The organism is Sphingomonas glacialis (genome assembly GCF_014653575.1).
In the GTDB taxonomy this organism is placed as follows: Bacteria; Pseudomonadota; Alphaproteobacteria; order Sphingomonadales; family Sphingomonadaceae; genus Sphingomonas; species Sphingomonas glacialis.
On sequence record NZ_BNAQ01000002.1, the window covers coordinates 569,098 to 684,440 of the forward strand.

The following is a 115,343-nucleotide window of genomic DNA, read 5'->3' on the forward strand; positions in this document are numbered from 1 at the left end:
ATCGGCGTCGCGGGCGCCTGGGAGATGGTCGATGCGACCAGCCTGCAGGTCGGCGACGAAGTGCTGGTCGAGACCGGCGACCTCGTCCCCGCCGACGGCGAAGTCATCGCCGGCGTGGCCTCGGTCAACGAGGCGGCGATCACCGGCGAGAGCGCGCCCGTCATTCGTGAAGGCGGCGGCGACCGCTCCGCCGTCACCGCGGGGACGCGCGTGATTGCCGATGCGATCACGGTTCGCGTGACCGCAGGCGCTGGCCAGGGCTTTCTCGATCGCATGATCGCCTTGGTCGAGGGCGCGCAGCGCCAGAAGACGCCGAACGAGATCGCGCTGACGATCCTGCTGGCCGGCCTGACGCTGATCTTCCTGATAGCGGTCGGCACGCTGCCGGCGTTCGCCTCCTATGCGGGCGGGATGCTCGCCATTCCGGTGCTCGTTGCCTTGTTCGTCACGCTGATCCCGACGACGATCTCGGCCTTGCTTTCGGCGATCGGCATCGCAGGCATGGACCGCCTCGTCCGCTTCAACGTGCTCGCCAAGTCGGGCCGCGCGGTGGAAGCCGCGGGCGACATCGACACGCTGCTGCTCGACAAGACGGGCACGATCACGATCGGCGATCGCCAGGCGACGGCCTTCCTCCCCGTCCCCGGCGTCACGGTCGCAGAACTGACCGCAGCCGCGCGCCTCGCCAGCCTGTCGGACGAAACGCCCGAGGGCCGCTCGATCGTCGTGCTCGCCAATCAGGACGGCAGCGCCGCCGTCGCGATGCCGGCGGGTGCCGAGGAGATCAAATTCACCTCGCAGACGCGCGTCTCGGGTCTCCAGATCGGCGACCGCTCGCTCGTCAAGGGCGCGGTCGACGCGATCCTCAAGCGGCTCCCCGATGCGCCCAACGGCGAGGCGCTTCGGAAAATCGCCGACGAGATCGCGCGCGGGGGTGCCACCCCGCTCGCCGTCGCAGACGGCAATCGCCTGCTCGGCGTCGTCCAGCTCAAGGACATCGTCAAGGCGGGCATCCGCGAGCGGTTCGGCGAGCTGCGCCGGATGGGGATCCGCACGGTGATGATCACCGGCGACAACCCGCTCACCGCCGCGAGCATCGCCGCCGAAAGCGGGGTCGACGATTTCCTCGCCGAGGCGACGCCCGAGGACAAGCTCGCGCTGATCCGCAAGGAGCAGGAAGGCGGCAAGCTCGTCGCGATGTGCGGCGACGGCACCAACGACGCGCCTGCCCTTGCCCAGTCGGACGTCGGCGTGGCGATGAACACCGGCACGCAGGCGGCGCGCGAGGCGGGCAACATGGTCGACCTCGACAGCGATCCGACCAAGCTGATCGAGATCGTCGGTCTCGGCAAGCAGCTCCTCATGACCCGCGGCGCGCTGACCACCTTCTCGATCTCGAACGACGTCGCCAAATATTTCGCGATCCTGCCGGCGATCTTCGTCGCGCTCTATCCGGGCTTGGGCGGGCTGAACGTGATGCGGCTCGCGAGCCCCGAGAGCGCGATCCTGTCGGCGATCATCTTTAACGCGCTCATCATCCCGGCCTTGGTGCCGCTCGCGCTCAAGGGCGTGAAGTACCGCCCTGCTCCGGCCGGCACGCTGCTCGCGCGCAACCTCGCCATTTACGGCGTCGGCGGGCTGATCGCCCCGTTCATCGGCATCAAGGCGATCGACCTCGTCGTCGCCGCTTTGCACCTTGCTTGAGGATCTCCAGATGTTGACCGAAACGCTTCGCGCGCTGCGCCCCGCCGCCGTCCTGCTGCTGCTGATGACGCTCGTCCTCGGCCTGCTCTACCCCGCCGCGATCACCGGCGTCGCGCAAGTCGCGCTGCCGGTGCAGGCCAATGGCAGTGTACTGAGCAACGCCAAGGGCGAGCCGATCGGCTCCGCGCTGATCGCGCAGAATTTCACGGGTCCGACCTATTTCCATCCGCGTCCCTCTGCCGCCGGCAAGGATGGCTACGATGCGAGTTCGTCGGCCGCGACCAACCTCGCGCCGGGTTCGAAGGACCTGCGCGATGCCATCGCCAAGCGCGTTTCGAGCGCGCGCGCGGAAGGGATGACCGGGGATCTCCCCGCCGACCTGGTCACCACGAGCGCGTCGGGGCTCGATCCCGATCTGAGCCCCGAGGCGGCGTTGCTGCAAGCCCCACGTGTCGCCAAGGCACGCGGCCTCGCTGTCGCCAAGGTCAAGTCGCTGATCGAAGCGCAGACCGACACGCCGGTGCTCGGCATCATCGGCGAACCCCACGTCAATGTCCTGCTGCTCAATCGACAGCTCGCTACCCTTTCCGCTACCACGCCGGGTCAATGACCCTGACGCGCCTCCCCTTCTACCGTCACCCCGGGCTCGTCCCGGGGTCCACCGTGCCGCGCATGCTGCCGCTGCTGCGCGCGCGGCACGGTGGGCCCCGGAACACGTCCGGGGTGACGGAAGGGGCCGCGCGATGACCGACACCCGCCCCTCCCCCGACGCGCTGCTGAAAGCCGCCCGCCGCGAGGGACGTGGCCGCCTCAAGATCTTCCTCGGCGCCGCACCCGGTGTCGGCAAGACCTTCGAGATGCTGCGCGAGGGCGCCGAATTGCTGCGCAGCGGCACCGACGTCGTCGCCGGCGTGATCGAGACGCACGGCCGCGCCGACACCGACCGGCTCACCGCCCCGTTCGAGATCCTGCCGCGCGCGAAGCTCGAGCATGGCGCGCATACGCTTGAGGAATTCGATCTCGACGCGATGCTCGCGCGGCACCCCAAGGTCGCGCTGATCGACGAATTCGCGCACACCAATGCGCCGGGTAGCCGCCATCCCAAGCGTTGGCAGGACATCGAGGAGCTGCGCGAGGCCGGGATCGACGTGCTCAGCACGCTCAACATCCAGCATGTCGAGAGCCTCAACGACGTCGTCGCCGGCTTCACCCGCGTCCGCGTGCGCGAGACGGTGCCCGATGCGGTGCTCGACGATGCCGAGATCGAAGTCGTCGACGTCCCCCCCGACGAGCTGATCGCGCGGCTGAAAGAAGGCAAGGTCTATATCCCGGCCGAAGCGACGCGCGCGCTCGGCCATTTCTTTTCCAAGTCGAACCTGTCGGCGCTTCGCGAACTCGCGCTGCGCCGCGCCGCGCAGACCGTCGATCGCCACTTGCTCGACCATGTCGCGAGTCTGGGCGAGAGCGGCACCTGGGCGGGCGGCGAGCGCCTTGTCGTGGCGGTCGGCGACCAGCCCGGCAGCGACGTGCTGATCCGCTCGGCCAAGCGGCTCGCCGATGCGCTGCACGCGAGCTGGACCGCGGTCGTGGTCGAGACGCCGCGCTCCGCCACGCTCTCGGCCCCCGCCCGCGCGCGGATGGCCGCTGCGCTCGACCTCGCCACCGGGCTCGGCGCGACGATCGCGACGGTGCCGGCGGGCAACGTACTCGAAGGGCTCTGCGCGCATATCCGCGAGGCGCGCGCGACCGCAGTGGTGATCGGCAAGTCGCGGCGCTCGTGGTGGTTCGAGCTGCGTCACGGCTCGGTGGTCGACCGGCTGGTGCGCGCGCTCGACGGCGTGGCGATCCACGTCGTCCCCGTCGCGGAGGCCAGCGAGACGCGCCGCGAAACGCCGACGACGCGTCCCATCCTCGCGCGCGGCAGCGCGATCGGCCTCGCCTTCGTCGCCGCGAGTACCGCGCTGTCGCAGTTGCTGCTGCCGGTGGTCGGGGCCGATGCGATCGACTTGCTCTATCTGCTCCCGGTGATCGCCACCGCGACGCTCTACGGCCTGCGCTCGTCGCTGATCGCGAGCGTCGGCGCGGCGCTGGCCTACAATTTCTTCTTCCTGCCGCCGCTCTACACGCTGACGATCACCGACCCGCACAATGTCGTCACGCTGACCGTGTTCGTGATCGTCGCGGTGGTGGCGAGCCAGCTGGCGGGGCAAGTCCGGCGCGAGGCCAATGTCGGCGCACGCACCGCGACCGAGAATGCCGCGCTCGCCGCATTCGGCCAGCGCCTTGCCGGCGTCTCCGACGAGAACGGCACCGCGACCGCGACGTGCGAGGAGATCGCCGCGTTGCTCGGCGTCTCGACGATCCTGCTCGCCAATCGCGACGGCCGCCATGTCGCGATCGCCGCCGCGCCGTCGATGGTCGAGCTGAGCCCGATCGATACCGCCGCCGCCGAATGGGCGTTCGACCGCGGCGAGGTCACCGGGCGCGACAGCGGCACGCTCACCGCCAGCGAGTGGCAGTTCCATCCGCTCAAGACCGCTTTGGGCGTGCTCGGCGTGCTCGGCGTGGCACGCGAAGGCGGCGATCCGATCCCCGCCGACAAGCGCGTGCTGTTCTCGACCTTGGTCGGTCAGGCCGCGCTGGCGCATGAGCGGCTGCAGCTCGAGGCGCAGGCACGCGAGGTCAATGCGCTCAAGCAACGCGACGATCTGCGCGCGACCCTGCTGTCGTCGATCGGGCATGATCTCAAGACGCCGCTCACCGCAGTCGTCGCCGCCGCCGACGAACTCGCGGTCGCACACGGCACCTCCCCCGCCACCGCGACGCTCAAGAGCGAAGCGCGGCGGTTGCGGCGCGTGTTCGACGATCTGGTCGAGATGACGCGGATCGAGGCGGGCGCGCTCGTCGTCAAGCGCGAGGCGACCGACCTGACCGATGCCGTCGCCGCCGCCGCGCGCGATTTGCGCGCCGAGCTCGCACGGCATCGGCTGGTGCTCGACGTGCCGCCGACGCTGCCGCTCGTCGAGGCCGATCCGCGGATGCTGCATCACGTCCTCATCAACCTGCTCGGCAACGCCGCCAAGTTCGCCCCCGCCGATACCGACATCGTGATCGAGGGCCGCCGCACGCCCGACGGGCTGACGCTTGGCGTGCTCGATCAGGGGCCCGGCCTTCCGGTCGGCAGCGAGGCGCATCTGTTCGACCGCTTCACCCGCGTCGACGGCAATGATCGGACCGGCGGCACCGGGCTCGGCCTCGCGATCGTCCAGGGCTTTGCGCAGGCGATGGGATTGCGCGTCAGCGCCGCCAACCGCGACGACGAGGGTTCGGCGTTCGTCGTCACCTGGCCGAATGCCCTGATCCGGCGCACGACATCGGAATGAGGCCCATGAGACGACAGCTGATCGCGGTGCGGCTCCCATGACCGGCCAGATTTTGATCGTCGACGACGAAGCGGCGATCCGCCGACTGGTGCGCGGCGCTATCGAGCGCGGCGGGCTGAGCGCGGAAGAGGCCGCCAACGCCGCCGAGGCGCTCACCTGTGCGCGGCGCCCGGGCTGCGAGCTCGTCCTGCTCGACCTGGGGCTTCCCGATCGCGACGGGATCGAGCTCATCCCCCATCTCAAGGCGCTCGAGCGTACCGTCATCGTCCTCACCGCGCGCGACGCGATCACCGAGAAGGTCGCGGCGCTCGATCTGGGTGCCGACGACTATGTCGTAAAGCCGTTCGACACCGACGAACTGCTCGCCCGCGTCCGCGTCGCGCTGCGCCGGCACACTGTGTCCTCGGTCGGTCAGAACCGTCTCCGTGCGGGGCCAGTCGAGATCGACCTTGCCGCGCACCAGGTCTGGCGCGACGGCGCGCCGGTCAAACTGACGCGCAAGGAGTTTGCGCTGCTTGCCGAACTCGCGCGCCACGCCGGCAAGCTGCTGACGCACACGCATCTGCTGCGTCGCGTGTGGGGCGACGGACATGTCGAGGATGTCGCCTATCTCAGGGTCGCGATCCGCGCGCTCAGGCTAAAACTCGAAGCCGATCCCGCAGCACCCAGCTTCCTCCTGAACGAGCCGGGGATCGGCTATCGCTTGATTGCGTAAAGTGCGCGGGGCGGCAGCCTGGAGCTGGCCGCCCCGCGCCCGAGCGTCAGAACAGGAAGCCGGTTTCGAGCAAGCCGCGAACCTGATCGCGCCGATTGGCATCGGCCCCGAAGCCCAAACCGGGTTCGAGCTTGCCGATCCGGGTATAGGAGACTTCGCCCCGCGCGAAGAAGATCCCCTTCTGATAGGTCGGCGTGAAGGTTGCCGACCAGGCATCGCTGTGCGGCCCGTAAAGCAAGTTGGTCGGCACACAGGCACTCGCCAGCCCGCAATCCTTTCCCGAAGACTTCAGATATTCGCCGCGCGCGGCGAGCGAGAAGCCCTTGGCAAGCGTATATTTGGCGAGCAGGGCGCCCCCGAACGTCGCTGCCGAGCGGTTGAGACCCAAAGCGTCGTCGCGCTCGACCCGGTTGTATTGGAGATAGGGGGTAAGGGTGAGCGGCCCCTTGCTGTATGTGTAGATGATATTGAATATGCTGCCGTTGTTTTGCGCCAGCGGCGTTGCATAAGACGCGTGCCGCGACCGCGAAACGCTGCCCGCGCCGATCAGCGTAAGCGTGTTCGAGCCGTCGAACGCATAGGCCACAGTCCCCGAGACCCAGTTGAACTTGCCCGAATAATAGCCGTCGTTGAGCGAGACCGCCGCGCTCAGCTTGCCATGCGCGTAATTGACCTGCGCACCGCGGCTGATCGAGGGTTCCTGGTTCCAGAGAAGGCCGCGCTCGACGTTCATGTTCTGGAAGGTGAAGGTCGATTCCGCACCCACCATGGTCGGCAGCAAGCCCGCGGTGATCGACAGATCCTTGCTGAGAACCGCCTTGGCATAGGCCACGGGAACGGGACCGAAGAGCAGGTCCTGCGCCTTGCCCGACCGAAGGTACGACGTGCCGAGCGCGGGCAGCGAATAGGCGCCGGCCTGTACATAGAGCTGAAGCGGACCGGTGGTGGTCTGGATCTCGACCTGCGCGTTCGAAATGTCGGCCGCCGTATCCGACGTCACGGTGCCGGCCACGTTCGTGACATGGCTCTGCGCGATCGCGAGACCGCTGACCTGGCCGGTGACCGTCACGTCGCCAAAGGGTCCGGCATTCACCGCGATCGGATGCGGATTAGGGGCGAGCGGCCCGGAGAAGCCGGGCGACGCCGCCGGATCGGCGAAGGCGGCAGACGACGCGAAAAGCAGCGCGCCACCGCCGACCAGCGCGAGACGGCGCGGACCGAGCGCGCCGCGAGCCCGCGTCGCTAGTATACAAAAACGCACGTGTGGAATCCTTTGCCGGGGTCGATGCCCAGCGCGGTATCGATCCCGCCGTAAAGATTCCCGAGGGAAGTCAGCCGCTTTCCATAAAGAACGCGTATACCTTCGCGCTACCGCGTGAGCGCACTCACCAGCGCCTGACGCATCACCGCCACCCCCCGGCCCGCGCGGTGCGCTCGGCGGTCGCGTCGAGCGGATCGCCTGCCATCAGCGCTTGCGCATCCGCCATCAACGCCGCGTCGCTCGATCCGGCCTGTCGGTACTCGGTCGTCGCGCCGGTCGCGCCGTTGCGCGTCTGGCGCAGCGCCCAGCCTGTCGCGTCATGGCAGGCGATGCCGTCGATCGCGGCCGCGCTGAAGACGCGGCAATAGCGGCCTGCCTGGTCCTTGAAGCTGACCGGAACGCGCACCGCGCCCGCAGCCGACGCCAATTGCGTGTCGAGGGCGGTCGCGAGCGGTCCCGCTGCATACAGCCAACCGCCCTGCGTCGTGACCGGACCGCGATCCCAGCCGAGCCCGACCGAAACGCCGATCACCAGGCACGCCGCCATCGCAATCGCCTCGCGCCAGCGCGTCGCGATCGGGCGCCGCACCGGCAGCGCAACCGGCGCCGCACGGATCAGCGCCGCGAGCCGATCGGGCACTTCTTCCGCGGCGACCGGCGCAAAGCGGCCCGCAATCCGCGCGCGGAGTTCGCGGTGGCGCTCGACTTGCGCGGCGAGCGCCGGATCCTGCGCGATCGCGCGCTCGACGCGCTTGGCGCTGAGCGGGTCGAGCTCCCCATCGGCATAGGCCATCAGAAGTTCGGGATCGACCGTCACGCCGCTTCTCCCAAGTGCGCCATCAGCGCCTGGCGCCCGCGCACCAGCCGCGAGGTCAGTGTTCCCATCGGAATGTCGAGCACGGCTGCCGCCTCCTTATATGCGAGCCCCTCGACCAGCACGAGCGCGACCGCCTCGCGCTGTTCGTCGGGCAGGGCCTGCATCGCGCGGTCGATCTCGCCGAGCGCGACGCGCGCCTCGCCCCCGCCGTCGCTGCCGACGCCGAGCCCGGCCGCTTCGGCGACGAAGGTCTGCGCCGCGCGGCTTCGCGCGCGCGTCGTGTCGATCCAGCTATTGCGCATGATCCGGTACATCCAGCTATCCATCCTCGTGCCCGCCTGCCACTGCGCCCGCGCCAGCAACGCCTTCTCGACCGTCACCTGGCACAGATCGTCGGCATCCGCCGCGTCGCGGGCGAGCGCGCGGGCGAACCGCCGCAAGCGCGGCAGCAGTCCCAGCAGATCGTCCTCGAACGCGGCCAATAGTGTTTTCCTTCTCGAGCGGATGAAACGGATGGCGTCGCCCGTTTAATCCACGCACAGGCCAAAAGGCCAATACGGGGATCCGCCTTGCCCAAACGAATCGTCCTGCTCGCGGCGATCCTGCCGCTCGGCCTCGCCGCGGCGCAGGCGCAATTGCTCCCGCAAGTGCCGGTGGTCGGCGCATTACCGCGGATCGAGGGGCTCGCCGACAGCGCGCTGCGCCTGCCCGGCACCGCGATCGACCGGCTCGAGGACGTCCGCCGCGCGACGATCGACCGGCTGGTGCGCCAGCATCCGCGCGAGATCGCGCGCGATCCCGACGGGTTCGCGGCACGCGCCGGAGAGATCGTCGTCGATGCGCCGAGCGACGCCTGGCTCGCCGCCGCGCAAGCCAAGGGCTATCGGCTGCTCGAACGCGGCGACATTCTCGGCGTCGGCTTCGCGCGCCTGGCTGTCCCGGCCAACCGCTCGCTGAAAGCGGCGATCGGCGATCTTCGCCAGCTCGGCGATGCCGAGGTCAGCGCGGACCAGCTGCATTTCGCGAGCGGTATCGCGCCTGTCGCTGCCGCGCCAGCAGAGCGCGGTGCGGGGCCGCTGGTCGGGGTGATCGACGGTGGCGTCGCGGGGGCGGCGCTGTCGAGCGGCTTTGCGACCGGCGCACCGCGCGCGAACGACCATGCCAGCGCGGTCGCATCGTTGATCGCCGGATCGGGGATCCCCGGATCGGGCAGCGTGCGCGGTGCCTTGCCCGGCGCGCGGATCGCCTCGGCCGACGTCTATGGCGCCGATCCCGCCGGCGGCAACGCGACCGCGATCGCCAAGGCGCTCGGCTGGATGGTCGCGCAGCGCGTCGCCGTCGTGACGATCAGCCTGGTCGGCCCGGCCAACCCGCTGCTCGGCCGCGTCGTCGCGGCGGCGCAAGCGCGCGGGCTGATGATCGTCGCCGCGGTGGGCAATGACGGCCCGGCCGCGCCGCCGAGCTACCCGGCGTCCTATCCCGGCGTGATCGCGGTGACCGGCGTCGACGCGCGCAACCGCGTGCTGATCGAGGCGGGGCGTGCGCGGCATCTCGACTATGCCGCGCCCGGCGCCGATTTGCGCGCCGCCGCGACCGGCGGCCGCAGCATGACGGTGCGCGGCACCTCGTTCGCCGCGCCGCTCGTCGCCGCGACGATCGCGCGCGTGTACCCGGCGCTCGATCCCACCGCGATGCCCGCCGCGCTCGCGCAGGTCGATGCCGGTGCGGTCGATCTTGGCGCGCGCGGGCCCGATCCAAAATATGGCCGCGGGCTGGTCTGCGGGACGTGTCGCACGCCACCCGCGAAATAATTTTCGCACAGCGCGGGATTAAATCGCAAGCGGGCCCCGTTCTCCCTGCAGCAGCAACGGAGACTCATCATGATCAAGACCCTGTTTGGCACTGCAACGCTTGCCCTCGCCATCGCGGCGTCGCCCGCTTCGGCGCAGCTTCTCGGCGGCGGTGGCGGCGGTGGCCTCGGCGGCGCGCTCGGTGGTTCGCTGGGGGGCGGATTGGGCGGGCTGAGCGGCTCGACCAACGGCATGCTCGGCAGCACGCTCGAGCGCGGACCGCTCAGCACCGACAGCGTCACGCGCAGCACGCATTCGACGCGCACGAGCAAGACGGTCGATACGCGCAAGGGCACGGTGAACGCCTCGAACACCACGAGCAGCGCCTCCGCGCTCGATTCGACCAACCGCATCGGCGATCGCTCGCTCACCGGTAGCGGCAGCGGCAGTGCTTCGCTCGGCGGCAGCATCGACGCACAACTGGTCGGCACCGACGCGGTCCGCAGCACCGCGGGCCAGGCGACCGGCGCGGTCCGCTCGCGCGCGGATCGTGCGGTCGGCGCGACGCGCAGCATCGCCGATCGCAGCCGGAGCGCGGCAGGCACCGCAGCCTCGCGTACCACCGGCGCGGTCAATGTGGTCGGGGCTTCGGCCAACGGCATGGCCTCTGGCGCGGCATCGACGATGGGCAATGCCGCCAACGCGACCGGCGGCCTCGCGCTGGCGGGATCGGGTGCGGCGCGCGCCGGGGCCTTCCCGGTCGCGCCCGGTATGGCGATCCGCGACACTGCAGGGCGCGCGATCGGCACGGTCCAGGCGGTCCGCGCAGGCGCGAACGGCGCGCTGAGCGATGTGCTGGTCCGCGTCGGCAATCGCGTCGCCACGCTTCCTGCGGCCAATTTCTCGGGGTCGGGCGACGTGCTCGTCTCGGCGATGCGCAAGAGCGACGTCAAGAACGCCGCGCAGTAACGCGCGCGGCATCGATCACGGCATCGATCACGGCGGGGCGCGTCCGGCTTTCACCAGCCGGGCGCGCCTTTTCCGTACCGCGTCCCGCGATCATCCGCAGCACGCGATCGGCTCGCCATCGGCGATCAGGCCGAGCGCTTCAGCCTCGGGCGTCGGGATCATCATCGCGCGCGAGGATCACACGATCCGGCGATCTGGTCGCGCATGACGTCGCTGCTGTCGGTCGCCGCGCCAGTGACCGCACAGGCGCCTGCCCCCGATCCGATCGTGTTCGCCCCCGTTTGCCGACGTCGAGGCAGCGGTGGCCGGGCAAGCCCGCGATGCGAGGCGGGTCCTGACCCACCGCGCGCTCTACGGCGTCACGCTGCGCTGATCGCCGCGCCTCAGGCGCCCTTGAAGGCGGCCTTGCGCTTCTGCAGGAAGGCGATCCCGCCCTCCATCGAATCGGCCGATCCCCGCGCGGTGCGCTGGTTCTCCGCCTCCTGCAGCATCGCCGCGGCATAATCGCCTTCATACGCGCTGCGGATCTGGCGGCGCATCAGCCCGATCGCGACCGTCGGCCCCGCCGCGAGCCGCTCGGCCAGCGCGAACGCCGTAGCATCGAGCACGTCGTCGGCGACGACGCTGTGGATCATCCCCCAGTCGAGCGCCTTGGCCGCGGGCACCTTCTCGCCGAGCAGCATCATCTCGCTCGCCCGCGCCTTGCCGATCAGGCGCGGCAGCATCCAGCTCGCGCCGCCATCGGGCACCAGCCCGATATTGACGAACGCCTGGAGGAAATACGCCGTCTCGCTCGCCACGCAGAAATCGGCGGCGAGCGCGAGGCTGCAGCCGATCCCCGCCGCCGGCCCGCGCACCGCGCTGACGACGGGCACCGCCAGATCGGCGATCGCCGCCATCGTCGGATTGTAGCTCTCCGTCAGCGCCGCGAACGTCGCATTGCCCGGATCCTCACTACCGAGCGCCCCGCCGCCGACATCGGCCCCCGAGCAGAAAGCGCGCCCCGCCCCGGCGATCAGCACCGCGCGCGCGCCGTCGAGCGACGCCAGCGCCGCGCGCAATTCGACGAACATCGCGGGCGGCGCAGCGTTCAGCCGCTCGGGCCGGTCGAGCGTGAGGACAAGCACGTCGCCGCGCCGTTCGGACTGGATCATCGTGGTCATGGTGTTTCCCTGTTTTCGCGGGCGTGGTGGACGCGGATGATAAGAATCACGTCATCCGCAAGACGATATCTGAGGATGCATTGCAGGTTCACCAGCGATATCTCACGGTGCCCGTTGTCGCTGATACGACGCCCCATATTCGGAAAAGCCGCCAGCAGCTCCGCGCGTTGGCGAAGCTCATCTTCCAGTCGCTCGGCCAGGCCGATGTCGCGGTCAGCGGCAAAGAGCCAGAGCCGCTGCACATCGGCAGTGGCACGCGCCGACCACCGTACCTTCACAGGCCGCGTTCGGCCCGCCAACGCCGCTTGGTCTCCGCCAGATGCTCCCAGACTTCATCGGTGGTGTAGACGCGCCCGGCGGCGATGTCGGCCTCCGCGTCTTCGATCCCTGCCCAATAGTCTGGATCAGCGTGCACGCGGGCGACCATTGCCTGAGCCTCGGGCGACCAGATCTGCTGGCCATGCTCGTCGAGCGGACCGATGGCATCATCGACCGGCTGAAGCCTGGGATTAGGGTCGTTCACAGTCCGAACATACGCCGAAACCCAGCGCCACGCTAGCCGTGCGCCGGCGTCTCCATCAGCTCGACCAGCAGCCCGCCCATGTCCTTGGGATGGACGAAAACGATCGGCGTGCCATGCGCGCCGATCCGCGGGGTCCCGAGCACGGTCGCACCCTTGGCCTTCAAATCGGCGACCGCGACCTGGATGTCGGGCACCTCGAAACAGACGTGATGCTGCCCGCCCGCCGGGTTCTTGCGCAGGAACCCCGCGATCGGCGAGGTCTCGTCATACGGCTCGATCAGCTCGATCTGCGTGTTGGGCGTGTCGATGAAGCAGACCTTCACGCCTTGCGCGGGCAGGTCGAACGGCTCCCCGATCTGCGTCGCGCCGAGCAGATCGCGGTACAGCGCGATCGAGCGTTCGATCGAGGGCGTCGCGACGCCGACATGGTTGAGGCGCCCAAGCGTGATGGCGGCGGAATCGGTCATCGTAACGGCCTTATTCGTCTTCGGGAGCAGGGGCTTTCTTGGCCGTCGCCGGATCGGCGGGCACGCGCGTCGCGGGTGCCAAGACGCGCGCCGGCGCCTTGCCGAATTCATAGCCGCACGCCGAAAGCACTTGCCGGATCGGTGCTGGCCCCGGTCCGACAAACACCGCATCGACCGGCTTGTTGTCGGGATCGATAACCCGCACGCGGATCGACTTGCCCCCCGCGATCATCGCCGCGAGGTTGGTGACGACGACATCGTCGCTGATGAACGCGCCGCTCCCCGGGAACTGCCAGTTGGTGCCGAGCCAGCCGCCGTCATCGACGTTGATCGACACCGGCCGCGGCAACGCGGCGGCAAAGCCGGCCTTCGGGATGAACTGGAGCGAGACGATCTTCTCGCCCGTCGTGTCGCAGCGCACCACGAGCCGCGCGCTGTTGTCGGTCGACCAGGCCGAGCTCGAGGTCGCGATCGTCTTGCCGCTCGGGCGCGTCTGCACCGCCCAGGGTGCTGGCGTCGCCGGAGCGACGGGCGCTGCCGCCTGGAGCAGGAGCAGCGCCATCATCACTTTGCGCCGGCCTTGGGGGCTGCGCCGACGACGCTCTCGGGCAGATCCTTGCCGAACACGCGCTGGTAATATTCCGCGACCAGGCTGCGCTCGGTTTCGTCGCACTTGTTGAGGAACGACAGCCGGAAGGCGAAGCCGACATCGCCGAAGATCAGCGTGTTCTGCGCCCAGGTGATAACGGTCCGCGGGCTCATCACGGTCGAGATGTCGCCGTTCATGAAACCACGGCGCGTGAGGTCGGCCACGCGCACCATGTTGTCGACTTGGCGTTTGCCCTCGGGCTGGTCATACTCGCCCGACTTGGCGAGCACGATCTGCGCCTCGACGGCAGCGGGCAGATAGTTGAGCGTGACGACGATGTTCCAGCGGTCCATCTGGCCCTGGTTGATCTGCTGCGTGCCATGGTACAGGCCCGACGTATCACCGAGCCCAACCGTGTTGGCGGTGGCGAACATGCGGAAGAACGGGTTCGGGCGGATCACGCGATTCTGGTCGAGCAGCGTCAGCTTGCCCTCGGTCTCGAGCACGCGCTGGATCACGAACATCACGTCGGGGCGGCCCGCGTCATATTCGTCGAACACGAGCGCGGTCGGCGTCTGCAGCGCCCACGGCAGCAGACCCTCCTTGAATTCGGTGACCTGCTGGCCGTCCTTGAGCACGATCGCATCGCGGCCGACGAGATCGATGCGGCTGATATGTGCGTCGAGGTTGATGCGGATGCACGGCCAGTTGAGGCGTGCCGCGATCTGCTCGATATGCGTCGACTTGCCGGTGCCGTGATAGCCCTGCACCATCACGCGGCGGTTGAACGCGAAGCCCGCGCAGATCGCGAGCGTCGTGTCCTTGTCGAAGACATAGGCCGGGTCGAGATCGGGCACGCGCTCGTCGGCGAGCGAGAAGGCCGGGACTTCCATGTCCGAATCGATCCCGAACAGGTCGCGGACTTTCTTCATCTGGTCGGGCGCGTCGAGGATCGTCGTCTCGCGGCTGTCGGGCTGGGTGTTCGGAATCGTGGTCATGCTGAAAATGCTCTGCAAGAAGGTCGCCCCTCCCTAGCCGGTCGGATCGCGCCAAGTCGAGACGCGAGTTTCACGCAATCGTGGGGGGCAGCGCAAACAGCGTGCAGAAATGCGCCGCACGCGCCACATCGCCGCTGACCGAAAGCCGCCCGCCCGCGACCACCTCGGCGAGCGGCGTCGTACCGAACAGCGCCGGCAGGAACGCGTTGGGCTCGCCGGCCAGCACCGCGTCCGCCTGCGCGATTCCATCGCGGACAAGGGTCAGACCGCCATCGCCGATCGCCGCCACATACCGCTCGTTCCCCAGCGAAAATCCGATCCGCGCGGCAAAGCCCTCCGCTTTTGCGGGATCGAACATCATCCGCAACGCAAGCATCAGCGCGACGCGCGAGAACGGCAGCGACGGGTCGTGCGCGGGCGAACGCAGCGCCCAGCGGCCGAGCGCCATGACGATCGGCTCGGCCTCATACCCCCACGGCGTCAAGGCATAGACCTGCACATTGGCCGGCGGCGGCAGCGTCTCGCGCGTCAGCACGCCCGCCGCCTCGAGCCCCTGCAGCCGCTGCGTCAGCACGTTCGCGCTCAGCCCCGGCAATCCGCTGCGGATCTCGCCGAAGCGCCGCGGGCCGAGCAGCAACTCGCGGATCACCAGCAGCGACCAGCGCTCGCCGACGAATTCGAGCGCGAGCGCGGTGCCGCACGCATCGTCATACCAGCGCTTGATTGTCCCATCAGGTGCATCAGTCACTTTTTCTAACTTCATAGTTGCATTTCGTAACCGTCGGCAGCATCCTTTGCAAACGTCGAATCGCACCGGAGAGTGACGCCATGACACAGCGGATCTTCATCAGCCTGCCGGTTGCCGACGTCGCGGCGTCCACCGCCTTTTACGAGGCGATCGGCTGCACCAAGAACCAAGCCTTCTCCAGCGATGCCGCCGCCTCGATGGCGTGGTCCGACACCATCACCTTCAACCTGCTCAGCCACCCGGTCTATCGCGGCATCTCACCCAAGCCGCCGGGCGATGCGCGCGCGACCGGCGGCCCGCTCTTCGCGCTGGCGCTCGATTCGCGCGAAGCAGTCGATGCCTTCGCCGCCGCCGCGATCGCGGCGGGCGGACGCGAAGTCCACGGCGCCGAGGACGAAGGCTTCATGTATTCGCGCGGTGTCGAGGATCCTGACGGCCACGGCGTCGGGCCGTTCTGGATGGACGCGGCGGCCGCGCCCGCCGCGCCTCCCGAGGCGGCACTCGCCGACTGATCCGGCCAATCGAGGAGCGCTATCGATGACTCCGACCATCACCACCTTCGCCTGGGTACCCAAATTTGCGCGCGGCCAGGTCCGCGATCTTCGCGCACGCTGGGCGTTCGAGGAAATTGGCGAGCGCTACACGGTCGACCTGATCCGCGACGCCAAGACGCCCGAGTATCGCCGCCTGCAACCCTTCGGCCAGGTGCCGACCTATCGCGACGACGGCGTCGCGCTGTTCGAATCGGGCGCGATCGTGCTGCACATGGCGCGCCGCGGCGCGGGGCTGCTCCCCGACGATGCCGCGGGCCGCGCGATCGCCGAGCAATGGGTCATCGCCGCGCTCAATTCGGTCGAGCCGGCGGTGATGGATCTGGTGCGCTGCGACCTGTTCGAGGCCGACAAGCCGTGGTCGGCGCAACGCCGCCCGAGCGTCCTGGAAACGGCGCGCGCGCGGCTCGGCGGGGTGGCGATGGCGCTCGGCGACCAGCCCTATCTCGGCGGCGACGCCTTCACCGTCGGCGACCTGATGATGGCAGCAGTGTTGCGCATCGGTCCGACCGACGAACTGTTCGAAGGCCTCCCGACGCTCGCCGCCTATCTCGCGCGCTGCACCGCGCGGCCCGCCTTCGAACGCGCGCTCGCCGACCAGCTCGCGGTGTACGCCGAGCAAGCCGTCCCCGCCGTATGAGGAAGCCCGAGCGATGACCAACCTGCATGGCACGCCGATCTGGTACGAATTGGTGAGCGCCGATCCGCCCGCGTCGAAAGCGTTCTACGATCATGTCATCGGCTGGCAGATCGGCGAACCCGCCCCCGACATGGACTATCGCATGATCGAGACCGGCCACGGACTCGTCGGTGGCGTGATGCGGCTCACGCCCGAAATGGCTGCCGGCGGGGCAAAACCTGGCTGGCTGTTCTACATCGGAGTCGACGATGTCGATGCCTCGGCCGAGGCGATCAACGCCGCCGGCGGCGCGGTCCTCATGGGCCCGTGGAGCATCCCCGGCGTCGGCCGTATGGCGGTGGTCACCGATCCGCAGGGCATTCCGTTCTACATCATGCGCGGCGACAGCGACAAAGACAGCACCGCCTATGACCGCAGCGGCATGGGCAAATGCAACTGGAACGAGCTGATCACCCCCGATCAGGACGCCGGCGACGCCTTCTACCGCCACATCTTCCACTGGAGCTATCTCGACGTGATGCCGATGGGCCCGATCGGCGAGTACCGCTTCATCGCGGTCGGCGAGCAGACCTTCGGCGCGACGATGCGGCATTCCGGCGAAGCGCGGCACCCCGGCTGGCGCTTCTATTTCCGCGCGCCCGATATCGAGGCCGCCGCCGTGCGCGTGGCCGAGGCGGGCGGCAGCGTCCTGTCGGGTCCGATGGACGTGCCCGGCGGCGACCGCATCATCGTCGCGAGCGATCCGCACGGCGTCGTGTTCGGCGTGGTCGGTCCGGGGGCGGCGGGCTGAGCGTCGCGATCGCGCCCGGCCGCATCACGCGAACGCCGGTGCGCCCTTCAGCTGCGTATAGGCGGCAATCACCTCCTGCAGCTTGGTCTCGAAACCGCGGTCCCCGCCGTTGCGATCGGGATGATATTTGCGCACCAGCTCGGCATAGCGCTCGCGCAACCCCCGCCGGTCGACATCCGCTGCCAGCCCGAGCACCTTGAGCGAGCGCCGGTCGACCTCCGACAACGGCCGCCCGTCCTTGCGCGCCGGCTCGGCCGCGCGCCGGAAGCGCGCGCCGATCGCATCGAGCGGATCGCTGAAATCGCCCCATTTCGGCGGCACGTCGGCGCCCGAATGCGCAAAGGCACGCGTCTCGCGCTCCCATCCGGCGAACGGGCGCTGCTGCGCGTGGATTTCCTCGGCGCTCATGCCCGTGAAGAAATTGTAGCGCGCATTGAACGCGCGGACATGATCGAGGCAGAACCAGCGATACGGCCGCGGCCCATCGCCGCTCATCCGCGGCGAATCGCCTGCGGGCGCGCGGAATTCACCCGCTTCGTCGCACCCCGGTTCCTCGCACACGCGCCCGGTCCCCTCGACCCGGCCGTGGAAGCGCGGGGCGGGCCGCTCTCTCGCGCCATCTTTCTTGTCGTCCTCGCGCGCCACGCGGGGCTCCCTAACTGCAAAAACGGCCTATATAGGCGCGATGACCGACCCTGCCACCGCCCCCGCCCCGATTCCTGGCGCACCCCCGCGCCCGCTCGTCGATGAGATCCGCGAGCGCCTGGTCGTCGCGCTCGATCCGATCGCGCTCGACGTGTCGAACGACAGCGCCCAGCATGCCGGCCATCTCGGCGACGACGGCACCGGCGAATCGCATTTCAGCGTGAGCGTCGAATCGCCCGCCTTTGCCGGCCTGTCGCGCGTCGCGCGGCAGCGCCTCGTCAACACCGCGCTCGCCGATCTGCTGCGCGACCGGATCCACGCGCTGGCGATCCGCGCACGGGCGCCGGGCGAATGAGCGCGCGCTACAAGCTGTGGTACTGGTCCGATCTGCAGGGGCGCGGCGAGTTCGTCCGGCTCGCGCTCGAAGCGGCGGGGATCGGCTATGACGATTGCGCGCGGCAGCACGGCGCCGAGGCGCTGCTCGACGACATGGAACGCCACGCGGCGGCGCGCGGGCCGTTCGCGCCGCCCTATCTGGAACTCGACGGAATGGTGATCGCGCAAGTCGCCAACATTCTGCTCTACCTCGGCGACCAGCACCATATCGGGGGCGCAACAATCGCCGACCGGCTGTGGCTCAATCAGCTCCAGCTGACGATCGCCGATGTCGTCGCCGAGGCGCACAACGTCCATCACCCGCTCGACGGCAACGCCTATTACGAGGACCAGCAGGACGCCGCACTGATCGCCGCGGCCGCGTTTCGCGAAGATCGCATCCCCAAGTTCCTCGGCTATTTCGAACGCGCGGCGGAGGCCAATCCCGGCGAATGGCTGATCGGCGATCGCTGGAGCTATGGCGACACCTCGCTGTTCCAGCTGGTCGAGGGCCTGCGCTACATGTTCCCCAAGCGGATGGCGGCGATCGAGGGCGCGTATCCGGCGGTGCTCCGCATCCACGATCAGGTCGCCGCGCTGCCGGGTATCCGTGCCTATCTCGAGAGCGACCGGCGCATCGCGTTCAACGAGCAGGGCATCTTCCGCCACTATCCCGAGCTCGACGTCGCCGGAGACAAGCGGGCATGAGCCGCGTCCCCCGCCCGGCGGCGCGCATCCTGCTGCTCGACGAAGCCGATCGCGTGCTGCTGTTCCGCTTCGATCCCGACGATCGCCCGCCCTTCTGGTGTACGCCGGGCGGCGCGGTCGATCCCGGCGAGAGCTATGAAGCCGCCGCGCGCCGCGAGCTGCGCGAGGAGACCGGGCTAGAGCTCGATTGCGGGCCGCAAGTGCTGCAACGCCATGTCGAGTTCCTGACGATCGAGGGCGTCGAGGTCAGCGCCGACGAGCGCTATTTCCGCGTCCGCGCGCCGCACGATGCGGTCGACACGAGCGGCCACACCGCGCTCGAACAGCGGGTGATGACGCGCTTCCACTGGTTCACGCGCGCCGAACTCGCCGCCGCCACCGAACCCTATTTCCCCGAGGATCTCCCCGCGATCCTCGACGCGCTGGAGGGCTCCGAATGACCAACGACGACCTCATCCTGCAGACGATCACGCCCGTCACGCACGACCTCGGCGGCTTCAAGGTCCACCGCACGCTCCCCTCGCGACCGCGCACGATGGTCGGGCCGTTCATCTTCTTCGACCAGATGGGCCCGTCGCGGCTCGGCATGGGCGAAGGGATCGACGTGCGCCCGCACCCGCACATCAACCTGTCGACCGTCACTTATCTGTTCGGCGGCGCGCTAGGCCACCGCGATTCGCTCGGCAGCGACGTCGTGATCGAGCCCGGCGCGGTCAATCTGATGACCGCGGGGAACGGCATCGTCCATTCCGAGCGCACCCCCGACGCGGCGCGCGCCGACGGCCCCGAGCTATCGGGCATCCAGACCTGGCTCGCCATGCCCGAGCAGGACGAGGAGATGTCGCCCGCGTTCGAGCATGTCGCGCGCGCCGATCTGCCGACGGTCGAAGCGTCGAACGCCCGCGCACGCGTCGTGATGGGGAGTCTCTGGGGCGCGACCGCACCGACCACGACCTATGCCGAGACGATCTACGCCGACATCGTGCTCGACGCGGGCGGATCCATTCCGATCGATGCGGAGGCCGACGAACGTGCGCTCTACATCGCGCTCGGCGAGGCTACGCTCGACGGCATGACGCTCGAACCGATGACGCTCTACGTGCTCAAGCCCGGCACCGCGGCGACGCTTCGCTCGACGACGGGCGCGCGCGCGATGCTGTGCGGCGGCGAGGCGTTCACCACGCCGCGCCACGTCTGGTGGAACTTCGTCTCCTCGAGGCGCGATCGGATCGACGAAGCCAAGCGCGCCTGGACCGCGGGCGAGTTTCCGAAAGTGCCCGGCGACGACAAGGAATGGATTCCGATTCCGGCCATTCCCAAGACGGTCAGCTATCCGTAATGCCTCTCCCCTCCCGCTTGCGGGAGGAGCTGGGGGTGGGCTCGCGCTTTCGAAACGAACCGCACGTGGAGGCCGGGCGCCCACCCCCGACCCCTCCCGCAAGCGGGAGGGGAGTATCAAAATGACCGCCTTCACCCTGAACCGAATCGCCCTCCCCACCGGCGTCGAGCTCGATGTCGCCACCGCCGGCAACCCTGCGCACCCGCCGATCCTCCTGCTCCACGGCTTCCCCGAATCGCACCGCACCTGGCGCCACGTCATCCCGCAGCTCAGCGCCGATCATTTCGTCATCGCCCCCGACCAGCGCGGCTTCGCGCGGTCTTCCAAGCCCGCCGCGATTGGCGACTACACCCCCGACAAGATGGTCGCCGACTTGCTCGCGCTCGCTGACCATTTCGGGCTGACCACCTTCACGCTCGTCGGCCACGACTGGGGCGGCGCGATCGCCTGGATGGCGGCGTTGCAGAACCCCAGCCGCATCACCCGCCTCGTCATCGTCAACGCGCCGCACCCCTTCGTCTTCCAGCGCACGCTGTTCGACGACATGGCGCAGCGCGAGGCGAGCCAGTACATCACCGCCTTCCGCAATCCCGGGTTCGAGACCTATATCGACAGCATCGGGCTCTCGAATTTCTTCGACAGCAGCTTCCTGCGCCACACCGATTTCTCAAAGATCGCCGATGAAAAGCCGGTCTATCTCGACCAATGGAGCCAACCCGGCGCGATGACCGCGATGCTCAACTGGTACCGCGCGAGCCCGATCCTCGTCCCCGCAATGGACGAGACGCCCTCGCGTCCCGCGTTCCTCGACGGCGCGTTCCCGCCGGTGACGCAGCCGACGCTGGTGGTGTGGGGTCTCGGCGACGCCGCGCTGCTGCCGAGCCAGCTCGACGGGCTCGACACGCTGGTGCCCGATCTCACGCTGGTGAAGGTCGATGCCGGGCACTTCGTCCCGTGGGAAAACCCCGACGCGATCGTCGCCGCGATCCGAGAGTGGGAGGCCACCTAAATCCTCCCCGGCACGGGGAGGGGGACCATTTGCCTCTTCCGGCAAATGGTGGAGGGGGCTCTCCGCGGGCGTTACGCGTGTGGCGGCCCCCCTCCACCACCAGCCTGAAAAAGGCTGGCGGTCCCCCTCCCCGTGCCGGGGAGGATCAAACCCTGACCTGCGCCGCCGCGGGCAACTCCACCAAAGGCGCGGCCCCCGCGCCAGCTCCCGTATCGATCCACGCCCCATGCGCATGGCTCGTCGCCACTGTCGTCCACTCCGCGCCCCCCGGCCACCACCGCGCCCGCACCACCTGGTGCCCCACCGACCGATCGGGCTCCATCGCAACCCAGCCAAGCGGGCGCTCGACCGTCGCACGCGCGCCCGCTGCGGCCATCGCCACGCGCACGCGCTCGGCCACCGGCTCGGGCAGATACTGCCACACCACCGAATGCATCAGCACGCGCGTCACGCCTTCCGCCTGCGGCTCGGCGAGCCGCGCCTCGATCCAGTCGGCCGCATCCGCCCGCGCGAGCGCCACGCCATGCGCGCGCACCATCTCCACCGCCGCGCGCACCCGCGCGAGGCGTTCGGGCGTCTCGGGCCAGACATAGGCCGCAAGCCGCGCCGCCACCGCCGGATCGGTCGCGTCGATCGGCGCGACGTCGCACCCGCGCACCGACACGATCTCGAGCGGCACCGGATCGGGCGGCGGCCCGCTCCAGCGCGGCGTGATCGTCACCGGCGAATCGGCGGGCCCGAATGCCACGCCGCCAAGATCGAAGCGATACCGCCCGATCAGCAGGTTGAGCCCAGCACTCGACCCGATCTCGAGCACCTCCACCCGCGGCCCGCACGCCCGCGCAATCTCGCGCAACCCCAGCAGCAGCGCCGCCGACCGCCCCGGCTCGTTGGTCTGCGGCGGCCCGTCGAGCCACGGCAGCAACGCCGCCTCATGCTCCACCAGCACGCGCTCGATCGTCGCGAGGATAGCGCGCGCATCGGTCACCGCCCCCGAATACACCGCCGCCAACCCGGCATCGCGCCCCGCCTGCACCAACGCGTGAAGCCCCCCGAACAGCCGCAACGGCAGAGCATCGCGCGTCGGCTCGCCCGCCCAGTCGAGCACCCGCGCCCCGATGACCGATCGCCGCGTCAGCCCGTCGACGAGCGCCGCGCACATCCGGGCATAGACCGGCGCGGCATTGGCCTCGCAATACTGCTGCTGGATCCGGAACGCGTCACGATTGGTCTGCTCATCGGCCATGATCGATTTTCTCCGTCGGTCGCGTTGTTGCGCCCACCCCCGCCGCCAAGTAAAGCCCGCGGCATGGCAGACCCGATCATCATCGCCGTCCCCAAGGGCCGCATCCTCGCCGAAGCGATCCCCTTGCTCGAACGCGCCGGAATCGTCCCCGAAGCCGCGTTCAGCGACGAAAACAGCCGCGCGCTGCGCTTCACCACCAACACCCCCGGAATCGACCTCATCCGCGTCCGCGCGTTCGACGTCGCGACCTTCGTCGCGCACGGTGCGGCGCAGCTCGGCATCGTCGGGTCCGACGTGCTCGCCGAGTTCGACTATTCCGAACTCTACGCGCCGGTCGATCTCGGCATCGGCCATTGCCGCCTGTCGGTCGCGGAGCCCGCCGACATGGCCGCGAACGACGATCCGCGCGGCTGGAGCCATGTCCGCGTCGCGACCAAATACCCCCACGTCACCGAAGCGCATTTCGCGCGCCGCGGCGTGTCGGCCGAGTGCGTCAAGCTCAACGGCGCGATGGAGCTGGCGCCGCTGCTCGGCCTCGCGCCGCGGATCGTCGATCTGGTGTCGTCGGGCCGCACGCTGAAAGAGAACGGCCTGGTCGAGGTCGAGGTGATTTGCGAGGTCACCTCGCGGCTGATCGTCAACCGCGCGGCGTTCAAGACGCGCGGCGAAGTCGTACCGCTGGTCGAGGCGTTCCGGCAGGCTGTTGCACAGGAGATGGCGGCATGAGCGCCTTTACGACTCGCCTCGCTGAAAGGGAGGAGGGGAGCATCTTATGATCAAGCTCACCACCACATCGCCCACCTTCGCCGCCGACTTCACCACGCTGGTCAACGCCCGCCGCGAAGCCGATGCCGACGTCGCGCGCGACGTCCGCGCGATCATCGCGCGCGTGCGCGACGAAGGCGATTCCGCGGTCCACGCCTATACGCAGAGCTTCGACCGCCACGATCTCGACGCCACCGGCTGGCAGATCGACCCCAGCGAATGGCGCGCCGCCTATGACGGCCTCGCCCCCGACCTCCGCACCGCGCTCGAGCTCGCGGCAGAGCGCATCGCCACCTATCACGAGAAGCAGAAGCCGCAGGGCACCGACAGCACCGACGCCAACGGCATCCGCACCGGCGCGCGCTGGAACGCGATCGAACATGCCGGGATCTACATCCCCGGCGGCCGCGCGGCCTATCCGAGCTCGGTGCTGATGAACGCGATCCCCGCCAAGGTCGCCGGTGTCGATCGCATCGTCATGGTAACCCCGACCCCCGACGGCGAGGTCAACCCGCTGGTGCTCGCCGCCGCGCACATCGTCGGCGTCGACGAGCTGTGGCGGATCGGTGGCGCGCAGGCGATCGCCGCGCTCGCCTACGGCACCGACCGGCTCCGCCCGGTCGACGTCATCACCGGCCCGGGCAACGCCTGGGTCGCCGAGGCCAAGCGCCAGCTCTACGGCGTCGTCGGCATCGACATGGTCGCAGGTCCGTCCGAGATCGTCGTCGTCGCCGACGGCGAGAACCGCGCCGACTGGATCGCCGCCGATCTGCTCAGCCAGTCCGAGCACGACCCGACCAGCCAGTCGATCCTGTTCACCGACTCGGCCGAATTCGCCGACGCCGTCGCCGCCGCGGTCGACGCCCAGATCGAGACGCTCGCAACGTCGAAGGTCGCGCGCGCGGCATGGGACGCGAACGGCGCGATCATCGTCGTGCGCACGCTGGAAGAGGCGCTCCCACTGGTCGACCGCCTCGCCGCCGAGCATCTCGAACTGGCATGCGACGATCCGCAGGCGCTGTTCGACAAGCTGCGCCACGCCGGCTCGGTGTTCATGGGCCGCCACACGCCCGAGGCGATCGGCGATTATGTCGCCGGACCGAACCACGTGCTGCCGACCGGGCGGCGCGCGCGCTTTGCCAGCGGGCTGTCGGTGCTCGATTTCATGAAGCGCACCAGCTTCCTGCAGCTAGGACCCGAAGGCCTCGCCGCCATCGGCCCGGCCGCAGTAGCGCTGGCGCAAGCCGAAGGCCTCCCCGCCCACGCAAGATCGGTCGCGCTCCGGCTCCGCTAACCTCCTCCCCTCCCTGAAAGGGAGGGGCTGGGGGTGGGTCGGCCTCCCGGGCGCGCGGCGCTCTGACGCAAGCGGTGTCGCCGCCGCATCTATGGCGCGCGTCACGCCCGATTACGGGCCGACCCACCCCCGCCCCTTCCTTCCCGGGAGGGGAGGCTTGCGGGGCAACCCTGCGCGCGCACTGATCCGCCAGCGCCTCCCTTCCCCGAGGAGGTAACAGGCCCCCACACACCAATCTTCCCGTTCCCCGCTTTTTCCCCTATGGCGCCCGCCCATGTCCTCCCACGCCACTCCCCGCACGGCCGCCCGCTCCAAAGCGCGCGCCGCCGCCCGTCTCGCCGCCGTCCAGGCGCTGTACCAGCACGACATGGAAGCGACCCCTGTCGCGCAGCTGCTCAACGAGTTCCACAACCACCGCCTCGGCGCGACGATCGAGGACGCCGAATATGCCGAGCCCGAGGTCGATTTCTTCGACGATGTCGTAAAGGGCACCGAGGCCCGCCTCGCCGAGATCGACACGACGATCGCCGCCAAGCTCGCCAAGGGCTGGAACCTCGCGCGGCTCGACAAGGCGATGCGCGCGATCCTGCGCGCGGGCACCTACGAGCTGCTCGCGCGCGCCGACGTGCCGGTCGGCACCGTCATCACCGAATATGTCGACGTCGCGCACGCCTTCTTCGACAAGCGCGAGGCGGGCTTCGTCAACGGCCTGCTCGACGGTATCGCCAAGGACGTCCGCGCCTGACCATGGGCGAGGTCGTCAACCTCCGCCGCGCGCGGAAAGCCCGCGCCCGCGACACCGCCGAGACGACCGCCGCCACCAACCGCGCCGCGTTCGGCCGCAGCAAGGCCGAACGCGCCGCGACAGCGCACGACGCGGCACGCGCCGGACGCGCGCTCGACGGAGCCAAACGCGAAGAATGACCCTGCGGTCGCGACCGCCGGGCGATCCCCATGCTTCCGCGCGCCTCGCCGCCAGGCGGGAGGAGGATGCGCGCTCGAGCACAGAGTTTGGGAAAGCAAAACACCCGTAACTGTATTGCCGCAGCAAGACACCTCGCTTATGGTTCGAGGAAAAGGCGATGGCGGTGACACTGACGGGTAAGCTCATCCGATATGCCGCGTGTGCGACGCTCGTCGCAGCGGGCATGTCTCCCGCCTTGGCCGGCCCATGGGTGCCGATGGCAACAGCGGGTAAGGCTGCCGACGGTGTTTGGCGATCCCGCGGCTACGGGCATATCCTCGTGGTGCACGGCGGCGCGCGCACGCTGTATCACGTCGCCGGCGCGTTCTGTTATCGTGATCCGACCGGCGAAACCGACGACGATACGTATCGGCTCGTGTCGATCGTAAGCCCGACGCACATCGTATTCGCCGCCTCGGCCGACCAGACGCGCTATGGCTTCGATCGTATCGCCGCGCTTCCGCGGCGCTGCACCGTGCAACGAGGTTGGACGGCGCACGAGCTTGGCGAGGTGATCGCAGCCACCTTTGCCGATCTGTATCCCGGCTTCGGCCGACGCGGACGAACGTTGGGCACGCTCACCGCTGCCCTTGCCACTCCGGATACCCGACCTCCCGACCTCGTCTTTTTCCAGCGTACGACCCAGGCGCTCGCGCGGCTCGACGATGCGCATGTGGGCTTGCAGGCCACGATCGCCGGTGTCGATCACGCTTTCGAAGGCGGTGAAGCGCCAACCATATCGAGCGCACGAGCCAACCCGGCAATGGGGGCCGATCCCGCCGAGAGGGAGCGAGCCTGGTCCAAATCCTATCGCGAGGGGATTACCGGTCTGCTCGACGGCGGCGGGCATCACGTCGCGAACCGCCGCATCCTGTGGGGCACCATAGGTCGGATCGGCTACCTCAACATCGTGGCGATGGGCGCGTTCGACAAGGATGCTCCACCCGACGACATGCACGCACTGGACGCGGCGCTCGATGATGCTCTCACCGCCTTCCAAGGGCTTCCGGGGGTGATCGTGGACGTGACCAACAACCGGGGTGGGTATGATGCGATCGGCCTCCACATCGCCGGTCGGTTCGCGCGCGAACGCCGGTTAGCCTTCTCGAAACGAGCGGTCGGCGCGAAGGGCGCCTATCAGCGGTTCGAAGTCGTGCCGAGCGATCGCGTCCGGTATCTCGGCACGGTCGCGCTGCTGACCAGCGACGTGACGGTCAGTGCGGGCGAAACCTTCACCCTGGCGATGCGGGCGCTGCCAAACGTGAGGCAGATCGGCGGAAGAACGCGCGGCGCGCTGTCCGATCAGCTCGCCAAGCCCTTGCCGAATGGCTGGACGTTGATGCTGCCGGCCGAGGACTATCGCGATCCCGCTGGCCGATCGCAGGAAGGGGTCGGCATCGATCCCGCGCGATCCTTGCCGCCCTTCGATCCCGATCACCAGACGATGATCCGGCGGGTCGTGCAGAGCCTGTCGCCTCCGCGCTGAGCGGCATGATCCTGCTTTCCCGTTTCGGCATCCTTCCTGGAAAAGGCAGCAACGCCGCGCAGCGTCGGCGATCGCCATCCGCCTTCCCCAAAGCGGCCGGGCGGTCTCCACCCCGTATCGCCGTTTCGCCGTGTCGCCCTCGAGACCGCGCGAGCATCGCCTGAAAGCCGACCGGCAGCGATCAGGCGGCAAAGCGGTCGGTCTCAAATCGCCCACCGCCGGACGTTCAGGCTGGCGATCCGGGCTCCCGATAACGGCCATTCGTTCAGCTCGATCTTTCCCGTCTCCCCGTCTCCAACGGCACATTTCGGGGAAGTGCAATCGGGAACAGATTTCGGGAAAGGGGGGTGCTCCGCACGGCTCTCTGTGCGATCGCCCGGGCTAGTGTCGCGCTTGCGGGTTCGTTTTCGGGAAAGCCTGCGAGCCATGCTAGAACCGCAAGATCGGTCGAGCGCTTCATATCCGGTCGCGCCTAGCTAGCGACGCCACGGAGGACAGGACGATGAAGGCGGCGCTTCCCATTTACCATGCCCGGATGCAGCGGGTACTAGATCACATCGACCGGCATTTGGACGATGATCTAGATCTCGATGCGATGAGCGGCGTCGCGGCCTTTTCGAAATTCCACTTCCACCGGCAGTTCGTGGCGACCTTCGGGCTATCCGTGCATCGCTACGTCCAGCTCGCCCGCATGAAGCGTGCATCTTATCGGCTGGCCTACAGGGACGCGCAGAGTATCACTGAAATAGCAATGGACGCTGGATACGACGCCCCGGATGCCTTTGCCCGCGCCTTCCGGCAACGGGTCGGGCAATCGCCCTCGTCGTTTCGGAAGGCTCCCGATTGGGAACCGTGGCTTGCGGCCTTCGGGCCTCTCAACAACGCGAGGAGCAAGCTCATGCAGACCACCTACACACCCCACGATGTGACAATCCGCGACGTAGCGCCGACCCCGGTGGCGATCATGAAGCATCGCGGCGATCCGGCGACGATCGGCGCTACCATCCAGCGGTTTATCGCTTGGCGGAAGGCAACCGGCCTGTCGCCGACGGTCAGCCCGACATTCAACGTATTCCACTCCGATCCGCGCACGACCCCCCCGGCCCAGTATCGCATGGACCTATGCGTCGGCACCGATCGACCCGTCGAGGCAAACGGCGAGCGGATCGAGGCCGGCACCATCCCCGGCGGACGCTGCGCGGTGCTGCGCGTCGTCGGAAATACAGATAATCTGGAGCCGGCCGCGCTGTACCTTTACCGCGATTGGCTACCCGCCAGCGGCGAGGAGGCACGGGATTTTCCACTCTACTGCCAGCGCGTCGCCTTCTTTCCGGAGGTGCCTGAGCATAAGGCGGTCGCGGAATTGTTCCTGCCACTGAAATAGCTTGGTAGAGGGCGGCGTTGTTCGCTTGCGCTCTCGCAGCAAACAAGCCGCCCCTTTCCCGAAATTCGATTCTTTTCGGGAAAGGCAGATAGCGTCGGGCACGTCCGCCAACGCTATCCGCCTTCCCAATAGCGGACGGTCCGCATTCCACCAAAAGCAGACATCCGCGCCCACCCCGGCTAGACCGGCGCGCATGACCGAAGCCGATTTCCTCGCCGCGGTGCGCGCGCTGCCGCTTCATCCCGGCGCGCTGGGCTTGCGCGACGATGCCGCGCGGCTCGGGCGGCTCGTGCTGACGAGCGATACGCTGGTCGAAGGCGTGCACTACCTCGCCGGCGATCCGCCGGGCGATGTCGCGTGGAAGCTGGTCGCGACCAACCTGTCGGATCTCGCCGCCAAGGGCGCAGTGCCCGTCGGGGTGATGCTCAACTACCCGCTGCGACGCGCTGCCGTCCCCCCTCCAGGCGACGCGACAGCGGGCGAAGCCTCGCCGAGCGAAGGCTGGGACAGCGCCTTCCTCGCCGGCCTCGCCGACGCGCTCACCACCTTCGCCGCGCCGATCCTTGGCGGCGACACCGTCTCGCTCCCCGCCCACGCCCCGCGCGTCATCACGCTCACCGCGCTCGGCGACGCCGCACACGCCCCCCCCCGCAGCGGCGCGCAGGCCGGGGATGCGCTTTGGGTCACCGGCACGATCGGCGATGCCGGCGCAGGGCTCGCCATCGCGCACGGCCAGCCAGGCCCCGCCGAGCTGCTTGCCGCCTATCGCCGCCCGCAGCCGCAGCTTGCCGCAGGTCAAGCGCTCGCCCCGCAGGTCCATGCGATGATGGACGTGTCCGACGGCCTGTTGATCGACGCGCAGCGCATGGCGGCGGCAAGCGGGCTCGCCGTCACGATCGACCTCGCGGCGATCCCGCTGTCCGACGCGTACCGCGCGCAGGCCGGCGACACCCGCGCCGCGCGGTGCGCCGCGGCGACCGCGGGGGACGACTATCAATTGCTTTTCGCGCTCGCGCCGCACCGCGCGCCCGCCGCCCCCGCGACGCGGATCGGCGTCTTCGCATCGGGCGCGGGCCTGACGCTACACGACGCCGGGGCGCCGCTGTCGCTCCCCGGCGCGCTCGGCTATCAGCACGCGGGCTAACCCGCCCGAACCACGCCGCTTGCCAAGCCCCGCCGCCGCGTTACTCTGCCGGGCAAGCGTGGGGGCCGCCGTCGCGTACCGTCCCACCGATAATCCATGGGAAAGGACACGCATGACGATCGTCTATGCCGCCATCATCTGTGGCTTGCTTGCCGTAGCCTACGGCCTCCTCACCTCCGCCCAAGTCCTCCGAGCGCCCGCGGGCAACGAAAAGATGCAGGACATCGCCGCCGCGATCCAGGAAGGCGCCAAGGCCTATCTCGGTCGGCAATACCGCACGATCGCGATCGTCGGGGTGATCGTCCTCGTGCTCGTCTGGATCTTCCTCGACGGCATGCGCACCCCCGTCTCGGCGGTGAGCTTCGCGCTCGGCGCGGTGCTGTCGGGCGTGGCGGGCTATGTCGGCATGAACATCTCGGTCCGCGCCAACGTCCGCACCGCGGAAGCCGCGCGGACCTCGCTGCAGGGCGGCCTGACGATGGCGTTCCGCTCGGGCGCGGTTACCGGGTTGCTCGTCGCAGGCCTCGGCCTGCTCGCGATCTCGGGCACCTTCTGGTTCCTCGCCGGTCCGAACGGCGCCGATGCCGGCGCGCCGGTGGTGGTGAAGGCGCTCACCGCGCTCGCGTTCGGTGCTTCGCTCATCTCGATCTTCGCGCGGCTCGGCGGCGGGATCTTCACCAAGGCGGCCGATGTCGGCGCCGATCTCGTCGGCAAGGTCGAGGCGGGCATCCCCGAAGACGACCCGCGCAACCCCGCCACCATCGCCGATAACGTCGGCGACAATGTCGGCGATTGCGCCGGCATGGCGGCCGATCTGTTCGAGACCTATGTCGTCACGATCGGCGTGACGATGATCTCGGTCGCGCTCGCGCTGCGCCAGGCCGATGCGCTGCTGCAGGTGATGACGCTCCCGCTGATCGTCGGCGGGGTGTGCATCCTGACCTCGATCATCGGCACCTATTTCGTCCGCCTCGGGCGCGGCCAGTCGATCATGGGCGCGCTCTACAAGGGGTTCTGGGTCAGCATCCTGCTGTCGATCCCGGCGATCTACCTCGTCACGCGCTATGTGCTCGGCGACATGAGCGCGATCATCGGCGGCAACGCCTTCCTCGACGGCGGGACGCAGGTCGCAGCCTCCGGCATCGCGGCGGCGACCTTCACCGGCTGGGAGCTGTTCTGGTCGATGATGGTCGGGCTCGCGGTCACCGGGCTGCTGGTGTGGATCACCGAATATTACACCGGCACCAACTTCAGACCCGTCCGCAGCATCGCCAAGGCATCGCAGACCGGCCACGGCACCAACGTCATCCAGGGCCTTGCGATCAGCCTCGAATCGACCGCGCTGCCCACCCTCGTCATCGTCGTCGCGGTGATCGCGGCGTATCAGCTCGCCGGCGTGATCGGCATCGCCTTTGCCGCGACCGCGATGCTCGCGCAGGCGGGGATGGTCGTCGCTTTGGACGCCTACGGCCCGGTGACCGACAATGCCGGCGGCATCGCCGAGATGGCGGGGCTGCCCGACGACGTCCGCCACCGCACCGATGCGCTCGACGCGGTCGGCAACACCACCAAGGCGGTGACCAAGGGCTATGCGATCGGCTCGGCGGCGCTCGCAGCCCTCGTGCTGTTCAACGCCTACACCTCGGACCTCGCGCGCGATTTCCCCGATCTCACGGTCAATTTCGCTCTGTCGAACCCGTACGTCATCGTCGGGCTGCTGCTCGGCGCGCTGCTCCCCTATCTGTTCGGCGCGATGGGGATGACCGCGGTCGGCCGCGCGGCGGGTGCCGTCGTCGAGGAAGTGCGCCACCAGTTCCGCGAGAATCCCGGCATCATGGCGGGCACCAGCCGCCCCGATTACGCACGCACCGTCGATCTCGTCACCAAGGCGGCGATCAAGGAGATGATCGTCCCCTCGCTGCTCCCGGTGCTTTCGCCGATCCTGGTGTTCTTCGTGATCCGCTTCGTCGCGGGGCAGGCCGAGGGCTTCGCGGCGCTCGGCGCGATGCTGCTCGGGGTGATCGTCTCGGGGCTGTTCGTCGCGATCTCGATGACGAGCGGCGGCGGGGCGTGGGACAATGCCAAGAAATATATCGAGGACGGGCATTATGGCGGCAAGGGCTCGGAGGCGCACAAGGCGGCGGTGACGGGCGATACCGTGGGGGATCCGTACAAGGATACCGCGGGGCCGGCGGTTAATCCGATGATCAAGATTACCAATATTGTCGCGCTGCTGCTGCTCGCGGCTCTCGCCGCGAGCACAGGCTGAAGCGAAAGCTTCAGCACGCGCGACCGGCCGGCGGGGGCGCCCGACGCCCCCGACCGACGGCGTGGCTTTGCCACGCCGCCCCTACTTACCCCCTCGTCACCCCGGCCTTGTGCCGGGGCCCACCGTGCCGCGCGCGCAACGCGCGTTGCGCGCGTATCCCGGTGGACCCCGGCACAAGGCCGGGGTGACGGTTGGGGGGAATCCCCCCCAAATTTCCCCCCAACCCCAAAACCCGCTACCCAGCAAAAATGCCCCACCGCCCCCTCTCCCCCGGCGAGCTCGACCACGCGCAAGCGCTATTCGGCGACGCGATCGCGTACGACGGCATCAAGGTCCACGCCCGCCGCTACCTCCCCTTCCAGCCACGCAGCGTCGCGATGGCCCCCAACGGCCACATCTATTTCCCGAAGCCCAGCTACAAGCCGGACTTCTCGACGACCGTCCCCGATCTCGCCTGGATCCTCCACGAACTCACCCATGTCTGGCAGCACCAGCACGGCATGTGGGTCCGCCTGCGCGGCACGCTCGCCGCCGGGCGCTACCATTACGGCGACCTCGCCGACACCAACCGCCCCTTCACCCGCTTCAACATCGAGCAGCAGGCGGCGATCGTCGGCGATTACGTGCTGACCACCAACGGCTACCACGCCCAACACGGCCGCGGCGCGCGCGCCGATTACGAACGCGTGCTGCCGTTCGTGGGCGGAGCGTAAGGCGCTGTAATACCGCCGCCCTGCCGCCTTGCCTCGGCCCCACGGGCGGCTAGGATGGCACCGGCGACGCGCTCGCCGGTCGGGGGACAACATGATGCGATATCGGGGATTTCGAGGCCTACTCGGCTGGACGGCGCTGTTTGCGGCAAGCCCGCTCGCCGCGACCGAGCCCGCCCCTGCCAACCCGCCCCCCGCGGTCGCGCCGATCCCCGTAGAAAGCTTCGGCCAGCTTCCCTTCATGGAAGCTCCCAAGCTTTCGCCGGACGGAAAGCGCGTCGCCGCAAAGATCGCGATCAAGGGTCAGCAGCGGCTCGCCATCTTCGCGCTGGATGACACGCAGCATGTCGGAGTCATCAATCCCGGCGCGTCGGACATCAATGGCTGGTCGTGGGTCAACAACGACTGGCTGATCGCCCAGATCGGCGCCACCGCGCCGGTCGAGGGTGACAGCTGGTACCTGCGTCGCACGCTCGGCATCAGCGCCGACGGCAAGACGATCACCATGCTTGGCAAGGATGACGCGGCGCAAAGCGCTGACGACGTGCTTTGGATCGCGCAGGATGGCAGCCCGCATGTTCGGATCGCGCTGCAAACCTCGATCTACAGCGATGCGGCCGGCTTCTGGCCCGAAGTGCGCGATTATGACGTGACCAACGGTCACAGCACGCTTGTCCAGCGGTCGGTCGAGACCGTGATGGACTGGTTTGCCGATCCTGCCGGGACCGTTCGGCTCGGCATGGGCTATGACGATGCGTCGCGCAGCTATCGCTTGCTCTACCGCGACACCGCCAAGCAGACCTTCCGCACCGTCAGCCGTGCGCGGGGACGCGATGCCGACCTTGGCAACACCCCCGCGATCTTCCTTCCCGAGTCCGGCAAAGCGCTCGCCTTCGACGATGCCGACGGGTTCAACGCCCTCTATCCGCTCGATCTCGCGACGCTCAAGACCGGGCCGAAGCTATTCGGCGTTCCCGGCTATGACATCGACAGCGTCATCACCGGAGATGGCGGGTCGCGGCTCGTCGGGGTGCGCTATACCGACACGCGCGAACGCACGCGCTGGTTCGACTCAAAGCTGGCCGATGTGCAGGCCAAGATCGATGCAGCGGTGGGTGCGCGCACCGCACAGATCGTGTCGTGGAGCCGCGACTTCAGCGTGTTGCTGGTGCGCGTTGGCGGCGCCGATCGGTTGGGCGCCTATTACGTCTTCCGCCCCGAAGAAGGCGTGATGCACATATTTGCGACGCTTAACGATGGGCTCGGCATCAAAGCCTATGCGCCGGTCTCGACGATCCATTACAAGGCGCGCGACGGGCTGGACATAGCAGCGGTGCTGACGGTCCCGCGCGGCAGACCCGCCAAGGCGCTCCCGCTGATCCTGATGCCGCATGGCGGCCCGTTCGCGCGCGATGACGAGAGCTGGGACTGGTGGGCGCAATTTCTCGCCAGCCGCGGCTATGCCGTGCTCCAGCCTAATTATCGCGGGTCTTCGGGCTATGGCGGGGATTTCACTAGAAAGGGTCGCGGGCAATGGGGCCTCGCGATGCAGGACGATCTGACCGATGCGGTCAAATGGGCGGCCGAAAGCGGGCTGGCCGATGCCAAGCGTGTCTGCATCGTCGGCGGCTCCTATGGCGGCTATGCCGCGTTCCGGGCAGCGGGGCGCGATGCCGCGGTCTATCGCTGCGCGGTGTCCTATGCCGGCGTCGCCGACATGCCCGCGATGCTGCGTTATGACGGCGCCTTCCTCAACGGCGGGCGCGCAAAGGATTATTTCCGCGAGCAGGCGCCCGATCTAAAGGCGGTCTCGCCGGTCTATGACGCCGCGCATTTCGCGATGCCGATCCTGATCCTCCACGGCAAGAAGGACACCGTCGTGCCGGTTGCGCAATCGCGCAGCATGGTCGCGCGGCTCAAGGCGGCGGGAAAGCCGTACCGCTATGTCGAGCAGCCGCTCGGCGACCACCATTTCTCGCGCGAGGCCGACCGGGTGCAATTTCTCACCGAGCTCGAGGCGTTCCTGAAAGAGAACAATCCCGCCTGAGCGCCCCCCTCGAAAACCGCTGTCCTACACGCCCCCTTTTTGTCATCCTCCCACTCGACTCGCGCCCCACAGCGCCGCTCTTTCTCAGCGTCAACCCGTCAACCGCATCCCCCGCGCGCCCACCCCCGCGCGATCATCACAAAAACGGAAACGATCGAACTCGATAACACCAGCTCCAGGGGTCAATCGAGTCAGGCACGGCTCGGTTCGTCGCACCGCTTTCCTTTTCGGGCGTGTTCGGCTATGCGCCGCGCTTCGCGAACACCGCACAAGATCACCCACATCCTCAGAGGTTTGTTTGGCAAAAGAAGAACTGCTCGAAATGCGCGGCCAGGTGGTGGAGCTTCTGCCCAACGCCATGTTCCGCGTGAAGCTTGAGAACGATCACGAAATCCTCGGTCACACCGCCGGCAAGATGCGCAAGAACCGCATCCGCGTGCTCGTCGGCGACGAGGTGCTGGTCGAGCTGACGCCGTACGATCTGACCAAGGGGCGGATCACCTACCGCTTCAAGTAAGCGCGCCGACCCCGTTCCGCCCCGGCGACGGCCGGGGTCCGGCCGGGGTCCGGTTGTGGCCCGGTCGTGAACTGCCGCGGGCTCTGCCGCGCGTGATGACAACGACCTGCGCGCTCGGCCGGCGGCCGTCGCCGGGGAAGGTATGATATGACCCTCGTCCTCGCTTCCTCCTCGCCGCGCCGCCGCGATCTGCTCGCGCGGATCGGGGTGACGCCGTCGCGAATCGAATCGCCCGACATCGACGAGAGCCCGCTGCCCGGCGAGGCGCCCCGCGTCTATGCGCTGCGGCTCGCGATCGCCAAGGCGCAGGCGGTGGCGCGTGCCGCGGGCGAGATCGTCCTCGCCGGCGACACGACGATCGCATGCGGACGCCGCATCCTGCCGCCCGCCGACACCGAAGAGATCCAGCGCGGCTTGCTCGGCCTGCTCTCGGGCCGGCGCCATCATTGCCTGAGTGCGGTGTGCGTCATCGCCGCCGACGGCACGCCGCGCACCCGGCTGTCGGACACGATCGTCGCGTTCAAGCCGCTCTCCGCGGCCGAGATCGACAGCTATGTCGCCAGCGGCGAGGGGCTCGGCAAGGCTGGCGGCTATGCCATCCAGGGCCGCGCCGAGGCGTTCGTGCGCTTCCTGTCGGGGTCGCATTCGGGCGTCGTCGGCTTGCCGCTGTTCGAGACGCGCGCGCTGTTGCTGGCAGCGGGCGTGGCGCTTGGCTGAGCGCCGATGAGCGAATGGCTCTACGAGGCCGGGATCGGCGAGGCCCGCGCGATCCTGGTCGCGGGCGGCGCGATCGTCGAGGCGCGGATCGAGCTTGACCGCGAAGGCCCGCGGATCGGCGCGGTGCTGCCCGCCCGGCTGGTCGAGATCACGGTGAAGGGCCGCGAGGGCCGCGTCGCCTTTGCCGGCGGCGAGGCGATGCTCGCGCCGCTCCCGCCCGGCATCACGCAAGGGGCCACGCTGCTGGTCGAGCTGGTGCGCGAGGCGATCCCCGAGGGGCGCCGCACCAAGCTGCCACGCTGCGTCCCCGCTGACGGCCCCGAGCGCGCCGGGCCGAGCCTGTACGAGCGAATCACCGCAAGCGGCGTGGCCGTGCGGACCTGCCACGCGCACGAGCCCGACCATTTCGAGGCCGCCGGCTGGTCCGAAACGCTCGAGGAAGCGCAGACCGGCGACATCGTCTTTTCCGGCCCCGTCGGCGGCGCGCTGCGGATGAGCCCGACCCCGGCGATGACGCTGTTCGACGTCGACGGCTATCCCCCGCTCGAACCGCTCGCGCTCGCCGCCGCGCGCGCGGTTGCCGCCGCGATCGTGCGCTTCGACATCGGCGGGTCGATCGGCGTGGACTTCCCGACGCTCACCGGCAAGGCGGCGCGCGGCGCGGTCGATGCCGCGCTCGATGCCGGCTTGCCCCAGCCGTTCGAACGCACCGCGATGAACGGCTTCGGCTTCGTCCAGATCATCCGCCGCCGCACCCGCGTCTCGCTCCCCGAGCTGCTCCGCGCCGATCCCGCCGCCGCCGAGGCGCGTGCGCTGCTCCGCCGAATCGAGCGCACCCCGCCGCCGTCCCCGACGCAGCACCGCGTGTCGCCGCGCGTGCGAAGCGCACTCGCCGCCAATCCGCACTGGATCGCCGAGCTCGCCCGGCGTACCGGCGTCACCCCGGTCTTCGAGGTGGCATGATGGCGCGTTCCAAACCCTGTCCGCTCTGCGGCAAAGCGCCGCTCGCGGCCTTCTCCCCGTTCTGCTCGCAAGGCTGTCGCGACCGCGACCTGCTGCAGTGGCTCGGCGAGGGGTATGCGATCCCGGTGCGCACTTTGCCGAGCGAAGATGATGAAGACGGGCTAGACACGCCCCACGACCGCGACTAAGAGGCCGCTTCCCCGGAGCAATTCGGGAGTGCCCGAGTAGCTCAGTTGGTAGAGCATGCGACTGAAAATCGCAGTGTCGGTGGTTCGAATCCGCCCTCGGGCACCATTTTCCTGACAGCGTCGGAGACATGGTGATGACGATGCGTACGGTCTTCATCACGGGCGGAACCTCGGGCATCGGCGAGGCCGCGGTCCGCGCGTTCGCTGGCGCTGGCTGGCGCGTCGTCACCACCGGGCGCCGGGCCGATCGGCTGAAAGCGCTGGCCGATTCGCTCGGTGACACGGTCCACACGCTCGCCTTCGACATTCGCGACCGCGCGGCGATGGAGGCCGCGATCGCCGGCCTGCCGCCCGAGTTCGCGCAGATCGACGCGCTGATCAACAATGCCGGCCTCGCGCTCGGCACAGCGCCCGCGCAGGACGCAAAGCTCGACGACTGGCAGACGATGATCGACACCAACGTGTCGGCGCTGGTCGCCGTCACCCGGGCGCTGCTGCCGGGCCTCGTCGCGCGCAAGGGCGCGATCCTCAATTTGTCGTCAGTGGCGGCGACCTACCCTTACGCGGGTGGCAACGTCTATGGCGGGACCAAGGCGTTTGTCCGCCAGTTCAGCCTCGGCCTGCGCGCCGATCTCCACGGCACCGGCGTGCGCGTCACCTCGATCGAGCCCGGCATGGTCGAGACCGAATTCACCGTGGTGCGCACCGGCGGTAACCAGGCCGCGTCGGACACGCTCTATGCCGGCGCCAACCCGATGACCGGCGGCGACATCGCGGCAACGCTGCTGTGGATCGCCGAACTGCCGGCGCACCTCAACATCAACACGCTCGAACTCATGCCGGTCAACCAGTCGTTCGCGGGGTTTGCCGTGGCGCGCGAAAGCTGATCGCACCGCACACGGTCCGCAGCGGATCGCAGCATATGTCAGGCGTGTAACGAGATTTTAGGGGGCTCGACGCCACAAGGCTCGGGTCCGTAGTCCAGACAGGCCCGACCACCATGCGCTACCCCTTGATCGCTCCCAACCCTCCGCGGCTCAGCGATCATGTCGACGCACTGCAGCGCGTCGAGGCGTCGGGCCATTTCAGCAACAACGGCCCCGAGGTCCGCGCGTTCGAGGCCGCGGCGACCGCGCAGCTCTTCGACGGCCAAGGCGCCTGCCTTGCGGTCAACAATGCAACGCTCGGCCTGATGATCGCGATCCGCGAAGCTGCGGGCGAGCGCACCGCCGGCTGCTACGCGCTGATGCCCGCGCTGACCTTCGCCGCGACCGCGCAAGCGGCCTTGTGGGCGGGGCTCACCCCCTTGATCTGCGACATCAACCCTGCCGACTGGACCGCCAGCGCCGAGGCCGAGGAGCGGCTGCTGCGCGACTATGGCGATCGCATCGCGGTGCTGCTGCCCTATGCGACCTTCGGCACCGCGATCGACCTCGACCGCTATGCCTGGCTCCAGCGCGAACACAGCGTCGGCGTGGTGGTCGATGCGGCCGCCTCGCTTGGCACGCGCGACGCCGGCGGCGGCGGGTTTGGCGCGGGGGCGCCGTTCGCGGTGGTCCATTCGATGCACGCGACCAAGACCTTTGCCGTTGCCGAGGGCGGGTTGATCCATTCGGGCGACACCGACTTGATCGCCCGGCTGCGCGCGATGACCAATTTCGGTTTCGAGGCCAATCGCAGCGCGACGCTGTTCGGCCTCAACGCCAAATTGCCCGAAGTGCTCGCGGTTATGGCGCGCGCCAAGCTCGCCGAGATCGACACGGTATGCGACCAGCGCGCCGCGCTCGAGCATGCCTATCGTACGCAATTGAAGGGCGTCGCGTTCCAGCAGGCGGAAGGGCAGCGCCGCGCCAGCCAGTTCATGCCGGTGCTGCTGCCCGAAGCGGTGGCACATCGTCGGAGCGAAATTGCCGCCGCGCTCGCAGCGGTCGGGATCGGGTCGGGCCAGTATTTCAGCCCGCATCTCGGCGAACAGCCGCTGTTCCAGCGCACCGCGACGATCCTGCCGACGCCGGTCGCCGATTCGATCGGGGCGCGGTCGCTCTCGTTGCCCGTCACCGACGCGATGACCATCGCCGACGTCGCGGTGATCGCCAAGGCCTTCAACCGCATCCTGGCGCGCGAAACGCGCAGCGCCGCCCGGCCGCGCCAGCACGCGGTCGCCTCGCTGCTCATCGTCGGCGGCGGCCCTGCCGGCACCGCGCTGCTCACCGCCGCGAGCAAACGGGGTCGTCTGCCCGAGCTGGCAGCATTGGGACTGATCGTCGCCGAACGCGAAGCGACGCTCGGCGAAGGGCGGATCGGTCGCTACGCGATCACCTCGGACAGCACCGCCGAGACTTTTCTCAGCGCGGTGCGCGACAATCCGCATCCCGAACTCGCCGCGCTGGTCGATCATCCGACCGGACAAGCCGTGGGTCACTATATCGGCGCGCTCGGCGTGCCGCTCGTCGAAGTGGGCCCGTTCGTCCAAGCCACCGGTCATCGCCTCCAGACGCTGGTGGCGCAGCATGGCGGGACGGTCCTGACCGGACACGACGTGCTCGGCACGACGCGCGTGGCAGGCGGGCTGTGGTCGAGCCGTATGCGGCGGCGCGCCGATGGGCACGAGTTCGACCAACTCTCGAGCGCGGTCGCGATTGCGACGGGCGGCCACCAGCCGCTCGACCGGCTCGCGGCGCAACGCGTCGGCGGGGTATCGCTTGTGAGCGAGGTCGGCGATCGGCTGATGCAGTCGGACGAAGCGCTCGCGCTCGGCGGCCCGACCAAGATCATCGATCTGCTCTCGACCAAGCGCAATCCCAAGATCGTCGTGATCGGCGGATCGACAAGCGCGATCGCGACGATCGTCCTGCTGCTCAAGACCGCGAGCCTCCCGCTTGGCGCCGGCGCGATCACGCTGCTCCACCGCCGCCCGCTTCGCCCCTTCTATCCCACCCCTGCCGCGGCGCAGGCCGAGGGCTTCACAGACTTCGGGCCCGACGACATCTGCCCGGTCAGCGGCTTCGTCTATCGCCTCGCGGGCTTCCGGCTCGAGGCGCGCGAACTCGTCCTGCGCGAACTCCGCGTCGACGGACGCACGCCCGATCCACGGCTCACCGTCCATCAGGTGCGCGGCGACGACGATGCCGTCGCGCGCGCGCATCTCGCCGAGGCCGATCTCGTCATCGCAGCGCTCGGCTATCGCCCGCGCGCGCTGCCGGTGCACGATCAGGATGGCCGCGCGATCGCGCTTGCGGCGCACCAGGGCAGCGCGATGGTCGATCGGCATTGCCGCATCCTCGATGCGAGCGGTGTGGCGATCCCGGGGCTGTTCGGCATCGGCCTGGCGGCGGGCTTCGTGCCGTGGGGCCGGCTTGGCGGCGAAGCGAGCTTCTCGGGGCAAGCGAACGGACTGTGGCAATGGCAGAACGATGTCGGCGCGATGATCGTTGACCAGGTGCTCGGCGATGGCGCACGAGCGGTGGCATGACTGCCCCTACCGTTAGCGTCATCATGCCCGCCTATAACGGGGCGGACTTGATCGGTGAGACGATCGTTTCGCTGCAGGCGCAGACGTTTGCCGATTTCGAACTGATCATCGTCGACGACTGCTCGACCGACGATACCGTCGCGGTCGCGCGCAGCTTTGCCGATCCGCGCATCCGCGTACTCGAGGCGCCGTCCAATCGCCGCGTCGTGCTGACGCGAAACGCCGCCTTTGTCGAGGCGCGCGGGCGCTACATCGCCGCGCTCGACCATGACGATCTGTGCCACCCGACGCGGCTCGCGCGCCAGGTCGCCTATCTCGACTCGCATCCCGAGATCGTGCTGGTCGGCAGCGCGGCGAACGTGCTGTTCGAGGGCGCGATTCTGCCGTCCGCGCTCGCGCCGCTATCGACCCCGGCGCTGATCGAATGGCTGATGCGGATCGAGAACCCGCTGGTCTGGTCGTCGGTGATGATGCGCGCCGACGTGGCGCGCAAGCTCGATCCGTTCCAGCGCCCCGAGCGCGTCTATGCCGAGGACTTCGATCTGTATCACCGTATCTCCGCATTTGGGGGAATCGCTCGGATCGACGACGAATTGCTGACCTATCGCCGGCATGGCGGCGGCGCGTCCCAGCGCCAGGCGACGGCGATGCGCGAGCGTGCGAGCGAAGTCCTGGCCGATGCCTATGCCCCGCTGTTCGGCGATGCGGCGGATGATGCCGCGGCGTTGATCGGCCGCTACGTGATGGCGCAACAGCCGGTTCCAGACCGCGCGACCTTCGAGCGTGTCGGCGAGACGCTCGTCGCGCTGCAGGACGATTTCATCCGCCGCCACGCGCCCGACGCCGAGAGCCTTGCTCTGATCCGCTGGGAAACCGCGCGGCGCTGGGCGCGGATCGGGCGCGCCGGCTTGCGCACCGGCCGGCTGAAACTCGGCGACGCGACTGGCGTGCGCCCCGATCATCTCGGGATGGGCTATGCAGGGATCGAGGAACTGATCCTCTCGCGGCTGGTCGGCACGATCCGCTCGGCGCAGCGGCGCAAGACCGGCTGATCCCGCGCCACGCGTCAGACCGTCGCCAAGTCCTCGTCGACCGCCGCCAGATCGCCGCGCGCACGCGCCGCGCGGCCATAGACCGCCTCGAACAAGGGGGTCGCCATCACGGTGGTGACGATCGCCATCAGCACGAGCATCGCGAACAGCGTCGGCCCGATGATGCCCTTTTGCAGCCCGATATTGATGATGATCAGCTCCATCAGCCCGCGCGAGTTCATCAGTGCGCCGATGCCGAGCGCGGTGGAATTGTCCTCACCCGAAAGCCGCGCGGCAGCATAGCAGGCGCCGAACTTGGCGAGGATCGACACGACCAGAATGCCGAGCGTGATCAGCAGCAGCGACCCCGACGCGACCATGTCCATCCGCGTGTTGAGCCCCGAATATGTGAAGAACATCGGCAGCAGCAGCACGACCGCAAGGGGCTCGACCTTGCGCTTGAGTTCCGCGACGAACAGCCCGCGCGGCATGCACACCCCCATCAGGAAGCCGCCGAAGATCGCATGGATGCCGATCGCGTCCATCACGAACGCCGACAGGCAGAACAGCAGCAACGCGACCGCGAGCATTCCGCTGGTCATCTCGCCGCGCGCCTCGACGATCCGGCCGAGCGGCGCAAGCAGCCGCCGTCCGAGCAACAGCATGAAGCCGGTATAGATCAGCGCCCCGCCGATCGCGAGCACCGCCACGCCCGCCCCCGCCCCGAAGGTCGCGAGCACGATCGCGAGCACGCACCACGACGCCGCATCGTCGAACGCGCCGGCGGTGAGCGACAGCGTACCGAGCGCCGAATTGGCGAGCCCGCGCTCGTTGATGATCCGCGCGAGCATCGGGAAGGCGGTCAGCGCGATGCACGCGCCCATGAACAGCGTCGCGCTCGCGCGGTCGATACCCGGCGCAAACAGGCCGGGCACGGTCAGCAGGAAGGGCGTGATCAGCACCGCGAGCAGGAACGGCGCGGCGATCCCCGCTGCCGACACCATCGCCGCGCTGCGCGCCTTCGACTTGAAATGGTCGAGCTGGAGCGTCAGCCCGACGATGAACATGTACAGGCCGACGCCCAATTGCGCGCCGACATAGAGGACGTTGCGCGTCTCCTTGGGGAAGATCGCGAGCTGCAGGTCGGGCAGCAGCAGCCCGAACAGCGACGGGCCGAGCACGACGCCCGCGATCATCTCGCCGACGACTTGCGGCTGGCGCAGCAGCTTCTGCCCGAGCCAGCCGACGACGCGGCATGCGAGGATGATCACCGCGAGCTGAAGAAAGAAATGGACGCTGAAATCGCCCGGCGTATAGCTCTTGACGGCATTTACCGCAGGGCCGTGCGCCCCCAGCACCCCGCCCAGCGCCTGCCACGCCTGGCCCAGCAATTCGCCCATCATCGTCCCCACATATCCAGCGCAGCGCTCCCCGCTGCGCCCGGGTGACGCGTTAGCGCATCACCCGGTCACCGGCACGATATTATCGTCCGAATTGCGATCGATATAGGTGGTGTAGGGATCGATCCCGGCAAACGCCGGCTTGCGCTTGCTGACGATGCGCAGCGTCTGCACGCCCGACCGCACGGGCAGGCGCTCCATCGATACGACGTCCTTGGACGAGAAGGCGCCGTAATCGGGCTTGTGGTCGAACAGCCCGACCGCGATCGTGTCGGACAGCGGCGCCGGCGTCTCCTTGCCCGTGCCGCTTGCGTAGAATTTCGCGGCATCGACGCTGAGCAGCGTCTCGAACGTCCCGTCGGGCAATTTCCGCACGGTCGCGGTCTTCGCCTTGAGATCGTAGAGCGTGATGCGATCGAGCACGTCGCGGACGAGCTCGCGCTCGGCGGGGGTCCGCGCGAGGCCGAGGAAGCCGTTCACCAGATCGAGCGAGCGCGGATACGGCTGGCTCTTGAAGCGATATTTGGCGAGCAGGTCGCGCAGCATCGCGTTGACGCGCGCCTCGCCGAGCCGGTCCTGAAGCAGGTACATCACCACCGCGCCCTTGCGATAATGAATGTATCCCTGGTCCTCGACCCGGTCGAGCGGCAGCTCCTCGATCCGCTCCGATCCGCGCGACCGCAGATAGCTGTCGAGCTCGTACTTGAGGAAGCGGCGGATCTTGTCCTCGCCATTGAGGTGCTTCATCACCATCAGCGCCGAATATTGCGCCATCGTCTCGACCAGGATCGTGCCGCCCTGCATGTCGGCGCTGATGATCTGGTGCGCCCAATATTGATGCCCCAGCTCGTGCGCGGTGACATAGGTGACATAGTCGATCTTGTCTGGCGCATTGGCATCGGCGAGGAAGCCGATCCGCTCGGAATACGGGATCGTCCCCGCGAACGCCTGTGCAAAGCTCGCATAGCCCGGGAATTCGATGATCCGCGCATAGTCGAACTGATACGGGCCGAAATTGGCGCGGTAATAGCCAAGCGCGCTCTTCATCGCAGCCAGCATGCGATCGACGTTATAGCCGTGCTTCGCATCGTAGAAGACCGACAGTTTGACCCCGTCGGCCATTTCGGACTTCTCGGCATAGGCCGCCGACTGAACCGAGAAGAACGCGAGGATCGGCGCGGGCGAGACGAAGTGCGCGGTGCGTCGTCCGTTCGCGACGGTGTCGGACAGCTTGCGCCCCGGCGCGATCGGCGTCTGGCCGGCATCGGTCGAGACGGTGATGTCCGAATTCACCCAATCGGCATCGCCGATATAGTTGCGCCGCTGTGCCGACACGTCCTCGAGCTTGGCCTTTCGCAACTCCGGCGTCAGCCCGTATTTGCGGCGCTTGGCGCGGTCGCTGAGCAGGCCGTCGCGGTCCATCCCGATCTGGGGCGCGAATTCCGAATTGCTGAGGAAGGTGCCGTTGCCGACGAGCCGCGCGTCATCGCCATTGGCGCGCAGCGCGACGCTCTGGCGATGCGTCACGAACGACAGCGTCCCCGTCGCCCCCGGCGCGAGCGGCGTGGCGAAGCGGTAGATGCGGTATTTGAGATCGGCATCGTCCATCGCGAGCGTGGCGCCCGGAACCGCGATCGACACGATCGTGGTATCCTCGTTGGCGAGCCGCACGTGCAGGTCGCGCAACGGCGCGCCGGTATCGTTGACGAAGCGATAGCTACCCTTCGCCTCCATCCGGCGCTGCGCCGGATAGAGCGCGACATCGAGCTTGATGTCGGTGGTCGACGGCTGGAGGACCTTTTCGTACTTCAGATACTTCTTTTCATACGTCGCCAGCCGCGCCTCGCGGTTTTCGCGCGTGCGATAGACATTGAGCACGTCCATCTGCCGATAGAGCCACACCCCCGTTACGATCGACACGAGCAACCCGCCGGCAAGCACTGCGCCCGCCGGCCCCTTGAGCCGCGCCGGGAGCTGGCGGAGCCGCGGCGCGAGCCGCGTCTCGGTCCCGCGCCGCCACAGCAGATGCGCGACCACCGCGAGCGCGAGCGCGATCCCCGACCAATAGAGCCGCAGCCACCAGCTGAGCGGCCCGCCGATCTGGTCGCCGTTCATGTCCGACAGCTGGAGGTTGCCGCTGCTGCCGTAATTGTAGAGCGGATGCTCGAACCCGATATTCTGCAGCGTCAGCGTCGCGACGAGGTAGATCACCATGATCCCCCAGCCGACGAACTTGTTCGGGCTGAGCGCCTGGACGAACACCGACAGGATCGCGATCAGCACCATGTCGACCGTCATCGGCAGCAGATACCAGCCGAGATACTGCAGCGGCTCGAGCGCGGTCACGCCGCGCGCGAGCTGGACGAGCATCGCCGCTACCGCCGAGATGACCAGCGTCGCAAACAGCACGCCCGAAACCGCGAGTGCCTTGGGCACGATGTACGCCCAATTGGGCAGCGACGTCGCATCGATGATCTCGTGCATCCGCCGCTCGCGGTCGCGCCAGACGACCTCGCCGCCGTAATAGATCGCGATGATCAGCGGGAAGACGCCGAACGCGCCCATCAGCGTGCCGATCACCGCAAAGGTCAGCGGGCGCGCTGCTGTGCCGTACATCTCGCCTGCGAACAGCAGACCGCCGAGCGCGTTGAACAGACCGATCAGCAGCAGCACGAAGAATGCCGGGCTGCGAAACACCAGCCCCATCTCGAAGCGGCAGCGCAACCACAGCCGCGCGCCGTTCGCTGCTGCCGGGCGGACCGGCGGCAGGCGATCGACGAGCAGCGGCGCCGACGCGGCGAGCTTGGCGTCCTTGCGCTGCTGTCGCCGCAACTGACGCTTCGACGCGCCGCGTTCGGAAAAAGTGAAGCGCGAATAGGCCAGCGCGAGCGCGGCGAACGACACGACGAGCCAGATCAGCCGGTTCCACAACAGCACGCCGGCAAACGACGGCAGATTCGTGTTCGATTCGCTTGCGGTGAAATAGCGAGTCGTCTTGGCGAGCGCGCCGAGCCCGAACGGCTCGATATACGCGCCCAGCTCGCGATATTCGGGCTTCGCGCGGATCATGGTGTTGAGCACGACATAGGCGACGAGGAACACGACGACGCCGAGATACGAATACATCATCGACCGCGTCATCGTCGCGACCGCGAAGAAGATCGACGCCGTCAGGAACAAATTGGGCAGCGCCAGCAGGAAATAGACCGACACATAATCGAGCAGCCGGTTCGCCCCCATCGTATCGGCATCGACCCACGGCATCAGCGAGCCGAGATAGATCGCCAGCGGCACGACGATGAACGTGATCGCCGCGGCGACGAACGCGCCGAGGAAGCGCCCCATCAGATAATCGAAGCGCGAGACGCGCGTCGAGCGCACCATCGGCCCGAAGCCGCTCTCATCGTCGCGCACGATCACGTTGGCGACGAACGCCGTCGTCACGAACATGTAGAACAGCGTCAGGATCAGCGAGATCTGCGCGATCGCGACGGGCGCGTTCTTGTGGATATTGCCGCCGCCGCCGATCTGGATCTGCTCGGTCGTCATCGCGCCGAACGGCAGCAGGAAGAACAGGACCGAGACGACCCAGAACACCGGGTTGCGGAATTGATAGCCGAGCTCGAAGCGCGCGATCTTGCCGAACATGCCCCCGGCTCCCTTCACGCGGCTGCGACGGTGGGATGGACCAAGGCTGCGTCGCCGCTGCGCGAGCGCGACAATGTCGAGAAATAGACATCCTCGAGCCCGCCGATCACGGGCGCAAAGCCGTCGCCGGGATCGGTGTCGGACAGGACGTGGATGATCGTGCGGCCCGCGAACAGGCGGGTCGAGATGACCTTCTGCGTCTGCGCATAGTGCGCCATGTCGTCGCGTGCGATCGTCTTGGCCCAGACGGTGCCGCGCGACGCCTGGATCAGATCCTGCGGCGCGCCCTCGAGCTGGATCCGCCCGGCGGCGAGCACCGCCATGCGCGGGCACAGATCGGCGACATCCTCGACGATATGCGTCGACAGGATGATGACGACATTCTCGCCGATCTCGGCAAGCAAATTGAGGAAGCGGTTGCGCTCCTCGGGGTCGAGGCCGGCGGTCGGCTCGTCGACGATGATCAGCTCGGGGTTGCCGATCAGCGCCTGCGCGATCCCGAAGCGCTGCCGCATCCCGCCCGAGAAACCCGCGATCGCCTTTTTGCGGACGTTCCACAAATTGGTCTGGTTGAGCAGCGTCTCGACCGTTGCTTTACGCTCCTGCGCCGAGGCGACGCCTTTGAGCACCGCCATGTGATCGAGCATGTCGTACGCCGAAACGCGCGGATAGACGCCGAAATCCTGCGGCAGATAGCCGAGCCGCTCGCGCAACGCGTCGGGGGTCGCGAGGATGTCGATCTCGCCGAAGCGGATGCTGCCCGAGGTCGGCGCCTGCAGCGTCGCCACGGTCCGCATCAGTGTCGACTTGCCCGCGCCATTGGGGCCGAGCAGCCCGAACATGCCCTTGGGTATCGACAGCGTGACATCGTCGAGCGCCCGCGTTCCGTTGGCATAGACATGCGTAACGTGTTCGAGTTCGAGCATGATTTCCCCCTGTATCAGGAGGAAAGCTAGCGCAGTGTATTACAAAGCTAAAGCGCAAAATGCATTGCGCGTGCGCGCAGTGCGGCCGCGTCAGATCAGCGTGCGCCGGCGAGCAGGCGATACCCCCATGCCGGCAAGGTGACCTTGCTCGCGGTATCGATCACCAGCGCCGATCCGTCCGCGGCATCGACATAGCGACCCGCGACCGGGCCGTCGCTGAACGACACCGTCTGCGGCGCGCCCGACAGGTTGAACAGCGCGAGGACTGTGTCGCCGCCCTTTTCGCGCACGAACGAGAAGACCTTGGTCGGCGCGCTGTTGACCACCGGCGTCATGCGCGCGCCCCACGGCGCGTTCCACAACGCCGGGTGCGCATCGCGGAATGCGATCAACTGGCGAAACAGCGCGGCATTGGGATGGTCGCGCCAGGTGATCGGGTCACGGTCGAAGAATTTGAGCCGCCGCGGGTTGCCCGCCTCCTGCCCGTTATGGATCAGCGGCATCCCCTCGCCGACGAACGACAGCGCGATCGCGGCGGGAAGCGCGGGACCGAAGCGTTCGAACTCGGTGCCTTCCCACGCATTCTGGTCGTGATTCTCGGTATAGGTCATCCGCATCGCCTCGGCCGGCCATGCGCTCTGCACTTCGGAATAATACCCGAACAGCGCGTTCACGTCGGCCTTGCCGGCGCCGATGTCGGCCATCGCATTGTTCCATTTCCAGGCATAGGACGCGTCGAACGCCTTGGCGTGGACATCGCGCTGGTCGAATTCGGCGAGCATGAAGACGGGCTTGATCGCGTCGAGTTCGTCGCGTGCCGTCTCCCAGAAATCGAGCGGCACATAGCCCGCGACGTCGCAGCGGAAGCCGTCGACACCGACATCGCGCACCCAATATTTCATCGACTCGGTCATGTATTGCCGCAGCCCGGGCTTGGAATAGTCGAGATCGATGATGTCGGACCAGTCCCAGAACGGGGTCGGCCGGTTCGCGCCCTTCCAGTCATGCTCGTACCAGTCGGGATGCGTGGTGTGGATGACATTGTCCCACGCGGTATGGTTGGCGACCCAGTCGAGGATGACATGCATCCCCTGCGCATGCGCCGCCGCGACGAACGCCTTGAGATCGTCGACCGTCCCGAACTCGGGGTTCACCGCGCGATAGTCCTTGACCGCATAGGGGCTGCCGAGCCCGCCCTTGCGGTTCTTCTCGCCGATCGGATGGACCGGCATCAGCCACAGGATGTCGACGCCGAGCGCCTTCAACCGCGGCAGTTGCGCTTGCGCAGCGCGGAACGTTCCCTCGGGGGTGAACTGGCGCGTGTTGATCTGATAGAGCACCGCCGTCTTGGTCCAGGCGGGATGGTGCAGCGAAACATAGGGCCGCGGCTGATAGCGCGCGTCGATCGCGGCGCTGCCCGGAGCGGCCGCTTGCTTGGCTGAGGCCATGCCCGAGGACAGCAGCGCGACCATCGCCAGTCCAAGCGCACCCATCCGCATCGCCCGCATCGCATTCCTCCCGTTTTATCTTGGGGCGCTTATGCCACTGCTCGGGCGGGGAGCACGGTGAATACGTATGTGACGGCGCGTGCGGACGCCGCGGCGTGTTAGAGGCACCAACGCAGATTTGCCCATGCCATCCCGGCCAGCGGACGCCCGACCACTGCCCCCTGCGAGTGCACGGTTTTTTGGCAACGGAGCATGCCGGTCATTATGTTGGATCGTGCGCCTAAAGCAGGCCATGACGTGCGCCATGTCGCGCGCCGTCAAACTTCTTCTTTCGATCGATCGCTTTCTCCTCTGGCTGATTGCCACCGTGGTGCTGGCAAGCCTGCTGCCCGCGCGCGGGGCGGCGACGGGCTGGGTCGATCCAGTGCTGCTCTCCGGCATGCTCTACCTCACGCTGCTGCCCTCGACGGTGCAATCGTCGATCGCGGTCACGGCAATGGCGCGCGGGAATGTCGCCGCGGCGGTGTGCAGCGCATCGTTGTCGAACCTGCTGGGCATTTTCCTGACACCGCTCTTGGTCGGCGTGTTCCTGCACGTCGCGGGCGGCGGCGCAGTCGCGCTGCAATTGCTGCTGCCCTTTCTCGCCGGGCATGTGCTGCGGCCGCTGGGCTTGCAGGTGATTGGCCGGCCGGGGGCCGAGCGGACGCTGTTCCGTTCCGCGGCGATGCTGGAGGAACGGGGGCTGACCGGGGCTTCCTCGCCGGGCGGGGCATTTCAGGGGGACTATCGATGACGCAAGCGACCCGACCGATCGATCCGGGAGCCCCGCCGATCGTGGGCGCGCACCGCCTCGACCGCTATTTCCGGATGAGCGAGCGCGGCACGACGGCGCGGACCGAGGTGCTGGCGGGGATCACCACCTTCCTGACGATGGCCTATATCGTGCTGGTCAACCCCGCGATCCTGGGCCTGGCCGGGATGCCGGTCGCTTCGGTCGCCGCTGCGACGTGCTTTGCCGCCGCCTTCGCCTCGATCCTGATGGGTATGGTCGCCAATACCCCCTTGGCGCTCGCGCCGGGCATGGGGCTCAACGCCTATTTCAGCTTCACCGTCGTCCAGCAGATGGGCGTGCCGTGGCCGGTCGCGCTCGGCTGCGTGCTGATCTCGGGCGTCGCCTTCCTGCTGCTGACGCTCACCGGCGTGCGGCAGATGATCGTCGCCGTCATCCCGCAGCAACTGTTCGCCGCGGTGGCTGGCGGGATCGGACTGTTCATCGGCTTTATCGGGTTGAAGAATGCCGGGATTGTCGTCGCCAGCCCGGCGACGCTGGTCGCGCTCGGCGATCTCACGGCACCCGGCGCGGCGCTCGCCTTGTTCGGCCTGCTCGTGATCGGCGCGTTGAGCGTGTGGAACGTGCGCGGTGCGATGCTGATCGGGATCATCGGCACCACCCTGGTCGGCTGGTTCGCGGGCCAAGTCGTGTTCAAGCCCGAGCCCTACAGCCTCTCGGCGCTCACCGGCACCGCGTTCAAGCTCGATCTGCCCGGCGTGTTCGGGATCGGCGGGCGGCACGGGCTCGGGCTGATCGAGATCCTGTTCGTCTTCCTGTTCGTCGATCTGTTCGACAATATCGGCACGCTCGTCGCGGTGACCAAGCGCGCCGGGCTGATGGACGCCGCCGGGCGCATCCCCGGGCTCAACCGCATCCTGATGACCGATGCCGTCGCGACGATCGTCGGCTCGCTCGCGGGCACGAGCACGGTGACGTCGTATGTCGAGAGCGCGGCTGGCGTGCAGGCGGGCGGCCGCACCGGGCTGACCGCGGTGGTGACGGGCGTGCTGTTCCTGCTCACCATGTTCGTCGCGCCCTATGCGCAGCTGATCCCGCTGGCCGCGACCGCGCCCGCGTTGATCATCGTCGGCGGGCTGATGCTGCTCCCGTTGCGCGAAGTCGACTGGGAGGATGCCTATTCGGCGATTCCCGCCTTCCTCACCGTGGCGATGATCCCGCTGACCTTCTCGATCGCCAACGGCCTCGCCTTCGGCATCACCGCGCATGCGCTGTTGAAGCTGATCCGCGGGCGGATCACCACCGCGGACTGGTTCCTGCTGCTGCTTGCCGGGTTGTTCGTCGTGCGCTTCGTGTGGATGAGCGCGGGGGCATGAGCTGATGCGCCACACCGTCCGATCCGATCGCGGCATGGTCACCGCGCCGCACCACCTCGCCGCGCAGGCCGGGCTCGCCATGCTGCGCGACGGCAGGACCGCAGCGAACGCGCAAAAGCTAGCAAGCTGCGCCGGCAGCGCCGCACCTATCCCGCGATCTTCGAGCGCGTCGGCCGGCCGTTGCGCGAAGGCGAATGGCTACGGCAGTTGCTGTTTGCCGAGCATCGGCCAAGCGATCGTGCTCGTCGCAGCGACAAGCCGCAGCGCGGCGCGAAAGACCGCCCAGCTCGGCCGCGCAGCATGAGCGCGCGCGGCTTTCGCGGCGCGCTGCTCTCGGTCGCGCACGATCCGCGAGATCATGCCGATGCGATCCGCCACGAACCCGATGGACTGCTGATCGTCGAGAACGGGATCGTCGTCGCGCGTGGCGACTATCAGGACGTGGCGCCGCGCTATCCGGGACTCGCGATCGAGGCACTGCCCGGACTGATCGTCCCCGGCTTTATCGATGCGCATATCCACTATCCGCAGATGGATCGCATAGCGTCGCACGGTGCGCAATTGCTCGACTGGCTCGACACCCACATCTTCCCCGCGGAGAAGGCGTTTGCCGACCGCGCACATGCCGACGCCGTCGCCGCGGCGTTCCTCACCGAATTGCTGCGCAACGGCACGACCAGCGCGCTCGTGTTCGCAACCGTCCACCCGCAGTCGCTCGATGCGCTGTTCGAGGCCGCCGCGCGCCGCAATATGCGGATCGTAGCGGGCAAGGTGCTGATGGACTTGGGGCCAGAGGGCCTCGCCGATACCCCGCATTCGGGCCGCGCCGAGAGCGAGGTGCTGATCCGGCGCTGGCATGGCCACAAGCGGCTCGGCTATGCGGTGACGCCGCGTTTCGCGCTGACCTCGTCCGATGCGCAACTGGCCGATACCGGCGCGCTCCTCGCGGCGCATCCCGACGTCCTGCTCCACACGCATCTCGCCGAAAATCTGGGCGAGTGCGCTGCGGTTGCCGAGCGCTTCCGCGACGCGCGCGATTATCTCGACGTGTACGATCGCTTCGGGCTGGTCGGCCCGCGCTCGGTCTTCGCGCACGGCGTGCATCTGTCCGACCGTGCCTGCGCGCGGCTCCACGAAAGCGGTGCGGGTATCGCGGTGTGCCCGAGTTCGAACCTGTTCCTCGGTTCGGGCTTCTTCGACTTCGGGCAAGCCGACCGCCACTCGCTACGGCTCGGGCTCGGCACCGATGTCGGCGCAGGAACGTCGTTCTCGCTGCTGTCGACCGCGGGGCTCGCCTATCAGGCGGCGCTCGCGCGCGGCGATCGGCTCGATCCGTTCCGTGCGCTGTATCTGGCGACCGCGGGCAGTGCCGGTTTGCTCCACATCGCGGATCGGGTCGGCAGCCTCGAACCCGGGCAGGAAGCCGATTTCGTCGTGCTCGATACCGCCGCGACGTCCTTGCTCGCACGCCGCACGACAGGCGCGAGCCTCGCCGAGAAGCTGTTCGCGCTGCAGGTCCTCGGCGATGACCGCGCAATCACCCGGACCTATGTGCTCGGCGAGTGCGTGTGGGACAAACACGCCGATCGGTGACGCCCTCGCGTCAGGCGAGGCGATGCGGGACCGACAGCGCTTCCTCAACGATCGTCTCGCTCATGCCGACGGCTTCCCACGGGAAGACGAACCAGCGCTTGTCCTCCGCGCGATCGATCGTCTTGGCGTGATAATCGACGCGCACTCGCGAGCGGACATTGTCGAGCAGCACGGCGAATCGCACGTTGCCGGTGTCACACCCCGCCTCCGCGAGCAGGCGCCGGATGTCGGCGATCGTCCCGCCGCTGTCGTTGATGTCGTCGACGAAGAGCAGCCGGACGCCATCCGCGCTCTTGGCCGCGACCTTGCCGAGCAATTCGTCGGCAAAGCCCGGCACTTTCGACGAATGATCGATCGACAGCATGTGCACTTTCAGCGCGTGCGACAGGAACACCGCGGGCACGAGCCCGCCGCGCCCGATCCCGACGACGAAATCGGGCATCCAGTCCCCGCGCGCGACGGCGTGCGCGACGGCTTGCGTATCAGCGACGAAATCGTCGTGCGGAATGTAATAGAGCTGGGGGCTGGCGGCGGTGCTCATGACGCGACACTCCGTATGGCGGCGCGATGGCGGCCCGCCGAAGCGAGGCCGGTTATCGCGTCTGGTCGGCAAGGGCAACCGCCGCCGCGCCTGATGGCGGATGCCGAACTGTCGGGGATCAGAGCGGTTCCGCACGACCAATTTTCCGATCGCTCTGGCGTCAAACGCACAGATGCGGGACACAGGCACCCGGTGCCGGCGACGGCGCGGATGGATCGTTTCCTCTTTCCTCATGGATATTCGCGATGCTGAGACTGCGTACCTTCAAGACTGTGTCGCTCGCCGCCTGTGCGCTTTGCGCGACCATAGTGGCGGGATCGCTCGCCGCCGGTGCAGGCCCGTCGACCGACGCCGTGATCGCCACGCGAGTCGATGGCTTCAAGAAGATGGGTGGAGCGATGAAGGCGCTCAACGATGAGTTGAAGAGCGACGCGCCCGTCAAGGCGACGATGGTCGCCGCCGCGCAGATGATCGCCGAGACCGCGCGCGCGCAGGGCAAGCTGTTCCCCGCCGGCAGCGGGCCTGCGCCCGGCGTCAAGACCAATGCGCTGCCCATCATCTGGACCGACCGCGCGACCTTCGACGCGCAGATGGCCAAGCTCGTCACCGCCGCCGACACGCTCGTCGCGGTCGCGAACAGCGGCGATGCCGCGGCGATCGGCGCGCAGGCGAAGGCGACCGGCGCAGTGTGCGGCGGCTGCCATCGCCAGTTCCGCTCGAACACCTGAGACATCGATGCTCGCCCGCGACTGCCGGGCGATTGCCGAGACCGAGGTGGTGAATTCGGGACCTGTCGGCGCGTCTGTTCGATCCGCTGCGCGTCGCTCTGCTCGACGTTTCGGGGGGAGCGAGTCGCCGCATCCGGTCGCGGACGTGGGCCAGTGATGACGGCTGAGCCGGCGACGGATCGTTCCCGGGCGTTGGTAACCACGCTCGGCGGAGTCGGTGCGGGGTTCATCGCGCTCGCGGTCGCGCGCGGGTTTCGCTTTTGCCGCTATTGCACGTGCTGCCCTGGGATATTGTCGAAGACGATCAGACCGTTGCGTTGTATAAACACCAAGACTCGGATCGCGATGACGTCGGCACCTGTGAAAAAGGCGTGCGACGATCCGCGATCTGCCACGCTTTCGACGATCGGCGTGAGGCCGAGCGAAAACCGACTGACCTTTTCAACTTCATCGAATAGTCACGACAGTTTTATCTAGGTGATTTCGACAAGAGCACTGCTCTAAACCGCTCTCAGACGCACCGCTTCACACTGCCTCATCGGGGAACGCTGCCATGTCGAGCACTGCACACGCCGGACGCCATGCGCCGCTCGCCAGCAGCGCCGCCCCCGCCGAACAGGTGAACCGCTAGCGCCTCCCGACCGAATTCCCCCCTGGCCAAAAAGGACTGACCCATGAGCTATGTCACCACCCAAGACGGCGTCGAGATTTTCTTCAAGGACTGGGGCGCGAAGGACGCGCAGCCGATCATGTTCCACCACGGCTGGCCGCTGTCGTCGGACGATTGGGACTCGCAGATGCTGTTCTTCCTCGCCAACGGCTACCGCGTCGTCGCGCATGATCGTCGCGGGCACGGTCGCTCGACGCAGATCGGCACCGGCCACGATATGGACCATTATGCCGCCGATGCAGCTGCGGTGGTCGAGCATCTCGACCTCAACAACGTCATTCATATCGGCCATTCGACCGGCGGTGGCGAAGTCGCGCGCTATGTCGCCCAACACGGTCAACCGCAGGGCCGCGTCGCCAAGGCGGTGCTGGTCAGCGCGGTGCCGCCGCTGATGCTCCAGACCGAGGGCAACCCCGACGGCCTGCCGATGGCGGTGTTCGACGGGATCCGCGCCGGGCTCGCCGCCAACCGCGCGCAGCTGTTCCACGATTTTGCCGCAGGGCCGTTCTACGGCTTCAACCGCCCCGGTGCGACCGTCGTCCAGGCGACGATCGACAATTGGTGGCGCCAGGGCATGATGGGCAGCGCACAGGCGCACTACGACGGCATCGCCGCCTTTTCGGAAACCGACCAGACCGCGGATCTCAAAGCGATCACCGTGCCGACGCTGGTGCTGCAGGGCGATGACGATCAGGTCGTGCCGTACAAGAACGCCTCTGTGATGCAGGCCGAACTGCTCCCGAACGCGACGCTGAAAATCTATCCCGGCTTCTCGCATGGCATGCTCAGCGTAAACGGCGACGTGATCAACGCCGATTTGCTCGCCTTCGCGCGCAGCTGACCCGGCCTCACGCCGCGGCGGTATGGCAACAAGCCCCAACGGATCGCGCCTGCGTCGATCCGTTGGGGAGCATCTTGCCGCCGCCGCCGCGACTAGACGTCGCGCATCCCGTCCTCGCCACGATCGTCCGCGCCCAGCGCGACGAACTGGTCGAGCAGCCACGCGGCGGCCGGTCCGGGCGGGGTGTCGCGCCGAAACACGCCCGCAAAGCGATAGGTGCCGCCGGGGTGATCGGGCATCGCGAGGCGTTTGAGCGTGCCCGCGATCAGATCGGGCTGGATCAGCGGCAGCGGCATGTTGCCCCACCCGATCCCCTCGCGCAGCAGCGCGTGCTTGGCGCCGAGATCCGCCAGCCGCCAGGTCCGCGGGCTCAGCACCGAGAAATCCTGTCCCTGCGTCAGCGGAGACCGATCGGTCAGCACGAGCTGGACGTAATCGCGCCCTGCACCGGGCGCGATCCGCTCCATCTTGCCGAGCGGATGGTCGGGCGCTGCGACCGGCACGAGCACCACCGATCCAGCACCGACGCATTCGACCCCTTCGACCCCGGCGGCGAGCGGCCCGGAAATCCCCACGACCGCGTTGCGGTTGAGGACCAGCGACGTGATCGCACCCAAAGCCTCGACGTGCAGCCGCAACGTCACGGTCGGGAACGCCGCGGCAAAGCTGCGCAGCACCATGCCGAGCCGGTGCGTCGGCAGCATCACGTCGACCGCGAGATTGACCTCCGCCTCGAGCCCGTCGAGCAGCCCCTTCACCTTGGCGCGCAGCCCGTCGATCCCCTGCGCAACGGTGCGCGCCTCGGCCAGCACCGCGCGCCCGGCATCGGTCAGCTGCGGCTTGCGCGTGCCTTCGCGGTCGAACAGCGTCAGCCCGAGCTGTGTCTCGAGATTGCCGATCCCGTAGCTGATCACCGAAACCGCGCGGTTCAGTTTGCGCGCAGCGGCGGCAAAACTCCCCGTCTCGACCACGGTGAGGAACACGCGGAGCTGGTCGAAGGTCGGCGTACCGGGGTTGGACATATCAATTCCATCGAACGTTTCAGTCTATTTTATCCGACTGATCGGGCATGTCGAGGCCATCTATATCCGTCGCAACACAAAGGAGACACGCCATGATCGACATTCGCCCGTTCGCCAGCCTCGGTGGCGCCAATCACGGTTGGCTCGATGCCAAGCACCATTTCTCGTTCGCCAACTATTACGATCCGGCGCGCGAAAGCTGGGGCAATCTGCGCGTCTGGAACGACGACACGATCGCCCCGCAATCGGGCTTTCCGCCCCACCCGCACCGCGACATGGAGATCATCACCTATGTCCGCGAAGGCGCGATTACGCATCAGGACAATCTCGGCAATCTCGGCCGCACCGAGGCGGGTGACGTGCAAGTGATGTCGGCGGGCACCGGCATCACGCATGCCGAATATAACAAGGAAGACGTGACGACGAAGATCTTCCAGATCTGGATCCAGCCGACACAGACCGGCGAGAAGCCGAGCTGGGGCGCGCGTCCCTTCCCCAAGGATGATCGCGCCGGACAGTTCGTGGTGCTCGCCAGCGGTTTTGCCGACGACACCGACGCCTTGCCGATCCGCACCGATGCGCGCGTCGTCGGCGCGACACTCAAAGCCGGCGAAACCGCGACCTATCGGCTCGGCAACGACCGCCGCGGCTATCTCGTTCCCGCCACCGGCGCGATCGAGATCGAGGGCAAGCGCATCGCCGCGCGCGACGGCGTCGCGATCAGCGATCAGCCGACGGTGGTGATCACCGCGCTCGAGGACAGCGAGATCGTCCTGGTCGACGCGGCCTGAGCGATGGCCGTCCGGCGCGTGCCGGGCGGCCTCGCAGCATCGGGGCGAGTGTCCCGGCTCGCTTAATCGCGCCCGGCATCGCCCTGTCGCCGCCGCCCCGGAGCGTCCGGGGCGGTGATCGTCGCGCGGTCGAGCGCTTCGGGCACCAGCGCGAGATTCTGGATCGCCGCGAGGCCCCATTGCGCCGAGGCATTGGTCGAAACGCCCGGCCATTCGAGTACCCCATCGACGCGATGCCGCGGGTCGGATGGCCAGGTACCGAGCCCGGCATCGCCCGACAGGAACTCGTCTGCGGCGCGCGTCGCGAGCGCCGCATCCTTTTCCACGAACGCCGCATAAGCGGTGAGCCGCGAATGCCCCTCGCGCAGGTTGCGCGGACCGAACGGCGCGCCGAACTTGGCGAGATAATCGCCCTGCGGCGCATTGTACCAGCGGCAATAGTCGAGCCATGCGGCACGGTAGCGCGGCACGTCGAACAGGCGAATCAGCTCCGAACTCACCTCTACCGCGCCGAACACGGCGTTGAGATGCGAGAACTGGATGCCGCGCCCCTGGTCGAGAAAGCGTCCGCTCGCCAGGTCGAAGGGCGCGCTCCCCGTCATCCAGCCCTTGGGCAGCCGCCCGATGCTGTCGAGACCCGCCGTCACGCGATCGCGCCAGCGCACGTCGCCGGTCCGCTCCCATTCGGTCAGCCACGCCGCAGCGAGCGGGCACCAAGTGGTGCCGAAGGTCATCTCGATCGTCCCCGCCGGCAGCGCGGGCTTCTTCGCCGCGTTCGGCACCTTGCGGCCGATCTCGACCGTGGTCAGCGTCTGGTCCGACGTGATCAGATCGTGGAGCAGATCGCCGACCCGCTCGTCGGCGGTGAGGTAGTAGAACGGCCGGCGATAGCTCGCATTGCTGACGCGCGGCTGTTTCGAGCTGTCGCTCCAATGCTGCACGCCGTGGCGCGTCCCCATCCCCTTGAAGCGGCCGCTATGGTACACGTCGACTTCGCCAGTATGCCGCGTCATCGCCTCGGCGAAGCGCCAGGTCTTCGCATCGCCGGTGCGCAGCACCTGGTACCACAGCCACAGGTCGGGCGAGAGTTCGCTATTGTCCCACGCAAAGCCGCCAATGTCGTAGCGCCAGCGATGCCGGTCGCTGTCATAGGTGTGCATCACGTCGCCATGGTTCCAGAAACCGTACCAGGCGCGGCGATCGACTTCGCCAGCGTAGAAATCGACGAGGTTGCTCAGCTGGTTCTCGATCGCGGCGCGGTTGGGGGTCGACCGGTCGGGCAGGCCCCAGTCGCCGAACACCTGCGCGGCGTGGAGGTGCGCGGGTGCGACCATCAACTGCGGCGGCGCGGCCTGCATCGTCGCGAGCCCCTGCAGCAGCGCGCTGTCGGGGGTCGACGGGAATGCCCAGAGCATCAGCTCGCTGGTCCGTGCGATCCCCGCGGCATCGTCCCAGCCGGGCTCGTAATCCTCGTAGGTGACCGACAGGCCTTCGTTCTGCGCGTCGAAGCGCTCCATCCCCATCGTGCCGTGATACGGCCGCATGTCCATCGCCGCCGCCTCGGGCGACCACAGCCACGCCGTCAGCGCGGCGGCGTCGCCGGTCGCGCCAGCGATGTGCAGCGCGGTCGGATGCCGCTGCCAAAAATAGCGCACGCCGAGCGCCGCCCCGCCCTGTGGCGACCCGACATACGCCAGCCCCGGTGCGCGATGGCCTTCATCGGCGTCGATCCAGCCCTGCTCGGGCGCGGTGCGCTTGGTGATCGTCCAGCCATTGGCGGTCGGCTGCTCGAGCCGGAAATCGCCCCATGCGGGGATCCGCTCGAGCGTCGCGCGCACCGCCTTGGCCATCGTGTCGAGCGGCGGCACCGCGCGGCCGGCGACCTGTGCCGCCTTGAACGCCATTCCCGGATCGCGCCGCAACCCGGTCAGCGAGCGGACCCCTTCGGCGAAGAATTGCGCGTCGGTGGCGAAGCGCACGTGGCGATCGTGGAGCGCGGCGTCCTTCACCGGCACGCTCGCGCGCACGCCCAGCGCCGAGATGAAATCCTTCGACGCGCTGCCGTCGAACACGACGCTGTGGACCATCCGCAACCCGCTCGACCCGGCATAGGCATAGAGCCGGACGACGAACGGCAGCCAGCGGCGCTCGCCCGACACGTGCGCGCCCTCGATCTTCACGACCGCGCGCACCGGCCCGGTCTGCTCGACGGTGACGCGCTCGATCTGTCCCGCGAAGGGCAGGTCGGCGCCGTGGAGCGGCTCGGTGCGCGCGGCACCGATGAGGGTGACCGGGCCGAGCACCGCGCGGCCGGCGATGCTCGCTTGCTGCACCAACGCCGCGCCCGATTTGCCGATGCGCCATTGCAGATCGCCGACGCTGATCGTTACCGCATCGGCGCTCTCGGTCACGCGGACGGGGCGGGCTGGCATCGCGGGGCGGCCGCGCTTGACGCTCAAGCCGTCGGGCGCGATGTCGGCGGGGATCGCGTGCGCGCTCCACTTGATCGAGCCGTCAGGCCAGCTCGCGGTGGTCCAGCCTTGCGACGGGACCGGCGTGCCGTCACGCGCCGTCACGCTCAGCGCCGTGCCGCGCTTGACCGCGCCGCGCGGCCAGGCGACGCCGAAGGTCTGGCCGGGCTGGAGCGCGGGCGCCGCGCCGTCGATCCAGCGCACCGGCGCCGACTGAAACGCCGCGACCGGGGCCGCGCCCAACCGCGCCGGCAGCAACGCGACGCCGCTCCCGAGCAAAGCCGCCTTGAGCGTCTCGCGGCGATTGAGCATATCTCTCTCCATCAACGGTGCGTCACCGACACGCGCCGGATGCGCAGGTGGCTCCACGTGGTGCGCAGCCCCCAATGGCCGCGCGTGTAGGGTTGGGCGTCGTCGAGCGTGAACAGCCGCTTGCCGTCGCGCTCGACCGCGATGATGTGGCCGTCGGCGATCAGCGCGATCCGCGTCCAGCGATTGGCGACGAGCATGTCGGCGGGGGCTGCCGTGTCATGCTCGGGCAGGATCGGGCGGTTGCCGGGCACGCCGATATAGCGGCGGAAGCGCGTCGTGCTGTTCCGGTTGCCGCCGATCCCGACATAATAGGTGATGAGGTCGTCATAGCCGGCGAACGCGCCGGAGCGCGGCGTGGTCAGCACCGACGATCCGTCGCGGTTGGTCGCCATCCAGAAGGCGTTGAGGTCGCTGACCTGGTCATTGGCACCGCCGGCGGACACCGCCATCGCTTCGAAGGTGATCGTCGTCGGCGCGGTGATCGGCGTGGTCGACCACAGGGTCAGCCCCTTGGGCGTGTCGATGTCGATAACGCCGTCGGCTTCGGTGACCCGCGCAGCCGGCGACTCGGCCTCGACCCGCCAGCCGTCGAGCGACGCCTGTGGCGAGGCGCCGAGCAGCGTCAGCGCGGCGATGCTGCCGAGGAGCTTTACGCTCTGCATACCCTCTCCCCGCCTCTGTTCAGCGTTTGCGTCAGCATAGGCCGACACAGGGTGCGTTGCCAAGATATTCCCGTAATCTATAATCAATGGTCATATTGTGGAAACTTCTGCTCGACGTCAGCCGATATGAGATGTTGCGATTTATGGAATCAAATCGCATGATGCGGGACACAAAGAAAAGAGAGGATGCCATGAAGGCGAAAATCCTGCTGAGTACATTGCTGGCTATCGTCACCGTGCCAGCGATCGGCGCCAAAGCGCCGCCGCCGCTGCGCATCTTCATCGCCAGCGATTCCACCGCGCAGGACTATAAGCCCGAAAAATATCCGCAATCGGGCTGGGGGACGATGCTACGCTGCGCGCTCGCGCCCAATGTCACGCTCGAGAACCGAGCGATCGGCGGGCGCAGCACCAACAGCTTCATCCGCGAAGGCCGGCTCGACACGATCGCGGCCGATCTTCGGAAGGGCGACACGCTGATGATCCAGTTCGGGCATAACGATCAGAGCGCCGACAAGCCCGAACGCTACACCACGGTCGACCAGTACATCGCCAATCTCCACCGCTTCCTCGCCGTAGCGAAGACGGCCGGGGCAAAGGCGGTGATCCTCACCCCCGTCGCGCGCCGCGACTTCAAGGACGGGATCGAGCAGCAGACCTATCCGCTCTACGCCAACGCCGCGCGCCAGGTCGCGCGCGACACGCACACGCCGCTGATCGATCTCGGCAAGCTGTCCGAGGCGATGGTGCAGGCGCTCGGGGAGCAGGCGGCGGCGGCCTATTACCTCCATTACGACGGCAGCGCCGGGGCGCCGGGCTATCCCAATGGCGTGCACGACAATACGCATTTCAGCGAACTCGGCGCGCGCCATGTCGCCGACCTCGTCGCGGTCGAGCTGCGCGCGCTCAAGCTGCCGGTGTCGCGCTACGTCACGCCGCATGTCCCGGCGCTGACCCGCACGACGCCCGCCGGCGGCCCGTCTTGCGCCTGATCGCCGGTCTCGCGCTGAGCCTCGCCGTGGCGCTTCCCGCGCACGCGCAGACGCGCAGCTTCACGCTCGCGGGCAAGGCGGCACCCGGCGCGACGTCCGTCGCCCCCGATCACGCTCATGCCGACGGCGTCGGCTACGAACCCGGTTCGACGCGGTTGTTCTCGGTCGCTGCCGCGCCGGGCAACTACAGAGTCACTGTCACGCTCGGCCTGCCCAAGCAGGCGACCGAGACGACGATCAAGGCGGAGTCGCGCCGGTTGATGCTCGATGCGGTCCGCGTGCCCGCTGGGCACAGCATCACGCGCAGCTTCATCGTCGATGTCCGCAATGCCGCGCTCCTCCCCCCGCCGCTCAACGCGCCCGGCGGCAGTGCGGTGCTCCTCAAACCGCGCGAGCGGAGCTCGTTCAGCTGGGACGACAAGCTCACGCTCGAGATCCTCGGCGATCATCCCGGCGTCACCGCGATTTCGATCGCGCCGGTGCAGGTGCCGACCGTCTTCCTGCTCGGCGATTCGACCGTCACCGACCAGGGCGCCGAACCCGCCGCGAGTTGGGGCCAGATGCTGCCCGCTTTCTTCAAACCCGACATCGCGATCGCCAACCATGCCGAGAGCGGCGAGACGCTCAAATCGTTCATCGCCGAATTGCGTTTCGCCAAGGTGCTCGAGTCGGTGAAGCCCGGCGACTGGGCGGTCATCCAGTTCGGCCATAACGACCAGAAAGCGAACTGGCCGCAGACCTATGCCGCCGCCGAGACGACCTATCGCGCCTATCTGCGCACCTGGATCGCCGAGTTCCGCCGCCGCGGCGTCACGCCGGTGCTCGTCACCTCGCCCGATCGCCGGATGTGGAACGGCACGAAGATCACGTCGACGCTCGCCGACTATGTCGCGGCGGTAAAGGCGGTCGGCGCCGAGCAGCAGGTCGCGGTGATCGATCTCAACGCCGCGAGCATCGCCTTCTACGAAGCGCTCGGGCCGCAACGCGCGCCGCTGGCGTTCAACGATGGCGGCAAGGACGCGACGCATCACGACAATTACGGCGCGTGGGTGCTCGCGCGCAGTGTCGCCAAGGGCATTGCCGACGCCGGGCTGCCGCTCGCCGCGCATCTCGCGCCCGATCTGCGGGCGTTCGATCCGGCCCGGCCGCCCGATCCCGCGACCTTCCGCCTCGCGCCCAGTATCGCCCACGACACCACCCGACCCGACGGAAGCTGACATGACCTCACGCCGCACCTTCCTCGCCTGCGGGCTCGCCGCGAGCCTTCCCCTTCCCGCCTTCGCGCAGGATCCCGGTGTCGGCGCGGGCGGGCGCGCCGGCAGCGGCACGGCCGAGCGCTTCCCGTTATGGCCGAAGACGCCGCCCGGCGCCCAGCAGACCACGGTGACCGACGCCTGGGTCAAGCGTTCCCCCACGGGCGGCCCCGACGATATCGCCTGGCCGCATGTCGCGACGCCGATGCTCACCGTGCTCAAGCCTGCCCGGCCGAACGGCGCCGCGGTGCTGATCTGCCCCGGCGGCGGCTATGTCCGCGTCGCGGTCGGGCGCAATCCCGGCGCGATCTCGCAATGGTTCGCCGATCGCGGCGTGACCGCGTTCGAACTGCTGTACCGGCTGCCGCACGACGGCTGGGCGGCGGGGCCCGACGTCGCGTTGCAGGATGCGCAGCGCGCGATGCGCGTGATCCGCGCGGGCGCGGGCACGCGCTGGACGGTCGATCCCGCGCGCGTCGCGATCACCGGCTTTTCGGCGGGCGGCCATGTCGCCGCGAAGCTCGCGGCGCGCTCGACGCTCGCGGTCTATGATCCGCAGGACGCCGCGGACCGGCTGTCGGCGACGCCGACGGTCGCCGGGCTGTTCTACCCCGTCATTACGATGTTCGACGAGGGCGTCCACGCGCAGTCGCGCCGCGAATTGCTCGGCGCCAACGCCGCCAGCCCCGACTTCCAGCGCCGCTATTCGGCGCAGGTCGACCTGCCCGCCGACATGCCGCCGACCTTCATCGCGTGCAACGCGGACGATCCTGTCGTCCTCTTCAAGAACAGCCTGCTGATGATCGAGGCGCTGCACGCAGCGAAAGTCCCGGCTTCGCTGATGGTGTTCGAAAAAGGCGGGCACGGTCCACCCGCCAAGCGTCGCGACGGGACGATCGTCCCCTGGCAGCAGATGTTCGCCGACTGGGCCGGGGATCATGGCTGGCCCGCCTGACCCGACGCCCCGAGCAAGGAAATGACCATGCGTATCACCGTCGCGGCGCTCCTGCCGCTCGCCCTGCTCGCCGCGCCTGCCGCGGCGCAGACCGCCGACATGAAGAGCTGGGTCGATGCCAAGACCGGCCACAAGATCGTCCGCATCACCGATGCACCCGGCAATTACGCGCTCTACTTCAACTACAACGCCTACACGCCCAACGGCGACACGATGCTCTTCTCGACCACCGAGGGCATCCAGGCGATGGACCTCAAGACGTGGACGCTGCGCACCGTGCTCAAGCGGCGCGGCGTCCACTTGTTGTTCGCCGGCCACAAGACGCGCACCGCCTATTTCTCCGAGACCGACCGCAGCAAACCCGACGCCCCGGTCACCATCTCCGCCGCCGACATCGATACAGGCGTCGTGCGCAAGATCGCCGAGGTGCCGCGCGGCAGCCAGATCGACACGATCAACGCCGACGAAACGCTGCTCGCCGGGCAGTTCACCACCCGCCCGGTCGAGCTCCAGCCCGGCACCGCCGGTCGCGACCCGCGCACCGACCAGGCCGCCTATGCCGCCAATGGTCCAGACGGCAAGCCGCTGCCCTATGCCGAGGCCAAGGAGGTCCGCCTCAACGATCGGCTCGCGGCGAAAATCCCGATGGAGATCTTCACGCTCGACGTGAAGACTGGCGCGCGCCGCACGATCGTCACCGCGACCGACTGGCTAAACCATCTGCAATTCTCGCCGACCGATCCGACGCTGCTCATGTATTGCCACGAAGGCCCGTGGCACAAGGTCGACCGCATCTGGACCGTCCGCACCGATGGCAGCCGCAATACCAAGATCCACACGCGCACGATGAACATGGAGATTGCCGGCCACGAATTCTGGTCGCCCGACGGCAAGACGATCTGGTACGATCTACAGACCCCGCGCGGCGAGGATTTCTGGCTCGCGGGCTATGACGTCGCCACCGCCAAGCGCCGCTGGTTCCACCTCGAGCGCAACGAATGGTCGGTGCATTATAACGTCTCTGCCGACCAGACGCTGTTCTCGGGCGATGGCGGCGACCCCGAGATGGTCGCGCACGCGCCCGACGGCAAATATATGTACCTGTTCCGCCCGCGCGCGATCCCCGACGTTGCGGGCATCCATGCCGACAATGCCGGCGCGCTGATCGCGCCGGGTACTTTCGCGACCGAGAAGCTCGTTGATCTCGCCAGGCAGGATTACAAGCTCGAGCCCAACGGGCGCTTCTCGCCCGATGGCCGCTGGCTGTTCTTCCGCGCCAACATCGAGGGCAAGGCGGCGATCTACGCCGTCGCGACGGACAAGGCGCGGTAGCGCGTCCGGCGGGCGTGACGCCGCGCTGGACGCTCCCCGGCTTACTCCGCCGTCTCGGACGCGGTCAGGCTGCCGGGGAAATAGCCGAGATGCGGCGGCTGGTTATACGCCGTGTTCTGCCACGCCACCCCGGCGCGATAGACCGGGTCCTGCATCAGCGTGACCAGCCGGTGCGTGGTCGGATAGGGCGTGACGTAGATCCGCAATGCGCGATTGTCGGCGGTGCGCCACACCACTTCCTCACGCCAGTCGCCCAATAGGTCGGCCTGCAGCGCCGGGGTTGCCTTGGTCCCGTTGTTCGACGCGAGCCCCTCGGGCGACAAGAGCGGGACGGCGGTGGCGGTCTTCCAGTCCCATTTGCTGATCGTCGTCTTGTCGAGCAGCTCCTGCAGCAGGTCGCCATCCCAATAGAGCGCAAAGTTGGTTTGGCGCGGCGCCGGGCCGATCGCATTGCCCTTCACGTCGAACAGGTCGCGGCTGTTCGAGCCCCACAGTTCGGCGCCGACATGCCGCGGGTCGATATCGGCGGCGAGCCCGCGGCCGGTGTCGGTGTCGGCGGGCTTGGTCCACAGCACTTGCCCGGTCCGCGCGTCGAGCAGCGCGGAGCCGATCCCGCCATTGGTCTTCACCTGCTCGTGCACGCCCCATTTTTCGAGCCCCGGCCGCAGCGGGTCGAGATCGGCGACGTGCATCGCATCGCCGTGGAACAGCGGATCGGTCCACAGCCCCTTGCCGTCATCGTCGAGCGCCATCGATCCGTAGATCACCTCGTCGCGCCCGTCGCCGTCGACATCGGCGATGCTGAGCTGGTGATTGCCGCGATCGGCATAATCGCCATTGCCCGGTGCGGACGAATCGAAGGTCCAGCGCTTGACCAGCTTGCCCGCGCGAAAATCCCAGGTGGCGACGACGGTGCGCGCATAATAGCCGCGGCCGAACACCATGCTCGGATGCTGCCCGTCGAGATAGGCGGTGCCCGCGAGGAAGCGGTCGGCGCGGTTGACATAGCCGTCGCCCCACGTGTCGCGCAGCTGCTCGAAGGTGGGGTTGCCGCCGGGATAGCGCGGCGGATCATAGGGCTTGGTGTCGAGCGCGCGGCCGCTGCGGCCGTCGAACACGGTGAGATATTCGGGCCCCTTGAGGATCCGCCCGACCAGCGGCGCGACCTTGCTGCCGTCGGCAAGCACCTTCGCGCCGGTCCGGTCGGGCTGCGGCACTTCGCCGCCATGCTCGCGCCAGTCGGCCGTGGCGTCGCCGATCACCGTGCCGGTGCCGTCGACGGTCCCGTCGGCGGTCTTCATCGCGATCTCGGCGCGGCCGTCGCCGTCATAGTCGGCGATCTGGAACTGCGTGTAATGCGCGCCCGCGCGGATGTTTTTGCCGAGGTCGATCCGCCACAGCCGCTTGCCCTCGAGCGTATAGGCATCGACGAACACGTCGCCGGTATAGCCCGCCTGGCTGTTGTCGTGGCTGTTGGTCGGATCCCATTTGAGCACGATCTCATAGCGGCCATCGCCGTCGAGATCGCCGACGCCGGCATCGTTGGCGGTGTAGCTATACGCCTCTCCAGCGGGGGTCGTACCGCCCGGCGGCGGGGTCAGCGGGATCGACAGATAGCCGTTGGGCGCCATCAGGGCGGACCGCTTTTCAGGAGCGCCGTTCGCGACTGCGAGCGTATAGCGCGCGTCGGCACTCCCCTGCGGATCGACGAAGGCGGTGGCGTTGGTGACCGGGCGCGGCGTGATCTTGCGACCATCGCGATAGACGTCGAACGCGGTCGCGCGCGGATCGCTCGCCAGCAAGCGCCAGCTCACCAGCCAGCCGCCACCCTTTGCTGGCGTCGCGACGAGCCCGCGATCGAGCGTCTCGATCGCACGCGGCGGCGGAGCCGCTGCTGCTGCTGCCGCCACGGCACCGAGCGCGACGCTCGCCCAAAAGTAGCTGCGCATCCGGATCATCCTGTCTCTCCCCTGGCGACGGTCAGCCTCGCCATATCTCAACAATTATGATTGCATTTCACCAAATGGCAACATAGAACGGAACAGCGATCCACAATGTGGATGTTACAGAACGAAGTCGATGGCGCTGGCACGAACCGCGCTGCACTACGAGGGGGGATGACGTGAAACGGCCAACGCATGCATGAACGCCGGTTCGATCCGCGCCGTCACGACAGCGCGCGGCATAGCTGAAGCAGCATCAGATCATAGCAGGACGTCCGAATGGTTCGAAAAGCCAGGACGCCCCAGGGGGAGGAATTTCATGACCATTATTCGTTCGGCACCGCGTCGGCAGCTTTTCCGCACGACCTCGATCCTCGCATTGACGCTTGGCTGCGTCCTGCCCGCGATCGCCCAAGCACAGACTGCTCAGCCGCGGTCCACAACGCCCAACCCCGCGGTCCAGCCGCAGCCACAGACCGCGCCGCAGAACGACCAGACCATCGCGCCCTCCTCCGCCACGGTCGAGCCGGCCACGCGCGACCGCGCTTCGGGTGACGTGTCGCCGCCGGCCGAGACGCAATCCGCGCAGGACGAGCCGCAGAACGCCGGACGCACCAGCCCCGACGTCGCTACCGCGCAGGACATCGTCGTCGTCGGCACGCGCGCTTCGTTGCAGTCGGCGATCAACCGCAAGCGCAACGCCGGCACGATCGTCGACTCGATCGTCGCCGACGACATTGCCAGCTTCCCCGACAAGAATGTCGGCGACTCGCTGTCGCGTATCACCGGTGTCCAGCTCAGCCGCGATTTCGGCGAAGGGACGCAGGTGTCGATCCGCGGCGTCGAGCCCGATCTCAATCGCGTCGAGATCAACGGCGTCAGCCAGGTCTCGGCCGGCGGCAGCCGCGCCGGCGATTTCCGCGAACTCGCGACCGAACTCGTCAAGTCGATCGACGTCTTCAAGGGCTATGCCGCCGATTTGACCGAAGGCGGTCTTGGCGGCACCGTGCTGGTCGAAACGCGCAAGCCGCTTGAACTGAAGAAGGCACTCGGCAGCGTCGTCGTGTCGGCGCAGCATCTCGAGACGACGCAGGACTGGCGTCCGCGCGGCACGCTCGTGCTCGGCACGCCGCGGTTCCTGATGGATGGTCTCGGCGTCCTGCTCAACGTCACCTATGACGACAAGTCGACGCGGCAGGATTATGCCAGCAACACCAATTATAACCGCCTTGCGGACTTCGACCATTCGGACAAGCCGACGGTCGCCAACGCCGCCTATGCGGCCTTTCCGACCTATGCGAGCTGCGGCAACGTCGGCACCACCTCGACCCAGACCTTCGCGACGCGGCGTGCGGCGTGCGAAAACCAGTTCTTCGACTGGGCGCCGACCGTGCCGCGCTATCGCAACCTCGTCCGCCGCGACAAGCGCCTGTCGGGCGACTTCACAGTCCAATATGAGCTCGCGCACAATTTCCGCGCTTATGCCGAAGCGCAGATCAACAACCGCGACCAGCGGCTGTTCGACACCAATTACTCGCTCGATATGGGCCGCGTCCAACGCTACCAGCTCGACCCGGTGCTCGGCACCAGCTCGACCCAGCAGGTCAAGCTCGGCACCGCGACGATCAATCCCGACCATGTCGTAACGGGCTACACCACCGCGCTCAATTCGGTCGCGGTCAGCAGCACGGTCACCAGCGGCTCGAGCAATATCCTCGGCGTGCAACGGCGCGATTTCCAGTACGACCAGAAGTCGCAATATTTCCAGGGCGGCTTCGACTGGAATCTCGATCGTTTCAAGGTCAAGGGCATGGTGTCCTATGCCAAGGCCAAGACGGTCGGCGAAACCAATCTGATCTCGATCAACACCGGCATCTCCGGCGTGAACGTCGATACGTCGAACGCGCTCGGCATCCCGGTCTTCACCTATCCGAGCAGCGTCAATCCGGCCGACCCGGGCATCTACACCGATCTCACGCGTCCCGGTAACGTCGCGCAATCGGGGCCGACGGTGCAGTATCGTCCGACGCAGACCTCGAACAGCGAGAAGCAAGCCAAGCTCGACGTCGATTGGGAGGTCGATTTCGGGCCGCTCAAGACCATCGAATATGGCGGCCAATATCGCGACCAGGACTATGTGTCGTACAATGGCGGCGGCTCGCGCTTGCTGACCGCGGTCGGTGTGACGCCGCAAGTCTATCAGGACACCGCGAACGTCTCCTATTCGACCAACATCGTCTCGGCGGTCACCGCGCGCACGACGAAGACGGGCAACGGCACCTACACCAACCAGCTGACGCAGGCCGAATACGCGTCGCTCATCAACGCGCTCGGCGTCACCAGCGGCGGCGCGCCGCTGTTCACCGGGCTGCGCGGCGCACCCGGCGGCATTCCCGACCGGATCGCCTTTGCCAATTTCAATGCCGGGGAAATTTCCAAATATTACGATCTGTCGGGGTTCGACCAGGATCTGACGCTTGCCGCCAATGGCCTGCCGCAGATCCCGTCCTACACGATCAACGAGAAGATCGCCGCGGGCTATCTCAAGGGCAATTTCGAAACGCGCGTGTTCGGCATGCGGCTGACCGGGAACGCCGGCGTACGCTATACCTACACGCGCGACGACGGCACCGGCGTCAACATCAGCCGCGTGACGCGCTTCACGCCGACCGGTGCGGTCGAGACGGTGGTGCTCAAGGCGCAGCAATCGACGCTCAAGAACAGCTATGGCGACGTGCTGCCTGCGTTCAACGCGGCGCTCGAATTCACGCCGAACCTGGTGCTGCGGGCGAACTGGGCAAAGAACCTCGCGCGCCCCAAGCCGACCGATCTGGTCGCGACGATCACCTGCACCGATGACGCCACCGTCGCCGCAGCCGATGACACCTGCACCGCGGGCAACCCCGATCTGGTGCCGTACCGCGCCGATCAGTGGGAGCTCAACATGGCCTGGTATCCGAACCGGGATACGCTCGTCAGCGTCGGCTATTACAAGAAGTACGAGAGCAGCTTCGTCGTGCCGAACGTCACCCGCTCGGGCGTCGATCTGTTCAAGGACGGCGTCCTCTATACCGTGCGCCAGCCCATCAACGGGTTCGGCGCCTTGCTCGACGGCATCGAAGGCAGCGCGCAGACCGCATTCACCTTCCTGCCAAAGCCGTTCGATGGCTTCGGCGCGTCGGCCAACGTCACCTTCGCGCGGGCGATCAGGACCAACCTGACCAACTCGGCGACCGGTCAGCCGCTGCTCGAATATCCCGGCCTGTCGAAGTGGACCTACAACGCCAGCATTTTCTACGACAAGGGCTTCCTCAACGCACGGCTGAGCTACAATTATCGCTCCGACTGGCTGGTGACGGCGGCGGATTCGAACAACGGCAATTTGCCGATCTACCGCCAGGGCGAAGGCTATCTCGACGGGAAGATCACGCTGCGCTTCCCGAAATATCACACCAGCCTGTTCGTCGAGATGCAGAACATCAACAAGGCGTACTCGCGCTCCTTCGTGAAGGGGATCGGCACGTCGGAAGCCTATTACGCCGGCCAGCGGCTGTTCGCCGGCCTTCAGCTCAAGTTCTAGCGCTTGCGCCAAGCACCTTCCCTCCCCCCCTGCGGCTGGCTATCCTAACGGATGGCCAGCCGGTTTTTCCCGGGGGCGCTGGACCGACACTGGCTGGTCGATTGCCAACATACGGCGCGACATTCTAAGGGATGGACATGAACGCCCCGATCATCGACACCGAAATGCCTGAAACTGCAGGGCCAGCCGTCGGCGCCGGCAGCCAGACGCTGATGCGCGGGCTCGACCTGATCGAAGCGGTGAGCCACGAAGTGCTCACGCTGAGCGAACTCGCGGTCAAGCTCGACCTCACCAAGAGCACAACGCACCGCTTGCTGTCGGCGCTGGTCGATCGTGGCTACCTCGCCTTTACGCCGCGCGCAGGCTATCGGCTCGGGCCGAAACTGCTGCTGCTTGGTACGCTGGCGCAAGCGCAGGCCGATCTCGTCCAGGTCGCGCGGCCGTATCTCGAGGATCTTTCCGCCGCGACCGAGGATACGGTCCATCTCGGCATCCTCGATGGTGATTCGGCGCTGTATCTCGACAAGGTGCCCGGACGCCGGCGCATCACCATCTCGAGCCGGATCGGCGATCGCCAACGGCTGACCTCGACCGGCCTCGGCAAGGCGCTGATCATCGACCACACGCCCGCTTACTGGCGCGAGCGTTTCGCCGCCGACCAGGCCGATGGCGCACCGCATGTCGACCCCGCTCTGTGGTTCGAGCGCATGTCGGGCTATGCCAGCCGCGGTCGCGCGTTCGATCTCGAGGAGAATGAGGATCAAGTACGCTGCGTTGCCGCGCCGATCCGCGATGCCGGCAAGCGCATCGTCGGCGCGATCAGCGTGTCGAGCGCCGCACAATATATGAGCGACGACCGCATGACCACGCTCACCGACGACGTCTGCGCGGTGGCGCTGGCGATCAGCCGCGAACTCGGCTTCGACCCCGCCGACGCCTGACCCTTCCTTCGTATCCCCAGGAGACCCGCATGTTACTCGCAGGCAAGACGGTGCTCGTCACCGGTGCATCGGCCGGCATTGGCCGCGCAGTGGCGATCGGCTGTGCGCGCCACGGCGCCGACGTCGCGCTCAACTTCGCGCGCGACGTGGCGGGTGCCGAAAGCGCGGTCGCCGAGATCGAGGCGCTCGGCCGCAAGGGCGTGGCGATCCAGGGCGACGTCGCCGATCCCAAGACCGCGACCGACTTCGTCACCAAGGCGGTCGCCGCACTCGGGCGAGTCGACGTGTTCGTCAACAATGCCGGCATCTGCCCGTTCCACGCCTTCCTCGACATGCCGGTCGAGACCTTCGAGCGGACGATGCAGGTCAATCTGCACGGCGCCTATTTCATGGTGCAGGCCGCCGCCAACCAGATGGTCAAGCAAGGCGATGGCGGCTCGATTATCGCAATGTCGTCGATCTCGGCGCTGGTCGGCGGCGAGTATCAGACGCATTACACGCCGACCAAGGCGGGGCTCCACTCGCTGATGCAGTCGGTCGCGATCGCGCTCGGCAAGCACAAGATCCGCTGCAACTCGCTCTTCCCCGGCACGATCCTCACCGACATCAACAAGGACGATCTCGCCGACACCAAGAAGCGCGAATACATGGAAGGCCGCATCCCGCTCGGCCGGCTCGGCCAGCCCGACGATCTCGTCGGGCCGACGGTGTTCCTTGCCTCCGACCTCGCCCAATATGTCACCGGCGCCTCGCTGCTGGTCGACGGCGGCGCCTATGTGAACCTGCAGTGAGATGAACTGGACGCGGCGCGACCTGGCCCTGGGGCTCATGGCGGCCGCGCTCCCCTTCCCGGCGCATGCCGCGCGTCTGTTCGACGTGCGGCGCTTCGGCGCGCGCGGCGACGGGCGGACGCTCGACACCGCTGCCTTCAACGCCGCGATCGCCGCGGCGGCGGGCGGCGGAACCGTGATCGTCCCGCCGGGGCGCTATCTCTGTTTCTCGATCCGGCTGAAGAGCAAGGTCACGCTCCAGCTCGCTAAGGGCGCGATCATCGAGGCGGCGGATCCTGCACGGCATTCCGGCAGCTATGACCTGCCCGAGTCCGGGGTCGAACAGCTCTACCAGGATTTCGGCCACAGCCACTGGCACAACAGCTTGCTGTGGGGCGACGATGTCGTCGAAGTGGCGATCACCGGCCCCGGGCTGATCGACGGCGCCGGGCTTACCCGAAACGGCCCGGGCGCGCGCTGGAAGGCGCAGACCGGCGAGCGCCCGCTGTCGATGCAGGGCATGAGCCAGCGCCAGATCGACCAGCTCGAACCCGCCACCGCGGCGATGAACGGCCAGGGCAACAAGGCGATCGCGCTCAAGAACGGTCGCGACATCGTGCTGTCGGGGTTCACGATGCGCCAATGCGGGCATTTCGCGATCCTCGCCACCCGCACGCGCCATCTGGCGATCCGCGACCTGACGATCGACACCGATCGCGACGGCATCGACTTGGATTGCGTGCGCGACGTCGTGGTCGAGCGCTGCCGCGTCAACACGCCCAATGACGACGCGATCGTGGTCAAGAGCAGCTATGCGCTCGGCCACGCCGTGGCGGCGGAGAACATCGTCATCCGCCACTGCGCCGTTTCAGGCTTCGATCTCGGCACGCTGCTCGACGGCACGCGCCGCACCACGCAGGACCTTGCGCCAGACCGCGACCGCGTCACCGGGCGGATCAAGCTAGGGACCGAGAGCAATGGCGGCTATCGCAACGTGCTGATCGAGGATTGCAGCTTCACGCACTGCCGCGGCCTCGCGCTCGAGACGGTCGACGGCGGGGTGATGGAGCAGATCGTCGCGCGCCGCCTCACGATGACCGACGTCACCACCGCGCCGCTGTTCCTGCGGCTCGGCGATCGGCGGCGCGGGCCTGCCGGCACCGGCATCGGCGCGATCCGCGACGTGACGATCGAGGACGTCACCGCGACCGGGATCGATCATCGCTACCCGGCGGCGCTCGCCGGCCTGCCCGACCATCCGATCGAGCATGTCACGCTGCGCAACATCGCGCTCACCTATCGCGGCGGCGGCACCACCGAGGATGCCGCGAACCGCCCGGAGGAACACGCCTCCGCGTATCCCGAACCGAGCATGTTCGGGACCCTGCCCGCCTGGGGCCTGTGGCTGCGCCATGCGCGCGACGTCACGATCGACGGCCTACGACTGGAGACTGCCACGCCCGATGCCCGGCCGCGCTTCCTCGCCGACCATGTCGACCGCTTGAGCGTGCACAATACCCAGCTCTGACGCGCTTTGGGTTTGACCTTCCCCCCATTCAGCGGTACCAAATAATACAAATCGGTGCCATATAATGGCCGGAGAGGGAGAAGGCTGTGTCGATCCATGCGTTCAAGATGCAGCTGAAGCCCGGCGTTCTCGACGAATATCGCAAGCGCCATGACGAGATCTGGCCCGAGCTCTCCGCGCTGCTGACCGAGAGCGGCATCTACGATTATTCGATCTTCCTCGACGAGCAGACGCTGAGCCTGTTCGCCGTGCTGCGCGTCCGTGCGGACAGCAATCGCGATGCGCTGCCCGACCATCCGGTGATGAAGCGCTGGTGGGATTCCATGGCGCCGCTGATGGAGGTCGAACCCGACAATCGCCCCAAGGAATGGGCATTGCCGCTGATCTTCCACCATGCGTAAGCGCGCCGCGCGCTCGATCGCCGCGCTCGCCATCGCGCTTGCCGCGCCTGCCGGCGCGCAAGTCGCGCGCCCGACGCAGAACCTGCAAGCCTCGGTCAAGACCTTCGGCCGCGTCAGCTACGACGCGCGCTCGCTGATGATCGACGGCCAGCGCCGCATCATCTGGTCGAGCGAGTTCCACCCCTTCCGCCTGCCCTCGCCCGATCTGTGGCGCGACGTGCTGCAGAAGATGAAGGCCAGCGGGTTCAACACCGTCGCGCTCTATTTCGACTGGGGCTATCACTCGCCCAAGCAGGGCGTGTACGATTTCAGCGGCATCCGCGACATGGATCGCGTGCTCGACATGGCGGCGGAGGAAGGCCTGTACGTCATCACCCGCGCCGGGCCGTACGTGAACGCCGAACTGTCGCGCGGCGGCTTCCCCGGCTGGCTGGTCAACCAGAAGGGTCGCGCGCGCACCGACGACCCCGCCTATCTCGCCGCGGCCGATGAATGGCTGACGCGGATCAACGCGATCGTCGCGCGGCACCAGATCAACGGCGACGGCAAGGGCCATAGCGGCACCGTCATCCTCCACCAGATCGAGAACGAACTCGCGCTGACCACCCCGGCGCAGCGGCGCTATATGGACCATCTCGCCGCCAAGGCGCGCGCCGACGGCATCACCGTGCCGCTGTTCCACAACGACCAGGGGCGCAACGGCTACTGGGTGCCGGAGACGTCGAAGGTCGAAAACGTCGTCCACGGGCCCAACGATCTCTATGCCTTCGACGGCTATCCCGGCGGCACCTGCACCGTCGCGGGCAAGCCGACGCGCAGTTCGGCGGCGCCCGATTGGGGCTATTACGGCCCGGGCGGCGCCAAGGGCGGCGCATCCGCCTCGCCCGACACCCCCGCCTTCCTCGCCGAGTTCGGCGGCGGCTGGTTCGATTATTGGGGGTCGAACGGCGGCTATGACTGTAACGCGATCCAGCGCGGCAAGCGCTTCCAGCGCGTGTTCTATGGCACCAACCTCGCCAACGGCATCGACATCCAGAGCTTCTACATGGGCTATGGCGGCACCAGCTGGGGCTGGCTGCCCGCGCCCGTCGTGTTCACCAGCTACGATTACGGCTCGGCAATCTCCGAAGCGCGCGAGCTGCGCGAAAAGGCCGAGGAGATGAAGCAGCTCGGCGGGATGATCGCCGCGGTGCCCGATCTCGCCGGCATGGTCCCGGCTGGCGCGGTGACGGTGTCGTCGCCCAATGTGCAAGTCTATCACGACCGCAACCCGCAGAGCGACGCGCGCTTCCTGATGGTCACGCACAAGCCGTCGAACGGCCAAAGCGACGACAGCTTCACCGTCGCCGCGACCCTGCCCGACGGCGCGTACAGCTTTCCGATGCGGCTCAACGGCTTCGACGCCAAGTGGCTGCTCGCGGGGGTGACGCTCGGCGGCCAGCGGCTCGTTTACTCGACTTCCGAATTGCAGGCGACACTGACCGCCGATGGCCGCGACCTGCTGCTGCTCTACGGCCGCGCGGGCGAAGCGAACGAGACCGTGCTGCGCTATGTGTCTGCGCCTAAGGTGGAGGTGCTCGAGGGCGCCGCCACCAGCGCGTTCGATGCCGCCAAGGGCGATCTCAAGCTGACCTACGCGCTGGCTGGGCGGACCGTAGTGCGGATCACCGGCGGCGGCCGACCGCCGCTGACGCTGCTGCTCGCCGACGAGGCCGAGGGCGTGCGCTACTGGCGCCGCGACACCGCCGCCGGCCCGGTGCTCGTCCGTGGGCCCGCGCTCGTCCGCCGCGCCGACGCGACCGGCGCGACGCTCGCGCTGACCGGCGACACGAAGGAGGCCACGCCGCTCGAACTGTGGACGCCCGCGCGGCTCACCTCGGTGCGCTGGAACGGCGTCGCGGTGCCGCTCGAGACCAGTGCGATCGGCAGCCGTCGCGCGCTCCGCCCGCTCGCCGGCCCGGCCCCGGTCACCCTCCCCGTCCTCACCAACTGGCGCGTCGCCGAAGGGACGGCCGAGGCGCGCCCCGATTTCGACGACAGCGGGTGGCAGGCGATCGACCGACGCGGGTCGGCGACGACCACCGCCAAGCCCGACGGCGAGCCGACGCTGGTGATGGACGCTTACGGCTTCCACGACGGCGATGTCTGGTATCGCGGCCGCTTCACCGGCACGCCCGACGCCAGGCAGCTGGCCTTGTTCTACGGCGGCGGCGGCGCTGGCATGGTGCAGGTGTTCCTCGACGGGAAGCTGGTCGGCCAGGACGAGCTCCCCGGCGGCCTGCCGCGCCCGATCACCACCGCCGCGCCACGCTTCGACCTCCCCACCGCCGCGCAGACGCCGGGCGAGCATGTGCTAGCGATCATGGTCCGCAACAACGGGCACAATTGGGACCTCGACTCCGACGACTTCCATAAGGAAGCGCGCGGGCTCGTCTCGGCCTCGCTCGAGGCGCCGGGCGGGCGCAGCTTCGCCGTGCCGATCGCGTGGAAGATCCAGGGCAAGCAAGGCGGCGAAGATCTGCTCGATCCCGCGCGCGGCGCCGCCAACACTGGCGGCCAATATGGCGAGCGGATGGGCTGGCATCTGCCCGGCTTCGACGACGCGCGATGGACCACGGCGACGCTGCCCGCCGCCACGACGACCGCCGGCACCACCTGGTATCGCACGCGCTTCACGCTCGACCTGCCCAAGGCGCAGGATACCACCGTTGCGGTGACGTTCGGCGACACCACCACGCCGCGCTCGGTCGCGCGCTATCGTGCGCTGCTGTTCGTCAACGGCTGGAACATGGGCCAGTTCATCGCGCATGTCGGCCCGCAGCGCGTCTTCCCGATCCCCGAGGGTATCCTCAACCATCACGGCGCGAACACGATCGCGCTCGCCGTCACGTCGGATGGCGCGGCGGGCAATGCGCTCGAACAGGTCAAGCTCGTCACGCTGCGCAGCGTGAAGGGCGGCGTGCCCGTCCAGATGGTCGCCGCGCCCAGCCGGCCGGACCAGCTGCAATGAGCGACGCGGCGATCACCCGCCGCGGCTTCGGCGGCATCGCCGGTGCCGCCGCGCTCGCAGCGATGACGCGCCCCGCCTTCGCTGCCGGAGCGGCGCGGCCGTGGCCGTATCTGATCGGCGCCGATGTCTCGTGGATCCCCGAGGACGAGGCGGTCGGCGCGACCTATTGGCAGGATGGCCGGCAGCGCGATCCGCTCGCGATCCTCGCCGACGCCGGGTTCAATGCGATCAAGCTGCGCACCTTCGTCGATCCCGCCAACGGCTATAGCAAGCGCAAGCCCGGCGGCCCGTGGTGTGACCTGCAGCAGACGCTGGCGTTCGGCCGTCGCATCAAGGCCGCCGGCTTCCATTTCTCGCTGACGCTGCACTATTCGGACGACTGGGCCGATCCGCAGAAGCAGACGAAACCCGCCGCCTGGGCCGACCTGCCGTTTCCCCGGCTGGTCGAGCGCGTCGGTGGCTATACCGCCGACACGATCGCCGCGCTCGTCCGCGGCGGGGCCGCGCCCGACATGGTGGTGATCGGCAACGAGACCACCTTCGGCATGCTCTGGCCCGACGGCCGCGTGCCGCTGACCATTCCGACCGGCAACCCGCAGACCGACGGCGTGCATCTCAATGCTGCCGGCGCGGGCGGCTACGATCACTTCGCCGCGCTGCTCAAGGCGGGGATCGCCGGCGCGCGCGCTGCGGCGCCGCGCGCCAAGGTGGTGCTGCACAACCATCTCGGCCGCCACTGGCCGATCACGCAATATTGGACGGACAACTTGCTCCAGCGCGGCGTCCGCCCCGATGCCATCGGCTTCTCCTGCTACCAGCAGGCGGCGCAGGGCGACTGGCAGCATACGTTCGCCGAATTCGCCAAGGCCTATCCCGATCTTGGCTTCCTCGCGATGGAATATTCCGCGCGCAAACGCTATCTCAACGATCTCGTCCATGCCGAACCGCACGGCTGGGGCAGCTATATCTGGGAGCCGACGCGCCACCAGGAAGCGATCTTCCGCCACGACGGCAAGCCCGCCGGCGAAGGCGCCCGCCCCGATCTGCTCAGCCAGGGCATCAACGCCGCGGAAGCCCCCGGCGCCGCGCCCGGCGTGCCGACCCAGACGCCGCCCGACGGCCTTCAGGGCCGGTACGACATCGATCCCCAGTTCCGCACTCTCTATCGCACCATGGCGCACGATTACGGTCTGAAGCCCGTGCGCCTTCCTACCAGGAGAAGTTAATTGGCCGCCCTTACCCACGACGTGCCGCGTGCAGACGTGACCGCCGCGATCGCCCGACTGATGGACAATCTCGTCAACATCACGGACGAGACCGGCGAGTTCCTGCTCCATCTCGAAGACGGGCGCATCATCGACACCAAGGGCTGGGCCGGCTGGGAATGGACCCACGGCGTCGGCCTGTTCGGGATGTGGCGCTATTACGAGCAGACCGGCGACAGCACGGCACTCGCGATCATCAAGCAATGGTTCGAGGATCGCTTCGTCGAGGGCACGCCGACCAAGAACATCAACACGATGGCGCCGTTCATCACGCTCGCCTACCTTTACGAGCTCGAACGCGACCCGCGCTACATCCCCTATCTCGACACCTGGGCCGAGTGGCTGATGGCGCCCGACGGGCTGCCCAAGACCGAGGAAGGCGGCTTCCAGCACATCGTCTACAATGACGAGAATCCCGGCGAGATGTGGGACGACACGCTGATGATGTCGGTGCTGCCGCTCGCCAAGATCGGCCTGCTGCTCGGCCGCCCGCATTATGTCGAGGAAGCCAAGCGGCAGTTCCTCGTCCACATCAAATACCTGTTCGACAAGAAGACCGGGCTGTGGTTCCACGGCTGGGACTTCAACGGCCGGCACAATTTCGCCGAGGCGCTGTGGGCGCGCGGCAATTGCTGGGTGACGATCGCGATCCCCGAGATCATCGAGATCCTCGATCTGCCGCAAGGCGACGCGCTGCGCACCTTCCTGATCGACACGCTCGCGGCGCAGGTGAAGACGCTCGCCGAGACGCAGGATCCCGCGACGGGGCTGTGGCACACGCTGATCGTCGATCCGACCAGCTATCTCGAGGCGTCGGCGACGGCTGGGTTTGCCTACGGCATCCTCAAGGGCGTGCGGAAGGGCTATCTGCCGCGGCACTATGAGGCGGTCGGCATCAAGGCGGTGCAGGGCGTGCTCGCCAATATCGACGCGGCGGGCGAGCTCAAGCAGGTGTCGTTCGGCACGGCGATGGGCGACACGCAGCAATTCTACAAGGACATCGAGCTGACCTCGATGCCCTATGGGCAGAGCCTGGCGATGATCGCGCTCGGCGAGTTCCTGCGTACCTACATCTAATGCAGCAGGCGGCGCTTCCCGGCTTCCACCGCGTAGCGTCGCGTTGGGCCGCCTGGCGCCGCCCGGCCGGCGCGCTCGCGCTCCTTCTGGCACTCGGCGGCGCGGCCCGATCGGCGGTGGCGGAGACTCCACTGGTCGCGTTCGATGCCGGGCCGGGTGTCGTGCTGGCGGATGCGCGCGGCGTCGCGCGCGTGGTGACCGACCCGCGCGACCATGCGGTGGTAAGGATCGCCGCCGCCGACCTCTCTGCCGATCTCGCCCGCGTGTCGGGCACGGCGACCGGCAACGGTACGCAGATCTGGCTCGGCACGCTCGGTCGCAGCGCCGCGATCGACGGCCTCGCGCGGCGCGGCTTGCTCGACGTCAGCAAATTGCGCGGCGCGTGGGAGAGCTTCGTGATCGCCACGGTCGATCGCCCCGCGCCCGGCGTCGCCTCGGCGCTGGTGATCGTCGGCAGCGACCGCCGCGGCACCGCGTTCGGCGCCTACGAACTGTCGCGCGCGATCGGCGTGTCGCCGTGGCATTGGTGGGCGGACGTCACGCCCGAACACCATGCGCTGTTGCGAGCGCCCGCAGGCGTCGCGCGCTTCGGTCCGCCCTCGGTCAAATATCGCGGGGTGTTCCTCAACGACGAGGATTGGGGGCTGCAACCCTGGGCCGCGCACACCTTCGAGCCCGCGGCGGGCACGATCGGCCCGAAGACCTACGCCAAGCTGTTCGAACTGATGCTGCGGCTCAAGGCCAACCTCGTCTGGCCGGCGATGCACAAGGTGACGCGCCCGTTCAACGCCGACCCCGGCAATGCCGCGCTTGCCGATCGCTATGCGATCGTCATGGGCTCGAGCCATTCCGAGCCGATGCTGCGCAACAATGTCGGCGAATGGACCGCGCCGGCGGAGCGCTTCAATTACGCCACCAATGCCGCCGGTGTCGCGCGCTACTGGCGCGAGCGCGTGGCGACCAACGCGCGCTACGAGAGCCTCTGGACGCTCGGCATGCGCGGCATTCACGACAGCGGGATGGTCGGCCCGAGCGACGATGCCGGACGCCGTGCGCTGCTCGAGCGCATCTTCGCCGACCAGCGCGCTATGCTGCCGAAGGACGCGCCGCAGGTGTTCACCCCGTATAAGGAAGTGCTCGACGTCTATCGCAGCGGGCTGAAGGTGCCGCGCGACGTCACGCTGCTGTGGCCCGACGATAATTTCGGCTATATCCGCCACCTCCCCGACGCCGCCGAGCGCCAGCGGCCCGGCGGATCGGGCGTCTATTACCACCTCTCCTATCTCGGCGCGCCGCTGTCGTATCTGTGGCTGTCGACCACCCCGCCCGCGCTGATCCGCGAGGAACTGGGCCGCGCCTGGGATGCCGGCGCGCGGCAGATGTGGGTCGCCAACGTCGGCGATCTCAAGCCGGGCGAACTCGCCACCGACTATTTCCTGCAACTGGCGTGGGACGTGCCGGCGACGCGCGCGCAACCGATCGACGCCGTCGTGCGCGAGTGGGCGGCCGGCACGCTCGGCGGCGATGTCGCGGCGGACACCACGACGATCCTCGCCGAGCATCACCGCCTCAATTTCGCGCGGCGGCCCGAGCATCTGCAATGGTGGCTGCCCGGCGAGCTGTCGCGCCCCAGCCCGCTTTCGCCGCCCGAGATCGCCACCCGCCTCGCCGCGTTCGACACGCTCGACGCCCGCGTCCGTGCGCTCGCGCCGCGCATCGCCGCTGACCGCCGGGATGCGTTCTTCGAGCTGGTCGACTATCCCGTCACCGCCGCCGCGCTCGCCAATATCCGGCTGTTCGATGCCGAAGCCTATGATCGCCTCCACGACAGCGATCCGGCAGCCGCGGCGCAAGCGGGTGCCCGCGCACGCGCCGCCGATGCCGACCTCACGCGCCTGACGCGCCGCTACAACGACACGCTCGCCAGCGGCAAATGGCGCGGGATGATCGCGATGGAGCCGGCCGATGGCCAATGGCGGCGCTATCGCCTGACCCCGCCGATCCTGCCCGCCGCTGCGCTCCTGCCGGCGGAGGCTGTAGCCCGACCGCAAGCTCCCGCTGCCGCCGCTGCCGCACCCGTCGTGGAAGCCGAAGCCGCCGAGGGCGCGCGCACCGGCTGGCGCGTGATCGACGGGCTCGGCCGCAACGGGGCCGCGGTCGGCGCGGCACTGCCGGCGCAGCTGTCTTACACGATCGACCTGCCGCCCGGCCGCTGGCGCCTCGTCGCCGAGCTCCTGCCGAGCTACGCCACGCACGACGGCGATCCGCTGCGCCTGACGCTCGCGCTCGACGACGCCGCGCCCGTCACACTTGCCGCACCGCGCGTCACCGGCGATGCCGCCTGGGCGCGCGCGGTACTCGACAATCGGCTCGAGCTTGCGCTGCCGACCGCGCTCGCGGCCGGCCGCCATCGCTTCACCGTCGGACTCGCCGATCCCGCGCTGATCCTCGATCGCTTCCGTTTCGATCCGCTTCCCGCCAGCTTGCCGCCCGCCGGCGCAAAGGACTGACCGCCATGGCCACCGACCCTATCGCCGCCGCGCCCGCCAACCCGATCGCGCCGACGCGCCCGGTGCGTTGGTACACGCTGCTCGCCTATGGCTCGAATGACGTGCTCGGCGCGGGTTCGATGGCGGTGATCAGCACCTGGATCCTGTTCTTCTACACCACCTTCTGCGGGCTGTCGGCGCTGCAGGCGACCGCGATCTTCGGCATCGCGCGCGTGCTCGACGCGTTCACCAGCCCGCTGATCGGCCACCTCTCCGACAGCCTCGGCCGCTCGTGGCTCGGGCGCAAGTTCGGGCGGCGGCGCTTCTTCATCCTCGCCGCGATCCCGCTGCTGCCGTCGTTCGCGATCATGTGGGTCGCGGGGCAAGGCTTCTGGTATTACCTCGTTACCTATGTGCTGTTCGAGATGGTCTATGCGATGGAGATCATCCCGTACGAGACGCTCGCCAGCGAAATGGCGACCGATTACAAGACCAAGGCGAAGTTCGCCGGTGCGCGCATCCTGCTCGGCCAGCTCTCGGCGATCGGCGCGGCGTTCCTGCCCAAGGCGCTGATCCAGTATCTCGGCGAGGGCTCGCCCGACACCTATCTCTATATGGGGATTATCTTCTCGGGGCTCTTCATGGGCGCGGCGGGCCTGCTCTATGCGTTCAGCTGGGAGCGGCAGCGCCCGCCCGGGCTCGATGCCGAGGAAGATGCGCGCGCCAAGCCGACGCTCGGCGCGGCGTTCAAGGCGCTCTATCGCAACCTCTTCTCGACGCTGCGGATCCGCGCGTTCCGGCTGCATCTCGGCATGTATCTCGGCGGCTATATCAGCCAGGACATCTACAATGCCGCCTTCACCTATTTCGTGATCTTCGCGCTGGCCGGCTCGGCGGCGATCGTCGCGAACCTCGTCGGCGTGACCTATATCGTCCAGTTCGTCGCGGTGATCCTGGCGATCAACTTCGCGCTGAAACTCTCCCCCGCCGCCGCATACCGGATGGCGGCGATCAGCTTCGGCATCGGCGTGATCCTGTTCCTCGCAATGTACGCCGCGGGCTATACCGCGACCGCGATGCTGTTCTGGGTGCCGGTGCTGTTCGCCGGGCTCGGCCGCGGCGCGCTCAACTACATCCCGTGGGCGACCTACAATTACATGGCCGATGTCGACGAGATCGTCACCGGGCGGCGCCGCGAGGGCGCGTTCGCGGGCGTGATGACCTTCGTGCGCAAGATGAGCCAGGCCGCCGCGATCATCCTCGTCGGCCAGGTGATGCAGGCATCCGGCTTCGTCTCGGGCGCGAAGACGCAAAGCGCCGGCGCGCTGGTCGGCATCGTCGGGGTGATGGGTGCGGGCACGATCGCGATGCTGCTGTTCGGCATGTTCGTGTCGACGCGCTTCCGGCTCGACCCCCGCACGCATGCGATCCTGCTCGAGGAGATCGAGCATCTGCGCAGCGGCTCACGCACGCCGTCCGATCCCGAGCATGCCGCCGTGGTCGAGGATCTGTCGGGCTGGTCGTATGACCGGCTGTGGGGCAACAATCCGGTGGTGGAAGCGCAGAAATGATCGCGCTGGTCGCCGCGGCCTTGCTCGCGCAGGCCGCGGTGCTGGCGCCCAAGCCGCTGTTCCGCGATCCCGTGCATGACGGCGCGGCCGACCCGTCGACGGTCTACGATCCGGCGACGCGCGAGTGGGTGATGTTCTACACCAACCGCCGCGCCGATTTGCCGATGGACGATACCACGGACGTTCGCTGGGTCCACGGCACCGCGATCGGTATCGCCCGCTCGAAGGACGGCGCGCAGTGGCGCTACGGCGGCACCGCGGCGATCCCGGTCGCGTGCACCGGCGCGACGCTGTGGGCACCCGATGTCGAGCGGTTCGCGGGGCAATGGCACATGTGGGTGACCGTCGTCCCCGGCATCTATCGCGACTGGAACGCGCCGCGATTCCTCGTCCACCTGACCAGCCGCGACCTCAAAAGCTGGCGCTGCGGCGGGCGAGTCGAGCTGGGCTCGGACCGGGTGATCGATGCGAGCGTCGTCGCGTTGCCGCGCGGTGGCTACCGGCTGTTCTTCAACGACGAGCGGATGAACAAGGCGATCCGCACCGCCGACAGCCGGGATCTGGTGCATTGGACGCTCAGGGACCGGCTGACCGACACGCCCGGCGAAGCGCCCAAGGCGTTCCGCTGGCGCGGGCGCTGGTGGCTGGTGTCCGATGCGTGGAAGGGGCTGCTGGTGATGCGCTCGGCCGATGGCGAGCATTGGACGCGCCAGAGCGACTATCTGCTCGCCGCCCCCGGCACCGCCGCGACCGACCGCGCGAAGGGCCAGCATCCGGATGTGATAGTGGCGGGCGAGCGCGCGTATCTCGTCTATTTCGTCCACCAGTCGGGCGAGCCGCAGGCCGCGTCCGATCCCGAGTGGCACCGCCGCAGCGTGCTCCAGATCGCAGAGCTGAACGAGGTCGACGGCATCCTCACGGTCGATCGCAACGCGCCGGCCCATGTACGGCTGCTGCGCCGCTGAACGCGGGCGCTAAGGGGTCGAGTACGCTTGGCGCTTTCCCGAACGCCCCCCCCCGCCCGTTCGCCCTGAGCCGGTCGAAGGGCACCTCTCCACACCGAGCCAGGCCTCACGCGGAGAGCAGGGCTTCGACAAGCTCAGCCCGAACGGCGTTGGCGGATCACGCCAATTCGAAGGTGACCTAGAGAAACCCGACCTGCCGCAACCAAGCCGCGCACAGCTGCGGCCACACCGACACCGGCAGGCCCTGCGTATCGAGCGCGAAGCCGTGCGGGGCATCGGCGAAGATGTGGCACTCCGCTGCACCGCCGGCTTGCTCCCAAGCGGCGTGCAGCCGCCGCGCATTCTCGACCGGGACGACCGGATCGTTGCCCGAATAAACGATGAACGCGGGCGGCGGGTCTTGCAGCAGTTGCGCGTCGGGCTGCAGCCGATCGTACATCGCCTGCTTCTCGACCGGGGGCAGCGGCGGCTTGTCGGCGACGATCGTGCGGCCTGCGGCATTGGTCGAAATCGGCGCATAGCCAATCACCAGCACATCGGGCCGCGTCGTCGCATCGCAGGACACGCGCCATTCTTCCGGCACCGCCGCCGCGAGGCACGCCGCGAGATGCCCGCCCGACGACAACCCGACGACACCGAGCGCGCTATCATCCTCGCGCAGCAGCCGCATCGCCGCCAACGCATCGGCAAGCGCCGCGACAGCCCCGTTCGCCGCGTCGGGGAAGCGATGGAGCAAGACATGCGCATGATAGCCAAGCGCCGTCAGCCAGCGCGCCACCTGGACGCCCTCGCGCCCCGCCATCAGCTGGACGTACCCGCCGCCGCCCAGCACCAGCATCGCGCGACCATTGGGCTGCGCAGGTACGAAGCTCAGCAGCACCGGCTGGGTCACCGCGGTCACCACCGCTTGCGCCGGATCGGCGAAGGCGGGATCGAACGTCACCGCATCGGCGCGCACCGCCGCGCCATCGAGCGTGCGCACCTGATCGGCACCGAGCATCAGCATCCCGGATGCGCCCCGTCGAACGACGAGTGGCCGGCAACGCACGGATGCGTCGGATAGGCCTCGCCGTCGAGCTCGACCGCCTCGCGCACCACCGACAACCGGTCGCCATCGTCGCGCATCTCGTACAGCTTGCCGAGCGCATAATTGAACGGCCGATGCAGGATCATCATCAGTCTGCCGTCGAAGGTGTGGAACAGCATGCCGTGCCCGCTGTCGCGCTACACCAGCGGCCCGAGCTGCTCCCACGGCCCGGCAATCGTCCCCGAGGTCGAGCGCGCCTGCGCCTCGACATAGCCCTTCTGGCCATAGCTCGACCACAGCATCAGCAGCGTGCCGGTCTTCGATCGATAGAGTTCGGGGCCGTCGGTGACATAGACGACGTCGCCGTTCGACTGCTTCTGGCCGACCGCCCACGGCGCGTCGTTCGCCTTGAACAAGGTTTGCGGCGAGCCGGCAGCGGCGAGATCGTCGGTGAGCGGCAGCGCTTCCATCGTGCCGACCGTCGTCTGCCACCATTCATGCGCATAGACGAGCCACGGCTTGCCCTTCGGATCGACGTAGAGCGAACCGTCGAGCGTCATCAGGCTGCCATCGACGATCGGCTCGCCGCCGCGCACCAAGCGGTAGGGCCCGTCGACTCTGTCAGCGACCGCCAGCACCGTACCGCGCCGATAGGTCGCCCGCGTGCCGTTCTTGCCGAGCGGCAGGTCGGGGTTGTGGAAGGTTGTGAACAGATACCATTTGCCGCGCCAGCGATGTACTTCGGGCGCCCAGCTGCCGGCCTTGGCCCACAGCCCGGCGGGCAGGACGAAGGCGAGCTTGGGCTTGCTCCAATGCTTCAGGTCGCGGCTGGCATAGACCATCGTGCCGAGCCGCTGGTCGCCGCTCATCGCCGCCTCGTTGCGGGTAAACAGGTAATAGGTCTTGCTTGCGGCGTCGGCGACGATCCACGGATCGTGCAGGTGCATCGCGGTCAGCACGAGCGGCGCGTCGCCCTGCGGTGCGGCGGGGGCCGCCCCCGTCAATCCGAGCAACGCGGCAGCGGCGAACAGCCACTTCATGGCGCGACCGCGATGCTGTTGCCATAGCCGATCACCACGGTGGCGATCAGCAACAGGCCGACCCCGCCCCACACGGTCGCCTTGATCCGCGCGCCGGCTTCCTTCCACTCGCGAAAGGCGAAGCCCCACAGCGTGCCGAAGATGATGATGCTCGCCATGTGCAGCGTCCAGCTCGAGAAGAACAGCCGGCCCATCTGGCTCTCGCCCATCGTGTAGAAGAAGAATTGGAAGTACCAGGTCACTCCCGCCAGCGCGCTGAGCAGATAGTTGCGCAGCAACGGCGGCCGGCCGACATCGGCCTTGGTGACGCCGCGCCATTCGGGCGCGCTGCGGTTCTTGGTGATGAGGAACGCGCACCATGCTCCGTTGGTGATCAGCCCGCCGAACATCACCAGGCACAGCACCGGCAGCCCGGTCCATAGCGGCCCCGTCCCCGCCGCAGCCGACAGCGCCTTGATCGGCTCGCCCGCAGCGAGGCCGAAGGCGAAGCAGGCCGACATGATGCCCGCGAAGATCGCGACGAGGATGCCCTTCTTGAAATCGAACTCGGCGACCACCGCCGCCTTCTGTTCGGGGGTCAGCAGCGCATCCTTTTTCGCACCCGCGATCGCCACGACGATGATGCCGAGCAGCGTCAGCGCGATACCGAGCAGCACGATCCGGCCCGAGGCGTTGGCGAGCAGCTTCGCGTGGAATTCCCCCGCGAACAACGGCGGGATCAGCGTGCCGAACACGGTGCACAACCCCAGCACCACCGCCATGCCGAGCGACAGCCCGAGATAGCGCATTACCAGCCCGTAGCCGAGCCCGCCGAACCCCCACAGCACGCCGAAGACAATCGGCCACCAGAATGCCGTTGGCGTGGCGCCGTGGAGCACGCCGAGCAGATCGTTGGTCTGGAGGCTGGCGAAGAACCACGGCGCGAACAGCCAGGAAAACACACCGCCGGTCAGCCAGTAAATCTCCCACGACCAGCGCTTCACCCCGCGATAGGGCACGTAGAAGCTCGCCGAAGCAAGGCCGCCAAGCCAGTGGTAAAGAACGCCGAGCAACGGGTTCATAGGTCTAATCCCAGGCGATAGAGGCGGTTGGCGTTGCGCGCGAACAGGTCGCGTTGCTCGTCGTCGCTGAAGTCGGCGGCGATTGCGTGGAATGCCGCCATCGTGCGCTCGATCGACGCGAAGAGCGTGTCGGTCGGGCTATCGCTGGCGAACAGGCAGCGGTCGGTGCCGAACAGGTCGATCGCCGCGAGCAGGAACGGCCGCACGCTGTCGAGCGTCCAGTCGCGATCGATGAAGCCGAGCCCCGACAGCTTGATCGCGACATGCGGCAGCGCGGCGAGCGTCTCGAGCCCGGCGCGCCACTGCGCGATGCCGTCAGGGTCGCTGATCACCGGCATCCCGAGATGGTTGATGATCACCGGCACGTCGGGATGCCGCGCGATCAGCGGCGCGAGCCCGGCCATCTGCGCGGGATAGCATTGCAGGTCGAACGACAGGCCGTATTTCGCGAGCAACGCAAAACCCGCCCCCCACTGCGCGTCCTGCGTCACGTCGCGCGGCGTGTAGCTGCGCAGCGGATCGGCGTGCCAGTTGACGATGTGGCGGATGCCGCGAACGCGCGGATGCGCCGCCTGCTGCGCGAGCAACGCTTCGACGTCGGGATCGTCGAGCCGCGCGAACGCCACGATCGCGCTCGGCAAGCCACCCGCGTCGGCGACGCCTTCGAGCCATTCGGTCTCGTCGAGCGCCTGCGCCGGGTCCGCCCCGGCATCGATGTGCACCGCGCCGACGACGTTCCAGCGCGCCATGTCGGCGCGATAGTCGGCGAGCGTGTAATCGCGGGCGATCGCTTCGACCGAGCCGTTGGGCCCGTCCTCCGCAAACGGCGGCGTCAGCCACGGATAGCGGATCCGGCCGAGCTCCCACAAATGGATGTGCGCATCGACGAACGGGATGGTCACGAAGCCTCTCCGGCTGAGCAAGGCCGCGCCGTCGTCTTTCGGACGGTCGCGGCCATATGGGCGATCAGAAAGTCGTGCGACCGCCCGACGTGTCGAAGGTCGCCGCCGTGGTGAAGCTGCACTCTTCCGACGCCGCGAAGCACACCATCGCGGTCGATTCGTGGATTTCGCCCAGGCGCCCCATCGGGATCTTCGAGCGCATATATTCGACTTGGCTCGGCGGCAGCTGCTCGAGGATCGGGCTCTCGAAGGTCGCCGGGGTGATCGCATTGGCGATCACGCCCTTGCCGGCGAGTTCCTTGCCGAGGCTCTTGGTCAGGCCGATCACCGCCGCCTTGGTCGCCGAATACGCGCTGGCGTTGGGATTGCCTTCCTTGCCCGCCACCGACGAGACGTTGACGATCCGGCCATAGCCATTCTCGAGCAGATACGGCACGACCGCGCGGTTGCAGTAGAACAGCCCGTTGAGGTTGACGTTCACGACCTGCAGCCAGCTGTCGATCGGGAATTCGTGCAGCGGCACGGTTGCCCCGGTGATCCCGGCCGAGCAGATCAGCACGTCGATCTTGCCCAGAACCTCGGCACTTTCCTTAGCGGCAGCAGCGACCGCATCGGCATCCGACACGTCGAGCGCGACGACATGCGTCGCGCCGATCTCGTCCTTGGTCGCGGCCAGCGCCGCGGCGTTGCGATCCCACAGCACGGCCTTGCCGCCCTCTGCGATGATCCGCCGGGCGACATCCTTGCCGAGCCCCGAAGCACCGCCGGTGATGACCGCGCAGCGCCCTGCGAAACGTCCTTCGTAGACGCTCATGCGAGTTTTCCTTCGCCGAGATGGCGCCACTCGACGACGGTCTGCGTCTGCGTGCCGAGCTTGGCGATCGACAGCGCCATCACGTCGCCGGCCTTCAAGAAGATCTTGTCGGGCTTCTTGCCCTCGCCGACGCCCGGCGGCGTGCCGGTGATGACCAGGTCGCCCGGCATCAGCGTGACATATTCGCTGGCATAGGAGATCAGCTCGGCGAGATCGAAGATCATCGTCTTGGTGTTGCCGGTCTGCATCCGCACGCCGTTCACATCGAGCGTCATGTCGAGATCCTGCGCGTCGCCGACTTCATCGGGCGTCACCAGCCACGGGCCGGTCGGACAGAAGGTGTCGTGGCCCTTGCCCTTCGACCATTGGCTGCCGCGCTCCTTCTGGTTGAAGCGCTCGGACACGTCGTTGACGAGCGTGAAGCCCGCGATCGCGTCGAGCGCGTCTTCCTTCGCAATATAGCGGCAGGTCTTGCCGATGATCACGCCGAGCTCGACTTCCCAGTCGCTGTGCGTCGAGCCCTTGGGCAACACGACGTCGTCGTTGGGGCCGCTGAGGCTCGACAGCGCCTTGGCGAACATCACCGGCTCGGTCGGGATCGGCAAGCCGGACTCGATCGCATGGTCGCGGTAGTTGAGCCCGATCGCGACGATCTTGCTGATCCCGCTGATCGGCACGCCGTAGCGCGGCGTTCCCTCAACCACCGGCAGCGACGCGACATCGGCGGCGAGCGCCTGCGGCAGCGTTGCGATCGTCAGGTCGGCGATGACGCCCGAGAGGTCGCGGAGCGTACCGTCGGCGTCGACGATACCGGGCTTTTCTTGGCCGGGCTGGCCATAGCGGCAGAGCTTCATGAGACGGTCTTTCGTTATCAGTGCGTGTAGGGACGGTGCATCGCGATCTCGCGATTGAGCTCGACGCCGAAGCCCGGCGCATCGAGCGCGCTGGCCTTGAGCCGGCCATTCTCGGGCACCGGCTCGCCGATCAGCTGCGGGTGGAACATCGGCACCACTTCGGTTGGCCCCGGATGCATCATCAGGAACTCGGCGAAGGGCGAATTGTGGCGCGTGATCACGAAGTGATAGCTGTAGACCGACGATCCGTGCGGCACGACCATCTTGCCCGCGGCATCGGCGAGCGCCGAGATCTTGAGCAATTCGGTCACGCCGCCGCACCAGCCGACGTCGGGCTGGATGATGTCGCAGCATTCCATCTCGAGCAGCATGCGGAAGCCCCAGCGGGTCGCCTCATGCTCGCCGGTGGTGACCAGCATGCCCTTGGGCACGTTGCGCTTGAGCTGCTGATAGCCCCAATAATCGTCGGGGCTGATCGCCTCCTCGATCCATTTAAGGCCATGCTCGTGCGCCGCGATCGCGAGCCGCGTCGCGTAATCGAGGTCGAGCGCCATCCAGCAATCCCACATCAGCCAGAAATCGGGCCCGACGCGCTCGCGCATCTCGGCCAGCTCGGCGATGTTCTTGTGGAAGCCCTCGAGCCCTTCGGCAGGACCATGGTGCAGCGGCATCTTCCCGCCGATGAAGCCGAGCTCCTTGGCGATATCGGGCCGCGCGCCGGTCGCGTAGAATTGCAACTCGTCGCGCACCGCACCGCCGAGCAAATGATAGACCGGCTCCTGCCGCAGCTTGCCGAGCAGATCCCACAAAGCGAGATCGACCCCCGAAATGGCATTCACCACCAGGCCCTTGCGGCCGTAATATTGGGTCGAGAAGTACATCTGGTCCCAGATCTTCTCATATTCGGTCGGGCTGCGGCCCTCGAGGAAGCGCGCGAGATGCTTCTCGACGATGAACGCCGCGGGCTCGCCACCCGTGGTGACCGCGAAACCGATCGTGCCGTCCTCAGCCTCGATCTCGACCACCAGCGTGCCCAGCACGTTGATCCCGAAGCTCTGCCGGCTCTGGCGATATTCGGGATAGCGGCTCATCGGCGTGGCGATATGGTCGTCGATCCAGTGGCCGGCGCCTTGGTCGTGATAGTCGGCCCCGCCGCCGCGCACGGTGAATGCGCGGACATGCTTGATCTTGGGCAACTGGACGATCGCCACGTGTCTCTGCTCCTCATCATCGCTTCACGGATGCGAAGCGGTCCTCCACTAAGCAGACGTTCCGGGGCACCGCGCCGAAGCTGGCAGCCTCTCCCGGGCCGTTTGCATGGTCTCACTTTATGAGATAGATCGTTAGTTGATGGAAAGAGCCGCGTCAAATACAGACTCGGGCGAACGAGAGGATGCTGCAGTGCGCGACAGTCTATGGGATCGTCGGAGCGTGCTCGCGGGCGCTGGCGCGCTGTCTTTTGCCGGCGCGGTTCCTGCCGTGGCGCAGGGCGCTGACGTAGGTGTGGGCGCGTTCCGCACGATGCCGCTCTGGCCGGGCAAGCCCCCAGGCGGCGCGCGCGTCACCGCGACCGAGAACCGGGTCGAGCGCCAGCCGGCGACGGCCGACGGCAATTACATCGTCGAACATGTCCGCAAGCCGACGCTGACGATGCTCAAGCCCGCCAAGCCCAACGGCGCCGCTCTGCTGCTGATCCCCGGCGGTGGCTATCGCTTCGTGTCGATGGGCAATGAAGGCTTTCCCGTCGCGCGGCGCTTCGCCGAAGCGGGGTACACTTGCTTCATCCTGCTCTATCGCCTGCCCGCCGATGGCTGGTCCGCCGGTGCCGACGTACCGCTGCAGGATGCGCAGCGCGCCGTCCGCACGATCCGCAGCCTCGCCCCGCGCGAGGGCTTCGATCCGGGGCGGATCGGCGTGGTCGGCTTCTCGGCGGGCGGGCATCTCGCCGCCTGGCTCGCGACGCGCGACGTGCGCGAGATCGCCGCGCCGGTCGATGCGATCGACCGGCTGCCGGCCAGCGTCACCGCCGCCGCCTTCGTCTATCCGGTGATCGCGCTGCGCGATCCGGTCGCGCACAAGGGCTCGCGCGAGCAGTTGCTCGGCGCCGATGCTACTCCCGCGCGGATCGCGGCCTATTCGCTCGAGGAGAACGTGATGGCGACGCCGCCGCCAGCGGTGCTGGTGCATGCGCTCGACGATCCCGCCGTGCCCTATCAGAACAGCCTGCTGATGGCCGAGGCACTGCGCGCGCGCAAAGGCGCGGTGGAGGTGCATTTGCTTGAGTCCGGCGGTCACGGCTTCGGGCTCGGCACCACCAAGCCGGCCGTGGCGAACTGGCCCGAGCTGGTGGCAGGTTTCCTCGGGCGGCACGGCGTATGACCACCACGCCGCGCGTCGCACTATTCGTCACCTGTCTGGTCGATCTGATCCGCCCGCGCATCGGCTTCGCCTCTATCGCCGCGCTGGAGGCGGCGGGGTGCGAGGTCGTCGTGCCTGAGGCGCAGACCTGTTGCGGCCAGCCCGCGCTCAATTCGGGCGATCGCAAGACCGCCGAGGACTTCGCGCGCCGCAACATCGCGCTGCTCGAAGGCTATGACCAGGTCGTCGTCCCGTCGGGTTCGTGCGCGGCGACGATCCGCGTCCACTATCCCGAAATCCTCGAGCATGACGCGGCGTGGTTCCCGCGCGCGCAAGCACTGGCCGCCAAGACGTTCGAGATCCTCGCCTATCTCGACGAAGTCCGTGGCTGGAAGCCCGAGGGCGTCGCGCTGCCGACGACCGCGACCTATCACGACAGCTGCTCGGGCCTGCGCGAGCTCGGTATCAAGCGCCAGCCGCGCCGCCTGCTCGCCGCGATCGACGGGCTGGAGCTGAAGCCGCTGGCGGGTGCGGAGACGTGCTGCGGCTTCGGCGGCACGTTCTGCGTGAAGTACCCCGCTATTTCGAACTCGATCGTCGGCGAAAAGACGGCGGCGATCGATGCCGCCGGCGCCGACCTGCTGCTCGCGGGCGATCTGGGTTGCCTGATGAACATGGCGGGCAAGCTCCACCGCGACGGCTCGCCGGTCCGCGCGTTCCACGCGGTCGAACTGCTCGCGGGCATGGGCGACGGCCCGGCGATCGGCGAAGAGGCATGAGCGGCGGGTTCGCGGAACGCGTCGACGCAGCCCTCGCCGATCCAATCCTCAAGCTCGCGGTCGAGCGCACCGCCGGCACCGCCGAGGCCAAGCGCACGCTCGCGATCGACGCGTTCGCCGATTTCGAAGCCGCGCGCGATCGCGCGGCGGCGATCAAGGATCATGTCATCGCCAATCTCGGCGGCTACCTCGAACGCTTCGAGGCGAACGCGGTGGCGGCGGGCGCCGTCGTCCACTGGGCGCGCACCTCGCAGGAGGCGTGCGACATCGTCATCGGCCTGTGCAAGGCGGCCGGCGCCAAGAGCGTCGCGCGCTCGAAATCGATGCTCGGCGAGGAAATCGGCCTGCCGCACGCGCTCGCCGAGGCCGGCATCACCCGCGTCGAAACCGATCTTGCCGAACATATCATCCAATTGTCGGGCGAGCGCCCGTCGCACATCATCTGGCCCGCGATGCACAAGACGCGCGAGCAAGTCTCGGTGCTGTTCAAGGCCAACCACCGCGATCCGCACACCGAAGAGACGATCGCGGCGATGGCGGAGAGCGCCAGGCGCCATCTGCGCGAGGGGATGCTCGCGGCCGATGTCGGCATTTGCGGTGCGAACTTCCTGATCGCCGACACCGGCGCGGTGTGCACCGTCACCAACGAAGGCAATGCCGAACTGTCACTGGTGCCGCCGCGGATGCAGATCGTCACCGCCGGGATCGAGAAGATCGTGCCGTCGATGGGGCACGCCGTGCACATGCTGCGGATGCTCGCGCGCTCGGCAACCGGCGCGCCGCTGACGCAATATACGACCTTCTACACCGGCCCCAAGCGCCCCGGCGACCGCGACGGGCCCGAGGAAATGCACATCGTGCTGGTCGACAACGGCCGCACTGCGATGCGCGAGGACGGGCTTGCCGAGATGCTGCGCTGCATCCGCTGCGGCGCGTGCATGAACCATTGCGTGGTGTTCCGGCAGATCGGCGGCCATGCTTACGGCGGCACCTATCCCGGCCCGATGGGCGCGGTGCTGACCCCGGCGATCGACGGCCTGGCGGCGAACCGCGACTTGCCCAACGCTTGCACGCTCAACGGCAAGTGCCAGGAAGTGTGCCCGGTGCGCATCCCGCTGCCCACGCTGCTGCGCGGCTGGCGCGAGAAGAGCTGGCGCGAGGGGCTCGAGCCGAAAGCGACCCGCGCCGGGATCGGACTCTGGGCGTGGGCCGCACGCCGCCCGCGGCTCTACCGCACGGCGACCGCGACCGCGCTCACCGCGCTGCGCTTGCTGGGGCGCACGGGCTGGCTGAGCAATGTGCCGCTCGCTGGCGGCTGGACGCGGCATCGCGACTTGCCGAAGCCGGCGGCGGAAAGCTTCATGGCGCAATATAAAAAAGGGCAGCGCCAATGACCGCGCGCGACGCAATCCTGTCGCGGCTCGGCGGCACCATGACGCCCTCGGCGATCGCGGACGAAGCCGCCGCTTTGCTGGTCGCGCCCGAACGGCCACCCGTCGCCATGACCGCGCTCGAGGAAACCTTCGCGGAGCGGCTCGCGCTGCCAAGTGTGGCGGCAAGCTATGACCGCATCGCGGACTGGAGCGAAGTCCCCGAGGCCGTGCGGCGCTATTGCGCAGCGAACGGCCTGCCGGTTGTGCTGTGCCTGCCCCCCGACCCGCGGCTCACCGCGCTCGACTGGGACGGCGTGACGCTCCACGACGGGGCCGCCCCCGATGAAGACGCGGCGTTGGCGATCGCGCGGTGCGGCGTCGCCGAAACCGGATCGCTGGTGTTCGAGACCAGCCCCGAAGCGCCGATGCTGCCGAACTTCCTCGCGCTGCATCATCTCGTGATCGTCCCCACGCTGGTCGCGCATCTCGAGGACGCGATCCTGCCAGGCGCACAGCCGCGCGCGCATTACTGGGTGACGGGCGTTTCGGGCACGACCGACATCGAGGGCACCTATGTTCGCGGCGCGCATGGCCCGCGCTTCCTCCACGTTATCCGACTGGCGACCCCGCTAAAGCGTTGAACGGACCCGACGAACGCTTGCGCGGAACGGGCAACCCGATAGGCGAGCTTATGTCGCGCACGACACAGAATTTCACATTTCGTACATTTATCCTTTCATATGGCATTTAATTAGCCGTATATAGATAACGCACTTCACATATTGGGATCAGCAACGACTGACCCGCGTGATTTTCGGGGAGGATATCATGACCTATCGTCGCGTAGCGCTCGCAGCCGCTCAAGTTTCCACGCTGGCCCTTATGGTCGCCGCGACCCCGTCCTGGGCGCAGCAGGCGAGCGCCCCCCAAGCCACCCCGCCCGAAACCGCCGCCGCTCCGGCCGATGACGCGCAGGCGCCCGACATCGTCGTGACCGGCTTTCGCGCCTCGCTCAACGCCGCGATCAATCAGAAGCGCCGCGAGACCGCCGCGGTCGACAGCATCGTCGCCGAAGACATCGGCAAGTTCCCCGATTCCAATCTCGCCGAATCGATGCAGCGCATTCCCGGCGTCGCGCTGGCGCGCGGTGATGGCGGCGAGGGGCGCAACATCTCGGTCCGCGGACTCGGCGCCGCCTTCACGCGCGTGCGCATCAACGGCATGGAGGGCACCGCGCAGACCGGATCGTCGGACATTTACGGCGCCGGCAACAGCGGCCGCAGCTTCGACTTCAACGTCTTCCCGACCGAAATCTTCTCCGAACTGGCGGTTCGCAAGACGCCGTCCGCCGATGTCGAGGAAGGCTCGCTCGGCGCGACGGTCGATCTGACCGCGCCCAAGCCGCTCGCCGGCAAGCGTGACTTCACGCTGACCGCGACCGCGCGCGGCATCTACAACGAGCTGTCCAAGAAGGTGAACCCGCGCGCCTCGCTGCTCGTTTCGAAGAAGTTTGCCGACGGCACCTTCGGCGTGCTCGCTTCGGTCGCCTATCAGCAGCGCGACATCCGCGAAGTCGGCTATTCGGCGGTCGACATCCTGTCGTCGAACACCAATGGCGGATTCTGCTCGCCGGTCGGTTTCACGCCGGTGAACCCGGCGGTCGGCAGCAAAGGCGCCTCGGCGACCGAATGCTATCCGGGCGTACCGCGCACCAGCACCGCGGCTGCCTACAACACCATCGTCAACGCGCGGCGTGCCGACTTGCCCAACACGCCGGGCAGCGGCGCCTTCCTGCCGCGCATTCCGCGCTACCTCAACTCGACGCAGAACCAGAAGCGGATCGGCGGCACGCTGACCTTCCAGTGGCAGCCCGACAGCGCCACCGACATCTCGCTCGACTTGCTCTATTCGCGGTTCGATGTCGTGCGCCGCGACAATTACATCGCCGGCCTGTCGTTCGGACGCTCGGCGACGAACAACGGCCAGCCGGTCACCTCGGTCAAGGACGTGCAGCTCAGCCCGAAGGGCAGCCTGGTCTATGGGCTGTTCGACGGCGTCGACGTCCGCTCGGAAGGGTTGGTCGATCGCTTCGTTTCGACCTTCAAGCAAGCCAACCTCAACTTGAAGCACGATTTCACCGACCGCTTCGGCGTCACCGGCCTGTTCGGCATCAACGAATCGGTATTCGACAACAAGCAGCGCTTCCAGTCGTTCATGGATGCGATCGACACGCCCAATTTCTCGGTCGACTATCGCAAGGGCAATGACACGCCGCTGCTCGGCTTCGGCTTCAACGTCGCCGATCCCAACGCGTTCGCCTATGGGCCCGCGCTGGCCGACGGCACGGTGCGCGGCGGCTACAACTTCCAGGGCAAGCCGTCGGTCAACACCAACAACGGCACGACCGGCGAGCTCAACTTCCACTGGAAGGTCAGCGACAGCCTGACGCTCAAGGCGGGCGGCCAGTATCGCCGTGCCGACTTCACCGTGCGCAACCTCGTCCCCTACACCGCCGACGTCGTCACGAAGGCGTTGCCCGCCGGGACGACGCTGGCCAGCCTGACCACGCAGATCAAGGGTGTCGACCAGCTCTGGGGCAATGGCGCCCCGGCAAGCTGGGCAGCGCTCGATCCCGACAAGCTGATCTCGACCTTCAACCTCGATGCCGTGCGCTATTGCGGGATCGAGTGCGGCGCGCAGTCGAGCCGTGTGCTCGAGGAAGTCTCGTCGGCCTATGCCATGGCGGCGTTCGACCTCGGGGAGCGGCTGGGGGGTATCGGCGTACGCGGCGATGCCGGGGTGCGCTACGTCCACACCGACCAGAATTCGTCGGGCTATATCTCGGTCGCCTTGCCCTCGTCGCCGACCGGCGTGACCGGCAGTTTCCAGAGCGCGTCGAAGCGCTACAGCGACTGGCTGCCATCGGGGAATCTGGTGATCGAGCCGGTCCGCAACCTGCTGTTCCGCTTCTCGGGCGCCAAGGTGCTCGCGCGCCCCGAACTCGCGCAGTTGACCCCGACCAGCAGCATCACCGCGACGACACGCGTCGGCAGCTTCCAGAATCCGCAGCTCGATCCGATCCGCGCGACGACGTTCGATGCCGCGGTCGAATGGTATTTCCGCCCGGGTGCGCTGCTGTCGGCGGCGTTCTTCTACAAGGACATCAAGTCCTATGTGCAGAACGTCAACACGCAGGAAGTGTTCAACACGCTCGGCCTACCGGCGGCCTTGCTCAACGGCACCAACACCGCCCCGACCGAGATCTTCACGATCTCGCGCCCGACCAACACGCCCGGCGGCAAGCTCAAGGGGATCGAGGCGAATGTGCAAATGCCCTTCACCTTTCTCCCCGGTTTCCTCAAGAATTTCGGCGCGCTGGCGAACTACACGCACGTCACCTCACGCATCCGCTACATCCTGGCGAGCGTGAACGGCGTGCCGACCGTGACCACCACTGCCGATTTGGTCGGCCTGTCGAAGAACACCGCTTCGGGCACGCTATATTATGAGGACCGCAAGTTCAGCATCCGCAGCACCGCCAATTGGCGCGATGGCTTCATCCGCGGCATCCCGGCGTCGCCGGGCAGCGATCTGCAAGGCAATTCGCAGACGCTGTTCGTCGACGCCTCGGCCTCGTACAACGTCAACGACAACATCAAGCTGATCGTCGAGGGCACCAACCTGACGGGCGAGCAGAACCGGCTCTACACCGACAGCGTGCGCCAGGACACGCTGTTCCAGACGCGCATCGGGCGGACCTTCACCTTCGGCGTGAACTTCAAGCTGTAGTCGGAGGGCGCGGGGGGCGCGCCGTTCGCCCCTCGCTTACCCGTCAGCGCGCGCGGACGCTGAGCGTATATTCGGGCACCACGCGGATCGTCCGCAGGTCCGCCACCTGACCCGTCGCCGGGAGCAGCGTGCGTGCGCTGTCGTCGAGGTAGATCGGCGCGTCGCTGCGCAGCGGGAGCGCGGTGAGCGTCCACGGCTTGCCGAGCCGATCGGCGAAGCGCCGCAATCCGATCCGCCAGACCCGGCCATCCCAGAATGCGTCGTCGAGCATGTCGGCGCCATCGAACAGCCGGGCGATGTCGGCGCGATAGTCGATCTCGAGCCACGCATCGCCCTGCCCCGCCAGCACGCTGCGCGGCAGCGTAAACGACCAAGCAGCGGCTGCGCGATGCGCCTCGGGCAGCGGCTGCAGCGCCGCCTTGGCGGGACCGCCGATTGCAACCGGCGGTGCGACGCCGGCCTCGCGCACGACGGTGGGCATAACCGCAAGCATGGCGCGCAGCGGCATCGTTGCGGAATAGGCGCCGTCTTTGGCGCGCCCGACGGCGGCGTCTGCGCTGATCGATTGCGGCGCTGGCAGGATGGCGAAATCGAACCGGGCGTTGCCGCGCTGGCTCAAGCTCAGACGATCGGCATCGAAGCTCACCCCGGCCGTGGTGAGAACCAATCGTCGCTGTCCCGCGAGCGCGCCGACCGAGGCGCGCGCGGCATCTTCTACGCTCAGCACCAGCACGCGGACGACGCTGCCGTCGCGCAGCGTCACGCTGATGGGGCGTCGTGATGGCATTACTGCGGCGATCAACCGACCGGCGCCGTCGCTGCGCGCCGCGACCGAGAGCCGCGTGACGCTGCTCGCGGCGAAGGCAAGCTCGACTGCACCCGGCAGCGTCGCCGCCAGGACATGGATCGGCCTCGCCCCATCCTGCAGCCGCGTGAGCGGTTGCGCCGTCGCCCAGACGAGCGTTGCACCGTCAAGGTCCATGTTGATCGGCCAGAAGAAGCTCGCGCCGCTCGGCACCGTCACCCCGTGCGACGGCAGCGACAGCGTCTCCGCACCAAGCTTCACCGCAAAGCGCATGTCCGGGTGCGCTGCCATCGGATATTGCCGGACATGGTTGTTGACGAACAGGAAGCCCGCGCGCGCGTCCGATCGCACCGACCAGCGCAGCGTAGCCACATCCGCGGCGGCTGCCGGCAACCGCGTCGGCGCATGCGCAGCCATCGGCGCCAGGCGATCGCCATATGCGGCAAGGAACGCATGGATCGGCCGCAGCGCGCCGCTCACCGGATTGACCTCGCCATATTGGCCGAGCGGTGCCTGGAAGTCGTAGCCGATCTGCGGCACGTCATTATACCCGCCCGACGCCTGCGTCTCCTCGACCGCACGACCGTCGACCAGCGGGTTCGCGCCGCCGTGGAACATGTAATAGCCGAGCAGATTGACGCCCGAACCGAGCTGCGTGGTGATCGCCGCACCGATGTCGCTCGGCGACACGATCGGGCGGCGGCGATACATCACCGGCACCCCGGCGCCATATTCCGCGCCGAGGAACGGCGTGTCGTCCGCGTCATCCTCGGCGTCGCCCCGCGCCCGCCCGCGCGTCTGCGCGCCGAGATCGCCGCTCACCCGGCTGCCGAAGCGGAACAGGTAATTCTCCTTGGGCAACAGCGGCCCGGTCTTGGCCGACCAGGGCTCGTCGACATAGCCACCCATCACCGGCAGCACTTGCCCGCGCGGATAGACCGTATGGTCCCAGCCGGTGACGGTATAGAGCGGCACGTCGAACCCGATCCGCTGCGCCAGCGCCTTCAGCGTCGCGATATGCTGACGCCCCTGGCCCGGGCCGTCGAGATTATATTCATTCTCGATCTGAAGGCCGATCACCGGCCCGCCGTCTTTCCACAGGAGCCCCTCGAGCTGTCCGTAAAGCCCGCGCCAGAAGCGGTCGACCTCGGCGAGATACGCGGCATCGTCGCTGCGCGGGCGCGAGCGCGCGACCACCCAATCGGGGATGCCGCCGAAGCGCGCCTCGGCATGCGCCCACGGGCCTGGACGGAGGAATAGCAGCAGCCCGTGCTTGCGGCAGAGCTCGGCAAAGCGGCGCAGATCGCGGGTGCCCGTGAAATCGAGCCGACCGGGCGCCAGTTCGAGCTGATTCCAGATCGCGTAGGTCGACACGATGTCGATCCCCGCGGCCTTCATCTTGAGCAGTTCCGCCTCCCACTCGGCCGCGGGCGTCCGCGTGAAGTGAAACTCGCCCATCACCGGCAGCCACGGCTTGCCATCGCGCGTCAGATAGAGGCTGTTGACGCCGATCGTGCCGCCAGGGCCGGTAGCGGTCCCCATGAGCAGATGGGCGCTGCGCAGCGGCGGCGGCGGCTGGCTGGCATCGATTTGAACAACCGTCTGCCCAGACGCGGCAGTCGAGGCGAGCAGCGCCGCGACACCCAGCCAGCGGGAAGTCGCGGTCCCGACGGCGCCCGCGCGCGCTCTGCCATGGCTGTGCATACCGACCTCCCGATCCACGATGTGTCGCGTGGTGTTCGGTAGGGGTACCCACCTGACACGCACGCGACAATCCCGCACTGCGAACCGATACACTACAAGTTGGAAGTCGGCGTGTGTTGCCGCGACGCGATCGGCGAACCGATCCGACCGCTCCCGCCATCATCGAGCCGCTGGCAAGCGCAGCCGCAAATCTGCTAGGACAGCGCATGTCCGCGCTTCTCCCCGCCTTCCCCCGCCCCCTTGGTCTTTCCGCATGAGCGACAAGGCGGCGAACAGCGACGCCGATGATTCGCGCAAGACCGGGACGCAGACGCTCGAGCGCGGGCTCGATTTGCTCGAACTTGCGGTCAACGAGTCGCTCACGCTCGCCGAGCTGACGACGCGCTCGGGCTTGCCGCGCGGCGTGGCGTATCGCCTGGTGACCGCGCTCGCCGGGCGCGAGTTTCTCGCACAATCGGGCAACGGTCGCTTTCGTGGTGGCCCGAGCCTGTTGCGGCTGAGCCACCGCGCGGGCGAGCAGACCGACATCGCCGCGATCGCACGCCCGCATCTCGACGCACTGTCGGAGCGCACCGGGCTGAGCGCGTTCCTCGGCCGGCGCGACGGCGAGTATTCGGTGCATTTGCTGCGCTCGCAGGGCAGCGAGCGTGTTGCCGTGACGACCCAGCCTGGCACGCGCCGCCTGTTGCCCGAGACCGGCATGGGCAAGGCACTGATGCTCGACGACACGCCCGCCGAATGGGCGCGACTGCAGACGCTGATCGGACCGGAGCATCGCCCCGACGCCTTGTTGCCGGCGCTCGAGGCCGCGGCGGCGAGCGGCGTCGTGCTGCAGCGCGGACCGCCGCCCGATTCGATCTGCTCGGTCGCAGCGCCGGTGCGCGATGCCACCGGCCGCATCGTCGCCGCGATCAACGTCGCCGCCGCGGCCCCCTATCTCAGCGACGCACGGATGGCCGAGCTTGCGCCGTGGGTGAAACAGGCGGCCGAGGCGGTCGGGACCGTACTGGGGCATTCTGGCGTGCGGCGCAGCGGATCGAACGCGTAGCCGCTTGACCTCCGCGCATTCGCGGCGCAGGCGGTCCGATATCTGAAACGGAGTTTCACATGTTCGACCGCACCTATTACGCCACGCACCCCGACATGATGGAGTGCGTCTCCAATGACGAGCTGCGCGACCGCTATTTGATCCAGGATCTGTTCCGCGCCGGCGAATGCGTGCTCAATTATACGCATGCCGAGCGCTTCGTGATCGGCGGCGTTGCGGTGGCGACGGGATCGGTCAAGCTGCCCGATCAGACCGAGCCGGCCTCGGCGGCGGGGCATCCCTTCCTCGAGCGCCGCGAACTGGCGATCGTCAATGTCGGCAAGGCCAAGGGCATCGTAACGGTCGATGGCGAGGCGTTTACGCTCGGCAACAAGGATTGCCTGTACGTGACGATGGGCGCCAAGGACGTGCAATTCTCGGGCGACGGCGCGCGCTTCTATCTAGCGTCGTGCCCAGCGCACAAGGCGTTCACGACCAAACTGATCTCGACCAAGGATGCGACCGCGCTCGAGCGCGGCACCCTCGCCGAATCGAACGAGCGCACGATCTTCCAGATGGTCATCCCCGGCATTTGCGACAGCGCGCAGCTGGTGATGGGCCTCACCGTGCTCAAGGAAGGCAGCGTGTGGAATACGATGCCGCCGCACATCCACGAGCGCCGCAGCGAAATCTATTTCTACTTCGAGCTCGACGATCTCGAGAAGGATCGCGTGTTTCATTACATGGGCGAGGGCGAGGCCACCCGGCACATCGTGATGGCGAACGAGGAAGCCGTGATCAGCCCGCCCTGGTCGATCCACATGGGCTCGGGCACCAAGGCCTATGCCTTCATCTGGGCGATGGCGGGCGAGAACCAGGACTATACCGACATGACCGTGCTGGATATCTGCCAGCTGGCGTAACCCGTCGGGCCTGGGGAGAGCGTTGCTCTTCCCGGGCGCGCCGGAGAGGCGTCGCCGGGGTCATCCCGGTCGACGGCGTCGAGCGAAGTCGGTGCGGCGCGCCCACAGTCGGAACCGTGTAACGTGCGTTGAGTAGCGCATCGAACACGCTATGGAGAAAGCGCGTTTCGGGAGTACGCGTCCGGCAACCGGCCTTCGGCCGTACCAAGGCGACTGCATACGTGACCGATCTGGCAGCATCGCCCAATCCACCCGACGCGGTCAAACAGCCCCAGCGCCCCAGGCTCCGCGATGTGCTCGGCCCCGGCCTCATTACCGGTGCGTCAGACGACGATCCGAGCGGCATCGCGACCTATTCGCAAGCAGGCGCGCAGTTCGGCTACACCCTCGGGTGGATCATGCTGTTCAGCTGGCCGCTGATGTGCGCGATCCAGGAGATCAGCGCACGGATCGGCCGGATCACCGGCCGCGGGATCGCCGGCAACCTCAAACGACACTATCCGGCGCCCTTGCTCCACGCGATCGTCACGCTGCTGGTCGTGGCCAATACGATCAATCTCGGTGCCGATCTCGGCGCGATGGCGGCGGCGTTGCAGCTGCTGATCGGCGGGCCGCAACTCCTCTATGTCGCCTTGTTCGCCGTGGCGTCCGCGCTGCTCGAGATCTTCGTGCGCTACGCGCGCTATGTCTCGGTGCTCAAATGGCTGACCGTATCGCTGTTCGCCTATGTCGGCGTCGCATTCATCGTGAAGCTGCCGTGGGGCATCGTCGCGCATGCGGTGGTCATCCCGGATATTACCTTCAACGCCGCCTATCTGACCGTGGTCGTCGCGATCCTCGGCACGACGATCAGCCCCTATCTGTTTTTCTGGCAGGCGGAGGAAGAAGCCGAGGACGTCAAGGAACGCGCCGGCGCCAAGCCGCTCATTCGCGCGCCCGAACAGGCCCCGTCCGAATTGCGCCGGATTCGCTGGGACACGATCGTCGGCATGGGCTTTTCGAACGTCGTCGCGCTGTTCATCATCCTGACGACCGCTGCCACGCTGCACGCGCACGGCGTCACCGACATCCAGACCTCGGCGCAGGCAGCGCAGGCGCTGCAACCGATCGCCGGGCGCTTCGCCTTCCTGATCTTCGCGCTTGGCATCATCGGGACGGGATTACTGGCGCTGCCGGTGCTCGCCGGATCATCGGCATATGCGCTGGGCGAAGTCTTTGGATGGCATGTCGGCCTCACCCGCAAACCGGGCCGGGCCAAGCGCTTCTACGGAATGATCGCCGCCGCGACGCTGGTGGGCGGAGCGCTCAACTTCACGCCGATCGACCCGATCAAGGCGCTGTTCTGGAGCGCGGTCATCAATGGCATCGTCGCCGTTCCCGTGATGATCATGATGATGCTTCTGGCGCACAACCCGAGAGCGATGGGCGCCTTCCGCCTGCCGCGGATGCTGTCGATCACCGGCTGGCTGGCGACCGCGACGATGGCGTTGGCGGCGATCGGCATGTTCGCGACATTCGACGCATAACGCACGATCGCGGCCGACCACGGAACCGACGTCGCCTTTGCCTGTTCTGTTCGCGAAACGACCGGGCCGGCAGGCGGTCCCGGCGGTGTCATGGAGAAAAATCATGGGCGAACTCACCGACAAGCTGAACGCCGCAGGCAACAAGATCGCCGGCAACGTCAAGGAAGCAATCGGCAAGGCGACCGACAATGAGAAGCTGGTCGCCGAAGGCGAAGCGCAGCAGCTCAAGGGCACCGCGCAGGACGTCAAGGGCAGCGTCAAGGGCGCACTCGGCGACAAGATCTAAACAAACGCTGATCTTGTCAGGGGCCGCCGCGGAGACGCGGCGGCCTTTTACGATACGACCTGCCTCAGTTCTCGCGCGGTGCTTGAACGCTCTAAAACGGGCGATCCCACCCAAAGGTCCGAACACCGCGACAGCCGACGGCGCGCGGAACGATCCACGCCCTCCGTCATTTGCATCTGCGAATGCGACACGGAGACACCGCAATGAAAACCGTCCTGCTTGCCATGGTTGCCCTGGCCACCCCTGCCCTCGCGCAAACCCCCGCTTCGCGCTCGGTGCAGCCAGTGACGATCACGATGACCGATCATGGCTTTGTCCCCCGCAATATCGCTCTGCGCCGCGGCGGCTCGTACGTGCTGCATATCGCGAACCGGTCGGACAAGGGCCACAACCTCACGCAGAAGGCCTTTTTCGCCGCGGCGCGCCTGAGCCGCGAAGACCGTGGTGTCGTGCGCGACGGGCAGATCGTCCTTGCAGCGGGCGAACGCGCCACGATCCGCTTCCAGGCTCCGCTGACGCGCCGGGGCGGGATGTTCCAGTTCAGCAGCACGACGCTGGGCGATGCCGACAACGCGTATACCGGCGCGTTCCGCATCCAATAACGATCGCACGAACGACGGATCCTGTGTCGGGGTCGGCCCGACACAGGTCAGCGCTTTTCATTGCACAATACGATATTTCGGCTATAGTCGAACAATGGAACTAAAAAACGCGGTCACAGCGCTCTCGGCGCTTGCCCATCCGAGTCGGCTCGCCGTCTTTCGGATGCTGGTACAGGCTGGGCATGAGGGGATCGCGGCCGGCGAGATTGCGCGGCGGCTCGACGTCCCGCCCAATACCCTATCGTCCAACCTCACCATCCTGACCAATGCCGATCTGGTCGAGAACCGCCGCGATGGCCGGTCGCTGATCTACTCGGCACGATACGAGAGCATGGCCAACCTGCTCGAATATCTCCTGGAGGATTGTTGCGATGGCAATCCGGAAATCTGCGCGCGCATGGGCGACATGGTGCTGCGTGGCCGCTGCGTAGAAGAGGGCACCGCATGAGCGACCGTATCGATACCAGCGTGCCCGAAGACGCGACGCCCGACGCGCGCGCGCCTGGCATGACCGCCGATATCATCATCTATCACAATCCCGCCTGTGGAACGTCGCGCAATACGCTGGCGATGATCCGCAATGCCGGGATCGAGCCCCACGTCGTCGAATATCTCAAGACGCCGCCGTCGCGGGCGTTGCTCGTCCGCTTGATCGACCGGGCGGGCCTAAGCCCGCGCGACCTGTTGCGCGAAAAAGGCACCCCCTACGCCGACCTGGGCTTGGCCGACGAAACGCTGAGCGATGATGCCCTGCTCGATGCGATGATCGCGCATCCGATCCTGATCAATCGCCCAATCGTCGTCTCGCCGCTCGGCGTGAAGCTGTGCCGTCCGTCCGAAATCGTCCTCGACCTGTTGCCCACAACGCATATCGGGGCGTTCACCAAGGAAGATGGCGAGGCGGTCATCGACGCGGATGGCGCGCGGATCGCCTGATGACGATCGCCGTGCTGATTTTCCTCGCGACGCTCGCGCTGGTCATCTGGCAGCCCAGGGGGCTCGGGATCGGGTGGAGCGCGATGGCCGGTGCGCTCGTCGCGTTGCTGGCGGGCGCGGTCACGCTGACGGACGTGCCGGTGGTGTGGGGGATCGTGTGGAACGCGACCGGCGCGTTCGTCGCGATCATCCTGATCAGCCTCATCCTCGACGAAGCAGGCTTTTTCGAATGGGCGGCGCTCCACGTCGCGCGCTGGGGTGGCGGCAACGACAAGCGGCTGTTCGCGCTCGTCGTGCTGCTGGGGGCGGCAGTGTCCTCGCTGTTCGCCAATGACGGCGCGGCGTTGATCCTGACCCCGATCGTGATCGCGATGCTGCGGGCGCTCGGCTATGGCACCAAGGCACACGGCCAGCTTGCCGCTCGTCGTCTCGAACCTCGTCAACATCGTTTCGGCCGACTTCTTCAAGCTCGGCTTTGCGCACTATGCGCTCGTCATGGTGCCGGTCGATTTGGCGGCTATCGCGGCGACGCTCGCGGCGCTTCTCCTGTTCTTCGGCCGCGACATCCCCTCCGATTACGACGTGACGCAGCTTCGCTTGCCCATCGAAGCGATCCGCGACCGCGCGACGTTCCGCGCCGGATGGGTGGTGTTGGCGCTGCTGCTTGCCGGGTTTTTCCTGCTTGAGCCGCTGGGCGTCCCGGTCAGCGCGACCGCCGCGGTGGGGGCGCTGGTGTTGATCGTCATCGCCGCGCGCGGTTCTGTGATCGAAACCCGCAAGGTCGTCCGCGGGGCGCCGTGGCAAGTCGTGATCTTTTCGCTCGGCATGTATCTGGTGGTCTACGGCCTCAAGAATGCGGGCCTGACCGATCATCTGGCGGTCGCGCTCGATTACGCGGCACATGGCGGCGTATGGGGCGCGGCGTTCGGCACCGGCATGATCGCAGCGCTGTTGTCATCGATCATGAACAACATGCCGACCGTGCTCGTCGGATCGCTCTCGATCGATGCGACCCACGCCACCGGCGCGATCAAGGATGCAATGATCTACGCCAATGTCATCGGCTGCGATCTCGGGCCAAAGATCACGCCGATCGGCTCGCTGGCGACGCTGCTGTGGCTCCACGTCCTCGCGCAGAAGGACGTGAAGATCGGCTGGGGCTATTACTTCCGCGTCGGCGTGACGCTGACTATCCCGATCCTGCTGGTGACGCTCGCGGCGTTGGCGCTACGGCTCAGCTTTCGCTGATGCCGCTGCGCTCGCTGCCCGATCCAACCCATCTCCCCGCGCTCGATCCGCGCTATGCCCGGCGGCGTCCGGCGATCGGCCTTGGACCGGATGATCCCGCCCCGCGCATCCTGCTGCTCTACGGGTCGCTTCGCGAACGCTCGTTCTCGCGCCTGTGCGTCGAGGAAGCCGCGCGGCTGCTCGAGTTCTTCGGTGCGCAAACACGGATCTTCGATCCCTCGACCTTGCCGCTGCCCGATCAGGTGGCAGGCGACGACCATCCCGCGGTGCACGAATTGCGCGCACTGTCGCTATGGTCCGAAGGCCATGTGTGGTGCAGCCCGGAGCGGCACGGACAAGTCACCGGCATCATGAAGACGCAGATCGACCACCTGCCGCTCGCCATGGGTGGGATGCGCCCGACGCAAGGGCGCACGCTCGCGGTCATGCAGGTATCGGCAGGGTCGCAGTCGTTCAATAGCGTCAACACGCTACGCCTCCTCGGGCGCTGGATGCGGATGTTCACGATCCCGAACCAGTCGAGCGTTGCAAAGGCGTATCAGGAGTTCGACGAAACGGGCCGCATGAAGCCGTCGGCTTACTATGATCGGATCGTCGACGTGATGGAGGAGCTGGTCCGCTTCACGATCGTGCTGCGACCCCATACCGCACAGCTCGTCGACCGCTATTCCGAGCGAAAGGATGCTGGGCGGAGCTAGGCTCGATCGCGCCGACCGACGAGGCCGGCGGCTTGTCGCGCATCATCGATCTGCCGATCGCCCCTGCGCTCGGCCGCAATCTGGTTCAGTGGGGGCGCTCCGACGGGACACCGCTGCGCCTGCCGAGCGCGGATATCCCCGCCCCCACGACCCTGCGCCTTGTCACACCGGGTTCAAGCCAACGCTCCGGTTAGCCGGGGTCTGCGGTCAATCCGCTCGGATTGGAGGATCGCTGTCCAGGCACGCAAGACCCTAGGCGCCGGCTCGCGGCAGCATGAGCGCGTCGAGAAACGTCTGCCGCCACCAATTGATGTCCTGCGATTCAATCGAATCCATGCACGCGCGCCAACGGCGGATGCGCTCCGCGCGATCCATTCGCATGGCCTTCAGGATCGCGTCGGACACTTCCTCGGCGCTATACGGGTTGACCAGGATCGCCTCGGTCAACTGGGCGGCCGCCCCCGCGAAGCGCGACAGGATCAGGACGCCGGGATCCTCGGGATCCTGCGCGGCGACGTATTCCTTCGCCACCAGGTTCATCCCGTCGCGCAGCGGCGTGACCAGCCCGATCTTCGCCGCTCGATAGATGCCGGCCAACGTATCGCGGCCATAGCCCTGGTTGACGTAGCGGATCGGGACCCAATCGACATCGGCATAGGCACCGTTGATCCGCCCCGACAGGCCCTGCAGCGTGTCGCGAATCCGCTGGTAGCTGCCGACCGCGCCACGCGACGGCGGCGCGATCTGCAGGAGAAACACTTCCTTGCGCTCTTCGGGATGCTCGACCAGGAACCGTTCGTAGCCGAGGAAGCGCTCCTCCAGCCCCTTCGAATAATCGAGCCGGTCGACCCCGACGATCATATCGCGACCATCGGCGCTGTCGCGCATCTTCCGGTACGCCAGGCGCGCCGGCACGCCCGCTGCGAGCTCGACGAATTCGGGCGTGTCGATCCCGATCGGGCACACCAAGGCGCGCACGCTGCGGTCGCCGAGCGTCACGATCCCGTCCGCACCGATCGTTCCGCCGAGCTCGAGACGGACGAAGTCGAGAAACGATTCGAGCCATTCGGCGGTGTGGAAGCCGATCACGTCATAGGCGAACATCCGCCGCACCAATTCCGCCGCTTCGGGCAGGATCGACAGCAGCCGACGCGGCGGCCAGGGAATGTGGAGGAAGAAACCGAGCCGATTGCCGCAGCCGCGCTGGCGCAGTTCGTCGCCAAGCGGGAACAAATGGTAATCCTGGATCCACACGACGTCGTCGGCCTCGAGCAGCGGCGCGACCATGTCGGCGAAGCGCGCGTTGACCCGCTGGTAACCGCCCGCGAAATCGCGCTCATATTCGGCCAGATCGACGCGGTAGTGGAATAGCGGCCACAGCGTCCGGTTGGCATAGCCGTTATAATATTCGTCGATGTCCTGGTCCTCCAGGTCGATCGTGGCGGTCGTGACACCCTGATTGACCTGATAGTCGATCTCGCCAGTGAACGTATCGATCCGTTCGCCCGACCAGCCGAACCACAGGCCGTCATGCTCGCGCAGCGCCGATGCGAGCGCGACCGCCAGCCCACCCTGAGCGCCGGACTGCGATCCCTTGGGAGCCGACACGCGGTTCGAGATGACGATCAGCCGGCTCATCGGATCGCGCTCCACGGCTTGCTGAGCAGGACGGCGCAATTGATCATGCCGACCAGCGAATAGGTTTGCGGGTAATTGCCCCACAATTCGCCGGTCTCGGGCTCGATATCCTCCGACAGCAGCCCCGCCGCGGTCCGCCGGGCGAGCATCTCCTCGAACAGCGCGCGCGCGTCGGCACTGCGCCCGGTGAAGTGCAGCGCCTCGATCAGCCAGAAGGTGCAGACGTTGAACGCGGTCTCGGGCAGGCCGAAATCGTCCTCGATCGCGTAGCGCAGCATGAACGACCCACGGCGCAGCCCCGCTTCGACCGCCGTCAGCGTATCGAGGAAGCGGGGATCGTCGGGCGACAGGAAGCGCAGGTCGAGCAATTGCAGCACGCTCGCGTCGAGATCGTCGCCCGCGAAGGTCGCCGACATGCGCTTGGTCTCGGGCCGCCATGCGGCGGTCTCGATCCGCGCACGGATCGTGTCGGCGCGCTCCTGCCAGAAGGTCGCGCGATCGGTCAGGCCGAGCGCCAGCGCGGCATTGGCGAGCCGGTCGCACGCCGCCCAGCACATCGCCGACGAATAGGTGTGGACGCTCTTGCGCGTGCGCAGCTCCCACAGACCGGCATCGGGCGCGTCGTAATTAAGCCAGGCGCGCTCGCCCACGCGCTCGAGCGATTCGAAATCCTCGAGGCCCGCCATGCGGAACAGGCGCGTGTCGAAAAAGGCGTGCACCGCGCACAGCACGATCTGGCCGTAGGCATCGTGCTGGATTTGTTCATAGGCCTGGTTGCCGACGCGAACCGGCCCCATGCCGCGATACCCCGCGAGCGCCGGTTCGATCCGCTCCTCGAGCCGCGCCTCGCCGAGCACGCCGTACAGCGGCTGGATGTGCCCGCCAGCGGCATCATCGACGATGTTGCGCAGGTAGCCGAGATAGCTTTCGAGCACGTCGAGCGCACCGAGGCGGTTGAGCGCCTGCACGGTATAATAGGCGTCGCGCACCCAGCAGTAGCGGTAATCCCAGTTGCGCTGCGATCCGGCATGTTCGGGGATCGAGGTCGTCATCGCCGCGACGATCGCGCCGGTTTCCTCATGCTGACACAGCTTCAGCGTGATCGCCGAACGGATCACCACGTCCTGCCATTCGAGCGGAATGGCGAGGCCGCGCACCCATTCCTGCCAGTAGCGCGTGGTATCGGCGAGCATCGTGTCGAGCGTCGCGGCGAGATCGCCCGCAAACCCCTCGTCGGGCCCGAGGAAGAAATGCAGCGGCCGCTCGACGCGGAACGCGCGCTCTTCCTCGACCATCCCGACCGGCGCGGTCGTCGTCAGACGCAGCGCCATGCCGGGCATCAGGAAGCGGATGTGGTTCGACCCGCCGGTCTGCTCGCCGCAGGACCCGCCCCAACCGCACGTCGGACGCAACCGCACGCGGATGCGCGGGCTGCCGGTCACCGGCCGCACGATCCGCGCATAGGACACCGGGCGATAGCTGCGCCCCTGCCGCTCGAAACGCGGACAGAAATCGATCACGTCGATCGCGTTGCCCGTCGCGTCGGTATGGCGGCTCACCAGGATCGGCGTGTTGCGAACATAGTGCTGCTCGACTTGCACGCTGTCTTCGATCTCGATCGCCCAGAAGCCGGCCTCGGGCGTCTCGCCGCCAAGCAGCGACGAGAACACCGGGTCGCCGTCGATCCGCGGCACGCAGCCCCACACGAACTGGCCCGCCCGATCGACGAGCGCGCTGACCTGGCAATTGCCGATCGGCCACAGATCGACCGAGCTCATGCCGCCTGCTCGCACGCGGTTTCGAGCCAGGCGAGCGTGTCGGCGACATCGTGCAGACCGTAGAGTGCGCTGCTCGGGCGCGGGTCGCCCACGAGGATGCCCGCACCCCCGAGCGCAGCGGCAGCGGCCATAGCCGGTTCGTCGGTGTCGTCGTCGCCGAGGAAGACCGGGCGATGCCCCGCCATCGGCGCCCGCTGCATCAACTGGCGTAGCGCGCTTCCCTTGTCGGCCCCACCGACGCGCAGTTCGACCATCATCTTGCCGGTCTGCAAGTGCAGCCCCGTCTCGTCCGCAAGCTTTCCGGCGAGCGCGTGTGCCGCGGCTTCCATATGGGGGGCGCCGCGATAGTGCAGCGCCTCGCCCAGCGTCTTCGTCTCGACCAACAGGCCCGGCGTTGCGTGTGCTACTTCTGTCATGATGGCATGAATACGATCGAGAGCAGCCGGTCGTTCCGGTACGGATACCGTTCCGTCGCGCCAGCGCACCTCCGTGCCGTGGCTCCCCGCGATCGTGAGCGGCAGGCTGCCGAACAGCGCGGCGATGCCATCGACCGAGCGCCCGCTGATCAAGGCGACGCGGCCATCGAGCCGTTCCGTCAACCGCGCGATCAACGCCGCAAGCCGCGCATCGACCGCGACCAGATCGGGACGCGCGGCAAGCGCGACGAGCGTTCCGTCGAAATCGAGGAACAGCGAAGCGTTCCGCAACAGGGCAGCGGGCGGTCGTGGCAAAGGCTTTGTCATCGCGCCTGCGTTAGATCACAAATCCCGCGTTCGCGCTCCTTATGTGAGGGGCGCCTGCACATCCCGATATGATCGGTCTCGATCGAAAACATCCAGCCAACCGCGTCGGGATGGCCCGCCGGGCAATCTTTCAGACGGGCCACCAATGGTTCGGGCCATGGCCCATATTGAGCTAAGATCGACCGAAATCTGCTCGGACAGCATCCGACACCACACAGGACAAGCTGGCAAAAATCTGCGGTTTTGTCGATGGTTGTCGGATGTCCTGCGAAGAACGAATGGTGCCCGGAAGAGGAGCGCCATCGGGTTCTCGGTTCGAGTCCTCGCTATAGATCGGATAATATCCATATTTTTCAACGGTAGGTGGTTCGAGTCCCGGAAGAAGCATCTAACCTATTGAGCATGGTTGCTCACCGCTGCCCATTGAGCCCTTAGCGTTCTCGTTTGATTCACGCTCGACGTTCCACAGATGTTCATTGACGCTCACCGACAACCAAGCCAATGTGAGGGAACAATGTGGGGAAACAAAATGGGTAAGCTGACGCCTGCTGAAGTGTTGAGCGCACAGCCTGGCAGGCTAGCCGATGGCGACGGCCTTTACCTGCTGACACAGCCTATTCGCACTAAGCTGGGTAGCGCTAAGGCCACTGCGAAGACCGTCCATACGAAGACCTGGGTGCTGCGCGTCCAAGTCGATGGCAAGCGCCGCGATATTGGGTTGGGCACCGTGGATGTCGCCCGGCTTGGGCCGAAGAAGACCACGCCGCGCATCGCAATTCCGGTCGCCGACCTGTCGATCCTTCAGCGGAAGCTGCTGACGTTGGCCGAAGCACGCCAGAAGGCGGAAATATTGCGGCGCGCGGCCAAAGATGGGCTGAACCCGGTCGTTGAGCGCGATCGTAGCCGGCAGGAGATCCCCAGTTTCGAGAAAGCCGCCAAGAACGCGCACGAAGCGCTGAAATCGGGATGGAAGGAGAAGGGAGCCAAGACCTTCCTCAGTTCGCTCGAAAACCACGCCTTTCCAACGTTAGGCAATGTGCGTGTCGATCAGATTACCGCCGCCCAAATAACAACCGCACTCGCGCCGATCTGGACCAGCAAGCCCGATATGGCGCGCAAGGTGCGGCAGCGTATCGGAACGGTGCTCAACTTTGCCCACGGCAAAGGGTGGAGGACGACTGAGGCGCCCGGGAAGTCGGTGACCGTGGGACTGCCCCGCCAGCCTAAGGGCGGCAACTACAAATCAATGCCGTTTGCTGACGTGCCGGCGTTCATGCAGGAACTTCGATCCAGCGCACCGACGAAAGGCCGACGCGCCTTAATGCTGCATATCCTTACCGCCGCCCGGGGCGGCGAAGTTCGGCGCGCGCGGTGGGGACAGATCGATCTGGATAAATGCGATTGGAACCGCCCCGAGGAAATCATGAAGGGTGTGCATGCCCCGGCCCACACCGTCACGCTTAACTCGCCTGCAATTGCTCTCCTGATGGAGATCAAAGGAGCGTCTACCCCCAATCCGAACGACTTGATCTTCCCGGGTGAGCGCGGGGCGATCATGTCCGATATGACGATGAACAAGGTGATGCGCACTGCCAATCGGCCGTATGACGTGCATGGCTTCCGCAGTTCGTTTCGCGATTGGGCAGCCGAGACGATGCCCGACGTCCCAGACCCTGTCGCTGAGGCTGCTATAGCCCACATCGTGCCGGACAAAGTGGTCCGCGCCTACAAGCGCACGAACTTCATCGAGATGCGCCGGAAGCTCCTCGAAGCGTGGGGCGGATACATCATGACGAATGCTATTAGGGCTGCGATCAATGGGAACTGATACTGCAGACGGGCTACTGCCGATGCCGACTGAAGCGGATTTCAAGGCCGCGGCTGCAGAAGTGCGTGCAACGCATTGGTATGCGCGTGGGCCAGCCAAACTGGGTGTGCGCGCCACTCTGGATCAGCTTCACGCGAAGCTCACCACATCTACCGAGCTATACGAAACGGGTGGTCTGGATGATCAGCGGTATGCCGTCGTTGACGCGCTCAACGCCATCCAGGAATTCCTGATTGGCCAGGGCTTCAACCCCAATGTGCTCAAGCCCGCTCACCGCCCGATAGAAGCCCTCGTGGAACAGTACAATAATGGGCTCGATCCCATGTTCGCGGAACGCCGCAACGAGCAAGGCGGAAGGCAGAGAACCTCGCCAGACGAGCAGCATAGAACGGGGGCGCTCGCCGCGATGGCGCAGTTCTGGATCGAGATACATCCGCGTGGTGATCAGCAACTGGCGGAGGCGGCTCGCCGACTCCGCGGCCGTTTTTTCGGATCGGACATCGATGCTGACGATCTTCTCACCGCACGAAAGAAAGCCAGCAAGCACCGTCGCGCCAAGCAATTCGATCATCCGATCGTTTACACCGCTATGTCGGTCCGCCGAATGATCGACGGGTATGCCGCCGACTACGGGCCGGCGAAAGCCGTAACGCTCGCCATATGGCACCTGAACTATCTCGCGCCGGCAACCGAAACTGGAAACTGGCAAACGATCAAAGGGGAACCGGTGAAATAGTCGAAAACCCCCGGGTGTTTTCTCCGGGATTCGGGGCGGAAATCTCTCGTTGCCCGCCGGTGCATACCGGCATCCATTAGGAGCAACGCAATGGACGAGCCGTTTCTCTCCATACCCCAGGCCCAAGCCGAGCTTGGCGGCATTAGCCGGGCGAACGCTTACAACCTGATCAACCGTGGCGATCTCGAACTGGTGA

General features: G+C 67.5%; 102 protein-coding genes, 1 tRNA gene and 1 pseudogene (2 of these 104 only partly in view). 71 read left to right on the forward strand and 33 right to left on the reverse strand.

From position 1 onward, the window contains the following. The 4 genes from kdpB to IE187_RS09360 all read left to right on the forward strand — a co-directional run. Positions 1-1,704, forward strand: partial view of a potassium-transporting ATPase subunit KdpB gene (gene kdpB, locus IE187_RS09345; protein ID WP_189676001.1) — the 3' portion only. The gene continues 324 nt to the left of window position 1, outside the view; the window shows 1,704 of its 2,028 coding nt (coding positions 325-2,028); the start codon falls outside the window, past its left edge; its stop codon occupies positions 1,702-1,704. A 10-nt stretch (positions 1,705-1,714) separates the two neighbouring features. After that, on the forward strand, positions 1,715-2,314 hold the full coding sequence (kdpC, locus tag IE187_RS09350; protein WP_189676002.1) for a potassium-transporting ATPase subunit KdpC: 600 nt from the start codon (positions 1,715-1,717) through the stop codon (positions 2,312-2,314). Positions 2,315-2,447: 133 nt separating this feature from the next. Then, positions 2,448-5,087, forward strand: coding sequence for a DUF4118 domain-containing protein (locus IE187_RS09355; RefSeq protein WP_189676003.1), 2,640 nt, complete (start codon positions 2,448-2,450; stop codon positions 5,085-5,087). Between the two features lie 37 nt (positions 5,088-5,124). Next, positions 5,125-5,802 (forward strand): response regulator, encoded by a 678-nt coding sequence (locus tag IE187_RS09360; protein WP_189676004.1) that lies wholly within the window; start codon positions 5,125-5,127, stop codon positions 5,800-5,802. A 46-nt stretch (positions 5,803-5,848) separates the two neighbouring features. Here the strand turns inward: IE187_RS09360 and IE187_RS09365 are convergent, their stop codons facing one another. From IE187_RS09365 to IE187_RS09375, 3 genes are all read right to left on the reverse strand, one after another. After that, positions 5,849-7,063, reverse strand: coding sequence for an outer membrane beta-barrel protein (locus tag IE187_RS09365; RefSeq protein WP_229839320.1), 1,215 nt, complete (start codon positions 7,061-7,063; stop codon positions 5,849-5,851). A 142-nt stretch (positions 7,064-7,205) separates the two neighbouring features. Further along, on the reverse strand, positions 7,206-7,880 hold the full coding sequence (locus tag IE187_RS09370) for an anti-sigma factor family protein (protein WP_229839321.1): 675 nt from the start codon (positions 7,878-7,880) through the stop codon (positions 7,206-7,208). Then, positions 7,877-8,362, reverse strand: a complete 486-nt coding sequence (locus IE187_RS09375) for a sigma-70 family RNA polymerase sigma factor (RefSeq protein ID WP_189676005.1) — start codon at positions 8,360-8,362, stop codon at positions 7,877-7,879. Before IE187_RS09375 ends, IE187_RS09370 begins: the two co-directional genes overlap by 4 nt. An 87-nt stretch (positions 8,363-8,449) precedes the next feature. Between IE187_RS09375 and IE187_RS09380 the strand changes: the two genes are divergently transcribed. Further along, entirely contained in the window at positions 8,450-9,691 is a 1,242-nt protein-coding gene (locus tag IE187_RS09380; protein WP_229839322.1) for a S8 family serine peptidase, read from the forward strand. A gap of 69 nt (positions 9,692-9,760) precedes the next feature. Further along, positions 9,761-10,639 carry a hypothetical protein gene (locus tag IE187_RS09385; protein ID WP_189676006.1) on the forward strand — a complete coding sequence of 293 codons (879 nt, stop codon included), beginning with the start codon at positions 9,761-9,763 and terminating at the stop codon, positions 10,637-10,639. 383 nt (positions 10,640-11,022) lie between these two features. On the opposite strand, the gene IE187_RS09390 is transcribed toward IE187_RS09385, so the two are convergent. From IE187_RS09390 to IE187_RS09420, 7 genes are all read right to left on the reverse strand, one after another. Beyond that, on the reverse strand, positions 11,023-11,802 hold the full coding sequence (locus IE187_RS09390; RefSeq protein ID WP_189676007.1) for an enoyl-CoA hydratase-related protein: 780 nt from the start codon (positions 11,800-11,802) through the stop codon (positions 11,023-11,025). After that, the gene (locus IE187_RS09395) at positions 11,799-12,080 is read right to left on the reverse strand and encodes a type II toxin-antitoxin system RelE/ParE family toxin (RefSeq protein ID WP_165954564.1); all 282 of its coding nucleotides are present in this window, start codon (positions 12,078-12,080) and stop codon (positions 11,799-11,801) included. Before IE187_RS09395 ends, IE187_RS09390 begins: the two co-directional genes overlap by 4 nt. Beyond that, a complete protein-coding gene (locus IE187_RS09400; protein ID WP_189676008.1) occupies positions 12,077-12,325 on the reverse strand; it encodes a hypothetical protein in 249 nt (82 codons plus the stop codon). Before IE187_RS09400 ends, IE187_RS09395 begins: the two co-directional genes overlap by 4 nt. Positions 12,326-12,357: 32 nt before the next feature. Then, complete coding sequence (gene mce / locus IE187_RS09405; protein ID WP_133192191.1) at positions 12,358-12,774, reverse strand: methylmalonyl-CoA epimerase; 417 nt, start codon at positions 12,772-12,774, stop codon at positions 12,358-12,360. Positions 12,775-12,802: 28 nt separating this feature from the next. Beyond that, the gene (locus IE187_RS09410; protein WP_229839323.1) at positions 12,803-13,357 is read right to left on the reverse strand and encodes a hypothetical protein; all 555 of its coding nucleotides are present in this window, start codon (positions 13,355-13,357) and stop codon (positions 12,803-12,805) included. Continuing rightward, on the reverse strand, positions 13,357-14,379 hold the full coding sequence (gene cobS / locus IE187_RS09415; protein WP_189676010.1) for a cobaltochelatase subunit CobS: 1,023 nt from the start codon (positions 14,377-14,379) through the stop codon (positions 13,357-13,359). The genes IE187_RS09410 and cobS overlap by 1 nt, the downstream gene beginning before the upstream one ends. Positions 14,380-14,449: 70 nt before the next feature. Further along, a complete protein-coding gene (locus IE187_RS09420; RefSeq protein WP_229839324.1) occupies positions 14,450-15,127 on the reverse strand; it encodes a winged helix-turn-helix transcriptional regulator in 678 nt (225 codons plus the stop codon). An 80-nt stretch (positions 15,128-15,207) separates the two neighbouring features. Between IE187_RS09420 and IE187_RS09425 the strand changes: the two genes are divergently transcribed. From IE187_RS09425 to IE187_RS09435, 3 genes are read left to right on the forward strand one after another with little or no spacing between them, the layout of a single operon-like run. Continuing rightward, positions 15,208-15,639, forward strand: a complete 432-nt coding sequence (locus IE187_RS09425) for a VOC family protein (protein WP_189676012.1) — start codon at positions 15,208-15,210, stop codon at positions 15,637-15,639. A 25-nt stretch (positions 15,640-15,664) separates the two neighbouring features. Then, entirely contained in the window at positions 15,665-16,318 is a 654-nt protein-coding gene (locus IE187_RS09430) for a glutathione S-transferase family protein (RefSeq protein WP_189676013.1), read from the forward strand. A gap of 13 nt (positions 16,319-16,331) precedes the next feature. Further along, positions 16,332-17,108, forward strand: a complete 777-nt coding sequence (locus IE187_RS09435) for a VOC family protein (RefSeq protein ID WP_189676014.1) — start codon at positions 16,332-16,334, stop codon at positions 17,106-17,108. A 24-nt stretch (positions 17,109-17,132) separates the two neighbouring features. Here the strand turns inward: IE187_RS09435 and IE187_RS09440 are convergent, their stop codons facing one another. Next, positions 17,133-17,753 (reverse strand): J domain-containing protein, encoded by a 621-nt coding sequence (locus IE187_RS09440; protein WP_133191794.1) that lies wholly within the window; start codon positions 17,751-17,753, stop codon positions 17,133-17,135. A gap of 40 nt (positions 17,754-17,793) precedes the next feature. Here IE187_RS09440 and IE187_RS09445 point away from each other — a divergent pair, with 40 nt between their 5' ends. From IE187_RS09445 to IE187_RS09465, 5 genes are all read left to right on the forward strand, one after another. Beyond that, positions 17,794-18,108 carry a BolA family protein gene (locus IE187_RS09445; RefSeq protein WP_189676015.1) on the forward strand — a complete coding sequence of 105 codons (315 nt, stop codon included), beginning with the start codon at positions 17,794-17,796 and terminating at the stop codon, positions 18,106-18,108. Continuing rightward, complete coding sequence (locus tag IE187_RS09450; RefSeq protein WP_189676016.1) at positions 18,105-18,836, forward strand: glutathione S-transferase; 732 nt, start codon at positions 18,105-18,107, stop codon at positions 18,834-18,836. Before IE187_RS09445 ends, IE187_RS09450 begins: the two co-directional genes overlap by 4 nt. Next, entirely contained in the window at positions 18,833-19,276 is a 444-nt protein-coding gene (locus IE187_RS09455; protein ID WP_189676017.1) for an NUDIX hydrolase, read from the forward strand. The genes IE187_RS09450 and IE187_RS09455 overlap by 4 nt, the downstream gene beginning before the upstream one ends. Continuing rightward, positions 19,273-20,175: a pirin family protein gene (locus IE187_RS09460; RefSeq protein WP_189676018.1), complete on the forward strand. Its 903-nt coding sequence runs from the start codon at positions 19,273-19,275 to the stop codon at positions 20,173-20,175. The genes IE187_RS09455 and IE187_RS09460 overlap by 4 nt, the downstream gene beginning before the upstream one ends. A 121-nt stretch (positions 20,176-20,296) precedes the next feature. Next, positions 20,297-21,184, forward strand: a complete 888-nt coding sequence (locus tag IE187_RS09465) for an alpha/beta fold hydrolase (RefSeq protein WP_189676019.1) — start codon at positions 20,297-20,299, stop codon at positions 21,182-21,184. A gap of 145 nt (positions 21,185-21,329) precedes the next feature. Here the strand turns inward: IE187_RS09465 and IE187_RS09470 are convergent, their stop codons facing one another. After that, positions 21,330-22,430, reverse strand: a complete 1,101-nt coding sequence (locus IE187_RS09470) for a DUF2332 domain-containing protein (RefSeq protein WP_189676020.1) — start codon at positions 22,428-22,430, stop codon at positions 21,330-21,332. A 63-nt stretch (positions 22,431-22,493) separates the two neighbouring features. Between IE187_RS09470 and hisG the strand changes: the two genes are divergently transcribed. From hisG to IE187_RS09560, 18 genes are all read left to right on the forward strand, one after another. Beyond that, complete coding sequence (gene hisG, locus IE187_RS09475) at positions 22,494-23,156, forward strand: ATP phosphoribosyltransferase (protein WP_133191786.1); 663 nt, start codon at positions 22,494-22,496, stop codon at positions 23,154-23,156. Between the two features lie 46 nt (positions 23,157-23,202). Next, the gene (gene hisD / locus IE187_RS09480; protein ID WP_189676021.1) at positions 23,203-24,489 is read left to right on the forward strand and encodes a histidinol dehydrogenase; all 1,287 of its coding nucleotides are present in this window, start codon (positions 23,203-23,205) and stop codon (positions 24,487-24,489) included. A gap of 274 nt (positions 24,490-24,763) precedes the next feature. After that, on the forward strand, positions 24,764-25,234 hold the full coding sequence (gene nusB, locus IE187_RS09485; RefSeq protein WP_133191784.1) for a transcription antitermination factor NusB: 471 nt from the start codon (positions 24,764-24,766) through the stop codon (positions 25,232-25,234). A gap of 2 nt (positions 25,235-25,236) precedes the next feature. Further along, positions 25,237-25,413 carry a DUF4169 family protein gene (locus tag IE187_RS09490; RefSeq protein WP_189676022.1) on the forward strand — a complete coding sequence of 59 codons (177 nt, stop codon included), beginning with the start codon at positions 25,237-25,239 and terminating at the stop codon, positions 25,411-25,413. A gap of 158 nt (positions 25,414-25,571) precedes the next feature. After that, positions 25,572-26,939 (forward strand): S41 family peptidase, encoded by a 1,368-nt coding sequence (locus IE187_RS09495; protein WP_189676023.1) that lies wholly within the window; start codon positions 25,572-25,574, stop codon positions 26,937-26,939. A 502-nt stretch (positions 26,940-27,441) separates the two neighbouring features. Beyond that, on the forward strand, positions 27,442-28,323 hold the full coding sequence (locus IE187_RS09500; RefSeq protein WP_189676024.1) for an AraC family transcriptional regulator: 882 nt from the start codon (positions 27,442-27,444) through the stop codon (positions 28,321-28,323). 193 nt (positions 28,324-28,516) lie between these two features. Continuing rightward, positions 28,517-29,467, forward strand: a complete 951-nt coding sequence (gene thiL, locus IE187_RS09505; RefSeq protein WP_189676025.1) for a thiamine-phosphate kinase — start codon at positions 28,517-28,519, stop codon at positions 29,465-29,467. Between the two features lie 112 nt (positions 29,468-29,579). Beyond that, complete coding sequence (locus tag IE187_RS09510; protein WP_189676026.1) at positions 29,580-31,736, forward strand: sodium-translocating pyrophosphatase; 2,157 nt, start codon at positions 29,580-29,582, stop codon at positions 31,734-31,736. Positions 31,737-31,984: 248 nt separating this feature from the next. Next, a complete protein-coding gene (locus IE187_RS09515) occupies positions 31,985-32,449 on the forward strand; it encodes a hypothetical protein (protein ID WP_189676027.1) in 465 nt (154 codons plus the stop codon). 91 nt (positions 32,450-32,540) lie between these two features. Beyond that, positions 32,541-34,493, forward strand: coding sequence for an alpha/beta hydrolase family protein (locus IE187_RS09520; RefSeq protein ID WP_189676028.1), 1,953 nt, complete (start codon positions 32,541-32,543; stop codon positions 34,491-34,493). A 298-nt stretch (positions 34,494-34,791) separates the two neighbouring features. After that, positions 34,792-35,010 carry a translation initiation factor IF-1 gene (gene infA / locus IE187_RS09525; RefSeq protein ID WP_010162480.1) on the forward strand — a complete coding sequence of 73 codons (219 nt, stop codon included), beginning with the start codon at positions 34,792-34,794 and terminating at the stop codon, positions 35,008-35,010. A gap of 147 nt (positions 35,011-35,157) precedes the next feature. Continuing rightward, positions 35,158-35,727: a Maf family protein gene (locus IE187_RS09530; protein ID WP_189676029.1), complete on the forward strand. Its 570-nt coding sequence runs from the start codon at positions 35,158-35,160 to the stop codon at positions 35,725-35,727. Between the two features lie 6 nt (positions 35,728-35,733). After that, positions 35,734-36,690: a ribonuclease gene (locus tag IE187_RS09535; protein WP_189676030.1), complete on the forward strand. Its 957-nt coding sequence runs from the start codon at positions 35,734-35,736 to the stop codon at positions 36,688-36,690. After that, on the forward strand, positions 36,690-36,878 hold the full coding sequence (locus IE187_RS09540; protein ID WP_189676247.1) for a DNA gyrase inhibitor YacG: 189 nt from the start codon (positions 36,690-36,692) through the stop codon (positions 36,876-36,878). Before IE187_RS09535 ends, IE187_RS09540 begins: the two co-directional genes overlap by 1 nt. A 30-nt stretch (positions 36,879-36,908) precedes the next feature. Continuing rightward, a tRNA-Phe gene (locus IE187_RS09545) sits at positions 36,909-36,984 on the forward strand. A gap of 34 nt (positions 36,985-37,018) precedes the next feature. Further along, positions 37,019-37,765, forward strand: a complete 747-nt coding sequence (locus IE187_RS09550; RefSeq protein ID WP_438810925.1) for an SDR family NAD(P)-dependent oxidoreductase — start codon at positions 37,019-37,021, stop codon at positions 37,763-37,765. A gap of 113 nt (positions 37,766-37,878) precedes the next feature. Then, positions 37,879-40,350 carry a DegT/DnrJ/EryC1/StrS family aminotransferase gene (locus IE187_RS09555; protein ID WP_189676032.1) on the forward strand — a complete coding sequence of 824 codons (2,472 nt, stop codon included), beginning with the start codon at positions 37,879-37,881 and terminating at the stop codon, positions 40,348-40,350. Beyond that, on the forward strand, positions 40,347-41,402 hold the full coding sequence (locus IE187_RS09560) for a glycosyltransferase family 2 protein (protein WP_189676033.1): 1,056 nt from the start codon (positions 40,347-40,349) through the stop codon (positions 41,400-41,402). Before IE187_RS09555 ends, IE187_RS09560 begins: the two co-directional genes overlap by 4 nt. Before the next feature lie 14 nt (positions 41,403-41,416). On the opposite strand, the gene IE187_RS09565 is transcribed toward IE187_RS09560, so the two are convergent. The 4 genes from IE187_RS09565 to IE187_RS09580 all read right to left on the reverse strand — a co-directional run bounded on the left by IE187_RS09565 (position 41,417) and on the right by IE187_RS09580 (position 48,863). Then, positions 41,417-42,781 carry a cation:proton antiporter gene (locus IE187_RS09565; protein ID WP_189676034.1) on the reverse strand — a complete coding sequence of 455 codons (1,365 nt, stop codon included), beginning with the start codon at positions 42,779-42,781 and terminating at the stop codon, positions 41,417-41,419. A gap of 60 nt (positions 42,782-42,841) precedes the next feature. Next, complete coding sequence (locus IE187_RS09570; protein ID WP_189676035.1) at positions 42,842-46,429, reverse strand: ABC transporter permease/M1 family aminopeptidase; 3,588 nt, start codon at positions 46,427-46,429, stop codon at positions 42,842-42,844. A 14-nt stretch (positions 46,430-46,443) separates the two neighbouring features. Further along, entirely contained in the window at positions 46,444-47,355 is a 912-nt protein-coding gene (locus IE187_RS09575) for an ABC transporter ATP-binding protein (RefSeq protein WP_189676036.1), read from the reverse strand. 95 nt (positions 47,356-47,450) lie between these two features. Continuing rightward, entirely contained in the window at positions 47,451-48,863 is a 1,413-nt protein-coding gene (locus IE187_RS09580; protein WP_189676037.1) for an alpha-amylase family glycosyl hydrolase, read from the reverse strand. A gap of 244 nt (positions 48,864-49,107) precedes the next feature. On the opposite strand from IE187_RS09580, the gene IE187_RS21315 reads away from it, so the two are divergent. From IE187_RS21315 to guaD, 4 genes are read left to right on the forward strand one after another with little or no spacing between them, the layout of a single operon-like run. After that, positions 49,108-49,596, forward strand: a complete 489-nt coding sequence (locus IE187_RS21315; protein ID WP_438810923.1) for a bile acid:sodium symporter — start codon at positions 49,108-49,110, stop codon at positions 49,594-49,596. Beyond that, on the forward strand, positions 49,593-50,969 hold the full coding sequence (locus IE187_RS09590) for an NCS2 family permease (protein ID WP_229839325.1): 1,377 nt from the start codon (positions 49,593-49,595) through the stop codon (positions 50,967-50,969). Before IE187_RS21315 ends, IE187_RS09590 begins: the two co-directional genes overlap by 4 nt. Before the next feature lie 34 nt (positions 50,970-51,003). After that, positions 51,004-51,273 (forward strand): hypothetical protein, encoded by a 270-nt coding sequence (locus IE187_RS21320; RefSeq protein WP_229839326.1) that lies wholly within the window; start codon positions 51,004-51,006, stop codon positions 51,271-51,273. Next, positions 51,270-52,562, forward strand: coding sequence for a guanine deaminase (gene guaD, locus IE187_RS09600; RefSeq protein WP_189676038.1), 1,293 nt, complete (start codon positions 51,270-51,272; stop codon positions 52,560-52,562). Before IE187_RS21320 ends, guaD begins: the two co-directional genes overlap by 4 nt. Before the next feature lie 10 nt (positions 52,563-52,572). Here guaD and IE187_RS09605 read toward each other — a convergent pair whose 3' ends face one another. Continuing rightward, positions 52,573-53,103 (reverse strand): phosphoribosyltransferase, encoded by a 531-nt coding sequence (locus IE187_RS09605; RefSeq protein ID WP_189676039.1) that lies wholly within the window; start codon positions 53,101-53,103, stop codon positions 52,573-52,575. A 245-nt stretch (positions 53,104-53,348) separates the two neighbouring features. Here IE187_RS09605 and IE187_RS09610 point away from each other — a divergent pair, with 245 nt between their 5' ends. Continuing rightward, entirely contained in the window at positions 53,349-53,831 is a 483-nt protein-coding gene (locus IE187_RS09610) for a c-type cytochrome (protein WP_189676040.1), read from the forward strand. Between the two features lie 674 nt (positions 53,832-54,505). Continuing rightward, on the forward strand, positions 54,506-55,342 hold the full coding sequence (locus tag IE187_RS09615; protein ID WP_189676041.1) for an alpha/beta fold hydrolase: 837 nt from the start codon (positions 54,506-54,508) through the stop codon (positions 55,340-55,342). 92 nt (positions 55,343-55,434) lie between these two features. On the opposite strand, the gene IE187_RS09620 is transcribed toward IE187_RS09615, so the two are convergent. Beyond that, complete coding sequence (locus IE187_RS09620) at positions 55,435-56,364, reverse strand: LysR family transcriptional regulator (RefSeq protein ID WP_189676042.1); 930 nt, start codon at positions 56,362-56,364, stop codon at positions 55,435-55,437. A 92-nt stretch (positions 56,365-56,456) separates the two neighbouring features. On the opposite strand from IE187_RS09620, the gene IE187_RS09625 reads away from it, so the two are divergent. Continuing rightward, positions 56,457-57,155, forward strand: a complete 699-nt coding sequence (locus tag IE187_RS09625; RefSeq protein ID WP_189676043.1) for a pirin family protein — start codon at positions 56,457-56,459, stop codon at positions 57,153-57,155. 62 nt (positions 57,156-57,217) lie between these two features. On the opposite strand, the gene IE187_RS09630 is transcribed toward IE187_RS09625, so the two are convergent. Further along, a complete protein-coding gene (locus IE187_RS09630; protein ID WP_229839327.1) occupies positions 57,218-59,938 on the reverse strand; it encodes an exo-rhamnogalacturonan lyase family protein in 2,721 nt (906 codons plus the stop codon). Positions 59,939-59,949: 11 nt separating this feature from the next. Then, the gene (locus IE187_RS09635) at positions 59,950-60,600 is read right to left on the reverse strand and encodes a DUF6250 domain-containing protein (RefSeq protein ID WP_189676045.1); all 651 of its coding nucleotides are present in this window, start codon (positions 60,598-60,600) and stop codon (positions 59,950-59,952) included. Between the two features lie 191 nt (positions 60,601-60,791). On the opposite strand from IE187_RS09635, the gene IE187_RS09640 reads away from it, so the two are divergent. Genes IE187_RS09640 through IE187_RS09655 form a run of 4 tightly spaced genes read left to right on the forward strand, consistent with a single transcriptional unit; the run spans position 60,792 to position 65,132 of the window. Beyond that, positions 60,792-61,592, forward strand: coding sequence for a rhamnogalacturonan acetylesterase (locus tag IE187_RS09640; RefSeq protein ID WP_229839328.1), 801 nt, complete (start codon positions 60,792-60,794; stop codon positions 61,590-61,592). Then, positions 61,583-62,809, forward strand: coding sequence for a rhamnogalacturonan acetylesterase (locus tag IE187_RS09645; protein WP_438810924.1), 1,227 nt, complete (start codon positions 61,583-61,585; stop codon positions 62,807-62,809). Before IE187_RS09640 ends, IE187_RS09645 begins: the two co-directional genes overlap by 10 nt. A 1-nt stretch (position 62,810) precedes the next feature. Beyond that, positions 62,811-63,800 carry an alpha/beta hydrolase gene (locus IE187_RS09650; protein WP_189676046.1) on the forward strand — a complete coding sequence of 330 codons (990 nt, stop codon included), beginning with the start codon at positions 62,811-62,813 and terminating at the stop codon, positions 63,798-63,800. Between the two features lie 27 nt (positions 63,801-63,827). Further along, on the forward strand, positions 63,828-65,132 hold the full coding sequence (locus IE187_RS09655) for an oligogalacturonate lyase family protein (protein WP_189676047.1): 1,305 nt from the start codon (positions 63,828-63,830) through the stop codon (positions 65,130-65,132). Between the two features lie 41 nt (positions 65,133-65,173). On the opposite strand, the gene IE187_RS09660 is transcribed toward IE187_RS09655, so the two are convergent. Continuing rightward, on the reverse strand, positions 65,174-67,081 hold the full coding sequence (locus IE187_RS09660) for a rhamnogalacturonan lyase (RefSeq protein ID WP_189676048.1): 1,908 nt from the start codon (positions 67,079-67,081) through the stop codon (positions 65,174-65,176). 313 nt (positions 67,082-67,394) lie between these two features. Between IE187_RS09660 and IE187_RS09665 the strand changes: the two genes are divergently transcribed. The 11 genes from IE187_RS09665 to IE187_RS09715 all read left to right on the forward strand — a co-directional run bounded on the left by IE187_RS09665 (position 67,395) and on the right by IE187_RS09715 (position 84,672). Further along, positions 67,395-70,655, forward strand: coding sequence for a TonB-dependent receptor (locus IE187_RS09665; protein ID WP_189676049.1), 3,261 nt, complete (start codon positions 67,395-67,397; stop codon positions 70,653-70,655). A 137-nt stretch (positions 70,656-70,792) separates the two neighbouring features. Continuing rightward, positions 70,793-71,596 carry an IclR family transcriptional regulator gene (locus tag IE187_RS09670; RefSeq protein ID WP_133190658.1) on the forward strand — a complete coding sequence of 268 codons (804 nt, stop codon included), beginning with the start codon at positions 70,793-70,795 and terminating at the stop codon, positions 71,594-71,596. A 29-nt stretch (positions 71,597-71,625) separates the two neighbouring features. After that, positions 71,626-72,387 (forward strand): L-rhamnose 1-dehydrogenase Lra1, encoded by a 762-nt coding sequence (lra1, locus tag IE187_RS09675; protein WP_189676050.1) that lies wholly within the window; start codon positions 71,626-71,628, stop codon positions 72,385-72,387. Positions 72,388-72,424: 37 nt separating this feature from the next. Next, positions 72,425-73,894, forward strand: coding sequence for a rhamnogalacturonidase (locus IE187_RS09680; protein ID WP_229839329.1), 1,470 nt, complete (start codon positions 72,425-72,427; stop codon positions 73,892-73,894). An 86-nt stretch (positions 73,895-73,980) separates the two neighbouring features. Further along, positions 73,981-74,295 (forward strand): L-rhamnose mutarotase, encoded by a 315-nt coding sequence (locus IE187_RS09685; RefSeq protein ID WP_189676052.1) that lies wholly within the window; start codon positions 73,981-73,983, stop codon positions 74,293-74,295. Further along, complete coding sequence (locus IE187_RS09690) at positions 74,288-77,305, forward strand: beta-galactosidase (RefSeq protein WP_189676053.1); 3,018 nt, start codon at positions 74,288-74,290, stop codon at positions 77,303-77,305. Before IE187_RS09685 ends, IE187_RS09690 begins: the two co-directional genes overlap by 8 nt. Continuing rightward, a complete protein-coding gene (locus IE187_RS09695) occupies positions 77,302-78,531 on the forward strand; it encodes a glycosyl hydrolase 53 family protein (protein ID WP_229839330.1) in 1,230 nt (409 codons plus the stop codon). Before IE187_RS09690 ends, IE187_RS09695 begins: the two co-directional genes overlap by 4 nt. After that, complete coding sequence (bglB, locus tag IE187_RS09700) at positions 78,532-79,647, forward strand: beta-galactosidase BglB (RefSeq protein WP_189676054.1); 1,116 nt, start codon at positions 78,532-78,534, stop codon at positions 79,645-79,647. Positions 79,648-79,763: 116 nt separating this feature from the next. Further along, positions 79,764-82,157 carry a glycosyl hydrolase 115 family protein gene (locus IE187_RS09705; protein ID WP_229839331.1) on the forward strand — a complete coding sequence of 798 codons (2,394 nt, stop codon included), beginning with the start codon at positions 79,764-79,766 and terminating at the stop codon, positions 82,155-82,157. A 5-nt stretch (positions 82,158-82,162) separates the two neighbouring features. Next, positions 82,163-83,707, forward strand: a complete 1,545-nt coding sequence (locus IE187_RS09710; RefSeq protein ID WP_189676056.1) for an MFS transporter — start codon at positions 82,163-82,165, stop codon at positions 83,705-83,707. Then, positions 83,704-84,672 (forward strand): glycoside hydrolase family protein, encoded by a 969-nt coding sequence (locus IE187_RS09715; protein WP_229839332.1) that lies wholly within the window; start codon positions 83,704-83,706, stop codon positions 84,670-84,672. Before IE187_RS09710 ends, IE187_RS09715 begins: the two co-directional genes overlap by 4 nt. Before the next feature lie 178 nt (positions 84,673-84,850). Here the strand turns inward: IE187_RS09715 and IE187_RS09720 are convergent, their stop codons facing one another. The 8 genes from IE187_RS09720 to rhmD all read right to left on the reverse strand — a co-directional run bounded on the left by IE187_RS09720 (position 84,851) and on the right by rhmD (position 91,581). Continuing rightward, positions 84,851-85,678 (reverse strand): alpha/beta hydrolase, encoded by an 828-nt coding sequence (locus tag IE187_RS09720; RefSeq protein WP_229839333.1) that lies wholly within the window; start codon positions 85,676-85,678, stop codon positions 84,851-84,853. After that, positions 85,672-85,878 (reverse strand): hypothetical protein, encoded by a 207-nt coding sequence (locus tag IE187_RS21325; RefSeq protein ID WP_229839334.1) that lies wholly within the window; start codon positions 85,876-85,878, stop codon positions 85,672-85,674. Before IE187_RS21325 ends, IE187_RS09720 begins: the two co-directional genes overlap by 7 nt. A gap of 18 nt (positions 85,879-85,896) precedes the next feature. Further along, entirely contained in the window at positions 85,897-86,739 is an 843-nt protein-coding gene (locus IE187_RS09725; RefSeq protein ID WP_229839335.1) for a glycoside hydrolase family 43 protein, read from the reverse strand. Continuing rightward, positions 86,736-87,800 carry an L-rhamnose/proton symporter RhaT gene (rhaT, locus tag IE187_RS09730; RefSeq protein WP_189676057.1) on the reverse strand — a complete coding sequence of 355 codons (1,065 nt, stop codon included), beginning with the start codon at positions 87,798-87,800 and terminating at the stop codon, positions 86,736-86,738. Before rhaT ends, IE187_RS09725 begins: the two co-directional genes overlap by 4 nt. Then, positions 87,797-88,702, reverse strand: coding sequence for an amidohydrolase family protein (locus tag IE187_RS09735; protein WP_189676058.1), 906 nt, complete (start codon positions 88,700-88,702; stop codon positions 87,797-87,799). Before IE187_RS09735 ends, rhaT begins: the two co-directional genes overlap by 4 nt. Positions 88,703-88,766: 64 nt before the next feature. Next, the gene (locus tag IE187_RS09740; RefSeq protein WP_189676059.1) at positions 88,767-89,516 is read right to left on the reverse strand and encodes an SDR family NAD(P)-dependent oxidoreductase; all 750 of its coding nucleotides are present in this window, start codon (positions 89,514-89,516) and stop codon (positions 88,767-88,769) included. Next, positions 89,513-90,370 carry a 2,4-didehydro-3-deoxy-L-rhamnonate hydrolase gene (locus tag IE187_RS09745; protein WP_189676060.1) on the reverse strand — a complete coding sequence of 286 codons (858 nt, stop codon included), beginning with the start codon at positions 90,368-90,370 and terminating at the stop codon, positions 89,513-89,515. Before IE187_RS09745 ends, IE187_RS09740 begins: the two co-directional genes overlap by 4 nt. 17 nt (positions 90,371-90,387) lie before the next feature. Beyond that, positions 90,388-91,581: an L-rhamnonate dehydratase gene (gene rhmD, locus IE187_RS09750; protein WP_189676061.1), complete on the reverse strand. Its 1,194-nt coding sequence runs from the start codon at positions 91,579-91,581 to the stop codon at positions 90,388-90,390. A 190-nt stretch (positions 91,582-91,771) separates the two neighbouring features. Between rhmD and IE187_RS09755 the strand changes: the two genes are divergently transcribed. The 5 genes from IE187_RS09755 (at position 91,772) to IE187_RS09775 (ending at position 98,669) form a co-directional block, all read left to right on the forward strand. Continuing rightward, positions 91,772-92,749 (forward strand): alpha/beta hydrolase, encoded by a 978-nt coding sequence (locus IE187_RS09755; RefSeq protein WP_229839336.1) that lies wholly within the window; start codon positions 91,772-91,774, stop codon positions 92,747-92,749. Next, the gene (locus IE187_RS09760; RefSeq protein ID WP_189676063.1) at positions 92,746-93,507 is read left to right on the forward strand and encodes a (Fe-S)-binding protein; all 762 of its coding nucleotides are present in this window, start codon (positions 92,746-92,748) and stop codon (positions 93,505-93,507) included. The genes IE187_RS09755 and IE187_RS09760 overlap by 4 nt, the downstream gene beginning before the upstream one ends. Further along, positions 93,504-94,901, forward strand: coding sequence for a lactate utilization protein B (locus tag IE187_RS09765; protein ID WP_189676064.1), 1,398 nt, complete (start codon positions 93,504-93,506; stop codon positions 94,899-94,901). The genes IE187_RS09760 and IE187_RS09765 overlap by 4 nt, the downstream gene beginning before the upstream one ends. Next, positions 94,898-95,521: a LutC/YkgG family protein gene (locus tag IE187_RS09770; protein ID WP_189676065.1), complete on the forward strand. Its 624-nt coding sequence runs from the start codon at positions 94,898-94,900 to the stop codon at positions 95,519-95,521. Before IE187_RS09765 ends, IE187_RS09770 begins: the two co-directional genes overlap by 4 nt. Positions 95,522-95,708: 187 nt before the next feature. Beyond that, complete coding sequence (locus tag IE187_RS09775) at positions 95,709-98,669, forward strand: TonB-dependent receptor (protein WP_189676066.1); 2,961 nt, start codon at positions 95,709-95,711, stop codon at positions 98,667-98,669. Between the two features lie 43 nt (positions 98,670-98,712). On the opposite strand, the gene IE187_RS09780 is transcribed toward IE187_RS09775, so the two are convergent. Continuing rightward, entirely contained in the window at positions 98,713-101,178 is a 2,466-nt protein-coding gene (locus tag IE187_RS09780; protein ID WP_189676067.1) for a beta-galactosidase, read from the reverse strand. Positions 101,179-101,431: 253 nt separating this feature from the next. On the opposite strand from IE187_RS09780, the gene IE187_RS09785 reads away from it, so the two are divergent. From IE187_RS09785 to arsH, 9 genes and pseudogenes are all read left to right on the forward strand, one after another. Further along, a complete protein-coding gene (locus IE187_RS09785; RefSeq protein WP_189676068.1) occupies positions 101,432-102,226 on the forward strand; it encodes an IclR family transcriptional regulator in 795 nt (264 codons plus the stop codon). A gap of 59 nt (positions 102,227-102,285) precedes the next feature. Then, complete coding sequence (kduI, locus tag IE187_RS09790) at positions 102,286-103,128, forward strand: 5-dehydro-4-deoxy-D-glucuronate isomerase (protein WP_189676069.1); 843 nt, start codon at positions 102,286-102,288, stop codon at positions 103,126-103,128. Between the two features lie 221 nt (positions 103,129-103,349). Next, on the forward strand, positions 103,350-104,654 hold the full coding sequence (locus IE187_RS09795) for an NRAMP family divalent metal transporter (protein WP_229839337.1): 1,305 nt from the start codon (positions 103,350-103,352) through the stop codon (positions 104,652-104,654). A 103-nt stretch (positions 104,655-104,757) separates the two neighbouring features. Beyond that, complete coding sequence (locus tag IE187_RS09800) at positions 104,758-104,940, forward strand: CsbD family protein (protein WP_133190700.1); 183 nt, start codon at positions 104,758-104,760, stop codon at positions 104,938-104,940. A gap of 203 nt (positions 104,941-105,143) precedes the next feature. Continuing rightward, positions 105,144-105,542, forward strand: a complete 399-nt coding sequence (locus IE187_RS09805) for a cupredoxin domain-containing protein (RefSeq protein ID WP_189676070.1) — start codon at positions 105,144-105,146, stop codon at positions 105,540-105,542. A 94-nt stretch (positions 105,543-105,636) separates the two neighbouring features. Beyond that, complete coding sequence (locus IE187_RS09810; RefSeq protein ID WP_133190704.1) at positions 105,637-105,990, forward strand: ArsR/SmtB family transcription factor; 354 nt, start codon at positions 105,637-105,639, stop codon at positions 105,988-105,990. Between the two features lie 59 nt (positions 105,991-106,049). Then, positions 106,050-106,478 carry an arsenate reductase (glutaredoxin) gene (gene arsC, locus IE187_RS09815; protein ID WP_189676255.1) on the forward strand — a complete coding sequence of 143 codons (429 nt, stop codon included), beginning with the start codon at positions 106,050-106,052 and terminating at the stop codon, positions 106,476-106,478. Beyond that, positions 106,478-107,726 (forward strand): annotated as a pseudogene (locus IE187_RS09820) (arsenic transporter). Before arsC ends, IE187_RS09820 begins: the two are co-directional and overlap by 1 nt. Further along, positions 107,726-108,424 (forward strand): arsenical resistance protein ArsH, encoded by a 699-nt coding sequence (gene arsH, locus IE187_RS09825; RefSeq protein WP_189676071.1) that lies wholly within the window; start codon positions 107,726-107,728, stop codon positions 108,422-108,424. The pseudogene IE187_RS09820 and the gene arsH overlap by 1 nt, the downstream one beginning before the upstream one ends. A gap of 252 nt (positions 108,425-108,676) precedes the next feature. Here the strand turns inward: arsH and IE187_RS09830 are convergent, their stop codons facing one another. The 3 genes from IE187_RS09830 to otsB are packed head-to-tail and all read right to left on the reverse strand — an operon-like array spanning position 108,677 to position 112,583. Beyond that, on the reverse strand, positions 108,677-110,062 hold the full coding sequence (locus tag IE187_RS09830; protein ID WP_133190710.1) for an alpha,alpha-trehalose-phosphate synthase (UDP-forming): 1,386 nt from the start codon (positions 110,060-110,062) through the stop codon (positions 108,677-108,679). Further along, positions 110,059-111,840, reverse strand: a complete 1,782-nt coding sequence (locus IE187_RS09835) for a glycoside hydrolase family 15 protein (RefSeq protein WP_189676072.1) — start codon at positions 111,838-111,840, stop codon at positions 110,059-110,061. Before IE187_RS09835 ends, IE187_RS09830 begins: the two co-directional genes overlap by 4 nt. Then, a complete protein-coding gene (gene otsB, locus IE187_RS09840; protein ID WP_189676073.1) occupies positions 111,837-112,583 on the reverse strand; it encodes a trehalose-phosphatase in 747 nt (248 codons plus the stop codon). Before otsB ends, IE187_RS09835 begins: the two co-directional genes overlap by 4 nt. Positions 112,584-113,112: 529 nt before the next feature. Between otsB and IE187_RS09845 the strand changes: the two genes are divergently transcribed. The 3 genes from IE187_RS09845 to IE187_RS09855 all read left to right on the forward strand — a co-directional run. Further along, positions 113,113-114,411 carry a tyrosine-type recombinase/integrase gene (locus tag IE187_RS09845; RefSeq protein WP_189676074.1) on the forward strand — a complete coding sequence of 433 codons (1,299 nt, stop codon included), beginning with the start codon at positions 113,113-113,115 and terminating at the stop codon, positions 114,409-114,411. Positions 114,412-114,433: 22 nt separating this feature from the next. Beyond that, on the forward strand, positions 114,434-115,147 hold the full coding sequence (locus tag IE187_RS09850; protein ID WP_229839338.1) for a hypothetical protein: 714 nt from the start codon (positions 114,434-114,436) through the stop codon (positions 115,145-115,147). 90 nt (positions 115,148-115,237) lie between these two features. Then, a protein-coding gene (locus IE187_RS09855) for a helix-turn-helix domain-containing protein (protein ID WP_189676076.1) crosses the window boundary here: on the forward strand, positions 115,238-115,343 show its 5' portion. 80 nt of this gene lie beyond the right edge of the window; 106 of the gene's 186 nt are visible here — the first part of the coding sequence; the start codon lies at positions 115,238-115,240; the stop codon falls past the right edge of the window.

Coding starts and splice junctions, on each gene's coding strand:
- IE187_RS09770 (WP_189676065.1), top strand. CDS start 94,898: ATGACCGCGCGCGACGCAATCCTGTCGCGGCTCGGCGGCACCATGACG.
- kduI (WP_189676069.1), top strand. CDS start 102,286: ATGTTCGACCGCACCTATTACGCCACGCACCCCGACATGATGGAGTGC.
- IE187_RS09450 (WP_189676016.1), top strand. CDS start 18,105: ATGAGCGCGCGCTACAAGCTGTGGTACTGGTCCGATCTGCAGGGGCGC.
- IE187_RS09565 (WP_189676034.1), bottom strand. CDS start 42,781: ATGGGCGAATTGCTGGGCCAGGCGTGGCAGGCGCTGGGCGGGGTGCTG.
- IE187_RS09575 (WP_189676036.1), bottom strand. CDS start 47,355: ATGCTCGAACTCGAACACGTTACGCATGTCTATGCCAACGGAACGCGG.
- IE187_RS09620 (WP_189676042.1), bottom strand. CDS start 56,364: ATGTCCAACCCCGGTACGCCGACCTTCGACCAGCTCCGCGTGTTCCTC.
- IE187_RS09580 (WP_189676037.1), bottom strand. CDS start 48,863: ATGCGGGCGATGCGGATGGGTGCGCTTGGACTGGCGATGGTCGCGCTG.
- IE187_RS09535 (WP_189676030.1), top strand. CDS start 35,734: ATGAGCGAATGGCTCTACGAGGCCGGGATCGGCGAGGCCCGCGCGATC.
- arsH (WP_189676071.1), top strand. CDS start 107,726: ATGCCGCTGCGCTCGCTGCCCGATCCAACCCATCTCCCCGCGCTCGAT.
- kdpC (WP_189676002.1), top strand. CDS start 1,715: ATGTTGACCGAAACGCTTCGCGCGCTGCGCCCCGCCGCCGTCCTGCTG.
- IE187_RS09445 (WP_189676015.1), top strand. CDS start 17,794: ATGACCGACCCTGCCACCGCCCCCGCCCCGATTCCTGGCGCACCCCCG.
- IE187_RS09385 (WP_189676006.1), top strand. CDS start 9,761: ATGATCAAGACCCTGTTTGGCACTGCAACGCTTGCCCTCGCCATCGCG.
- IE187_RS09720 (WP_229839333.1), bottom strand. CDS start 85,678: ATGCTGATGCTCGGTGCCGATCAGGTGCGCACGCTCGATGGCGCGGCG.
- IE187_RS09470 (WP_189676020.1), bottom strand. CDS start 22,430: ATGGCCGATGAGCAGACCAATCGTGACGCGTTCCGGATCCAGCAGCAG.
- IE187_RS09850 (WP_229839338.1), top strand. CDS start 114,434: ATGCCGACTGAAGCGGATTTCAAGGCCGCGGCTGCAGAAGTGCGTGCA.
- IE187_RS09800 (WP_133190700.1), top strand. CDS start 104,758: ATGGGCGAACTCACCGACAAGCTGAACGCCGCAGGCAACAAGATCGCC.
- thiL (WP_189676025.1), top strand. CDS start 28,517: ATGACCGAAGCCGATTTCCTCGCCGCGGTGCGCGCGCTGCCGCTTCAT.
- IE187_RS09465 (WP_189676019.1), top strand. CDS start 20,297: ATGACCGCCTTCACCCTGAACCGAATCGCCCTCCCCACCGGCGTCGAG.
- IE187_RS09775 (WP_189676066.1), top strand. CDS start 95,709: ATGACCTATCGTCGCGTAGCGCTCGCAGCCGCTCAAGTTTCCACGCTG.
- IE187_RS09520 (WP_189676028.1), top strand. CDS start 32,541: ATGATGCGATATCGGGGATTTCGAGGCCTACTCGGCTGGACGGCGCTG.
- IE187_RS09530 (WP_189676029.1), top strand. CDS start 35,158: ATGACCCTCGTCCTCGCTTCCTCCTCGCCGCGCCGCCGCGATCTGCTC.
- IE187_RS09635 (WP_189676045.1), bottom strand. CDS start 60,600: ATGCAGAGCGTAAAGCTCCTCGGCAGCATCGCCGCGCTGACGCTGCTC.
- IE187_RS09360 (WP_189676004.1), top strand. CDS start 5,125: ATGACCGGCCAGATTTTGATCGTCGACGACGAAGCGGCGATCCGCCGA.
- nusB (WP_133191784.1), top strand. CDS start 24,764: ATGTCCTCCCACGCCACTCCCCGCACGGCCGCCCGCTCCAAAGCGCGC.
- IE187_RS09695 (WP_229839330.1), top strand. CDS start 77,302: ATGAGCGACGCGGCGATCACCCGCCGCGGCTTCGGCGGCATCGCCGGT.
- IE187_RS09740 (WP_189676059.1), bottom strand. CDS start 89,516: ATGAGCGTCTACGAAGGACGTTTCGCAGGGCGCTGCGCGGTCATCACC.
- IE187_RS09665 (WP_189676049.1), top strand. CDS start 67,395: ATGACCATTATTCGTTCGGCACCGCGTCGGCAGCTTTTCCGCACGACC.
- IE187_RS09515 (WP_189676027.1), top strand. CDS start 31,985: ATGCCCCACCGCCCCCTCTCCCCCGGCGAGCTCGACCACGCGCAAGCG.
- IE187_RS09560 (WP_189676033.1), top strand. CDS start 40,347: ATGACTGCCCCTACCGTTAGCGTCATCATGCCCGCCTATAACGGGGCG.
- IE187_RS09460 (WP_189676018.1), top strand. CDS start 19,273: ATGACCAACGACGACCTCATCCTGCAGACGATCACGCCCGTCACGCAC.
- IE187_RS09830 (WP_133190710.1), bottom strand. CDS start 110,062: ATGAGCCGGCTGATCGTCATCTCGAACCGCGTGTCGGCTCCCAAGGGA.
- IE187_RS21325 (WP_229839334.1), bottom strand. CDS start 85,878: ATGCTGTTCCACACCTTCGACGGCAGACTGATGATGATCCTGCATCGG.
- hisG (WP_133191786.1), top strand. CDS start 22,494: ATGGCAGACCCGATCATCATCGCCGTCCCCAAGGGCCGCATCCTCGCC.
- IE187_RS09625 (WP_189676043.1), top strand. CDS start 56,457: ATGATCGACATTCGCCCGTTCGCCAGCCTCGGTGGCGCCAATCACGGT.
- cobS (WP_189676010.1), bottom strand. CDS start 14,379: ATGACCACGATTCCGAACACCCAGCCCGACAGCCGCGAGACGACGATC.
- IE187_RS09355 (WP_189676003.1), top strand. CDS start 2,448: ATGACCGACACCCGCCCCTCCCCCGACGCGCTGCTGAAAGCCGCCCGC.
- IE187_RS09435 (WP_189676014.1), top strand. CDS start 16,332: ATGACCAACCTGCATGGCACGCCGATCTGGTACGAATTGGTGAGCGCC.
- IE187_RS09605 (WP_189676039.1), bottom strand. CDS start 53,103: ATGAGCACCGCCGCCAGCCCCCAGCTCTATTACATTCCGCACGACGAT.
- IE187_RS09425 (WP_189676012.1), top strand. CDS start 15,208: ATGACACAGCGGATCTTCATCAGCCTGCCGGTTGCCGACGTCGCGGCG.
- IE187_RS09650 (WP_189676046.1), top strand. CDS start 62,811: ATGACCTCACGCCGCACCTTCCTCGCCTGCGGGCTCGCCGCGAGCCTT.
- IE187_RS09555 (WP_189676032.1), top strand. CDS start 37,879: ATGCGCTACCCCTTGATCGCTCCCAACCCTCCGCGGCTCAGCGATCAT.
- IE187_RS09765 (WP_189676064.1), top strand. CDS start 93,504: ATGAGCGGCGGGTTCGCGGAACGCGTCGACGCAGCCCTCGCCGATCCA.
- IE187_RS09785 (WP_189676068.1), top strand. CDS start 101,432: ATGAGCGACAAGGCGGCGAACAGCGACGCCGATGATTCGCGCAAGACC.
- IE187_RS09780 (WP_189676067.1), bottom strand. CDS start 101,178: ATGCACAGCCATGGCAGAGCGCGCGCGGGCGCCGTCGGGACCGCGACT.
- IE187_RS09615 (WP_189676041.1), top strand. CDS start 54,506: ATGAGCTATGTCACCACCCAAGACGGCGTCGAGATTTTCTTCAAGGAC.
- IE187_RS09710 (WP_189676056.1), top strand. CDS start 82,163: ATGGCCACCGACCCTATCGCCGCCGCGCCCGCCAACCCGATCGCGCCG.
- IE187_RS09810 (WP_133190704.1), top strand. CDS start 105,637: ATGGAACTAAAAAACGCGGTCACAGCGCTCTCGGCGCTTGCCCATCCG.
- IE187_RS09410 (WP_229839323.1), bottom strand. CDS start 13,357: ATGATGGCGCTGCTCCTGCTCCAGGCGGCAGCGCCCGTCGCTCCGGCG.
- IE187_RS09500 (WP_189676024.1), top strand. CDS start 27,442: ATGAAGGCGGCGCTTCCCATTTACCATGCCCGGATGCAGCGGGTACTA.
- IE187_RS09455 (WP_189676017.1), top strand. CDS start 18,833: ATGAGCCGCGTCCCCCGCCCGGCGGCGCGCATCCTGCTGCTCGACGAA.
- IE187_RS09655 (WP_189676047.1), top strand. CDS start 63,828: ATGCGTATCACCGTCGCGGCGCTCCTGCCGCTCGCCCTGCTCGCCGCG.
- otsB (WP_189676073.1), bottom strand. CDS start 112,583: ATGACAAAGCCTTTGCCACGACCGCCCGCTGCCCTGTTGCGGAACGCT.
- IE187_RS09495 (WP_189676023.1), top strand. CDS start 25,572: ATGGCGGTGACACTGACGGGTAAGCTCATCCGATATGCCGCGTGTGCG.
- IE187_RS09845 (WP_189676074.1), top strand. CDS start 113,113: ATGGGTAAGCTGACGCCTGCTGAAGTGTTGAGCGCACAGCCTGGCAGG.
- guaD (WP_189676038.1), top strand. CDS start 51,270: ATGAGCGCGCGCGGCTTTCGCGGCGCGCTGCTCTCGGTCGCGCACGAT.
- IE187_RS09630 (WP_229839327.1), bottom strand. CDS start 59,938: ATGCTCAATCGCCGCGAGACGCTCAAGGCGGCTTTGCTCGGGAGCGGC.
- IE187_RS09610 (WP_189676040.1), top strand. CDS start 53,349: ATGCTGAGACTGCGTACCTTCAAGACTGTGTCGCTCGCCGCCTGTGCG.
- IE187_RS09835 (WP_189676072.1), bottom strand. CDS start 111,840: ATGAGCTCGGTCGATCTGTGGCCGATCGGCAATTGCCAGGTCAGCGCG.
- IE187_RS09690 (WP_189676053.1), top strand. CDS start 74,288: ATGCGTAAGCGCGCCGCGCGCTCGATCGCCGCGCTCGCCATCGCGCTT.
- IE187_RS09670 (WP_133190658.1), top strand. CDS start 70,793: ATGAACGCCCCGATCATCGACACCGAAATGCCTGAAACTGCAGGGCCA.
- IE187_RS09570 (WP_189676035.1), bottom strand. CDS start 46,429: ATGTTCGGCAAGATCGCGCGCTTCGAGCTCGGCTATCAATTCCGCAAC.
- IE187_RS09590 (WP_229839325.1), top strand. CDS start 49,593: ATGACGCAAGCGACCCGACCGATCGATCCGGGAGCCCCGCCGATCGTG.
- IE187_RS09390 (WP_189676007.1), bottom strand. CDS start 11,802: ATGACCACGATGATCCAGTCCGAACGGCGCGGCGACGTGCTTGTCCTC.
- IE187_RS09490 (WP_189676022.1), top strand. CDS start 25,237: ATGGGCGAGGTCGTCAACCTCCGCCGCGCGCGGAAAGCCCGCGCCCGC.
- IE187_RS09430 (WP_189676013.1), top strand. CDS start 15,665: ATGACTCCGACCATCACCACCTTCGCCTGGGTACCCAAATTTGCGCGC.
- IE187_RS09550 (WP_438810925.1), top strand. CDS start 37,019: ATGCGTACGGTCTTCATCACGGGCGGAACCTCGGGCATCGGCGAGGCC.
- arsC (WP_189676255.1), top strand. CDS start 106,050: ATGACCGCCGATATCATCATCTATCACAATCCCGCCTGTGGAACGTCG.
- hisD (WP_189676021.1), top strand. CDS start 23,203: ATGATCAAGCTCACCACCACATCGCCCACCTTCGCCGCCGACTTCACC.
- IE187_RS09760 (WP_189676063.1), top strand. CDS start 92,746: ATGACCACCACGCCGCGCGTCGCACTATTCGTCACCTGTCTGGTCGAT.
- lra1 (WP_189676050.1), top strand. CDS start 71,626: ATGTTACTCGCAGGCAAGACGGTGCTCGTCACCGGTGCATCGGCCGGC.
- IE187_RS09510 (WP_189676026.1), top strand. CDS start 29,580: ATGACGATCGTCTATGCCGCCATCATCTGTGGCTTGCTTGCCGTAGCC.
- rhaT (WP_189676057.1), bottom strand. CDS start 87,800: ATGAACCCGTTGCTCGGCGTTCTTTACCACTGGCTTGGCGGCCTTGCT.
- IE187_RS09660 (WP_189676048.1), bottom strand. CDS start 67,081: ATGCGCAGCTACTTTTGGGCGAGCGTCGCGCTCGGTGCCGTGGCGGCA.
- IE187_RS09805 (WP_189676070.1), top strand. CDS start 105,144: ATGAAAACCGTCCTGCTTGCCATGGTTGCCCTGGCCACCCCTGCCCTC.
- IE187_RS09745 (WP_189676060.1), bottom strand. CDS start 90,370: ATGAAGCTCTGCCGCTATGGCCAGCCCGGCCAAGAAAAGCCCGGTATC.
- IE187_RS09725 (WP_229839335.1), bottom strand. CDS start 86,739: ATGAAGTGGCTGTTCGCCGCTGCCGCGTTGCTCGGATTGACGGGGGCG.
- IE187_RS09680 (WP_229839329.1), top strand. CDS start 72,425: ATGGCGGCCGCGCTCCCCTTCCCGGCGCATGCCGCGCGTCTGTTCGAC.
- IE187_RS09540 (WP_189676247.1), top strand. CDS start 36,690: ATGGCGCGTTCCAAACCCTGTCCGCTCTGCGGCAAAGCGCCGCTCGCG.
- IE187_RS09640 (WP_229839328.1), top strand. CDS start 60,792: ATGAAGGCGAAAATCCTGCTGAGTACATTGCTGGCTATCGTCACCGTG.
- IE187_RS21320 (WP_229839326.1), top strand. CDS start 51,004: ATGGTCACCGCGCCGCACCACCTCGCCGCGCAGGCCGGGCTCGCCATG.
- IE187_RS21315 (WP_438810923.1), top strand. CDS start 49,108: ATGTCGCGCGCCGTCAAACTTCTTCTTTCGATCGATCGCTTTCTCCTC.
- IE187_RS09715 (WP_229839332.1), top strand. CDS start 83,704: ATGATCGCGCTGGTCGCCGCGGCCTTGCTCGCGCAGGCCGCGGTGCTG.